We start from the raw sequence: 115,343 nt of genomic DNA, 5'->3' as shown, positions 1-115,343 counted from the left end.
GGTCGGGAAAACACAGACGGCTAAAACGTTGGCGAAATTTCTTTTCGACAGCAGCGAATCAATGATCCGTATCGATATGTCGGAGTACATGGAAAAACATGCCGTCTCGCGTCTCGTAGGTGCCCCTCCTGGGTATGTGGGGTATGATGAGGGGGGACAGCTTACCGAGGCGGTGCGTCGTAAGCCATACAGCGTTATCTTGTTTGATGAGGTTGAGAAAGCCCATCCCGATGTCTTTAACGTCTTGTTGCAGGTGCTTGATGATGGACGTCTGACTGATAACAAAGGGGTAGTCGTCGATTTCACCAATACGATCATCATCTTGACCTCCAACATCGCCAGTGACAAGATTATGGCGCATCACGGCGACCCTAAACTAGAAGAGATGGTACTCGGGGAACTCAAACAACACTTTAAACCGGAGTTTTTGAACCGTTTGGATGATGTGGTGGTCTTTAATCCGTTGGGAGAAGCGCAAATACTCAGTATCGTCGATCTCTTCTTTAGAGACATTGCGGCAAAAGTGGTAGAGCGTGACATTACCCTCACCCTAAGCGATGCGGCAAAACGGTATATTGCGAGTGCGGGATTTGATCCTGTTTATGGGGCGCGTCCACTTAAACGGGCACTCTATGAGATCGTAGAAGATCGTTTGGCTGATTTGATCCTCGGCGGAGAAGTGGAAGAGGGCGCATCCGTTGCCTTTGATGCTGTTGGAGATGAGATTACCGTTTCTGTGGCATAATTCACGCCATGAAAATAATTGCCTTACTCTTTGTACTATTATTACAGCTTTTGGGGTGTACGGGGGATTGTATGACCTGTCATCCCGCACTCCTTAAAAATATCGATAATGATCACCGTCATAAACCGATGATGACGTGCATACAATGTCACAGTGCTAATCCTTCTAAAATGGCCGATTGCGGCAGTGATTGTTTTGCGTGTCATCCGATTGCAAAGATTGAGAGTGCGCGGGTGGCAGAGCATACGGTTATTCGTGAATGCCGTGATTGTCACATGAAACTCAAAACTACATTAGAACTGAGTAATACCCCGAAAGGGCAGTCTGTTATGCCGACGTTGCGAGATTTTTTAAAGCCTTAAGCGTATAGGGGTTCAAAAAGTTTATCAAACCCGTCGATGATTTTTTGCATCAACTTTTGAGCTTCTTCGATCATTTTATCCATAGGTTTTGTCTCTTTAACGGCATTGTCAAATAGATCAACTACCCCTTGTTTGGCATGATTTTTGACGTTTTCATCACTATTCTTGAGGTTTCCGATTAGTTTAGTGACATCCGAAGCGATCTTATTGATCGGGGAGGTTTGATTCTCTTCTTCGAGTTCTTTCATAAATTTATCGATGTACGGCTGCGCTTTTTCCATAAAGGCATTGATCTCTTTTTGATCTTGTTCGCTGATACCGTTGCTGTCGAGATTGAAGGAAAATGCCTGCATGGAAGAGAAAGAAAACGATTGTTCTTTGCTATTGGACGTCGTTTTTTCATTCAGCGAAAGGGACTGCTCATTTTCAAAGTTTAGAGAGAGTGTATCCCCTGAACTGGTTTTCATTTGAATATTGAGCTCATGAGAGCGGTACGCATCGAAAGAGGTTGAGGTTGTCATACTATAACCTTTATAGGGTTGATTCTTAGTGAGTATATCGGCACTATTCGAGATTATTTTAACAAGCTTTTATGAAACTTAACCCTTCTTTAAGTAAGAATTGTCTATTATTGCGTGCTAAAAATTTCTAAAGGGAATGGCTTATGAAAAGAACATACCAACCGCATAATACGCCACGTAAACGTACCCACGGTTTCCGTGCACGTATGGCGACAAAAAACGGCCGTCGAGTATTGAACGCTCGTCGTGCTAAGGGTAGAAAACGATTGGCTGTCTAAATAGCTTCTCGATGCTAAAGCTCCATAGTGAGTTTCAGCGTGTTTATCAACGCGGGAAAAATGCGCACAGCACTTCCATCGCGTTGTTTTATCTCCCCTTAAAGGGAGAAAAAAAAGTTGGATATACGGCCAGTAAAAAAGTTGGAAATGCAGTAGTGAGAAATCGATGTAAAAGACGTCTTCGGGCTCTTTTTAATGAGTTCTCACCCAATGCACAAGACGGATGGTACGTTTTTGTCGCCAAGAAAGGGTTATTTGACAACCCTTTCGATACAGTGCGACGCGACTGCAAATATGTTTTAAAACGGACGGGTGCCATGGCTGGAGTAGGTGATGATAAGAATCTTCTTTCTTAAGCTCCTGTGGCTTTATCGGCACTCTTTCTCTTTGGTGACACGCGGTGCGTGTCGTCACTATCCCTCATGCTCCGAATATGCTCTGTGGCAATTTGAGCGCAACACCCTCACTCGTGCATTTTATTCCACATTTTTACGAATTTTACGGTGCAATCAACTTTTTTCCGGCGGTATTGATTATCCGATTATCAACAAACCGATGTTAAAACCCTCCGAACTCTCCATAAATACGATAAAATACTGGTTTGTTCCATATCAACAGAATTATTTTCTGATTAAAAATTTTAAGTTTAAAGGGTCCCAGTGCTAGAAAAGTTTACTCCCAATCAACGGCTCCTCGTTGCTGTTGCTTTATCTTTTGTCTTTTTCATAGGTTATACGACACTATTTCCTCCGCAAGCTCCGAACGCTGAAGAGAACACCACTACGGTATCAACTACGAATGAAGTTGCTATTCAACCGACTGTTGCAGCGGCTCAAACAGAGAGTAACGCTTCGGCTGTTTCCGATATTAAAACCGTTACGACCGATACGCTCACCACCGTATCAGCTAAAGAATTTACGTTAAAAATTGATACCCTCGGGCGGGTCTCTTCGGTCATTTTAAGTAATGCAAAACATAACGGTAAAGACGGGAAACTCTCAGAACTGATCGCATCTACCGGAGCGAAACCGCTTCAAATCCGTTTTGCGGATGAAGCGCTCAATCAAGCGGCGGCAAAAACTCCGTATACAACAAATGCTACAAACATCGCTTTAGGCGAAAACGGCAAATCGACCATTGTATTGAGTCAGAATCTCCCGGAATTGACGGTGACGAAAACGTTGACATTTTATGCTGACGGTCATTATGATGCGAAAGTGGCTCTCTCTACTGAAAAACGCTACTCTCTCTACTTAGGGCAACATCCTGAAATCATTGAACAAATGATGACGGTTGTGGGGGGAATGGTCTATTCCGGCGATAACCTCACCACTATTTTTGAAGACGGCGATGTTGAGGGGCGCTCATTGTTTAGTGACGTTCATCTCGTCTCTGCATTTGACCAATATTACGCCACTATTTTTTATGGGTTTGACAAAGCAACTCAAGTCACAGTCGAACGTGATGTGAACAACAACCCTGTCACCTATTTGGAAGGGGCGAATAACTTTACGTTCAACGGATACATTGGACCAAAAGAGTACAAAACCCTTGAATCGATCAATCCTGTTCTTGTCAATGCGATTGAATTCGGATGGTTTACATTCGTAGCAGCTCCTATTTTCAAAATCTTGATGTGGTTGCATGGCCTTTTAGGTAACTGGGGCTGGTCAATTATCGGTTTGACGGTTCTTATCCGTGTTTTCCTCTACCCTTTGACCCACAAAGGGATGGTCTCTATGCAAAAGATCAAAGACATTGCCCCTCGTATCAAAGAGGTACAGGAGAAATACAAAGGCGATCCTGCACGGATGAATGCCGCTGTTATGGAAATGTATAAAAAACACGGTGCCAATCCGTTGGGCGGATGTTTACCGTTGATCCTTCAAATACCTGTGTTCTTTGCCATTTACCGTGTACTTTTGAATGCGGTTGAACTCCAAGGGGCTCCATGGTTATTATGGATTACCGACCTTTCACGTATGGACCCGTATTACATCCTCCCTATTTTGATGGGTGCGACAATGTACTATCAGCAAAAGATCACTCCGAGCAACTTTACCGATCCGTTGCAGGAAAAAATCTTTAAATTTTTACCGGTTATCTTTACGTTCTTCTTCTTCACATTCCCGGCTGGGTTGGTGTTGTACTGGTTCGTCAATAACCTTTTCTCAATTGCGCAGCAATATCTCGTAAACAAACAATTCGAAGCGGCTCGTGCTGTACGTCACGAAGCTCATCTTGCGGAAAAGCATCATGAAAAAGATTGAAGCACCAACACTAGAACAAGCGTACGCACAAGCGGCCGCAGAGTTCGGATGTTCTGTTACCGCGCTTCAAGTCGAGATCGTTCAATTCCCTTCCAAAGGGGTCTTGGGTCTTTTTAAAAAATCGGCGATTATTGTTGCAAATCTCCCCCACTCTGCGGGAGTATCAACGGCAGTCGAAGTCGTCAAAGAGTCGGTTGTTGTAGAAGAACCTGCGGTTGAAGAAGAGATTGAAACAGCTTCCGTATATGTTGAGCCTGAAGAGTTGGTATTGGGCGATGAATTTTACGAACAAGCCGATGATTTTGAAGAAGAGGGGGAGATGGAAGGGGACTTCTATCAGCTCTCAGCCCAAGAGTGTGCCGATGAAGTGAAAGAGCAGATTAACATCCTCTTTAAAGATATCTGTTTTGATATCAATGCTGTCGATGTCAGTGTCTATGATGAAAACACGCTCCTTGTCGAGTTCACCGGTGCCGATGCGGCATTGATGATCGGAAAAGAGGGATATCGTTACAAAGCACTCTCGTATATGCTCTTCAACTGGATCAATGCAGTGTATGGAATGCAGCTCCGTTTGGAAATTGCGGAATTCTTAAAAAATCAAGAAGAGTCTATTTCTCGCTACTTGATCAATGTTTGTGATGTTATCGATCAAGATGGACGTGCGCAAACCAAAGTGTTGGATGGTGTATTGGTCCAAATTGCCCTCAAACAACTAAGAGATCGATATCCGGATCGTTATGTGGCTATCCGCTCTACCCGTGATGGCGGTAAGTTTATCATCATCAACAGTTACCACGAATATTGATGAACGACACCATTGCCGCTATTGCCACCGCAAACGGTGTCGGTTCTATTTCGATTCTCCGTCTTAGCGGAGATCGTTCTCTCTCTATCGCTTTAAAACTTACCAAAAAAAGCCAACTTCAACCCCGCTATGCAACTTTAACCTCTTTGCATCATAACGACGGTACATTAATCGATGAAGCGATCGTGATCTATTTCCAAGCACCGCGCAGTTTTACCGGCGAAGAGGTCGTGGAGTTTCAATGTCACGGCGGGTATGTTGTGGCTGAATCACTATTATGTGCTGTTTTATCCGAGGGGGCGCGTTTAGCCGAACCGGGAGAGTTTAGCAAACGTGCCTTTTTAAACGGTCGCTTAGATTTGACTCAAGCCGAAGCAACCGCCGCACTCATCGAAGCTAAAAGTGACGATGCCGCACGGATACTAGCGCGTCAGATGAAGGGTGAATTGCGCGGATATATCGAGGGTATCCGAGATGCGCTTCTTGAAATATTGGCGTACTCTGAAGTGGTGATCGATTATGCCGAAGAGGATTTGCCTCAAGACGTTGTAGATCAGATCGAAGTCAAACTCGCAAACATCAAACATACCCTCTCTCGTACACTCGAATCGAGCCGCAGACGTTCAGGTTTAATGCAGGGATTTCGTGTCGCCATTATCGGCAAACCCAATGTCGGGAAAAGCTCTCTTTTAAATGCGCTTCTCGATTATGAGCGTGCCATCGTCAGCGACATTGCAGGGACGACTCGTGACACGATCGAAGAGCAGGTACGTATCGGTACCCATCTGATCCGTCTGGTCGATACGGCGGGGATACGGAACGCTCACGATGAGATTGAGCGGATCGGGATCGAACGCTCTATTTCGGCGATAGAAAATGCCGATGTGGTCATCGTATTGTTTGACTCTTCACGTGAGATTGATGGAGAAGACCGTGCCATTATCGATCTAATCGAGCGGTACCGCGAAGAGAAACCTTTTATCTGTGTATTGAACAAATCGGATTTACAAGAATCGTTTGATATTGCGGCGATAGAGGGTTATACCCCTATTCGCTTGAGCTGTAAACAAGAGATGCAATCTCTCATCGATGTTCTGAGTTCTCTAATGGATTATGAAAATGACGGCGAGGAGATGATGCTCATCTCGCAACGTCAGATCAGTGCGACCGAAAAAGCCGTTAGATCGATTGATGATGCTAACGAGCCGCTTCGAGATGGTGAACTGGAGTTTTTTTCGTTTCATATCAATGCAGCCATCCGCTCCGTTGCCTCAATTAGCCGCCCGTATGAACTTGATGAGATGTTTGACAAGATGTTCGGCCAGTTTTGTCTGGGGAAATGATGGGAACTATTATCGCGATTGATTTAGGACTAAAACGGATAGGACTGGCACTCAGTGCAGGTGCGGGAATCGTGACTCCGCTTCCGGCGGTAGAACGTAAAAATAGAAATCAAGCCGCCAACGATGTCAAAAAAGTGTTGAACGAATACGAAGCAACTACGGTTGTGGTCGGTATCCCGATGGGAAGCACGACAGAGGATGAGATGCGCCGACGTGCTGCGCACTTTATGAATCTCGTCGAATTCGCAGGGGAGATCGCCTACCAAGACGAATCCCACAGCTCCCAAGAAGCCGAAGCACTGATGAAGGGGGAAATCCGCTACAAACGCGACGGTCGGATCGACTCCCTCTCGGCTAAGATTATTTTAGAGCGGTATCTTAAAATATAACGCCGCTTCCTCTTCATCATCGGTGAGGGTGGCAAAATCGTCATCGTTTTCAAGTTTATCTTTTATGCTTGCGACACAATAGTCAAATCCAATTTCTCTCGCACTTTCTATGTCAAACACAAATCCTAATCCGCTGAACTGATACGGCTCCTCTTGCTCGATGCAGAGCAAAATCCCCTCACATTTTTCTTCGAATTGCTCTACGATTTCCCGATAACCGACATTAAATTCGGTAGCGTGCCATCCCATATCTTCTAATACTTTATCGGAAAATTCGGCGATTCCATCTCCTGTCGTATCATCGTACAAAGCCCGTTTCTGATTGTAGCCGATGATACTCTGCCACGCACCGGAAGCTTTGATAAGGAGTCGATCCTCATCTTCTACAATACGGTAATCTTTTCCGAGCATTTCTGAAATAGGTCGGGATAAATTTGTAGCAAGGGGAGACAAGGGGGGAATTGAACCCTCATAAATTGCGATAAGATCAGGTTCAAACGGCTCAAAGACGATTTTGCCGTCATAACGAACGGCGAACCGTTTTGCCGAGTTGGCGGCACGTAAAAAATCATCTTTGGCAACGATAATGATCTCTTTAAAAAGGTTGAATTTTTTCATGCAAAGTGCCTCTTTTTTTGGGTGAATTGTAGCATGGGATCGTTGTAACATCCTTAGCAGAGTATTTAGCATAAGGATATAAGGGTGCGCTAATTTATTTTTATGCAAAAGTGGGGTATAATTCGCCAAATTTTAAGCCTATGAGCTTACTCTAAGGATACCTGTATGGCATTGAGCGTCTACTACGATAAAGATTGTAATATCGAATTAATCAAAAGCAAAAAAGTGGCAATGATCGGTTTTGGATCACAAGGTCATGCACACGCGGAAAACCTTCGCGACAGCGGTGTCGAAGTAGTTATCGGTCTTCGCAAAGAGGGTAGCTCATGGGGTAAAGCGGAAGCTAAAGGCTTCAAAGTGTTGACGGTTGCAGAAGCTTCCGCTTATGCTGATGTGGTAATGATCCTTCTTCCGGATGAGAACCAAGCGGAAATCTATAAAAATGAAATCGCTCCTAACCTTAAATCAGGAGCTACTATCGCATTCGGTCACGGGTTCAGTATTCATTACGGACGTATCAAGCCAGCCGCTGATATCAACGTAACCATGATCGCTCCTAAAGCTCCGGGTCACACCGTACGTTCTGAGTTCGTTCGCGGCGGCGGGATTCCTGACTTGATCGCTGTTGGACAAAATCCTAGCGGTACAACCAAAGAATTGGCGCTTTCATACGCATCGGCTATCGGTGGCGGACGTACAGCGATCATTGAAACTACGTTTAAAGATGAAACAGAAACCGACCTTTTCGGAGAACAAGCGGTTCTTTGCGGCGGTGCGGCTTCACTCGTACAAGCAGGATTCGAAACATTGACAGAAGCGGGTTACGCTCCTGAATTGGCATACTTCGAGTGTCTTCACGAGCTTAAACTTATCGTTGACTTGATGTTCGAGGGCGGAATCGCTGATATGCGTTATTCTATCTCTAACACAGCGGAATACGGCGACTACGTCAGCGGTAAACGTGTTATCAATGCAGAATCAAAAGCGGCAATGAAAGAGATTCTCAAAGAGATCCAAGACGGCCGTTTTGCAAAAGATTTCATCCTTGAAGGTCAAGCGGGTTATCCTCGTATGAATGCTGAGCGTACAAACGCTCGTGCCTCTTTGATCGAGCAAACGGGTGTTAAATTACGCTCTATGATGCCGTGGATTTCTAAAAACAAAATCGTTAACCAAGCTACAAACTAATTCCCCTTTTCAGAGCGCGAAGCTCTGAAAACTTCTACAGAAAGAGGTTCCTTCTTTTATGAAAAAACAGCCTCTTTATCAAAAATATCTCTCTTTAAAATATATCGGATGGGGACTCTTCGGCCTCGTAATTTTTCTCAGTGCACTCTTAATCGGTTATTTTATCGGATTTAATCAGGTGGAAGATGAACTTGTACGTGAGCGGGTACAAACTCAGCATCTGGTAAAACAAATCGAACAAATTGCAGCTATTGATGAGTATTCAGCGATCCCTTCAAAAACCAAAGAAGCGGCCTATGACAGTGAAATAAAACGTCTTCAAAAAGAGCTTCAAGCACTATTGGAGCAAGAACACAGACGTGAGCCGCTGAAGCCTCAGCATGAATATGCACCGAAAGAGCCAAAAGCATCGCCCCCTCCGGCGGCAGTGCGTCCAAAACGACTCGATGGGACTCAGCCGAAACTGGTGATCATAATCGATGATGTCTCATATAGTCGGGATGTGAGAGCCATTCAATCAACCGGATTACCGTTGGTGATGTCTTTTTTGCCTCCTAGTCCAAGGCATTCTGAATCGGCACAATTGGCACAGCGGCAAAACCGATATATGGTCCATCTCCCCCTTGAAGCGATTGATTTTAATGATGAAGAACCCTTTACCCTCCATGTCGGTGATTCGGAAGAGACGATCGGAAAACGGATTATTGCCCTTAAACAGCTTTTCCCCAATGTCCGTTATGTGAACAATCATACCGGATCAAAATTTACGGGGGATAGCGATTCGATGGAAAAATTAATCCGTGTCCTCAAAAAAGAGGGGATACAATTCGTAGACAGTCGTACTATAGGCAAAACTAAAGTACCGGAAGTCTCCACTTCGTTAGGAATGCGCTACATCGGGCGGGATGTATTTCTCGATCATCAAGACGGTGTCCGTAATGTCAAGCGGCAAATTAAAGAGGCGATAGAAAAAGCAAAACATCATGGAACGGCTATCGCAATCGGTCATCCGCGCCCTGACACGATACAAGCACTTATAGAGTCAAAAGAACTCCTCAGCGAAGTTCAACTGGTAGGAATTGAGCAAATCTGACAATTTGACATAGTTTTTAGCTTTTTTGAAACTATCTGATATTGTTGTGCATATTAAGATTAAAAGAGTATCTATGCACAACACTCTTCCCTTTATTGTTCCCGAACTCTCATCTATGAAGCGATACCCTGAGGAACTTTATTATCGGGGTAATGTAGAATTATTGCACCGTCCGAAAATTTCAATAGTGGGAACCCGTCGCCCAAATCCTTATACACGTGCGATGACACTGGAACTTTCACGAAAATTATCTCACTCAGGAATAGTGATAATCAGCGGTGCGGCGGCAGGTGTTGATGCCATAGCCCATCACGGAGCCGGTGCCGAAAATACGGTTGCAATTCTACCTAGCGGTATTGATGTACGCTATCCTGCTGCTAATGCAAAGCTCATAGAGGCGATTGAAAACCAAGGACTGACACTAACGCCATTTGAGGCTGGATTCGGTGCACGGGAGTGGAGTTTTGTCGTCCGCAATGAGATCGTTGTGGCACTGGGAGATGCATTGATCGTAACCGAAGCTGATATCGGAAGCGGGAGTATGCGCAGTGTGGAGTACGCATTGGCAATGGAAAAACCGATATACGTTCTCCCCCATCGTCTTCATGAAAGTACGGCAACTCGGCTGCTTTTGAGAGAGGGGAAAGCGAGTGCGATTGACGATATCGATTCGTTTGTTGCCCATATAAGTCAAAAAGGTAAAAATAGGTGTGAAGATACCCCTTTTATAGCTTTTTGCCGCAACAATCCGACGTATGAAGAGGCAATGGGACACTTTCCAAGTGAGATATTTGAAGCGGAGTTAAGCGGAATCATTGAAGTGAGAAACGGAAGAGTAGCGGTAGTGTGAAATAAATAAAAACCAATGAAAGAGTCTTATAATGAGTATCATCACGGAGGATAGTCGTCTACACGCAACACTGAAAGAGGTGTTCGGGTTTAGTGCATTTAGAGAACATCAAGAGTTAGCGGTTCGAAGTATAATCGAAAACAAAGATACCCTTATGCTCCTTCCAACGGGAGGGGGAAAATCGCTTTGTTATCAACTTCCTGCCATTATAAAAGAGGGGGTAACCGTCGTTGTCTCCCCACTATTGGCATTAATGTACGATCAAGTCTCCGCACTCAAAGTAATGGGTATTAAAGCCGAATCACTCTCCTCAATGCAAAGTGAAGCAGAGGTGCAACGTATTCACAAAGAGCTGATAGAACAAAAGATAAAGCTTTTGTATGTTTCACCGGAGAGAATGGCGACAAAAGGGTTCATCGAATTTTTACAGCACTTGAAAATCAATACTTTTGTTATTGATGAAGCGCACTGTATCAGTGAATGGGGACATGAGTTTAGAGATGATTATCGTAAACTCAGTTCCATACGCAGCACCTTTCCTCATGTTTGTATAGCTGCGTTTACTGCTACCGCAACACAAAAAGTTAAATCGGATATTATTAACCAACTCCATTTAAACGATCCGGTATTGATCAAAGCGGCTGCCTTTAGAAGCAATATTACGATTAGAGCTAAAAACCGAGAAGGAAACGGGCAAAAGCAGTTATTAGCACTTATTCGGCAAAAACAGGGAGAGAGCGGAATCGTCTATGCTTTTTCACGCAAAGAGACGGAAGAGGTATCCCGATTTTTAAATGCGAATGGGATTGTTTCGCGTGCGTATCATGCAGGGATGAGTACAGATGAGAGGACATCTGTTCACAAAGCGTTTATGGACGATACCCTTCAGGTTGTGGTTGCAACGGTGGCCTTCGGTATGGGGATTGATAAAAGCAATATTCGATTTGTCATTCACACCTCAATGCCAAAATCAATTGAAAACTACTATCAAGAGATCGGTCGTGCGGGGAGAGACGGGTTGGAAGCACAGACGCTATTGCTCTACTCTATGTCAGATGTGGTCAATCGAAAATCACTGATTGAAAAAAATGACGGAGGGAGTGAGTATAAACGTGTCGCATTGCAACAATTAAACGATTCCATCCGATTTGCGAGCGGAGAGGTGTGTCGTCATAAAGGGATAGCCGCGTATTTCGGCGATAAAATTGATGATTGTGTCGGGGTGTGTGATAACTGTCTTGAAGCGGGCAGTTTCCAGATCGTTGATATTTCCGTTGAGTCGCAAAAGTTTTTATCAGCTCTCCATAAAACGGGGCAAAGTTTCGGTACTCATTATGTTATTGACGTTCTAAGAGGATCAGAATCTCAAAAAGTTTTGAGTGCACAACACGATAAACTCAGCGTCTACGGCATCGGTCGTGATCGTACGAAACAAGAGTGGCTTAGTATCGCGAATCGACTTATAGAGATTGAGGCACTTTTTCAAGCTGATTACGGGGTGCTAAAAATTACTGAAAAAGGGGTTGCTATTTTAAAGGGGGAACAGAGGGTTACACTAAAAGAAACAACGCTTTACCCGCCAAAAGTAGTGATGAAATCGGAAACATCGCATAACAAAGAGATGCAAACTCCTGAGTTTGAAGCACTTAGAGGGGTGAGATCACACTTAGCATACGAGGAAAAGGTTCCGGCATATGTTATCTTTAGCGACAAAACCTTACTTGAAATGTCGCAAAAACTGCCAGAAACGAAAGAGGGGATGTTAGCGATTTCCGGTATCGGGGTAGTGAAATACGATAAATACGGTGAGCAGTTTTTGGATGTTTGCAGAGCATTATCGAAGGACAAGGCAGGGGTTTAATGCCCTGATGTTACCTCGTATCCATAGTGTTTTACGAGATAGTTGATAATGGTTTGTTGATCTTCTTTAGCGATAGGAGCTTTGAACTCATTTACCATTTTTTGGACGGTTCCTGTCCAGTACGGTCGGCTTTTTTTACCTTGGTTTAAGACATAACCCCATGAATGGCAGATGAGGCAGTATTGCTGTGCAATTTCGTCATGATCGCCTTTCACCATAGGGTAATCGACATACGGCATTTCGATAGGTTTAGCGACTTGAGCGAATGCGGATGATGCCAAAATGAGAGTAATTAGGAATAATTTTTTCATAGTAGAGCCTTAGACAATTTTAACGTTGACGCTGTCAACCGCGTTGTATTGGTATCCGCCCGCGTTCCAGCCGATTTCATTGACTTGCGGCTGAATGTTTCCGATACGATTAATAGCGCGAACCATGATGGTATATTCACCTTTGACTTTAGGTTCCCATTGGTAGATCCATGGACGATAGGCATATTTACCGTAATCTTTTTGAAGTTCGGTAGCACTCCAGCTTTTTCCTCCATCGGTGGAGATCATCACCTCTTTGATCCCTTTTCCCTGATCAAAAGCGACTCCGGTAACTTTGACGCGTGAGCCTTTTTTGATAACGGTATTGGGAGTCGGATAGCCGATGACCGATTTGACTTTCATTACGGCAATCGGTTTGCGTTTGTATTCGAAATCGCTTCCGGATACGACACATTCACAGTCGTTATCGGGGACGGTATAGGCAACGTCCATAAAGAAACTTTTGCGGTATTCATCCATCACCGTGATCTCTGAGAGCATTTTTACCCAGCTGTCCGAGAAGTGACCCGGAATGACGAGACGAAGCGGGAAACCGTTGAGATAAGGGAGGTCTTCACCGTTCATAGCATACGCGACCATCAATTCTCCGCTGAGGGCTTCATCAATCTCCATTTCTCGAAAGAATTTCGGTGTTTCCTCCATGGCAGGTTTTTCCAAGCCGTTAACGCCTACCCATCGAGCTGACCCTTTTACTCCGGCCATATGCAAAATGTCTTTGAGGCGAACACCTCTCCATACGGCACATCCCATAGCGCCATGTCCCCATTGAACCCCGTGCGTTGCGGGACCTGTCCCTGCAAAATATCTGCGGCTATTACCACCGCATTGGAGAACGGAGGTGATTTCAACGGGTTCAAATTTGCTTTTCAGATCATCGATACTGAGTAAAAGAGGTTTTTCAACAGACCCTTTGACCTCAAGACGAAATTCGTTGAGATCGATATACGTCGGGATATCAGGCATGTGCCATCGGACGAAAAACTGATCATTCGGGGTGATCGCCTGAGTGAAAATATCACGCGGTGATTCGAGAAGCGGTGGGCGATCTGAGATCACTTTAAGCGGTTTTTTCTCCGGAAATGCAATAACGGGAGGGGTAAAATCACTTGTGCTGGTGATGATTTTTTGAGGGGTCTCTTTCCCAATAAGGGTTGAAGCGCCCAAAATGAGGCCGGCGCCTAAAAAATTTCTGCGGTTAATGTTACTCATAGCGAATGCCTTAGAAAGGAATATCACTATTTTATCATAATTGGACGTAATTTAAAGTATAAGCATCGCATCACCGTAGGAGAAAAAGCGGTATTTTTCATCGATCGCCGATTGATAGATACGGTGTGTCTCGTCTAATCCGACGAAGGAAGCGACCAGCATCAAGAGGGTTGATTGGGGGAGATGGAAGTTGGTGAGGAGATGGTTGACCCGCATCGGGGGATTGTTCGGGTGTAAAAAAAGATTTGCCTCTCCGCGTACTTCTTGAGTACGGACATGGTATTCGACCGTACGGGTCGAGGTGGTTCCGATAGAGAGAAGCGGCATATCGCTATGGATAAGTTCTTGTGCTGATGAGCTGATGTCAAAATACTCTGAGTGCATCGGATGGTCTGTGATAATCTCAGCTTCGACGGGCTTAAAGGTTCCAGATCCGACATGGAGGGTGACAAAGGCGTGAGGATGGGAGGAACAAACGGCTTCAAAGAGTTCATCACTAAAATGAAGTGATGCAGTGGGTGCCGCAACTGCCCCCTCATAGTGGGCAAAGACGCTTTGGTATTCACGCTCATCCTCGGAGTTGTCCTCACGCCCCAGATACGGGGGAAGAGGAATATGGCCGACTTTCTCTAAAATGGGGAGAAGCTCTTCAAACCGAATCCGACACTCTCGAAGATAAAAGTTGACTTCCCTCGAACCGTCTTCATGCAAAGCGGTTACACAAGCTGTGAGATCGGCATCAAAAAGCAAAAGAGTGTTGATTTTGACGCGCCCTTTGATATAGACATTAATCGCATAGGCATCAAGGGGACGGTTGATGAGAAGTTCTATCGCACCGCCGCTCTCTTTTTTCCCGTATAGGCGAGCTTTAATTACCTTGGTATCATTGAAAATGATCCCGCAGTTTTGAGGGAGAAACGATTCGAGCGCGTCGAAACGGGCATGCGTGATGGTACTATCGGCTCGGTTGTAGACGAGGAGGCGGGCATGATCTCTGGGATGGATGGGGTGAGTCGCTATAAGCTCATCAGGGAGCTCATAGTGGTAACTGGCAGTGAGTAGAGGGTTAATCAATCGTCTCTTCTTCGTCTTCAGCCATATAGGCTTCTTCTTTCGGTGCCGGATTGACAGCACGGACGATCAAAATAGAGATACCGTATAAAAGAATCAACGGCAGTGCCATCAAGATTTGGGTAATAACGTCAGGAGGAGTTAAAACGGCCGCGATGATAAAGATTAAAACGATGGCATAGCGGAAAAATCCGATCATAGCCTTATCATCAATAAGTCCCAAAAGGGCAAGAAAATAGCAGATTACCGGAAGCTCGAAAGAGAGTCCGAATCCGAACATTATCTTTGTAAAAAATTCGACATAATCCTCGATATTGATCATCGGAACGAAAGAGGCACTTCCAAAGGCAATGAGATAGCTAAAACCAAAAGGGGTAACGACATAATAAGCAAATGCCGCCCCCATAGCGAACATGAGTGTTCCCCCTACAACAAAAGGGATAAGCATTTTTTTCTCATTGGCATACAGTCCTGGAGCGATGAAAAGCCAGAATTGGGTAAGTATGACAGGGAGGGCAACGAGAAGTCCTGCAAAAAAAGAGACTTTCATAGCAACAAAAAAAGTTCCTCCGAGCTGAGTAGTCGTGATCATACCCTCAGCGGCTTTGGTGGAGACTTTGGCAACGGAAGCGATTGCTTCAGCCAGAGGTGCGGTCACCCACGCCAAGAGGGCTTCGTGAAAGTTAAACATGACAAAAAACATGATGATAACGGCAGCGACACTGATACCGAGCCGTTTACGGAGTTCGGCTAAATGGGGTTTTAAATCTTCAAACATCAGGCATTCTCTTCTACGGGTTTAGTCTCTTTTGGTTTTGGAGCAAAAGTGATCACTTCAGGCTCTTTCGGTGCGGAGGGAGCAGGAGGAGGGATATCGAGATTGATCTCATTTTTAAGGACATTGAGCTCACTGCCGATTTCCGTAACATTGGTCATTCTCTCTAGCTCCGCGCTTGCATCGGTAAGTTCTTTTTTATAATTGAGTGCCTCTTCTTTCATTTCAGAGAATTTCATCTCCTCTTCAAGCGTTGCACGAGCACTGTTGACCGTCCCTTTGACACTACGGAAAAATTTAGCGATCTCTACCATCGTGGATGGGAGTTTATCGGGTCCTAAAAATAAAATAGCGATAATAATGATGAGAAATATTTCGCCTATACCCATTCCAAACATGCAAGCTGCCTATATATGTAATTTTTGATTAAGTGAGGATTTTAGCAAAATAAAGTTTAAAACCCTTCTACTCTAAGAGCGATTTCATCCGCAAGCAAAAAATCAGTGTTAAAATAGCGTCCTTCACGGTGCTGAAGCATCCCCTCACGCATGAGAAGTTCTGCCTGAAGTTTTTGATTCTTATTCAATTCCTCTTCATCGACTCCGACACAACTGCGAAATCCTAAAAAAAGCTTTTCACTTTTTGCTGCGGCTGTCTCTATTCGTTCTTCGTGAATTTGTAGGGGATGGGAAATATAATATTCCACATCTTTTGAGGGATAAAGGCGATTCTCCTTTAAAAAACCGACCGCACCTGCACCCAATCCTATATACTCCTTATATTCCCAATACCCAAGGTTATGACGCGAACGGTATTTTCCGAAATTTGATATTTCGTATTGCTCGTACCCTTTTGTAGTGATTTCACGAAAGATCCACCGTGTGAGTTCTAGCTCTTCTTCGGCAATTTCAGGAGTTTTTTCAAAAGCTGTCTCCTCTTCGATCGTTAATGCGTAAAGGCTGATATGATCGATCGGTAGGGTAAACGCTTGATCAAGATCAGCTTTTAAAAGAGCTCGGGTGTCCCCTTGTACCCCATAAATCAAATCGATGCTGAGGTGTCGGTAACCTATGGCTGCGGCAGTTCGGATTGCTTCGAGGGCGTGCTGCGTATGATGGGCGCGTCCGAGTAATTTCAGTTTTTCATTATTAAAGCTCTGGACCCCGAAGCTGAGGCGGTTAACCCCAAGTTCAAACATCCCCTCCAACCACGTTCGGGTGGCACTGTTGGGGTTGGCTTCAGAGGTAATCTCAGCCCCTTTAGTTAAATAAGGGTCTATCATCTCAAAAATAGGCCTATAGAGTGATGCTTCAACGGTAGAGGGGGTACCTCCGCCGATAAATACAGTTTCGATAGGATTGTCACGACTAACATTGAAACGGAGAAGCTCGGCTTCAAGCTGTATCAAGAGGGCATTCATATACGCTTCGCGCAGTGAGAATTTATCAACATAAGAATTAAACGCACAGTAGGAGCATTTGCTATCGCAAAAAGGGATGTGAATGTATAAAAGCATATGGGATTATAGTATTTTTAATAGCGAATAGTTTACAATACCCCTCCAAAATAGACTAAAAGATGGTGAATGACCGAAAAAAAGTTCTACCGACCGAATGTGGCGGCGATTATTGTCTCTCACGAGTATCCTGAGATTAAAGATGTTTTTATCGCCGAGCGGAGTGATTTGGATGGGGTGTGGCAGTTTCCTCAAGGGGGGATTGATGAGGGTGAATCGAGCGAAGAAGCCCTATTTCGCGAACTCGGTGAAGAGATCGGTACCAAAAAGGTAGAGATTATTGCCGAGTATCCCGATTGGATCGCGTACGATTTCCCCTCCCATGTCGCAGCCAAAATGGCTCCCTATGCCGGGCAAAAACAGCGCTATTATCTCGTACGTCTAAAAAAGGGAGCGGTTATCAATTTAGAGACCAAACACCCTGAGTTTAAAGCGTATCGATTTGTTAATAGTGATGAATTGCTCACCCATGTCGCCCATTTTAAAAAACCGGTTTACGAACGTGTCATCTCCCATTTTAGAACCAAGGGGTACCTGTAATGCTAATTGTTCAAAAATTCGGCGGAACCAGCGTCGGTGATTTGGAGCGAATCCAAAATGTCGCCAATCGAGTCTCGCAAACACTTAAAGAGGGACATCAAGTCGTCGTCGTCGTATCGGCTATGAGCGGTGAAACCAATAAGCTAATCGCCTATGCGGAGCATTACACCTCTTCTCCCGAACGTAGTGAAGTCGATATGCTTCTAAGTTCAGGTGAGCGTGTAACGGCCGCACTTCTCTCTATCGCCCTTAATGCGATGGGTCACAGTGCGACCTCTATGAGCGGTCGTCGTGCGGGAATCGTAACGGACAGTATCCACACGAAAGCGCGGATTGAGAGCATTGATCCTAGTGCAATGCATGCAGAACTTGCTAATGGCAAAGTTATTGTTGTTGCAGGATTCCAAGGGGTGAGCGAGAGCGGTCAAGTAACCACGCTAGGTCGCGGAGGCTCAGACCTCTCTGCCGTTGCACTTGCGGGAGCCTTGAGCGCCGATTTATGTGAAATTTATACCGATGTTGACGGTATCTATACGACCGATCCCCGTATTGAACCTAAAGCGAAGAAAATGGATCGTATCAGCTATGATGAGATGTTGGAACTCGCATCCCTTGGAGCCAAAGTACTCCAGAATCGCTCTGTTGAGCTTGCTAAAAAACTAAACGTTAACCTCGTAACCCGTTCCAGCTTTACCAATGCTGAGGGGACACTTATTACAAAGGAAGAGAATATTATGGAAAAACCACTTGTTAGCGGAATCGCACTCGATAAAAACCAAGCACGCGTATCACTCAGCGGAGTGATCGATCGCCCCGGAATTGCTTCGGATATCTTTACCCGTTTGGCCGATAACAGTGTAAATATTGATATGATTATTCAAACTTCTGGGCATGACGGTAAAACGAACCTCGATTTCACGGTCCCTAAAACCGAATTGCTTGATGCAAAAAAAGTCGTTGAGACCTTTATCGCAGCCGATGAGATCAGTGAATCATCGTACGATGAAAATATTTGTAAAGTCTCCATCGTCGGTGTCGGGATGAAATCCCATACGGGTGTTGCCGCTAAAGCGTTTCAAACGATGGCGCACGAGAATATCAACATTATGATGATCTCTACCTCTGAGATTAAAGTATCGATGGTGATCGATGAAAAATACGCGGAGCTTTCCGTCCGCTCACTCCACAGCGCGTACGCATTGGATCAATAAGTGCGCCAATTTGATCAATGGACATTAGAATCGATTCGCTCCGAAGGGGCATCGATGAGCTGGTTCGAAGAGCAGCGTTTCGAATGGACCCCCGCAATCGCTAATGCCATGGATCAGATGATGGGGGGAAAAACGGTTGTCCTGATTACTGATCATGACCGCAAATGGTTAGCCCACTATATTACGTTATCGCTCAATAAACGTTCTCAAGATCGTCCGATGATCCCTATCGTCTGTATCGACTCTCTTTATCCCCATTATGAGTATATCAGCGGCGGAGAGTCGATTGATATGCTCAGTGATATGCTTGATATTGCTTTTAAGGGAGATTATTTGTTTTGGTATGTGGGGCGGGGAGATGATCGCCGTGCCGATATCGCAAAACGTAATGCCAATTCTCTGTTATGGATTATGGATGAGCGGTTTCAAAATGCTTTAGTGCTTCGCTCCCACGACCCTCTCATCGATATTAAACTGCTGCAACTCTACCGTCTGTTTGACAAAACACTTAGTGCAGTGTTGTTCGGGGAGATTAATGTTCGCGAATGAGAGGGGTGGAATTCTCATCACCGCTCAGGTGGAAGAGCGCGCACGAGAGATTGAAGAGTCCCGACGGCCGCTACGCTGTGTTACCTTTATTCGGGATGATTTTAAAATCGAAGATGCCAAAGAGGTCATAGGTGAAGCGTATAAAAGTGAAGAGAATACGAAAACACTGATTCTCGGAGCCAAAAGCTTTACGGTTCCGGCACAAAATGCCCTCCTTAAAATTCTCGAAGAACCTCCTAGAAACATTGTTTTTATCCTTCTAGCTCCCAACAAAAGCACCTTTCTCCCTACCGTTCGCTCACGTCTCAGTCTTACGCAAGAACATCATCAGCTCATTCATGAAGCACTTCCTGTAAGTTTGAAAAATCTTGATCTCTCGGGGCTTTTTGCCTTTGTAAAAGAGCATGAGCGTTTCAAAAAGCATGAAGCGAAGGGATTGATTGAGCAATTGATGTATCAGGCTATCCATGTGGAAAAACTTTCCCTCACGACACTACAACTTGAAGGATTTGAGAAAGCCCTACGTCTGATCGAACTTAATAGCCGATTTCAGAGTGTTTTGGTTATGGTGTTGATGAATTTTCTCAAAGAGGTTAAGCGTGGTCGTTGAAAAACTTTCCAATACCATTGATTTGCACCGTGAACTGAAATCTCTCGGTGTCGATGGGGGCGGTATCTCTATTTTGGAAGATAAAGCTCAGTTGCATCTGATCCGTATTCGTGATCTCCACGTGGGTGCCGCTAATATCCTCAAACAAGATGCCCTCAGTATCGGTGCCGATTTAGCGGTTCCCCGAGGAACGGTTACCGCATCGATTCCCCGTGTTGATGTAGTGCTGATCGCAACGGAGCGACAACTGCAAGCGTTGGTGAAAAAAGAGAAAGCCCAGCCGTTTGGACTGAAACAACTCTCGATCGAGTTGGAGAGTTTTTGCCATCTTAAACGTTATGACACTGTCTCAGTGATGGGCATTCTCAATGCCAATGATGACAGTTTTTACCATGCCAGCCGATTTCAAGGCTCTCACGCGATAAAGAGAATTGAGACGATGATCCGTGAGGGTGCCGGCATTATCGATATAGGGGGCGTATCGAGCCGTCCGGGAAGTGTGAGAGTCAGTGCCGAAGAGGAACTTTTACGCGTGGCACCTATCATCGATGCGTTGTATGAACAGCGCCTCTATGAGAAGACAAAACTAAGTCTAGACAGTTATGAACCCAGTGTCATCCATTATGCCCTAGAGAGAGGATTTCATATTATCAATGATATTACGGGATTGGCAAACGATGAGGTCGCACGCCTCTGCGGCAGTTACGGCGCAACGGCCGTGATTATGCATATGCAAGGGACTCCCGATACTATGCAGGAAAACCCGAGTTATTCTTCGGTTATCAGCGATGTAGAGAATTTTTTTCGTGAGCGTATCGAAAAAGGGGAGACTTTCGGTATCAAAGATATGATTCTCGATTGCGGGATCGGTTTCGGGAAGCGTACGGAAGAAAATTGTGCCTTAATCGCCCACCAAACCCATTTTTTACGATTAGGTAAAAAACTCCTTGTCGGAGCAAGCCGTAAATCGATGATCAATGCCATTTCTCCCTCAGAGAGTGATGAGCGTTTGGCGGGAACGTTGGCTATTCATCTCAAAGCGATAGAGCAGGGTGCTACGATTATTCGTGCCCACGATGTGAAAGAACATGTACAGGCGATAAACGTCTGGAAAGCGTTGAGAGGATAAGTATGAGCAATACCGTTGTCATTATTACCCTCTCTCTGTTGGTCTTGCTCTCTCCATTTTTATCCCGTGTGACTAAAATACCGGTGGTAGTTGTCGAAATTCTTCTTGGGAGTCTTGCAGGCTATTTCGGATTTTTGGTTGAAAACGAACTCTTTAAAATCATAGCTAAGGTCGGATTTTTATACCTGATGTTTTTGGCGGGGATGGAGGTCAATCTTAAAGCCTTCGGTTTTGAAAAGTCCTCTCTTTTAAGGCGTACGATACTCTATTTTGTCATGTTGTACGGATGTTCACTCGCCCTTTTTATCTATTTCAATCTCAGCTCGGTCTATTTGGTCGCGTTCCCTATTTTTTCGTTGGGTATGCTTATGGCATTGGTCAAAGAGTATGGGAAAAATGAGCCGTGGCTTGCCCTTGCCCTCAACATCGGTATCATCGGTGAACTGGTCAGTATTATGGCGTTGACGATTCTAAGCGGCGGTTTGGAATATGGGTATAATCGGGAATTTGCGTTTACCCTCGGAGGGCTCTTTTTATTCCTTATAGGGTTTGTCCTCTTTTTCCGAGGAATTCGGATCCTTTTTTGGTGGTATCCGGGACTTAAAACACTTATTATGCCTCATGATGACGGTAAAGATCAGGATATCCGTTTCTCTATGGCATTGATGTTTATTATGGTCGCCGTGATGCTGTATCTTAAAATTGATGTTGTCTTGGGAGCATTTTTGGCAGGGATGTTTATCGCGACCTATTTTAAACATAAAACTGAGCTTCCCGAAAAACTCTCCTCTTTCGGATTTGGATTTTTAGTCCCTATTTTCTTTATTCATGTCGGTTCAACCCTCGCATTGGAAGCGTTTACCGATATGAAAATCCTCCAACTCGCCTTTTTTATCGCCAGTGCTATTATCGGTATCCGTCTTATCAGCTCGTTTGTTGCTTACGGGGGATATTTGGGCCTGAAAAACACCATTTTGTTTTCCCTCAGTGATTCGATGCCGCTTACCTTTACTGTTGCCATTGCAACCTTGGGGTACGGGGCAAATGCCATTACCCATGATGAGTATTATGCATTTATCGTAGCAAGTATGGGAAGTGGAATTTTTCTGATGCTCTTGATTAAAGTTTTATATACTTTTTTTAACAAAAAATAGAGATAATTACCCTTAAATTTCAGTAAAAACAAGATACAATCAAGCAATAAGTGCCATGGTAATATCAAGGATACCCTAAGCGAGAAGGAGTCACGTGGATTTAACGGTTATTTTAGGGATAGTAGGGGCAATTGCAGCTATTTCAACAGGGGATCTTTTAGATGGGGGAAATCCCCTCCATATTATTCACTTAGCTTCTTTGATCGTTATTTTCCCTACGGCTATGTCTGCTGCTGCGGTCGCTACCGACGTTGAGTACGTTAAGGGTGCTTTTAAAAATCTCGGTCCAATCGTTTTTAAAAAAAGCTCTGTCGATTTACATGCGAGAATCAAACAAATTATTGAGTTATCCACAATGGCACGACGCGACGGTCTTTTGTCGTTGGAAGCAAAAGTGGCTCAATTGGATAATGAGTTTTTAAAACAGGGACTCAGTATGGCGGTTGACGGTAACGAAGTCGATACGATTGTCGAAACGATGGAATTGGTTATTGAAGAGACAGAACACTACTATCACGGTTGTGGGCATTACTGGCTTCTTGCGGGGGAAACATCACCCGTTATGGGTCTTATCGGAGCCGTTTTGGGTCTGATTCTAGCACTTCAAAAACTTGATAATCCGGCTGAAATGGCAAAAGGTATTGCAGGGGCGTTTACGGCAACGGTTACGGGTATTTTCTCTTCGTATGTTCTTTTAGGACCTTGGGGCAGAAAGATGATTGCTAAATCACACCATATCGTTAAAGAACAAAAGTTGATGCTTGAGGGGATTGTAGGGATTGTCCATGGAGACAACCCTCGTACCCTTGAAGCAAAATTGTTGAACTTTCTTTCCCCTGCGGAAGAGAAACATAGCCAATTTAATTGATGAGCAGATAGATGGCAAAAAAACACAAGTGTAAAAAGTGCCCGGAGTGTGAAGCGGGTGAGAAGTGGGCAGTTCCGACCGCCGACTTTTTCAGTCTCTTATTAGCACTTTTTATTGCCCTTTTTGCTATTGCATCGGTTAATACCGAAAAAATACGGGCTGTAAAAGAAGAGTTTGTTAAAATTTACGATTACGCTCCGGTTCCTGAATCGGTCACTCCTGTTGTCGATATGGTCAGCGAGAGTAAGCCGACACCTGACGCGACTGCCAACCCTTCAGGAAAAGCGCCTGTTGCTGATGGCGGATCGCTGTTGGTAGGTTCACCTCCTGTACCGGCTAGTCAGGCTATGTCTGAGGCGATTCAAAGAATTCAGCAAGATTTGAAAAGTGCATCGATGGGAGCGGGACCACTCGATCAGAGTATGGATGGCGTATTGTTAAAACTCCCTACCTCAATCCCGTTTAAAGGGGCCAATGCAACGATTGATAATGAAGAGATACATCTGTTTCTCAGACGTGTTACCGATATTATTAATACATTGCCTCCTACCGTTGATATTTCCGTACGCGGATACACCGATAATCAACCTCTCCCTAGAGGGACAGCGTATAGAGATAATATCGAACTCTCAAGCCAAAGAGCCGAAACGGTAATGCGGGAATTGATTCGTAACGGTGTTGCACCGGAGCGCTTATCAACGGCGGGATTCGGTTCGGCGAAACCGGTTGCCGAGAACACAAGTGAAGAGAATCGTGCTAAAAACAGACGGGTAGAGTTTTATATGTTCGTCTCCAATGACACACCGCTCGATCAAGCGAAACAAAATAATATTTTGGATGCCTTGAGTAAACTTAAAAAATAAACCGGCACATAAATATGAACCGAATCGATAACGAACACTTTTATCATTCGGGTATCATAAAATACGGCTACACACCGCAGGGACTTCGTTGGAACTCACACGAATCGCAAGAAATACGTTTTTATCAATTAGTCTCACTTTTACCGCGTGATGCAAGTTCGGTTGTTGACGCAGGATGCGGTTTCGGTGATCTTTGTACCTATATCCGCTCCACTGGACAGTACACTCTTAGTTACACAGGACTTGATTCACTTGAAGTGATGGTGGAGGAGGCTTCTCGCCGTAGCGGAGAGAGAATATACCAGTGTGATATCCTTAGCGATCCTCTTCCTGTCGCAGAGTTTTATCTCTGCAGCGGAGCTCTCAATATTCTAACCCATAATGCTGCTTATCGCTTTATCGAGCGGTGCTACAATGCCTCTACGCGCGGTGTGATTTTCAACTTTTTAGAAGGAAATCAGGAATCAAAAACCTTTAATTATCTTCATACTATCCATATTAATACATTGGCTGAGAAACTGGGTGCACAGACTTTATTTCGCCGTCATTATTACGAGAATGATTGTACCGTAGCTTTTTATAAGTGATTTCCCCCTTTATAGGGGGCATTGAAAGAGATTAGGGAAGTAGCGTAGCTTTAATGATTTTTTGGGTTTGTAAAGGTTTATCGCCACTGCGTTGGCCATTGGTTTGAATGTTATTGAGTTTGTTCAATGTATCCATTCCTGAGACAACACGACCGAAAATAGTGTGATAACCGTTAAGCCAAGGAGTAGGGGCTGTCGTAATGAAAAACTGGCTTCCATTGGTTTTAGGTCCCGCATTAGCCATTGCTAATATACCCGCTTTATCAAAAACGATTCCCGATTTAAATTCATCTTTAAACGGTTTTTTCCAGATTGATTCGCCGCCCATTCCGGTGCCGGTCGGGTCTCCTCCCTGGATCATAAAATTTTTGATGATACGGTGAAACGTTAATCCGGTGTAATAGCCATTTTTGACATGGGTCGTAAAATTTTCTACGGCCATAGGGGCGACATTCTCATAAAGTTCGAGGGTAATAGCCCCTTGAGTCGTTTCTAATAAGACGCGCGGATGTTCCGCGGCAAAACTGAGGATTGATGTTAAGAATAAGGCAAGAATAAGGCGCATTAAGACTCCTGTTGACGTGGTGTAAAGGTAAGAGAAACGGAATTGATACAATAGCGTAATCCGGTGGTTTTAGGACCATCAGGGAAAACATGTCCTAAATGAGCATCACACGAAGCGCAAAGGACTTCTACACGGACCATGCCATGGCTGATATCCCGATTTTCTTCAAGTGCATCAGGGGTGATGGGACGGTCATAACTGGGCCATCCTGTACCGGAATCGAATTTAGCGGAGGAATCAAACAGCGGCGCGGCACAGCATACACAACGGTAGATACCATCACCTTTGAACGCGGCGTATTCTCCGCTAAATGCTCTTTCTGTTCCATGCCCTCGTGCAACTTGATACGCTTCGTTTGAGAGTAGCTCTCGCCACTCCTCATCGCTCTTTAGAATTTTGGTCATAATTTTCTCCTTTCGGATTTGTAAAAGAGATTATAGTGGCACTTTCTGATGCACGGCTTAGCGGATAGGTGTAATTCTTTTCTTTATCGGAGGTGATGCAATAGACATAAGGTACATGAAGCCCATAGGTATTGTTAGAGGTCGTGAGAATGAGACCATCAAGGTTTTGGTACTGTAAACTAAATTCTCTATTCAATATGCGTGTATTGATATCGAAATATTCATCGATGGCTTCTTTGTAATCTGCCAGGTGCACATCATCAGGAAGAATAACCATAATCTTTTCCGCTGATATAGACTGCAAGCATATCCTCAGCTCTAATAGCAAGGTAAGTAGTGGTTTTCCGCTAGAGGCCGGAACTTTTGTGTAGATAATATTTTTTTGATAATTATTATGCAGGATACAAGCGGAATCACTGAACGGAGTATATTCATTGTGCATTGAGAGGAGAAGCCACCGTTTTTCTCTATGCTCTATCAGCGTCTCTATAAACTTTTTATTCATCGTGTAGGAATCATCGCACATTATAATCGAGGCAGTTTGAAAACAATCAAGTTCCACTAGTCGTTCAGCACTGTAAGGAGAATAGAAGCTTAGAGATGAGAGATCAACGTTAAGTGCACCGTATTCTAAAAGAGAGATGAATTCATTACGGAGAATCTCTCCTCCTATAAGGGTAGGGGTAATAATGAGAATCTTCTCTTTCGGGTTAAGGAGTAGTGACAAGAGCGCTTTACGTATTATGAGAGTACTCTTGCCGCTGTTGTACTCACCAAAAAGAGTTGTAACGGTATCCGAATAATCGGTTTCTAGAAAGTTTTGCTGTTCTTCAGAGAGAAAAGCACCGTAAGGTTTCTCGTCAGAGGGGAGGAGGAGCGTATGGGATTGAAGGGAGCCAATGACTTTCAGGGTAGAGTAAGGCTCCTCTTTCTTGGGGGTCAAAAGATCAAATTTTCGGTGAATCGATTCTTGTGCGGAATCGCTGAATATGAGGCGCTCTTTAGGGAGAAGTTCATGAAAAGAGGAGTCTAACGAATCAAAATCCTCTTCGCGTAAGCAGCTCATCCAAAAAAAGCGTTCACACACGGTTGAGTCAAATGAGAGTATATCTTCAAGTTTACGGCGAATCGCTGTTTCGGTCGTTTCTAAATGGGTAGAAGAGAGTTTTTTATTTTTTTTGGATGCACGTTCAACACTAGCGCCTTCGAGACTTTCGAGACTCCATTGCAGCTTTTCTCCAAATAAGAGTCCTCTATCGGGAAGAAAGAGTAATATATCGATTACGCTCCGATTCTCTTGGTAAAAAAGATTAAAATTTTCAAAAAAGAGACCTTTTTCCTCTTTGGCGATTAGAGCGAAGAACTCTTTTTGTATCGTATCATCGTGAGTGTCTTGTACTTGAGGATCAGGAAGAGACTTTTTGGAGAAAAAACGGTTATAGAAAGAAAAAAACATCTATACCTTCTGCATTATAGAGATTGCGTATTTGAGATAACAAGACCGATTCTGAAAGTAACAATTATAACTGATTTTAGTGTGAAATGAAAATAGATAGAGGTAATGAAGAAAAAAAATAAGCCGAGGGTAAACCCTCAGCATATTAAGGGGTGATTATTTTCCGGCTTCTACGCTGTCTTTAAGTATACTAATAAAATATTATATTTATAGTACATTAAATAATGTTTTAATCCTCTACTTAGTGGTATATAATTGTACTATAATATTTTATATATTGTTGACAAGAAGTCTCTACAGAGACATGGGTCAATATGTCAAAATTTATTTAACGCGTAGAGAAATATAGATAAAAAGCTATAATTAACCAAACAAGACAATAAACCAGCATCGGGAATGATAATGATTTTAGATTATAAGACTAGAGCTAAAGACTTACCATATGCAATCAAAAAAGAGGCTATTCAAAAGTTCATAGGTAAAGAGATAAACTATGAGGTACGATACGAAAAATAGTTTGTAGGTTTAAACCCTAAACCCAATATGGTTTAATGGTTAACCTAAGATAAATTATATTGAAAATAACATCACTTGGAATCTTAGGTATGTTATATAACTGCATTTTAAAGAATGTTTCTCTCATGATTTTCTCACGTCAAATCCATAAAATGGCATCATAAATATTTCTATTATGAGGCTAAAAAATGAAACTTACCCCCTTTGTATCTCTAACATTTCTCTCCTTATCGCTTTATGGAGCGATGGGATCATCGATCAGTGTCCCACCACAAGAACATCAGAAATATACTTTTGGAAATCATAAAAATCATCCAGTTCAAAAAATGGAAGAACGCCAATATTATAAATCGATAGCTCCAATGAAAGAGGGAGAAATACGTAATCATCTCTCTTCGCAAGGGTATAGCGTCCGTGATATTAAACTTCGTGATATTGCTTCGGAATTGGTCTATCAGGTAAGTGTTAAAGATACAGCTTCAAAAGGTGTAAAACTTTATGTTGACCCTGCAAACGGATCGATTTTAAAAACGGAGCCGATTGAATGAAATCTGCATGGGTCTACAGCGCTATTTTAATACCGTTCTTGGGGAATGCGATAAGTTTTAATGAGCTTTCTGAACGTGCTTACACCGTTTCCGAGGAAATGATCCAGTTTAATGGTCGCATTAATGCCATCAATTTTGAAAAAGCTTCTGTTATTGCTTCTGAACCTATGAGTATTGAGACATCTGCGCGGAGAATCAAGGGTGATGATCCTATCAGCAGTGGTACAGAATATGGGGTGATGGTGGATTACTCGTTTAAAAATCCATCACTGCGTTCGGCGCAGGAACATGAATTTGAATTGTTGAAAAAAGGGACAAAGCAAGAGATAGCTGCCCAAAAAGGACATATTCAAATCGGTTTAAAGCGTGATTGGCTTTTGTACAGGTTGGAACAAGATCGCAGTTCGATTCTTGTTCAAAAACGTGATTTTTCCTATAAAGCTTACATTGTCGGAGAGAAAAAATTCAAAGCCGGACGGTTATCACAGATGGAATTGTTGCGTCTAGATAGTGAGTATCGCGCTACACTTCAAGAAGTAGCATCTGCTCTTATGGAAGCCGAACATGCGCAATACCGTCTGAGAGAAGCGGTAATGATGAAGGATGAAGTCATTATCGACGATATGGAGTTCAGATTTATAGAATCTAGCGCTTTAGAGGATCGTCTCAAAGAGACTCCATTGTTGAAATCACTGGATAATCGCATTGAAGCATTGGATGGATCAATCGCAACCGTGAGACATTCAACGGTTGAATCAGTATCTATCGGGGTCGGAATAACGCAAGAACCGACGCAGAATAGTGTCGATTTTCGTCTCACGATTCCCTTGGCATTTAGCAGCAAAAATGAGAACAAAATCGCTGCGTTGATGAGTGAACGGAGTGCTCTGGTTCATTTACGGGAAGTAAGTAAGCAAAAGCTTCAACTCAGTGTCGCTGGATTGGTAGAGCACTTAGGCGAGCGTGAAGAGAGAATCAACGTATTATGTGAAAATGAAAAACATTATGAGACTCTTTTTGCAATGGCACAAAAAGGGTATGAAGGGGGTGTTATGGGGCAATTTGAATATCTTGCTTCCAAAAATGCGTACTATGATGCACGATTGCGCACGCTCGAACTGAAACAAAGCTACATTCAAGAGATGGCTGAAATAGAAGAGAAAATAGGGAGAGTTTGGTAATGAAACGAAGTTTATTACTGCTTATGGCAGCAACAGCGGCGATGGCACAGATCACGATCAGTGATGCTCAGATGAAAAAAATGGGAATAACTGTAGGGAAAGTGACTCTTGCCACCAGTTCAACAGTAGGTCCTCTCATTGCAAAAATTGACTATGATGAAGAGAAATCCAAAAGCTATTTTTTGAATCATGAAGCGTCAGTAGTAGCATTAAACGTGCGTGCCGGTGATCGGGTACAAAAGGGGCAAGTGCTTTGCCGTATTGCTTCACCTGAACTGTTAGCGAACGGATTTGAGCTCAAAGAGGTTCGAAATCGGTATCAAAGCATCCAAAATAATGTAAAAAAAGATGAAGCCCTCTACAAAGATGGAGTTATATCTTATCGAGACTATCAAATCAGTGCCCTCGAAGCCGCGTCATTACGCTCACGTATCTTGACGCTTGAGGCTCGGTTTAGCCTTGCCGGAGTTCGTCTAAATACGGACGGTTCTTTAGCGGTTATCGCGCAAAAAAATGGGGTGATTACCACTGCACCATCAACAGTAGCTGAAAAAATTACTCCGTATCAACCTTATTTTAGGATTTCGGATACCGATGCGATGGTGGGAATACTTAATCTTTCTCCCAAACAAATTGCTTCAATCTCTAAAGGAGACAAAGTTTTAAACAAAACAGGAACTTCGCTAGGTACGATTATCTCTGTTTCTCCCTCTGTAAACGGTTCGACGAACTCTGCTACCGCGATTGCCCGTTTAAATGATAGCTCCGGTGAATTACGTGCAGGAACGACCACCGGATTATTTGTATCGGTATCTAAACCGGTAACCTCTATTCTCATCCCCTCCAATGCTGTTGTAAAAAATCAAGGAAAAAGTATTTGTTTTATCCATACGGCAAAGGGGTTTCAAGCGCAAGAGCTTGCTATAGTCGGTCTAAGTAAAGATGGGGTGCTTGTACGTCAAAAAGGAATTGATCAAAACACAAAAGTTGCGATGAGCGGGTTAATTATCCTCAAAGGTGCTATGAGCGGATTAGGGTTTGAATGATGTTGAATTCCATCATTGAATTCTCGCTCAAACAGCGTATTATTGTACTTTTAGCCGCTTTGGCAATCATCGTTTACGGGATTTATTCCTTTATAAAAATCCCTATCGATGCTTTTCCTGATATTTCACCTACGCAAGTAAAAGTTATCCTCAAAGCTCCGGGTATGACACCCGAAGAGGTAGAGTCCAGAGTGGTTCGTCCGTTGGAAGCGGAGCTTATGGGGATAGAGAATCAAGTACTTCTCAAAAGTACGTCCAAATATGCTATTGCGGACATAACCATTGATTTTAGCGATGGTACTGATATCTATCGTGCCCGTTCTCAGGTTAGTGAAAAACTTACTTCGGCAATGGAATCACTGCCCAAAGGGGTAAGCGGTGGGATGGCTCCGATTACAACACCGCTGGGTGAAGTATTTATGTTTACGGTTGAAGGAAATTTGAGTCAACAAGCCAAAAGAGAACTGCTTGATTTCGTTATCCGTCCTGCACTGCGTGGGGCTAAAGGGGTTGCGGATATCAATGCATTGGGTGGAGAAGTACGGACGATTGCTGTCATTCCGGATGTGAGTGCTATGGGACGTATGGGAATTACAATAGCTAATTTAGAATCAGCATTGGCTGAAAACCTTAAAAATGACGGAGCCGGAAGACTGGACAAAGGCGATGAAGGGTATTTGGTCAAAGTTCAAAGCGGTGTTCAAAACAGCAGTGAAATTGCTAATATCACGATCCATTCGCACAACGGACCGATACGCCTCGGTGACTTTTGTACTCTAAATGATGAATCACGTACACGGCTTGGTTTTGTTACCAAAGACGGTTTGGGTGAAGCAACTGAGGGTCTCGTGATGGCACTGCGCGGAGCCAATGCCAAAGAGACGATCATTGACATAAAACAACGACTTGCTGCATTGGAACCGACACTTCCAAAAGGGGTGAGCATTGTCCCTTTTTATGATCGGAGCGAATTAACTCAAAAAGCGGTGGATACGGTTTCTACTGCACTGCTTGAAGCAGTTATTTTAGTCATTGTATTGCTATTATTATTTTTAGGTGATGTTCGAGCGGCGATAGCGGTAGCCGTTATTTTGCCGTTGTCACTCTCCATAGCATTTATTATGATGCGTTATTTCGGTATTACCGCAAATTTAATGAGCTTAGGCGGTTTGGCAATTGCCGTTGGGATGCTCGTAGACTCTGCGGTTGTAGTGGTTGAAAATACCTTTGCCAAACTGGGAGAAGCCGATCAAAAGCTCCCAAAACTTCATCTCGTCTATCGCGCTTCCAAAGAGGTGAGTATTTCGGTATTCAGCGGCCTTTTGATTATTGCTGTAGTCTTTTTACCGCTCTTGACACTGGAGGGGCTTGAGGGAAAACTTTTTGCACCCGTGGCGATGACAATTGTGTTTGCCCTTTTGGGTTCATTGATCCTTTCTCTCACCGTAATTCCGGTTGTCGCATCGTTGCTTCTCAAAACGGTTCCGCACTCTGAAACACGGCTGGATCGTTTTTTTGCACAGTTGTATGCTCCGACACTCAATTTTGCCTTGACTCGAACGAAGACGCTCTTTATCGGAGCGATAGTCTTTTTGGTTATAAGCTTTTCCCTTTTTGGATTGGTAGGTAAAACGTTTATGCCGACATTGGATGAGGGGGATTTGATTTTAATTGTCGAGCCAATGCCTTCCATCTCATTAGAATCATCAAAAGATCTCAATTTGGCAATCCAAAAAGAGCTTCTCAAAACTATTCCGGAGATCAAGACTATTGTTGCGCGAACGGGTACGGATGAACTGGGACTAGACCCTATGACCCTCAATCAGACCGATACCTTTTTGATCCTAAAACCCAAAGAAGAGTGGAAAGCAAAAAGCAAAGAGGAAATCATGGAAAATATTATGATTACGCTTAAGCCTTTTACGGGGGTTGGTTTTAGCTTTACTCAGCCGATTGATATGCGTATTTCGGAAATGTTGACAGGGACACGGGGTGATTTAGCGGTCAAGATTTTCGGTACCGATATTGATACACTCAATACCCTCAGCGCAGAGGTGGGGACGATTTTAGAGGGCATTAAAGGTTCCAGCGAAGTAGTTGTTACCCTAAACGAGGGGATAAACTATCTCAGTATTACCCCTGATAGGCTGGCGACAGCAAATACGGGAGTCAGTAGTGGCGAGTTGCAACAATTTTTAAAAGCGTCATTGGAAGGGATTATTGTCGATACCGTTCCTCAGGGCAATGCACGCACCCCTGTTATGATCCGTTTGGACAGTGATATCGCGCAAAATTACGAGAAGTTTAGTGCCTTAGAGATCCCTTTGAGTGAAGGGGGCAGTGTTCCCTTGGCTAGTGTGGCTACAATAGAGGAAACTGAAGGTCCAGTACAAGTACTCCGAGAAAATAATGAGCGTCTGAGTGTGGTTCGCTCTAATGTTGAAAACCGCGATTTGGTCGGATTTGTCGAAGAGGCAAAACAAAAAATCAATGAGGGCATTAAACTCCCTAAGGGATACCATATCGTTTATGGCGGAGAGTTTGAAAATCAGCAACGTTCATCTGCACGTCTGATGGCCGTGGTTCCGGTGAGTATCGGAGTGATATTTCTGATTCTCTTCTTCACCTTCCGATCGGTGAGTACTACCTTGCTAATTTTATTGAATATCCCTTTTGCAGTGACGGGGGGGATTATCTCCCTTTTCTTGAGCGGTGAGTATCTCTCTGTCCCTGCATCGGTCGGGTTTATCGCTCTCTTTGGGATTGCAGTACTTAACGGTGTTGTGATGGTGAGTTATTTTAATACTCTTCTGGGGAACGGATTAACGATAGACGACGCTGTTGCTGAGGGCGCGCGCCGACGACTCCGTCCGGTATTGATGACTGCATTTATCGCGGCACTTGGATTGCTACCGCTGTTATTTGCGTCAGGTGTGGGGAGTGAGATTCAAAAACCGTTGGCGATTGTTGTATTAGGAGGATTAGTGACATCTACTATCTTAACGCTTCTTATTTTGCCTCCTGCCTTTAAAATGATTTATAAAAGGGGTAAATAATGAGTTTAATAGGAATGGATATTTACTTTGAAATCGGAAATAAAGACACATTGGTTGATTTGTTATTGGAAGAAGGGTATGATGATTTTTACTTTTTCCCTTGTAAACGCTACAGTGCCGGAGCCTTTTTAATAAGTGCCGAAGAGCAAGTCAGTGCAAGACGAGATTTTGGGCTGTTTCGTCTTTTTATGCATGAAACCGAAGCTATAGTTTTATCGGCCGCAATTAAAAAAGAGTTAAGAGATAAAACGGTCAAAATATTTATGAATGAAATAAAAGAGCTATAAATGCGAATATTGATTGCAGACGATGAAAAAGAGCTCTTGGAGTTGTTGACGTTTTCTTTACGAAATGAAGGGTGGCTTGTTGATGCTGTGAGTGAACTAGATGAGGCAAAGAGTCACCTTGACGCATTTACTTATAGTGTGATTATTTTCGATCGAACGTTTTATGGAAAAGATAGTGTGAAAGAATTGATTCACTATGCCAAACAACAAAATCCATCACAGCCTATTTTGATTCTAAGTGCACTGGGAAGCGTCGATGACAAGGTGCAAGGGTTGGAATTTGGGGCAGACGATTATCTCGAAAAACCGTTCGATGTCAAAGAACTAAGAGCACGCATTATTGCTCTTTCCCGACGCTTTTCACCAAAAATCTTACACCTTCAAACTTTTGACATTGATCTTGTTCGTCAAAGTATCCAAAAAGAGGGAATCGATATTGTTCTTTCCAAAAATGAACATGCCTTACTTTTTTATCTGCTAAACCGTACTTCCGTCGCTTCACGTGATGAAATTATGGATGCTCTGTATGAGAACCCTCAAAATATTACTCCTAATGCTATCGATGAACTGGTGGGTCGTCTGCGCCGTAAGCTGGATCCATCCATAATAAAAACGATAAAAACGCGAGGTTATCTCATTGAAATTTAAGTGGGCAGAATCACTGAAGATCAAAATATCATTTATCTTTTCAATGCTTATCGCCATAGCTTTTAGTCTCAACTGGATGGTAGCATCGGAGACGATTAGGGGGGAGAAGGTTGCTGATTTAGAAAAAGTGCTTAAACACGTACTGATTGAGAGTGCTGGAGAATATATTCATACTCCATTGACACCCAAAACTGATTTAGCCTTTTTGTATTCTATTCCTCATACAGAGATGGTTTTAAAAGAATCAGAAGCAAGTCATCTTCAGTTTGTGATCACGAAAACCCCTTATTTCACTCAGCAAAAACAAATTGCGGTAGCACATCTTCTTTCTAATGGGTATTATCTTAATGCCATTAGTGATAGTGAAAAAGTAAATGCGTCCGTTCATAAATATGCCCAAAAACTTCTCATCCGCTATCTTTTTTCATTGTTGATTATTTTGTTGATCAGTATTTTTTTACTTGATTATTATATGAAACCTTTATCGGTTTTAGCTCAAAAAACACGAGAGTGGAGCAGTAAAGAACCGTTTGATTTTTCCCTTGATAATCCGGGTACGGAAATCGCAGAACTATCTAAAGCATTCAGCACGCTGATTCATCGTTTGGAGGTATTTCGTAGCAAAGAGGCTGAGTTATTTAAAGAAGCAGCGCATGAGTTAAAAACCCCTTTGGCTTTGATGCGTTCACGGCTCGATGTTTATCAGAACAATGCAAAGTATGAAAAACATAAATTTACGGAAGATTTAGGCAATGATCTCCAGAGGTTAACGGCTGAACTTAAAAATGTGCTATTTTTAGAAGGTTCTGATTTTGTAGAAGAAAGCGTCGTCGATGTTGTTCAAACGGTTAAAAAACTGGAAACCAAAATGGGTATTTTGATTCAGCGTAAACAGTTAGTGTTGAAATTACCTAGGGAGAGTTTTTCGATTGTAGCTTCTGAAAAACTACTTTCAAAAGTCCTTAGTGCATTGCTTGAAAATGCGATTACCTATGCCAAAGAGAATACCACCGTAGAGATTGGATCGGATTCAATAATGAAAAAAATATGGATAGATAATACTGTCGGTGCTGAAAAGTACTTATTCAGTTCCAAAATAGGGGAAAAAATATTAAAACGGCTGAGTCGTGAAATAGGGTTTGAGTACACTATTACACAGGATGCAACGTCTTTTCAAATCGAATTGATATTTAATTCCTAATCACTGTGGTTCAGCGACACATCAAATTGGGTTTGCCACAACAGTGTATTTTTTATTTTACAATAAATTCTCCAAAGCTGTATTTTTAGGAAACAGCGGAGAATATTTCTATGCCACCAAAAAGGAGCAAGATATCGCCAGTAATGCCCTTCAATTGATTCAAAACTCAATCATTTGCTGGAACTATCTCTATTTCGCATACCTGATCGCCAAAGAGAAAGATTCGGACCAACAAAACAAAATTATTAACACCCTCAAAAACGGCTCTATCGTCCACAGTCAGCATATCAATTTCTATGGGGAATATGATTTTACTGAGAAGGCTCTCGAAGAAGAGTTCGATATGGATGCGATAAAAGTATTATCGAAATCAATGAATGGGACTGTAATGGAAAAAATGCTTGTAGGAGCTCAGAGAAGTTATTTAAGCCAATTATATAGCGTGTGAGGTATGTACCCTAAATAATGCGTCTGATATCAGCATTGTGCCGTTGAGAGGGATATGTGGTAAATGTCTATATGTTTGGTGATATTTCGATAGGTACGTTTATGGCATTTATGTCGATTGCTATCGGTTTGATGAGCTATTAAAAATTATAGGTTATTTGTTTATCAAATTCTATTAGAATGCTACAAAAGTTTATGCAGGAGTTACTATGAAATGTCCGGTATGCGTCACCGAATCGTTAGTTATGTCGGAGCGAAGCGGAATCGAAATCGATTATTGTCCGAAATGTCGGGGTGTTTGGCTCGATCGCGGAGAACTCGATAAAATCATCGAACGTTCTGAGAAACAAGTATCTTCAAATTCGCTTTATAATCAAGAGCGTTCATCCTCTCGCAATGACACTTACGAGCGCAAAGAGTATCCACATCATCAAAAACATCACAAAAAAGAGTCGTTTTGGGGTGAGCTTTTTGATTAAAAGTTAAGGAAATTTTACATCAGTGTCTTTGAGTTTTGATTCGTATAATATTGGTTTAGGTATAATTTCATATGCTTAAATGGTTGCTTTTGATCTTTATTATTCCAAGCCTGTTATTCGGGAAACTCTACTCAGTAGAAACCCAAGCCAATAGTTCTCACGATCATATGCAAACCTACTGTGGCTCAGAAAACAGTGAATCAAACAACCATTATCTTCACCTTCATGAACACGATCACGAGAGTGGTATCTCCTCACACGCCCATAGCCATGTTCATTTTACAAAAACCTTCAATCCTACAGACTCATTTCTTTTTTTTATGGAAGATGAGAATTTTACTCCTGCTTTGAATGGTTATATCGCTACAAGCATTGATTTGTTTATCCCTACCGACATCACTCAAGATTTGTTTAGACCTCCTATCGCTTAACTCTCTTTTTTCCTTTTTACACCATTATTACTTTAACAGGATAGTTATGACAAAAATATTTTTCATACTCTCCGCACTTATAGCAGCTACCAGCGTTTATGCGCACGGTATTTCAAGTGCGGATATGCAGGCAATGATTGAGGGCGGAAATCTTCAATATATATGGCTTGGAGCTACTCATATGCTTAGCGGCTATGATCATCTCCTATTTTTATTTGGTGTCATTTTCTTTTTGACATCCTTCAACGATATCGTAAAGTTTGTGACAATATTTACAGTCGGGCACTCTATTACGTTGATTTTTGCAACGTTTATGGGGATTACCGCGAACTATTGGTTAGTTGATGCGGTGATCGCTATCAGTGTCATATATAAAGCGTTTGATAACAACAAAGGTTTTCAAAATTATCTAGGAATAAAAGCCCCTCCGCTTTTTTGGATGGTTCTAATATTCGGGTTGATTCACGGATTCGGTCTCTCTACACGCTTACAAAAGCTTCCATTGGGTGAACAAAACGGTGATATGCTGATGAGAATTCTTTCCTTTAATCTTGGGGTGGAGATAGGTCAAATCTTGGCATTGGTGGTGATGCTGATCGTATTGAATATTTGGAGAAAAACCAAAACATTTGCACGATTTAGTACCGTAGCCAATCACGCTTTGATGTTTGCAGGGTTTATGTTGCTACTGATGCAGTTGCATGGCTATTTACACAATGCGAATCAAGAAGAGTTTGGGTTTAATGCGGATGAGCATTATCATATCCATCAACAGATGGAAGCACCGGCTCAACCGGAATACACACACGAAAATTTATAAAAAAAGGATTAGCATGAAAAAAGCTATCGCAATGACATTAATAACAACAACTTTGGGTGCGGGATGGTTCGGGCTTGCACTTCATGCAGGAAGCGGACACGATCACGGTCCTAGTGGTCACACTCATGGAACAGTAAAAGAACAAGCGTCTAGAAATATGGTTATTACTTCTGCTAATCAACATATCAAACAGTTGGTCAAAGCCAATAAAATAGATGCAAGTTGGGAAGGATGTGCACCTGTAAAGACGGAGCAAAAGCGGTTTAATGCTACCCTTGAATGGGTTGTTCAATATAGAAATCCTCAAATTAAAGATCCTTCAAAGATGACATTATTTGTCTTTGTTGATGTATACGGCAAAGTTAACGCGGCTAATCACACAGGTAAATAAAATGCTATCGGCTATCATTAGGTAGCCGATACTTTATTGAATATTTAAGGAGCAATAATGACGTGGTTAATCGTAAAATATTTGTTAACCGCAGGGGTTGTGATTCTTGTCTCTGAAATGGCAAAGCGGAGCGATAAGCTAGGTGGACTAATTGCGGCTTTACCGCTGGTTACATTTCTAGCGCTGATTTGGCTTTATGTTGAACAGCAGCCTATGGAAAAAATCGCTAACCATGCGTGGTATACGTTTTGGTATGTCGTTCCGACCTTGCCGATGTTTTTAGCGTTTCCACTTTTGTTGGAGAGAATTGGGTTTTGGTGGGCTATGAGTGCTTCGGTAGCTATTACAATAGTGTGTTTTATCCTTTTCTCACTTATTGTCCGGCAGTTTGGAATAGAGCTGTGGTAATAACAATAAAATATTAATTTTAACTTAACAAATAGTAAGTCATATACAGTGCAACTGTAGTTTTCTTTACTTCAAATACGAACGCGACACCCCCTACAAGTTTTTCCAAATCTTCCTCACGCTGCTCTGTCGGGGCATCGAAACGCAAGATGTTTGTATACCATTAAAGTATCACCTTCTCGTAAAGCCTTAAGACACCCTCAAGCCCAAGTCTCTCATCTTTGACTCCAGAAATTTTAATTATTGACTATTTATAAATATTATAATTTAGTTTGTAACTCAGGTTACAGACACCCCTACCCTCAAAGAGCTACAATACTCCTACAAATTTAGAGAATCACATTCTCATCCAAGGAGTTTACAATGAAATGTAACGCAGGGAAAATCGATAGAGTTCTACGTGTTATTGCAGGAGTTGCCCTCATCGCATGGGCCATCATGAGCGGAAATATGTTTGGCTATGCCGGTGTTATTTTAGTGGTCACCGGTGTGGTAGGATTTTGCCCATTTTACCCTCTTTTAGGTATCAACACAGGATGCAAACTGAGCAACGACTGATGCCTCGTGCTATAATGCCTCATATCCCTTGAGGCATTACTATGGAACTTTCCCAATTTACCTTTTATTCTCATCTCTCTCCAGAGCTTCAAGCCTTTGTCCATAACCACGCCCGTCCGATCACCGTACCTAAAAATACTATTTTATTTTACCAAGGTGACGTCTGTAAGGATATTCTTTTTTTGACGGATGGCAGTGTCCGCCTCTATATCCAAGGCGAAGGGATCGAAGAGATCACCCTTTACACTCTCAAACCGCTGGAGCAATGCGTTGTCAACACCGCGAGCCTCGTCTCCCAAAACGTCGCTATCGGCACCGCTATCACCGAGAGCGATATCAGCGGCTACCTCCTCGATCATGAGTCTATCCGTTCTCTCATGACACAAAGCCCAGAGTATTTGAGTTTTATGTTTTCCCTCTTTACCGTCCGTCTCGCCTCTCTCGCCACACTCGTCGAAGACATCAAATTCAAGCGGCTCGATACACGTTTACTGGAGTGGTTAGCACAACAGGAGAGCAGTCGTATCGAAATGACCCATGAGCAAATCGCGACACAGCTGGGGACTTCTCGCGTTGTTATCAGCCGCCTCCTGAAAGATTTGGAACACAAAGGAAAAGTACGGCTAGAGCGTGGAGCTATAGAGAGGTTGATATAAAAAGCTAATTCTTTTTTATGGAGGCAAAGAAAGTGATAATCCAGACCCATCCCAATACAACTTCAAATCCTACAAAAAAAAGTATTTTTAGATAAGTAAAACTTTCTATTCCTAGTATTATGCCGATAGGAGTTAGTTGATCAAGTAAAAATAAACTAAACAAAAGGTGAAGAAAATATGTTTTTGTTTTTTGTTCGATAGTATCGATAAAAGATAAAAAATGGAGAAATGCCATGAGCGATATGGTAATAAAAAGAGTATGAGGCACTAACACTTCCAGCACTCCATGCAGTGATTTATCTGCATAATAAGTTTTTATCTCATCGGGAGTTATCCCTATATTATGGATAAAAAGCCATCCGCCAAGCAGAGCTTGCAGGATGATAAGTGCACCAAATCCTAATGCTAAAAACGTGAGAAGTTTCTGATTCATCTATAAACGTTTACGACTAAGCGACAAAAGAAGATCAAAGCACAATATAATGATGAGAGTATGAAAAACAATAAAAGCACTTAGTGCCGTGATGATCCCCATGGCGCCGATGAGTGATGAGCCTAAGAGCCCCAAAGGATACAAAAGTAATGCAATCAACAGAGCTGAAAACACGATAATTTTGCTCTTCATTGAACGTAATGTCCGTACATAGAGCGATGCAATCAGAATGAAGGTGATGATCAGTCCAAATAAATCGGTATGAATGCTCAAAAGCAAATCACTAAAGAGCATAGGATCAATAAACTCATCAGGATTTCCCATCACCGTTGATACCCATGTTTGGGGTGTGAGTCCGTATTCGATCTCTTTTGCTCCAAGACTAAGAACCATTGCAAGCATCAAGAGTAAGAGCATCCAAACAATGACTGCGCGTAAAGTAGGATTATCAGAGAGTTTTTTAGAGGCGATAAACTTCATAGTTTGATAATCTCTAGCAATTCAAGTGCCGCACGTGCTCCATCGGTGATTGCACGAGCCGAAAGGGTAGCACCAGTGGTGGTGGGAATGTCTTGATTGAGTTTGAGGGTATGGGAACTGTTTTTATTGTCAAATACGTCAAGCCATGTTTTACTCGGAAGGTATTCGAGTGGTTCGTTGAATGCGACAATTTCAATCGATTTGATTTTTTTGTCGCTTCCGATAAGATAAAGAGTAATGGCTGTTTTAGTGCGCACTTTTTTGTTCATCAAAACTCCATACCCGAGCGTCTGAGAACCATTTTTGGCAACATAGATGCGATAGAGTTTGGAGTCGATTTTTTGCTGTGAAGCTTTCGAAAGCTGAGCTAGCTGAGAATCGTTGAGAATGATATTCTCCGTTTCAACACTTTTGGAACCAAAGGTACGTTGAGTCAGTTCCAGCGGATCGCCCAAAACCTGGGCGAAACTGGTGGTGATCGAGAGGAGAAAAAGTAAAATGAGTTTCATCAAAAAATAAATCCTAACCCAAGCGAATAGATACCTTCATTGATGTACTTGGTTGTATCGGCAGAATTTTCATTATGTCGTAACATGTATTCTGCTTTTAGAACTACTTGATCATGCGGGAAGTAGTTTAAACCATAGGTATAACTTGTTGTTCTTCCAAATGAAGCTCCATTGGCCATTTTCGTTGCCAAATTGTAGTTTTCATATTGGAAAAATAGCGGTAATCGAGCACCTGATACTGTAAATAAGGGTAAAATATTATACTCTAAATTGAGATAACCGCCACGCGCACTTTCTGGCATATCCGTTTTATACGAATCAGCATTACTAAGATGGCTTTGGGTATACAGAGCACGTGCTTTAAACCCTTCGTTTTGGTAAGTAGCATGGATATCAACCATGGTCATTTGCCCCTCCTCGGATTGGCCTGCAACTTTCGCATTTCCTGCTTTTCCTGTATAGGCACTTGCACCCACTTGAAGACCGTTGATTCCATTATAATCGAGTCGTGCGACAATGGCCATGTTGTCCATCCCTTTATCACTCTCGTTTCCAACACGTGCTTTACGGATCCAATCTTTATCCGATACCGGAGTACCGGTTGTCGGATGATTCATATCGAGTGCGGTGAATGCTCCCACTTGATACTCAAGACTATCCGTTTTACCGTAAACACTCAGACCTAGTTCATGCCATGTCGATGGAATCAACTGTTTTTCAACATCAGGGCGCTGTACAGTATTGAATAGCGTCGGTTCATGGTAGAGATTGACGTATCCCATAGGGACAAGCTGATGACCTACGCGGATGGTTGCCAGTGGGTCGAGGATAAAATCGACATAGAGCTGCTCGATCGCCACCTCATTGCCATGCTCAAATTCGATTTCTGAGTTCAAGATGATAGTGTCACTAAATTTGTACCCAATGTAGGGGATAAAACGGTAGGTATCGCCATACGCATCTTTAGTATTACCACTCCCAACACTGTCGTTGTATTTTGAATAATAGAGTTCACCATACCCGCCGATAGAGAGAGGGTTTTTAGAATAATAGACTTTGGATGCCGCCGGACTTAATCCCTGTACATCTTTAGAGCTATCAATTACTGTAAATGTGGTTTGATTTTGAACGTTGATCAGCTCATCGGTCAATACTTTGGTTTGTTCAGCTTGTTTTTTATTGCTGTTCTCGAGGGTTTCGAGGCGCTCCATCAACATTTTCATCTGAGCTTTGAACTCACTGACTTCGTCTGCAGCAAGAGAGGTGGTGATCGCCATGGCAGCAACAGCACTCAAGAGGAGGTTTTTCATTGGTTATCCTTTATGATATTGATTATTAATAACGAAAGTATAATATATGAAGCTGAATTTAATATTAATAATGAAAATGCTTATCGTTTAGTATAAATATGGTACACTGTTGGTTATGAAATGGATATTATTTTTCTTATTGCTACCATTGTTACTGTGGAGTCAAACGCGTACACAAGCCCATATGGGAACACTGATCAGTGTAACTGTTGAAGATCAGCAATCTGGTGATGAGGTATTTGATCTATTTAGAGAGTTGGATCAACGATTATCGACGTATAAATCTGATTCGGAAATCTCACGCTTGAATCAAACGTATGAGCTGAATGTGAGTGAAACAACACGCAATATTCTGGTCCGTTCTCTTGAGATGAACAAAATCAGTGGTGGTGCTTTTGATGTGACTGTCGGTTCATTCACCCATAGTCTCTATCGTTTTGGATACGATGATGAGAAGATTCCGACGAATGATATGCTTCAAAAGGTCAAACAAGGTGTTGGTTATCATCGAATAAAAATAGATGAAAATCATGTCAAAATGGTTCCTGGTACACTCATCGATTTGGGGGGAATTGGTAAGGGATATGGTGTTGATTTAGCGATTGCAATACTCCAGCAAAAAAAAGTTTCAAAAGCGGTAATTGCGGCATCGGGTGATATTGGCTGTTTGGGTGAGTGCAGTGTGGAGATTCAAGACCCCTTTCATCCAGAAGGTGTCGTCGGAGTGATTAGATCGACCAAGAAACGTTTAGCAGTGAGCACAAGCGGTAATTATGAACGTTATATCAAAAATAAATCCTACAATCATTTGATCAATCCTAAAACGGGAAAACCGCAACAGAGGTATGCATCCATTACCCTCATTGATGATGAGGACAATACCCGCCTCGATGCTCTAGCGACTGCAGTTTCCATTATGGATGAGAATAAAGCTCTCGCAATGCTGGAGTCTTTGTCTATTAGCTATTTACTTATCCGTAATGACAAGTCAATCTTAATCAGTCAAATGCCCTCGGGTGTCACATTAGAATACAAATAAAGTATGTTTTATTTTAAATACGAACGCAAAACACCCACCAGCTTTTCCAAATCTTCCTCACGCTGTTCTACGGGGGCATCGGCACTCAGATGTTCGCGTATATACCCTTCCAATACCTCATTCATCAAACCGTTGACCGCTCCTCGGATCGCAGCGATTTGTTGCAAAACGGCGGAACATTCATTTTCATTATCCAGGGCTTTCTCCAACGCTTCAGCCTGCCCTTTGATTCGACGTACGCGTGTCAATAAAGCTTTCTTACCGTGTATCGTATGTGCCATAATTTTCCTTTTTTAAACATTATTAAGTATACTGGGGTATAGTATCATAATTTTTTAGCAGAGGCAAGCAATGAACAAAGGTTCCAATCCCCTTATCCACTCCCATCAGTTTGATGAAGGGAACCCTGTAGCTGAACGCAAAACTAGATTCGCCGTTATACTAACCCTAGTCATGATGGTTGCCGAAATCATCGGCGGGTATTATTACGGCTCGATGGCTCTCCTTGCCGATGGATGGCACATGAGTACCCACGCCCTCGCCCTCGGACTCTCAGTAGGGGCGTATGTTCTAGCACGCCGATACGCGCAGGATGGTCGGTTTGCGTTTGGTACGTGGAAGATTGAGGTATTGGCAGGCTATACCAGTGCTCTCTTCCTGCTTGCAGTTGCTCTGCTTATGTTTTACCAATCCATAGAACGGTTGATTGCACCGGTAATGATCCATTACCATGAAGCGATTTTTGTTGCAGTCCTCGGATTAGTGATCAATCTAATCACGGCATGGCTACTGGGAGACAATCATCATCACGACCATGATCATCATGGAAATCACCATCATCATGACCACGATCATGATCTCAATCTACGTTCTGCCTATTTGCATGTATTAGCGGATGCTGCGACCTCGGTATTGGCAATCATCGCCTTGATAGCAGGGATGCTATGGGGTGCATCGTGGCTTGACCCTGTAATGGGGATCGTAGGGGGTGTGTTGGTGAGTGTGTGGGCGGTGGGGTTACTGCGCGATACGGGGAGAGTCCTCCTCGATGCACATATGGACGATCCGGTAGTTGAAGAGGTACGTGAGGTAATTGCACTCGTTGATCCCGAAGCTCATATTACCGATCTACACGTATGGCGAGTGGGAAAAGGGAAATACTCCGTTATCCTCTCATTGCACAGTAATAACGGAATGAGTCCGAATGATTTTCGAGATGCCCTATCGATTCACGAAGAGCTGGTACACGTCACGGTAGAGATTAATCAACCCGATATTTCGCTATAATTCGCCACTTATTTCTCAGGATACCGTATGAATGAAACCCTTCTCATCCTCGCCATAGCATTGGCGATGGACTCCGTCGCCGTCTCGATCGCCATCGGCTCAAAATACAAAGATTTACTCATCTCTAAAGCCCTATTTGCCGCTGCTGTTTTCGGATTTTTCCAAGGGGCGATGCCGATTGCCGGATATTTCATCGGGATCAGTTTCGCCGAATACGTCCAATCATTCGACCACTGGATCGCCTTTGTCCTCCTTGTAGGACTGGGCGGTAAAATGCTCTATGAAGCGTATCAAAACGAGTTTGACAATGAAGTGAACGATCTCTCTACCAAAGCTCTTATCACATTAGGTATTGCTACTAGTATCGACGCAATGGCTATCGGAGTGACATTTGCTTTTTTACAAACCGATATTTATACAGCGGCAAGTGTGATCGCACTGGTAACTTTTGTGTTATGTATCGCTGCGGTCTATATCGGGAAAAAACTAGGGTCACTTTTGGAGAGTAAAGCGGAGATGGTTGGTGGAGTAATTCTGATAGGACTTGGCTTTAAAATTCTCTTAGAACATCTTGGAGTGTTATAGCATCTTATTTAATCTTCATTTTAAAAAGTGAATCTTATCAAGATATAAAAATATCTATAAACTATTAAAATGTTAGAAGAGTAAGAATAGTGTACGGGAAACAAGTGTTTTCCGTATACTCTTATTATCAAGTCCAAAGCCATCTGATAAGCAACAAATTATTATACGAAAAACACTGTCGAATTTATAGAATATACGGATACTACATTTTGAAGTTTTCCGACATGAAGAATTTATCCTAAATACTGGCAAGTGGATAATAAAGAGAAGGAATGTTTTGGATATCTAATATTTGATACCAATACGCTGTATCTTTTCTATTGAAACACTAAGTATTTATTAATTTGCACATTGCAATATCAAGTATCTTGGCGATTTTATACAGGTGCTCAAGATTAAAATGCTTTCCATCACTACATAATTCTGCTGCCGATACCAAACTGACCGAATTGTAACCCATTGCATTCGAGAGCTGAAGCTGGCTCATCTCTTTCAGTTCTCGATATTTTTTAACATTCTCTCCGATTCTTTTATACATCAAACTGATTTCATCATCAGAAAAAACTATTGATTCTTGCATTTATCTTCTTCATTAAAATATATGCACGAGTGTAGTTTCTGTTATACTTTTAAACAACCCACTATAGTGGGTTTAATAATTATATTCCAGCGGGAGAGAGCAGAGTGTACAAATACGCAAAATATCTAATCAGGCTTGATCATTTATCGCAACAAGAAAAAAAAGAACTTCAAGAGCAATATTATTTAAATGTCAGACCTTCATCGCTGATTGAAAAATATCGAATTGACGTTTCAACAACTAATCTTTATAAATGTTTTCCACCTGTATCATCAAAAGAAAAATGTCCTTACTGCAAATTTCCCCTTGGGTATCTACCTACTTCTAGGCATAGCATGGGCACAGACAGGCAAGTGTGTTTACTGTGTGACCATTTACTTAATAATAAAAAGTGTAATTGTAATGGCTGTAAGGAATTGAAGCGCCAAATAAATCGGGTAAAAGAGCTCAGTGAACGGTTTAAAGACGAAGCTATCTCGGGGTATATCAATAAAACAAAAAAACAGCCGGTTGAAATTAGTGAGTTAACTCTTCGCGACCGTCTTTATCTTGCGGCACTCGTCAAAAATTGTTTAACAAACGATCTAAAGGTCTTGAAGCCTTTTTCAAAATGCCCTCATATTCGTTTGGCACCTACAACGAAATATGCACAGAAAATTTATACTCATTTAATCACAAGAGGAATTATCTGCCTTAGTGATCGAAGTCATAATGCATTTGTGCTTGAAAATGATACGCTAGAGTATGATCTATTTGAAATTTATTATGAGCTCAACATATCACATGATGACACCACATGGTCAACACTCATCAAAACTCTACTTGCCCCTTCAATATTACAAGCTCAAGAAATAGAAGATGGATATGAATTGTGGACAGAAATCGTATTACATGAGAGTATCGAATATTTAAGGGTACAGCTTGAAAAATGCGGCTTGATATATCAGTCACTAGTGATAATCAACGATAAAACTCTTTTGGAACTATCTACGGTAACAGAAAAATTTTCAACTACACAGATGTTTAAAATTATCTGGGCTGTCGCAAATAGCGCTGCCGCATATAAACAAAAATACAAAAAGAATCTATCAGTCGAGTCCATCACGGACAACCTAGTCAAATATGCCAATAAAGCCATCGATAGGCAGTGGGAGATGGAAGGTTATGCTCGGGCATATAATAGCCCCCAGACTACTATTTCAAGTATTTTATTCAATCAAGTTCTTACTATCAAAGAAAAAGGATTTTTGTCAAAAGCATCAATTGATTACCTAGTCCATATGCACACAAAGGAAAAATTACAATGAAGAACAAACTCAAGGTCATCGGACATTTTATGGGCGACAAGCTGATGGAAGGGAATGTTTTAAATCTAAAGCTTGGTGAAGTGCGCTATTACCCTCAAGACAATCCAAATATATTAAGAGACACAGTTCGGGAGATATCACCCCAAACGCTTATTCGTATCTTGTCTACTCTTTTTTATGGTTGTATTGTTGATGTAGATGAAGAGAATAATCTTGTCAATCATATTCGATATGGTGATAAAACAATGAACTACATCATTAATAAGGCATATATTTGCATCAAAGAAGCAACACAGGAATACGATGGAACAATTGCGTATCTTCATAATGGATACATCTTGATTTATAAAGAGCAGTTTCATAAAAAAGAATCATCTAATCATTTGTAATTCACATGGAGTGGAATATGGCACATGAAAAAATAATTCTTTTTTACTATATTCTTTACGATGTGATGCGTATGTGCGAGACGGAAGGTAAATAATTAAAATCAGTCCAGTTTGAAACTATACGGGACCGTAAAACGAATTTATTTTTTTTGATGCGGATGATTTACGGCTACTATCTAACGTTAGTAAGGAGGAAATTACGATACATTTAAAAATGGGATATATATGTTTTAGAGATATGTTCCTGAGAACGTTAACGTGAAGAATTGAATAGAAAGTATTAATTATAGTGTATTTTAGACTACAATATATGTCTGAATCTGTAAATCATGAATATAGAATATCCGTAACAGTTATTTTTTTAGCAAGAGCATAATAATGATATATCGTATCAAAAATGGAAGAAAAAGGCATAAAAATGGCAATATTAGCCATTTTTACTTTATTTGTACCCCAAATATACCGGATTTTTATTCAAGCTTATATGTCAGTAACCGTTCTAAAAACTCTTTAGAATATGGCAAGCGAGTAGGATATGGTCTTGTGAAATATTTTAACTTTTTATCTGAAAGAGGTATACAGTATTGGAATGCTACTGATGAAGATGTCAAGGCATACATGCTCTATATTATTAATTTTGATGTCAAAACTGGTGAGATTGTAAGCGAACCTAGTGCTGGATATAAGACAATCATGAAGCACAAGGATTTGATCGTCAGGTTCTATAAATTTCTATGGCAATTCGCAGATCATAGCGTTCTTCAGATTCATCGATGGAAAGATGGAGGATTATTGGAATACAAGACGGCACTAACTTTACGTTGGGACAGTGTTGAATCGGTTGCTGATGCGATAATTGATTTGTTCCTCACTAAATTCAAGACAAATATTAAAGAGTACATTATGGAATACTCCGATGAGGAAATCCATGCAATCTACTCCAACTTCAGTAATTATCGCAATCGTGCAATTTTTCTGTTGACATTACATGGTATGAGGATTGATGAAGTTCTTTCTATCAAGCTGAAAGATTATGATCCTAAGAACAGCACTGTGAAGCCGAGTAGATCTAAGGGTACTGGACGCGGTAGAAAACGTACTGTGGCTATCGGTGATCAGACGGCCTCCGTGATTGAGAACTATATTCGTCATGAGCGAAATAAGGCAGAGATGAAAGCAAAAAAGTTAAATGATGCTTTATTTGTGAATACTCGAATAAAAAATGAAGAGGTAGCTTTTACAGAATATTCGGCAAATTCATATAGAAGTGCTTTAAAAACAGCTGCTAAAAAAGCTGGTATTAAAGGAGCGGTGCGAACACACTCAGGACGATCTGATAAGGCGACGAAACTAGTTAAAGACATGGTGAATGGCGAGCTGAAATTAACAGATGAGACGATTCGTCACATTATGGGTTGGAAAACGATTGACTCTATTAGGCCGTATGTAGACCATGCAAATGCGGAGATTGCACAAGAATTTGCTAAAAAGCATGCTGAAGACTTAAATAAGCGTTTATTGGAACTAAAAGGAAAGCTTGATGGTTGAGTACCTGTATCATAAAAAACAGGGCAACTTTATTGTCATCAACGGAGAACGATTTCGTAGTATTAAAATCAAAATGGAATATCTTAAAGACATTTCTATGCATTCTTATGACTGGTATTTGTTTTTGGAAAACTTGCTTGACAAACAATTGACCTTACTGGAGATTGCTGAGCGAGTGTTTGGGGAAAAGCGTAGTAGTGCCTTGGAAAAGGCAATTTGGACAATGCTGGAGATGGCATTAGTAAAACATTCAAAGCTTGTACAGGAATATCTTGAATCACATACCCACAAGTGTTTCGGTCAATATTGGATTCATCGGTATGCGTACTTTGAATATCATGGGTTCAACATGAAAAAACTCGGATTTCTGAGAAACAAGTTTGATTGCGGAATGGATAGATTTGAAGCTGAAATGCAACATCTGATCGAACAAATGTTGTACTTGGGAAAAAATGATATCACACTTACTTTGAGAATACTTCCATTGGATCGATATGTTGCTGATGTGAACTATATGAGCCAAGGCTGGAAAAAAATCACTCTTGATTACAAGCAGTCATTCGCATTGCACAAAGACATCAGAACTTCATTGGCATTGATATGTGATATCCAAGAAGCGCTGTCAAGTAAGAGGTCTTTAAAAGGTGTAGCAAACCATTTTAATGTTGCGAATTCAACAGTAATCATGTATGCGCTGATTGCATGTCAAGAATTGTTCGTAAAAGCCCTCAAAAAAGAGCTGAGATGGCAGATGCTTAACAATGAAGAGATTTCACTCGGCAAAGCATTACAAGTACACATTGATCAAGAAGCGAACCTTTTATACAAACTAAAAGAGATACTGCCGGATTTTTATGATCAGTTGATTGGATTGAGCTCAAAATACCAGTATTTGCAGGCAAAGCTATATCGCGTGCTAAATAGGATCCACGTCTCAAAAAACGTTAAAACATACTGCTTCGGATATGTTCAAAATAACAAGTGGAAAAGTTTTTCGATCGAGCTTGGTGAGCTTGTAAACGACTCTATAGGTAAGGATCTGAAGATCTATGCAATGCACCGCGCAGCACAAAACAAAGATGGATCGGTGGTGCAGAAAACAATCCAATTTTTCAAGTATGTAAAGTCTTCTTTAAATCGCTTTAACGTAACTGCAACGGGGATATTGGAGAGTGATGTTTCTGTATATTTGAGTACGTACAAAAAGCCTAATGCAGTGCGCTCAGCAAAGAACCATATTGCTTCATTCTACACATATTTATCCAACCAAAGAACGATTGAAGGTCAGAGTGAGGCGGAATCCCTCAAAAAGATTCAGAAAATGATTGCTAGGGACTTTTCCGTAAAAGTCAGTGAGCCAGAGAATCCTACTATGCCGCTACCAGAAGAGGTATATCTTGTTATTCGTTTGTATCTTGATGAGCTTGAAGCAGAAATAAAAAACGCATTTCTTGTGATATCGGCGACGGGGTGCCGCCCTTCGGAGATTGGGTATATCGAAGTTGACTCTTTGGTATATGACAAAAAAATAGGATGCTATATTTTGGAAATTTATGCAAATAAGCAAGTAAAGGCTTATGCAAAGAGAGGGAAAAAACCGATTAGAAAAGTGCCCATATACGATGAAGAGGTAATTCAAGCTTTTCATGAGCAGGTGTTGCTGAGTAAAGCGGTCAGAATGGAGTCTGGAAGTCATGCGATATTCATCAGGCGTAATCAAAACCGTGCTCATCAGGTTAAGTATCATATACCGTCCACAAGAGAGCTCACAAAACCGATCAATTTACTAATAGAAAAATATAAGATTAAAGCAGACCTTGAAGCGGATATTTGGAAATACACACCATATCAGATGCGTTCGATGATCGCAACTGCAATGGTAGAAAAAGGTCATGCACCTGAAGAGATTAAGGCATTTTTTGGATGGATGAGCATCCACACACCTGAGAAAGCCTATGCGTATATTCGCGAGCGCAAGGTTGAAGAACTTAATACGGATCTATTCAGAAAACACTTCAAAGTATCATTGGATGAAGAACGCCTTCAAGCCTACACCAGGGAGGAGAAAGAGCAACTGTTTATTGAGTTGTATGTTCACAAGCGAAAGATGGAATATGGGGAATGCGTCCGGCATCCGATTATGGGGGAATGCGGAAAACTTCAGGCTGTTGAGAGTTGCGCAAGCTGTGCTCGTATGATCACGGATGTTCCATATCTGAAAACATGGATCGAATTTAGAGATAACCAAAAAAATATCTTGGATTCGATAGTGATCGAAATGGAAGCAGAAGGGATTTCCAGTCGTGAGTATGCTACATGGGCTGAATATATTATCCAGCAGCATCGACTCGAATCGTACCAGAGTGTGGTTGATGAACTTGAAGTAGAGAAGGAAAGAAGATGCCAGCATTAAAAAAACCAGCGTTTGTCTGGAAGGTCACATTTCAAAAGCTTCTCAATGAGCAATTCAATGATGAAAAGAAGGCTGAGCAAGAGCTTATCGTTACATTAGGGAGGTATTCGACTTCATTATTTGAGAATGAGTCATGGGTGCTGGATAAGCGCTCCAATAAGTCTCATCCAGACACGATTTCTTTCAGAGATCTTGGAAAGCTTGGCAACAGAGGAAAATATCTAGCTAAACTGTTTGTTGTAGCTGGGTTGAATCGGGGAAGCGGTAGAGATCTCCAAACGCACTTGATTAACTATTATCAGTTTCTCTCCGAAAAGAAACTCAATCTACATCAGGTTCAAAAAGATACGTTAGCACATTACACAGTATGGCTTGACGCCAAGGTCGATGAACGAAGTGCAAAGTTGATATCCGAGGTGTATAAACATAAACTGTTCTATATTGCCATGAAGTTTCATTCAGTGATGAATGGACACTCTTTTATGGCATATATTGAGGGTATCGAGGCTATTGAAAACCCATATGACCGAAAATCTAAAGATAGCAAGTATAAAGTGATTGATCAAGATGTTCTAGAAAAATTGGATGCACATTTCAATACAGATGTAGCACCTCTTCATATCAGAGTAGCCTATTGGATTATGAGATTGTATGCCACAAGACCAGAGGATACACTTAACTACCCATTGGATTGTGTGAAAAGGCTCACAGATGAGATGGCGACGATTAAACATGCTGTTGTAAAAAACTCCGCTAATAAAGGGGAAATTGAGTACAAGATGGGTTTTTTAAACCTTCAGGAACCGATGCAGAAAATTCTGTTTGAGCTTATTGGAACACAGCAAGGCATTGCATACGAACTTCAGGTTGCTTCAGATAAAAAAGACTTTCTGTTGACGTATCGACATGTCGTCGATAAATCAATTTGCACATTATCCTCACTAAGCTATTCTAGATATATACGTTCAGTACAGATGGACCTAAAAATTTCAGAAGCTAGACGTGCAGTGCCAAGAGACTTCAAAAAAACTGGTATTACACTGCGGATGGAGTCCGGCTGGACAAGTCCTCAATTAAAACAATTTGCCAATCATCGCTCCTATGGTTCATTGGATGCTTATTCAGCTCCATCAGACAGCTTTATGATATTTGAGCAAAAGAGGCTTTTGGAAGCAAAAGGCGATATAAAATCCCGCTATTACTGGAAAGGATCTATAGTTAATGGTATAGGTGACAAGTATGAAGAGAACTTATTAGCAAATCCAAGAGCCCATAAGATAGCCGATCTTGGTTATTGCCCCGATGTTGCTAGTTGTGGAAACCATTTGGAATGTTTGGACTGTGATGACCTGATTCCTGATGCGGATCTTGAAGGCTACTATCTTGAACAAGTAGATAGGTACTTGACGATAGCGGAAAAACAGGTTGAGATTGGAGAAGAGACGAATGCGAGGGATTCGCATCATAGGGCGGCTCTCTTCGCATCCTTATACAACAAAGTTCAAATTAGAAAGGAGAAATAATGGGGAAGCGAGGCAATCCTAATTTAAACAAAGATGCAGAACAGAAAAAAGAAAGAGCCACAAGCCTGATTCGACAGGCTGTGAAGTCATTGGAACAAAACCATGAGATAAAGAGTATTCCCGCAGTCAGTGCTAAGACCAAAGAACTTGATCCTGCTGGCAAGGGCCTCAGTGAAGCTTCATTCAGGAACAAAGAACTTGAACATATTCAGTCGCTCATGCTCGAATTACGAATAGGTAAATATGAAGGCTTATCGGTTGCTACTGCTGAAAAAGATACTGATATTGCTGATCAATTATTACAGGCTAAGAAAGAGCTTGAAAAAAAGGATAAAGAGATCAAGAAGCTTAAGCAGAACAAGAAGCAACTGAACGAAAAGATTAATGTATTATTTATAGAGAATGAAGAATTGAGAACTGCGATGTACGAAGTCGAAATGAAGTTTAGAATTAGTAACCCATTTAAGGTTGCAAATAACAAAATTTAGAGAGAAAAATTACAGAAATAAATTGTACTATTTGATAGTACAATTCACTTCCTGCATATAGGGTCTTTAATGAGGTATTATTTACCTAATTCCACTGAATCTTTAAGACTTTTGCCCGGTTTGAATTTAGGAACCATTTTATCTTTTGTGCTGTAAGTTTTGCTAGTTCCTGGAACTTTACCGCTTTTCCCTTTTTGAAGAGTAGATGTAAAGCTTCCGAATCCTACCAAGGAAACCTCTTCTTTTGCAACGAGTGCTGCAGTTACCGCTTCAGTGAATGCTTTGATAGCTGTTTCAGCTTCAACTTTAGTTTTGTAACTACCGCTTTTTTGAACCAATTCTACGAATTGCGCTTTATTCATTTATTGCCCTTAATTTAGATATGCGAATAACACTTAAAACACCCCCTACCCACGAGCACGTAAGGGGGAAAAATGTTTTAGCCGCGAATACTTTAATATCTCTTACCTTAAAATTTTCTTCTTTTTTGTATTTTATTGAATAGTTTTGTTATTTTGTGGTTTTTAAGGCCATTTTTTAGCCAATTTTTTGAATGTTGGGCAAACATGAGGGGTGACACAAGCTTTTTAGTATCGAAATCGACGGAGAAATTTTTACTCCATATAGACCATTTTTGTAGGAAATTTTGTGACGATGAGATCGATAAAAAAACCTCTTCCAATCCGATACGCTCTTGTTCACTTAAACTGCTCATGATGTATGTCCTAACTTATTAATTTTTCGTACAACCCGAATGATCTCATCATCCTCAAGCATCCCCAACATTTCAAGAACTGCTTTGGCGGCTTGAGGTTTGGCGTTTCCCAATCGCCAATCTTGATACGTTCGCATAGAAATGCCAAGCTCTGATGCCATCTCTTTTTGGGATATCTTCTTCCCGTTACGCCCAGCCTCAACGGCATTATGAAGAAGATTAAAGAGATCACTCATTTCCATTGCTCCATTGTAATATCCTTTTCTTAAAATAAACATTAAACTGTATGAAATATAATTAAAACTACACTTTTATACTTTAAAATAGTACATAAGTAACAATAAAACATACATAGCACAAACTATTCCAAGTATTAAAAGATATAAAACGTAGTAAACATACGGGAAACCGTATTATAGTGACGCTAAAAAATAGGAAGGTAAAGAGGCGATAAAAAAACGAGTGGAAACTATAGGGATTTAAGAGAGGGGAGAACGTGTTTGGTTTAAGAAAGGGGGATTACCCCTTATGAGAGAAAATCGGTGTAATCGTATTTGGAGAGGTCGACGTAGAATTCCCCCTCTTTTTGGATAATACGTATATCACTTCCGTAGGCGAGTTCAAAACGGCGTTTGACAGCCTTACGCTCATCTGAGCCCATTCCGATAAACTTGAGATAACGTTTAAGTTCGATAATTCCGCTGGAGAGTGAGGGGGCAACAGGTGCTGATTCGGTGATGTCCACATCGTGAACACTGTTGTCACGGGAGAGAAGCAGTTTTGTGTTGATTACTTCAAGGAGATTTTTGAGCTGTTCATCTTTCGCGGTATAGATCTCTTCAATCCGTTCACGTTCCGCAATAAGCATTTGCTCCTTGTCGTTGACTAAGCGATCGATTTTGGTTTCGAGCTCTTTAATCTTGAGTTTGAGATGTTGATTCTCTTTTTGATAGAGGGCAATAATCATTCCGACAGTTGTTTTCTGAGGAGCAGGTGCCGCTGCTGAGGGTTTGGCGTGTTGGGCAAGCTCTTGACGTTTTTCTTCATCCAAGGAGCTTCTGGGAACGATAATATAGGTAACGCCCCCCTCGATAATATAGTTGAGTCGTTTTGTCCTGAGCTTATTTTGGATCATCTCTTTGGACATTTTAAAGGTTTTGGCATATTCATCGACGGTAAAACGCATACATCCTCCTTAAGGATATTATGAGTGTTATATTACCCAAAAAAGAGTCTCTCCGATTATGGTTTCTTAGGTGAAGCTAGCCAAGAGGGTTTTGGTGGAGGGATAATCCCCCCTTTTCTCATCCAAATGAGATAGCCTTTATGGGTGATGTTGTGTTTATCCTGAAAAGTGTGCAGTGAACTGTGGCGGAACTCACATTGTTCCAAAAGGTGATGAAAATCTTTGTGAATCTCTAAAAACGCTTGCAGCGATTCATACGCTGAATCGGAGATGATGACGGTGCTGACGACGAGATTTTTGATTTCGACGTATCGTGCGCATTCATTTAAACCGTCTCCGATGAAATTTTCATTTCCTAAAATATCTTCAAAATGGTGTACTTTTCCCGTATGCACCGCGACGCGAATCCCTTTGAAATAAGGGTACTCTTTGGCGATATAATCGGAAAAATGGATAAATGAAAGGCCTAAGATCGGTCCGAATCCCCGTAGTGAGGGGTGAAGGATACAATAAAAACCATCTCCCGTCGGGATCATCCCTTGAAGCATTTTATCCATCGGGATACCGGATGCCTTTAGCATTTTTAGGATCATTTTTTTATAGGTCAGAGAGAGGTATGAGATTATTTCAAGCTGCTCATCCATCCGCAGACGAGAGAAATCGATAATATCGATGAGGACAATATCGGTAGTGATTGCTCTTTTGCTCATACTCAAACCTGTAAAACTAGAATTATTTCAATTGTATTCAAAAATTGCTGAGATTGGCTAAAACATGATCGAATCGGTTTTATGAATGGTACCAAAGTGTGTTACTATATCCGAAAATATCTATTTAGGTTGGCCTTATGCAAAAACGAACCAAGATTTTAGCAACGGTTGGTCCCGCTTCGGATAACGTAGAGACCCTTGCCTCCCTCATCAAAGCCGGCGTCAATGTTTTTCGTCTCAATTTTTCTCACGGTACTCATGAGTACCATGCACAGGTTCTCGCCAATATTCGCTTGGCAATGTGTGAAACGGGATTGATTGTCGGGGTGATGCAGGATATCAGCGGGCCTAAAATCCGTGTCGGAAAACTGAGCGAAGAATTCTGTTTGGAGAGCGGTGATCGGCTTGACTTCCATTATGAAGCGTGTTTGGGAGAAAAGATAGAAGAGGGGCATTACCGCCTCTCAATCAGTGAAAGCAGTGTCCTTCGTATGCTGAAAATCGGTGATTTCGTCTATTTGTACGACGGTCTTATCCGCGCCCGCATTGTAGAAATCGGTCATGAATATGTCCAAGCTATGATTGAGAATAAAGGGAAACTTACATCGAATAAAGGGATTAACTTTCCCAATACGAGACTCGGTATCGACATTTTGACCGAGAAAGACAGAATTGATATCGGATGGGGGGTAGCAAACGGTGTTGATTTTATGGCGATATCCTTTGTCCAGAATGCTCAGGATATGATCAATGCACGTGAAGTCGTCCGCTCATACGGCGGAGAGGTACAGCTTATCGCGAAAATAGAGAAGTTTGATGCGGTGGAAAACATAGATGAAATTTTGCGCCATTCGGACGGGCTGATGGTAGCGCGCGGTGATTTGGGGATTGAAGTTCCCTATTATCGTGTTCCGACCATTCAAAAAATGTTGATCGATAAAGCCAATGCTCACTCCAAACCGGTTATTACGGCAACACAGATGCTGTTGTCGATGACCGAAAAAGAGTCCGCTACACGGGCGGAGATCAGTGATGTCGCTAATGCAGTGTTGGATGGAACGGATGCCGTGATGCTCTCAGAAGAGAGTGCCGTCGGGCATAATCCGGTGTTGGTAGTAGAGACGATGGTCAATACGATTCAGGCTATTGAAGAGATTTATCCCTACGAAAAATTCAATTTCGGATATGACGATGCGATGGATATGGTGAATGAATCGGCGGTACGTTTGGGAGATTCACTGAACGCGGAGGGGATAATTGCGATGAGTGCATCGGGGCAATCGGCAAAAAAACTCTCCCGTTATCGACCGAAAATGACTATTTATGCGGCGACGCATGAAGAGAGGATCGCACGTTTGCTAACCATAGTGTGGGGCGTCGTTCCCGCCTATCTGATTAAAAAAGGGCGTATTGAAGATATGTTGGGTGATATCATCCAAAGCGGTTTGAAACGGGGTATTATCGATAAAAACAACACCTATATTTTTACGGCCGGATATCCGATCGGTACTCCCGGAACGACGAACATTATCCGAATTTTGCGGGAAAATGAGATCACTTTTTTCGGAGAGACGAAGTCAAACCCAGGCAAAAGTAAAAAAGCAGACGATAATGCGGTTCCCACATTATTTTAAGTGGACTAAAAATTGCTTTTTGAAGTGCGAGGGGCATAAACAATTGTTTCGTCACTAAGTATGCCCCTCAAAACCTCTCTCCTTTACGCTACAATTACTTTTATGAAAACCGATACTTTATTTACCAAACCCATTTCAAAACAGTTTGAATTCGATGCCGATGTGGCGGCAGTATTTGATGATATGCTTTTACGCTCCGTACCGTTTTACAAAGAATCACAATCACTTACCCGACGATTCGCACTCAATGCCCTCTCAAATGGGGGAATCGTATACGATTTGGGATGCTCAACCGCATCGTTGTTGCTTGAAATTGAACGTTCGATCGATAAAGAGGGAAATGTCCGCTTGGTCGGCATCGATAACTCTCCGGCAATGATTGAGCATGCACGAAAAAAACGTGAAGCATACGGTTCGGCAATTGAACTTTACGAGGGAGATATCCTCACTTTCCCGTATGAGAAAGCACAAGTGATTATCAGTAATTATACGCTGCAATTTATCCGTCCGATGGTACGAGATGCTCTGGTTCGGACGATTAGTGATACGCTGAATGAGGGTGGCGTTTTTATCTTCAGCGAAAAAGTAGTGAGTGAAGATCCAAAGTTGAATAAAGAGTTGATTGATTGCTATTACGATTTCAAAAAAGTACAGGGATACAGTGAATACGAGATTGTCCAAAAACGTGAAGCACTCGAAAATGTTCTTATCCCCTACACAATGAACGAAAATATTCAAATGGCAAAGAATAACGGATTTAAAACGTGCGAAGTTCTTTTCCGATGGGCAAATTTTGCCACTTTTATCGCTATCAAATAAAAGTTATCGGACGCTTCCGCGATTAGGATTTTGGTTGGATTCTAACGCATCTTTGATATCAGAATAATCGACTATGTTTTTGTCGCATTGTTTATGATAATACCCTTGAAGATCATAATACTCTTCACAGTCGCTATAGTAGCGTAGAGTTACACCCCGCTCATTAAAACATCCCACGAAAAAAATTGGCAGTAAAAATAATAAATAGTGTTTCTTCATGCGGATATTGTATCTTATCTGGGTTTAAACCCATCCTTACTTTTACAGAACTCATTTAAAAAACATTCCGTGTCACATTTTGGGTTTTTAGCGGTGCAGATATAGCGACCAAAGAGTACGAGCCCCTGATGGAGTTGATGGAGATTGGTTTTAAATTTTTTTACCAGTGTCTCTTCGGTAGCCGTGGCACTCACATCATCACTGAGCCCCAATCGGTGACTTACCCGAAAAACATGGGTATCTACCGCCATCAGATTGGCCTGTGTGTATTCAATGAGAACGACGTGCGCCGTTTTTTGTCCCACTCCGGCGAGTGTCACCAACTCTTTCTCATCCAGCGGTATTTCCCCGCCGTAAACCTCAACAACCCTTTTTGCCATAGCGATGAGGTTAAGTGCTTTGTTATTAAAAAAAGAACAGCTTTGTATGAGGCGCTTAACCTCTTCGATATCAGCACCTGCCAAAGCTTCAGCGGTAGGGTAGGCTTTAAATAAAGCGGGTGTAATGAGGTTGACCCGTTTGTCGGTACATTGGGCGGAGAGGGCTACGGCGATGACCAGCTCAAAGGCATTGAGATAGCTAAGCTCCGTTACGGCATCGCTATAGCGCTCCAAAAGAGCCGTTTTCAGCCCCTCTATCTCTTTTTTTGTTGCTTTTTTCATCCCAAAATATCCGTTTTTTACCCGTATTGTAGCATTTAAAAAGAGATCAGATATTTTTTGTGTTACAATAAGCGATTTCTGTACAAAATCGTTATTTGAAGGGGAAAATTTTGGGATTATTACGTTTTATTCAAGAAATTTTCGGAAATAATAAACACCATTTTTCAGCTGGTAATGATGAAACGATAAACAAAGAATTTTTCTATAAAGTTTTAGATACGGACACCGATCCTTTACTTTTTTTTACAAAAGAAAACGGGTGGATCGGGGCGAATAAAGCCTTTTTTGATCTGGTTCCCCTTCAAAACATAGAACAACTGCGTAACAAATATGAAAGTATTCGTGATCTTTTCGACCATGAAGACGAAGAAGTTTTTACTGAGTATGACAAAAGCTGGCTGGACTATATCCGAACCCATTGTCCGAACGGTTACGGGCTGGGAATGGTGGATCCCTCCGGAAAAATGCACACGATGCTGGCTACTTCGACTCTGATACAAGAAGGGGGAGAAGATTTGTATCTTCTTCGTCTCGAAGATCAAAGCAAACTGGTCGATCTTCAAGCCGAAGTGGTAAAAGTCGAACAGCTTAAAAGCAAGTTTTTGGCCAATATCGGCCATGAATTTCGTACTCCGATGAACGGGATTTTAGGATTTGTCGAGCTCCTCTCAAAAACCTCACCCAATGAGACTCAGCTCGAATACATCCACTCCGTACAAGGCTCTGCCCGAAATCTGATGTCAAATATTGAAAATCTTCTTGATTTGGCACAAATGCAAAACGGTCGTTTAAATGTCAGTAAAAGCGAATTTAATATTGTTGCCGAAATGGAGGAATTGGCTCGAGGTTGTATTTCGACTGCTACCGATAAAGGGGTCGGCATTTTGTTTTTCATTGATCCGAAACTTCCTACCTATATCACCGGTGATGTCCGTAAAATCAAACAGGTGATTAACAACCTCTACAACAATGCCCTCAAATTCACCCAGAGCGGCGGTCGTATAACGGTTGAGGTCAAGTTGCTTAAACGTAATACGTCGGGAACGTGCAATATAGGGTTTACGGTTAAAGATACCGGAAAAGGGATCAGTAAATCGGAGCTTAGCAATATTACACGCCCATTTGTATCGGGAGATCATGCCGATAATCGTCTTGGGGTCGGGCTCAGTCTTTCGCACGGGTTGATATCGTTAATGGGGGGAGAACTCAAAATTACGAGCGATGAGGGGAAAGGTTCCTCTTTCAGTTTTGCCTTAACCTTGGAAGGCTCATCGGATCACGCTATGAGTATGATTAACGGACGCAGTGTGAAAGTTGTCCTCATTGATGAAAAAAGGGTTGAAGATGCGAATCATCTGACCAACTATCTGCGCAGTTTTGGAGTGAGTGTAACGAAAACCCAACTGATTGACGAGACTATTTTTAATGATGTTGAAGTCGTCTATTTAATCGGCTCACAAGAAAAAAGTGATTGGGCCATGAATCTTTCAGAGATAAAACGCTCCTGTAAAACGGTTTTATTGCTCGAACAGAATGAACGCCTTCAGGCTAAAATGCTCCATCTAGTCGATATCTCCCTTTACAAGCCGCTGTTGCCGACTTCGTTGCTGGAACATCTTTCAAATGTATTAAATATCCCACAATCTGCTCCGGTAGCTGCTCCCCAAATTCAGCGTGGTGTCAGTGCTTTGGTGGTTGAAGACAATCTTATTAATCAGCGTTTGATCAAATTGCTCCTCAGAGAGTACGGTATCTCTGTCGTCGCTGTTTCCAATGGAGATGAAGCGGTTGAAATATGTCGAGAGACGACCTTTGATATTGTCTTTATGGACATTGATATGCCGATAAAAGACGGTATTTTGGCAACACAGGAGATTAAAGCGGAAGAGCGATATGCGAAAGTAGGCCGTATGCCGATTATCGCGTTGACCGCATTGGCCATGGAGGGTGATCGGGAATATATTTTAGGACGAGGGTTGGATGATTACCTCTCCAAGCCGCTGACCCGTGAGAAACTTGAATATGTACTTCAGAAATACTTGCACGTAAAAGTATAGGGAGAAAAAATGTTTTATACCAAAAGTTTTGAAGAAAATTATTCCCATTTGTTAGAGGTGATGACTTCGTGTGCCCATTTGCATTCAGACCCTTTGGTTTATACTGATTTAGCCGGGAATATCTCCGGTTGCAATAGAGCGTTAATCGAACTTTTAAATGGTGAAAATTTAGAAGACATTGCAACTCTCAATGTTTGGTTTGATCCGCAAGGGGTGGATTTGCCGTATCTTCTCTCAAAATCGGGAGAGTATCGGGGAAAAATTCACTCCGAGGCCGCTGATTACGACGTGGCGGTTAAATCAGAAGTATTTATTGTAGACAATCAGCCTATAGTCGGAGTCGTATTTAGAGATGTCTCGATCATTGAGCGTGCACGTGCGGCTGAACGCTATTTTGAACATTTTAAAAAGAAATTTTTAACCAACATTTCTCATGAATTCCGTACACCCATGAACGCTATTATCGGATTTACCGATTTGCTGAAAAGCTCTCCTCTGAGTTCATGGCAGCAAGAATATGTTCAGATGAGCAGCCGCAGTGCTCAGTCGATGATGCGAAATATCGAAAATCTTTTGGAACTCATGCAAGTCGAAAGCGGCAGTATCCATACTAATTTGGCACTCTTTAATCCTCTGGAAGTGTATGAAAATTTTTCCATGCAGTTTGGTGATCTCGCCCTCTCCAAAGAGATTGGACTCATGTTTTTGATGGATCCCCATTTGCCTAAAACGATGATCGGTGATCAGGACAAAATTCTAGCCATTATGCGTAATCTCATTCAAAACGGTATTAAATTCACCGATGAGGGGGGGAGTGTCCTTGTTGAAATCCTTATAGTCAAAGAAGAAGGCCATTTTGTCGAAGTTGAATATGCGGTGAGTGATACCGGTATCGGAATCGACAATGAACGTATTAAAACTCTTCTTCGCCCTTTCGCTTCAGCATGGGACAATCAACGCAAAGGGAAAGATGGTCTTGGGATCGGACTCAGTTTGAGTCATAAATATGTCGACATGATGGATTCGCATCTAATGCTTGCATCCCAAAGCGGTAAAGGGTCACGGTTTTCTTTTCGAATCACCCATCAAGTAAATGAAGAGGGCTCTTTTGATTTTATTGAGGGGACTCGGGCAACTATCTATACGCAAGAACACCAACTGAGCGAGCAAGGAGCCTTGCTCTATAAATATCTAGAACTTTTTCATGTACAGACGAAGGTTGTTCATGATTTGGTTAATGCAACATTGCATGAAAGTGATGTCCTCTTTTTAGATGTAGAACATATATCAAAAGTACAAATCGATGCATTGCAATCGACGTATCCAATGCTTCAGATGGTTCCGATAATGAAGCTTGATTACGGGGAGAAAGCCGATGCCCTTATCGATTCGGTTGCCTCTATCGTGACGTTACCTATCTTACCGAGTTCATTACATAAAACATTGGCCGTCATTTGGAATACGATGCCCAAAGAGTATATTTCACGCTCTCCTGAAGTACAGATTATCCCTAAAGCCGAGAATGTCAAGATATTAGTTGCTGAAGACAACCTTATCAACCTTAAACTTCTTGAAACTATATTACTTCAAGAACATTTCCGTGTAGTAACGGTAGAGAATGGACAAAAAGCGGTGGATGCGTATCTCAAAGAACATTTTCATTTGGTTCTTATGGATATTGACATGCCGGTTATGGACGGATTGACGGCAAACAGATTGATTAAAGAGATTGATAAACGTGACTCACGCGGCTTTGTTCCGGTGATTGCCTTAACGGCACACGCCTTAATCGGAGACCGCGAGAGGATTGTGGCGGGAGGATTGGATGCGCATTTGGCAAAACCGATTGATAAACATTTCCTTTTACAAACGATCGATCGCTATTTAAAAATAGCCCAACAAAAACGTGAAGGCAATGTCGTTTAATATTGATTGTTTTTTGCGTACTATACTGACAAATGTATTATAATGCCGAAATCAAATCCCCCTTGAATAGAGGGGACAATTACAAGGATAGCAATGAAGCGATATTATGCCGCTTGGATTTTGGGTTTATTGTTGAGCGCTACAAGTGGTTCTGCTGCTGTTTTAGCGACTGTTAACGGAGATGAAATTACCTCTGAAGAAGTAAATAAAGTATTGATGGAAGGAACTCAGGGTCGTTTTGATTCTCTTCCTGCCGATAAACAAAATGAATTGCGTCAGCGTATTATCGAGGGGATGATTGCCCAAGAGTTAGTGTATGACGATGCAAAGCGTACGGGTGTCCTTGAATCCAAAGAGTATAAGCAAGAGTTGGAAGCATTGGTGAGCCGATTAAAAATTCAACTTGCCGCAAAAGTGTGGGAACAAGAGCAGTTCGAAGCGATTAAAGTAGATAGCAAAGAGGTCAAAGCCTATTTTGATGCCAATCCTGACGAGTTCGTTGATAAAGAGAAAATCCGTGCCCGTCATATTTTGGTTAAAACTGCAGCGGAAGCGCAAGCGGTTATTAAAAGTATGAAAGCTCTTAGCGGCGAGAAACTCAAAAATGAGTTTATTGCACAGGCTAAATCCAAATCAACAGGACCAAGCGCAGCGAAGGGTGGTGATCTAGGTTACTTTCCACGCGGGCAAATGGTCCCTTCGTTTAATGATGCCGTATTCGCTATGAAAGAGGGGACAATGTCGTCTGCTCCGGTACAAAGTCAATTCGGTTATCACGTTATCTATGTCGAAGATAAAAAAGCGGCAAAAAAATTGGGCTTTGATGAGGTTAAAAATTTCATTGAGCAACGTTTGAAAATGGATAAGTTTAAAGCGACCATGGAGAAAAAAATGTCTTCACTTCGCGAAAAAGCAAAAATCACCTATACCAAATAATCTTCATTCTTATATGTTCCCGCACCTACGCGGGAACACTTTTATCCCTTTTACCATTCTATTTCATAAACACTTCTTTTTAGTTTTTAGCATTTTTTCCTAGGGTTGTTCGTCGTTGTATTTATTTTATTATTAATATAATAGTTATTATAATAACTATTTAAGCTCTATTGCTTTACAATCCCGAAAATTTTACAAAAGGGATTAGTATGAGTTTTGAATCCGATAAGTCGATAGGATTTCTCATCGCAAAAGCACGCAATGTACTCAAGAACGAGTTTGAAAAAGAACTTAAACCCTATGGACTCTCCTATGCCCATCGTGTTATCTTGGTCCGTTTGTGTGAAAAAGACGGGCTAACTCAAAAAGAGCTGGCGCAGGATACGTACTTTGAACAATCCAATCTCACCCTTATGCTGGATAAACTGGAGCTCAAGGGTTTGGTAAAGCGGACGGCAAAAGAGAACGATCGAAGAGCTTACCTTGTAACCATCACTCCTGAGGGGGAAAAACTACAAAAATTGCTCGTACAGATGGGTGAAGATGTTATGGATAAAGCTTTACACGGGCTGTCAAATGCTCAAAAAGAGGAGCTTTCACATATGCTTCAATTGATTTATAAGAACCTAAAAAGCACAAAATAATGGACTACCGAAGGTTTCTGATTGCTTTAGTATCGGCATTTTTTATGGTGGGGTGTGTCCCTGCAATTCAAAAAGCAACGCCGATTGAAGAAACAACTCTTAGTCGTGATACGGAAAAAAATCTTCCTTTTTTTGAACATAACGATACCCCTCTGATACGGGAATGGTGGAGAGGCTATGGTGATGAGCAACTCAATCTAATTTTAGATCAAACCCTCTCCCATGCGCCCTCACTTAAAAGTCTCGAAGCACGCTATGCGCAAGCAAACGCGATTATCGAATCGGTTCAATCGCGTAATTTACCTCATATCTCGGCCAATGCAAGTGTGATTCGGGAACGTTTTAGTGAACATCATATTTTTCCGCCGCCGCTGGGAGGAAGTACGAACAATCAATATCAGCCGGCATTAACATTGGAGTATGATTTTGACTTTTGGAACGCTCGAAGTTCACGCATAATGGCCGCTAAAAATGGGGCTTTAGCGCAAAGAGCATTCTTGGAAGCAGCCAAAATTGCTTTATCGAGTGCCATGTGTGAAACCTACCTCTCATGGAATATCGATGAGAAAAAGCTAAGTGTATTAGCTGCGATGGAGCAAACGAATCGTGAGGAACTCAGAATTGTTGAAAAGCAATATCGGTTGGGATTAATCGATGCTGTTGCCATCAACGACAAAAAAAGTTCACGGTTGCAGATAGCACAACGGATGGAGGGATTGAAACGCTCTATCGAAGGGAAAAAAGAGGCGCTCTGTGTTCTGGGGGGATTTCTCCCCTCATACGCACAGTCCCTAAGGGCTCCACGGATTAATGAAGCGTTTGCCGCTCCGTTGCCAAAAGAGGTGATGCTGAACCTCGTAGCCCACCGTCCTGACGTTGCCGTCGCACTCTATACGGCTTTGAGTAAAAGCCATACCATAGAGGAGAGGAAAGCCGAGTTCTATCCCAACATCAGCCTCTCCGGACTTATCGGCTTTACCTCGTTTAGCTGGAGCAAACTTCTCGATCACTCTTCGCTCACCCCATCCGCCGGGATTGCGTTATCCCTTCCGCTTTTGGATTGGGGAGAGCGAAAGTCCCATTTGCAAAACAGCGTCAGCGATTACAACGCTTCCGTTTATGACTACAATCAGGCCCTCATCAAAGCGGCCAATGAGGTGGTTGTGTTACTCAAACAATCGAAACATCTCGAATCGCAGCGGCAACTTCATGAGGACGAAATGGAGGCTAAAAAAGCGAACAGGGAAATTGCCCGTAAACAGCTTTTACAGGGGTTGAGCACTAAACTCCCTTACCTCTCGGCAGAAAAAATCGTTTTTGAGGGGGAAATAGAGAGACTCTCTTTAGATGAAACAAAAGCGTTGATCCAAATTAATCTAATCAAAGCATTAGGGGGCGGATATGCCCTAAAAGAGGATACCAATGGGAGCCTATAGCCCATTTTTTGTATCCTTGAAATCGTTTCCATGGCAACGGACACTGCAGGAGTGGCTCACAATCGATGCCCCGGTTCTCATCTATATGGCCAAAACCCTCATTGCTGCGCTATTAGCCCTATGGATTGCGATGAAACTGAATATGCCCGATCCGCGAACGGCTATTTTTACCGTCTTTATCGTAATGCAGCCTCAAAGCGGACTCGTATTCGCCAAAAGCTATTATCGGGTGTTGGGAACGATTGCCGGAGTCGGAATATCGCTTGTAATTATCGGGATGTTTTCACAAGATCCCCTCTGGTTCATCGCTTTTTTTGCCCTCTGGATCGGTTTGACTACTGCGGCGGGGTTCAAATATCGCAATTTTCAATTTTACGGGTTTGTTTTGGCCGGATACACGTTGTGTATCGTTGCCCTTCCGGTCATCGAGACACCGCTTGATGTCTTTGACATCGCTGTTTCACGCTTTTCTGAAGTCATCATCGGTATCATGTGTGCAACTGTGGTGAGCGATATTATTTTCCCCCGTCGTCTCTTGGATTCATTGATTACGAGTGAGCAGGAGCGGTTTTATAATATCCTCTCTACCTTGTCCGATCCCCAATCGGTTTTTGCCGCATTTGATGATGCCAATCCTGCTGTCAGTCGATTTTCAAACGGGGTTGTCGGACTAAATGCGGTTCGGATTAACAGCAGTTTTGAGAGCGGAAGCGATCGGAAAGGGCGGCAGCATTATCAGCATCTTAACCATGAGTATATGAACCTATCAACGACGTTCCATTCGCTCAAAAGCATCATTGCCGCGATAAAAAATCATGAAAAAACGGAGGTGCTGAGTGCGTTGGAACGTCTGTACGATCCCATTGCATCCGCATTAAAAACACTCCCCGAAACACTCCTGAATCCGGAAGATTTAGAGAGTGTTATTCGAAAACTTTTAGAGGTGAAAAATACGATCCAAGAACGTTCGGAATCGGAGCATAAGAGTCTTAAAGAAGGGGACGATGATTTTATATCGGCGGCGTATTTGATTGGACGTCTCGTAAGCGAGTTACACCATCATTGTGCTACGTATCTCTCTTTGCTTAAACACCGTTTATCGGGTAATACTTCGTTCGAGCTCAGTCGCTCAATACGGTTTTCGACGCATACCGACAATGTACTCGTAGCGCTTGCTGCGTTACGCGGAAGCGGCGTATTACTTCTAACCATGCTGTTTTGGATTTGGACGGCATGGCCTTACGCTACGCTGAGTATTACTATGGCGGTTGTTATCGGATTGTTGCTCGGGACACTTCCGAGCCCTCTTGATGGGGTCAAAGATTTTTTCAAAGGAGCGCTTATTGCACTCATACTTGCCGCCGTCTACGATTTTTATCTGATACCGGCCTATACCTCCGATTTTTTAACCCTGGCTCTCCTCCTTGCACCGACGTTAGCATTCATAGGATGGATGACAACCAAGCCGAAACTCCCTGTTTTTACATTTGGATTCGTATTTATGTTTATGAGTCAATGCGCTCTCGATCCCTATTATAAAATCGAACCGACCAAATTTATGGAAAGTTCGCTGGCCGCATTGATCGGCATACTTTTCGGCGGTCTTGCCTATCTGCTGGTCAATTTTTGGTCATGCTCGCTGACGCAATACAGAGTTGCGAAGGTATTACGCCGCCAAATCGTAGAGGTGTGTGTCGGTCCGTTGAATATTGAACGAAGCGCCTTGGAGAGTACCGGACGCGATCTTGTTCAGCAGTTTTCGACGCAGGGGCGTCTTAACATGCGTTCCAGCCGTCTCGTTTACGAATGGCTCCTCTCTACGCTTGAGATCGGCCGAGCGATTTTAGCAATTCGACGAAGCCTTCAGCGCCTTTATAGACAGTATCATCACAGCAGTATCGACACCGCCTTAGAGTCGATCAAAGAGTATTTTGAGTCTCCGTCACCGTTAGGGCGCAATGAACTGCTCAGTATATTAGAAAAAAGTCTTCAAGAACTTCATTCATTTCAACTGCCTAGCCAAAAAGGACAAAGGAAGCGGATACAGAGACTCATTGTCGAATTGGGACTTATCCGTACGGTCTTGCTAAATTCAGCAACATTTCCAGTTGTTACGGAGGATTCATGCCATTAGATATAACACTGTTCGGGATTCAAATGCCGACTCTTCTCCCTATTTTCGTGGTGAGTGCCGTTGTTCAGATTTTACTGGATCGTGTGATGTCGGATGGGGGTATCTACAATCATGTTTGGCATCCTGGCCTTTTTCGGACAGCGGTGTTTGTTTGCTTGTTTACAGCACCTTGTTTACTTATTTATCGTTAAGGAACTGAAATGAATAAAAATAATAAATTATCAAAGTTTTTACGCTTTGCCATCACTTTTTCGGTCCTTTCTTTGGCCGTATTTTTAGGGCTGATGCTGTGGGACAACTATATGAACAGTGCATGGACACGAGACGGCCGTGTTCGCGCTGATGTCGTTATGATCGCACCCGATGTCGGGGGGCTGGTAAGTCGTGTCGCCGTTGTCGATAATCAGTTTGTTAAAAAAGGGGAACTGCTCTATCAAATCGATGAAGAGCGGTTTTTACATGCGTTGCATGAAGCCAAGGCAATCGCCCAAACCCGAAAAGCCGAGTATGAGATGAAAAAACACCAGTCTGCGCGACGCAATGGTGCGGATAATGAGGTCGTATCGGCCGAAAGCCGTGATAACGCCCATTTTGATACTCAAATGGCGCATGCGCGGTATGAAGAGGCATTGACACAGGTAGAAACGGCGAAACTCGATCTTGAGCGCTCTTCCGTCCGTGCCCCTACCGATGGGTGGGTATCCAATCTGCTGTTGCGTCGAGGGGACTATCTGGATGCCGGGGAAAAGCATATGGCTCTTATTACGGGCGGTTCGTTTTGGGTTTATGGCTATTTTGAGGAGCATAAACTCTCCCTGATCCATATCGGAGATAAAGCTGAGATGAAGATGTTGGGGACGAAATATATTCTGAAAGGGCATGTGGAGAGTATCGCACGAGGAATTTCGGATCGTGACAATGTGACGGACGGCCGCCTTTTGGCGAATGTCAATCCGATCTTTACCTGGGTTCGTCTGGCACAGCGGATTCCCGTACGGATTCGTATTGATGAAGTCCCCCAAGGGCTAACCCTCTCTGCCGGGATGACCTGTTCCGTAACGATTATTCCGAATAAATCCGATCAAAGGAGTGCCCATAAACAATAATACTTATAGGGTCAAAGTTAGTATTAAAACATCAAAAAACAAGGAAATGGAATTATGAAAAAGAGTATGGGACTTGTCATAGCAGCAGTTGCATCAGTGTGTTTTGCCGATGCGATCGATGAGGGGAAAATGGCGCTTGAACACAAACGGTATTTTGATGCCGCTGAGGTATTTAGGAAAGCATGCGAGGGCGGAAACGGTGAGGGGTGTTATATCCTCGGTGTCATGTATGAAAAAGGAGAAGTGATAGCACAAAACAAATACAAAGCATCAACCCTCTACGCCGAAGCATGTCGTGCCCATGTCGCACTTGGATGCAGCAATATGGCACTTTCATACGATACCCCTTAAAGGGAAAAGGAAAGAGGATGAAACGCTATTATGCCGCATTGACTCTGAGTTTATTTCTCATTGCTCACACTGCATCGGGGGCTGTATTGGTCAGCGTTAACGGCAATCACATTACCTCGTCTGAGGTGAACAAAGTTTTGATTGAGGGAACTCAGGGGCGTTTTGACTCTCTTTCCGGCGATAAACAAAACGAATTGCGTCATCGGATCATTGAGGGTATGATTGCCCAAGAGCTGGTGTATGATGATGCGCAACGGATCGGAATTCTTGATTCTAAAGAGTATAAACAAGAACTTGAAGCATTGGTAGCTCGTTTAAAAGTACAACTTGCTACAAAAATATGGGAACAAGAGCAGTTCGAGGCGATTAAAGTGGATGCCAAAGAGGTCAAAACCTATTTTGATGCAAATCCGAATGAGTTTATCGATAAAGAGAAAATTCATGCCCGTCATATTTTACTAAGAAGCAGAGCAGAAGCGCAGGCAATCATCGCAACGCTGAGACCATTACGCGGTGAAAAACTTAAACAGGAATTTATAGTACAAGCCAAAATAAAATCGATAGGAGCGAGTGCGGCAAAAGGGGGAGATTTGGGTTATTTCCCTCGCGGACAGATGGTTCCCTCTTTTAATGATGCGGCATTTGCAATGAAAAAAGGGTCCATCTCCTCTGTGCCGGTACAAAGTCAATTCGGTTATCACATCATTTATATCGAAGAGAAAAAACCGGCTAAAAAATTGGGATTTGAGAGTGTCAAAAGCTTTATAGAACAACGGATAAAAATGGATAAGTTTAAAGAAGCGATGGAGAATAAAATGGGTTCGCTTCGCGAAAAAGCGAAAATTACCTACACGAAATAGTTTTCTTTACTTTCCCGCTTGAGCGGGAGAGTTTCTTCTAATTAATTTCGACCGATCGCATTCAAATCATCAAATGCCGCTTTAACACGGTTGATCAACGTCACTTGTCCGTCACGTAGCCATTTACGAGGGTCGTAGTATTTTTTATTCGGTTTTTCTTCACCCTCCGGGTTTCCGATTTGCCCTTGGAGATAAGCTTTGTATTTCTCATAATAATCTTTGACCCCTTCCCATGTTGCCCATTGAGTATCGGTATCGATGTTCATTTTGATAACACCGTAGCCGATCGCTTCACGGATTTCTTCGTGGGTAGAACCTGAACCGCCGTGGAATACAAAGTTTACCGGTTTATCGGAAGCGGTAGCGAATTTCTCTTTGATGTATTTTTGGGAGTTGTTGAGGATGATCGGAGTGAGAACGACGTTACCCGGTTTGTAGACACCGTGGACGTTTCCGAATGATGCGGCGATGGTGAAACGCTCACTCACGGCACTGAGTCTCTCATACGCATAGGCGACATCTTCAGGCTGAGTATAGAGGAGGGCGTTGTCGATACTGCTGTTGTCCACTCCGTCTTCTTCTCCTCCGGTAACGCCGAGTTCGATCTCCAACGTCATCCCGATTTTGTCCATACGCTTCATATACTCTACGCATGTCGCGACATTCTCTTCTAAAGACTCTTCGGAGAGGTCGAGCATGTGGGAGCTAAAAAGTGGTTTGCCGTATTGGGCAAAATGTTTTTCACCCGCATCCAGTAGAGCATCGATCCACGGGAGAAGTTTGCGTGCCGCGTGGTCGGTGTGTAAGATGACGGGGATACCGTACAGTTCCGCCATGGCATGAACGTGCATGGCTCCGGCAATGGCTCCTGCGATGGCCGCTTTTTCATTCTCGTTACTGATCCCTTTTCCGGCGTAATAGCTCGCTCCGCCATTGGAGAATTGGATGATAACGGGAGAATTAACTACTTTAGCCGCTTCAAGGACACCGTTGATCGAGTCGGTATTGACTACATTGACCGCAGGGAGTGCAAATCCCTCTTGTTTTGCAATTTCAAAGAGTTTTTGAACATCGTCACCGAAAATCACTCCCGGTTTCATCACATCTAAAATTTTTACGGACATTGCGTTTACCCCACACTTAAAATTGACGATATTATAGCCTTAGAGGAATAATGTTAGAATTAAAAAAAGTGGAGTCGGTTTTGGTACGTATCAGTATTGTACTTTTTAGCTGTTTTTTTGCCCTTTTTGCCGCACCCGCTCCCCTTGTATTTGATACTCTTGCCGAACCGCTTCAAAAAAGTACCGCTTCCATTGAAAAACTGAGTCAGAAACCGGTGATGGAACCCAATAAAAATCTATTACGGAATTTTTTGAACGGGGTTGATGCAACTTTGAGTGTGGGGCGGGAACTTTCCTCTACAAAAGAGATCGATAAAGAGATACTGGGCGCCTATCTAAAAGAGCTTCGTGAGTTAGCACGAACCAAAGAATCTATTGATGTACTGTACCGAAAATCATTAAATGCGGCTATGACGCAGTCTGATAAAAAAAGCTTTGAAGATTTGGTAACGGTGGCCTTAGATCCTCTGCATCATCCCAGAATCCGATCTGAAGTGATTGAATTTTATCGAAAAAACTACCCGCACCATTCGATCAAATCGATTGAAGCGTTATGTGATGAGCAAGCTCTGGAGCAAAAAAGTATCCAAATTGCCATCGAGCAAGAACAAGCATACGAAGAACATCTACGCATTCTAAAGCGCTCTGAAGTCTCAGGCGTTAAAAAAACGGCTCAAATCGGTTCCCGTAACAGTGTTATATTGAGTGCGGAGTCCAATGGGGTAGGGGGATATGAATTTGAGGCTGAAAATCTAAATCCCTACACGGTAACGATGAGTATCGATTTTGAATCTCTCAACAATCTTCAAACCCTTAGCAAACTTCCCCTTTTTATTGAGATTCCGGGGCGAAGTAAAAAAAGAGTATTGGAACTTTCCCGTATTTCTCACGCTTTGGGCGCAGATTACCGCTCATCCTATGGCTGGGTGAGAGGGTCTGCATTTGCGGTTCATCAAAATGACTATATCTATAAACTTCCATTCCTCAAAGGCTCAAATGTCCATGTATCCCAAGGATATCACGGAGAGACGTCTCATAAAGGGCTCTCGGCGTATGCGGTTGATTTTCCGGTTCCGGTCGGAACACCGATTTATGCTGCGCGTGAGGGGATCGTTGTGGGAGCGGAAGGGGGGAGTAATCAAGGCGGTGCGACTCCTGAGTATCGACAATATGCCAATTACGTTATTGTAGAACACCGTGACGGAACGATGGGGAATTACTATCATTTGAAACAAGGGGGCGCGATTGCGGTGATCGGTCAGAAAGTTTTTAAAGGGGATTTGATAGGCTATTCCGGTAATACGGGATACAGCAGCGGCCCCCATCTTCATTTCAGTGTGAGTAAAGTGGATCCTATATCTATGCGCCGACCGATGAATTTACCGATTAAAATGGAAACTGCACAAGGAATTGTAAATTTACCGCGCAAAGGCGATCGATATACGGTACAATAATCGCACAATTAATAACAATGAGGTCTTGTATGTTTGATACAGTCAAATCCAAAATAATTTTTACAACATTGCTCTTCAGCTTTTTAGGACTGGGAACAATTTATTGGTATTTAACGACAACGTTTCATGACTTTTCAAATGACACGGCGAAACGTTCTCTTAATATGTTGAGTGAGTCTATTTTTCAAACGCTCACGGGGAGTATGTTAGCCGGTGATCCGGCCATTGTTGCCGAAGCGATAGCCAATGCCCAAAAAATTGACGGTATTGAAGCATTGAAAGTGGAAAAATCAAAAGCCGTTATTGAACTACTGGCACCGGATTCGAAATTTACCGATGAGCCGTTAATCCAAGAAGTTTTTAAATCGAAAAAACCGTATATTGCTGAAAAGACGAACGGTACCCATACGATTCGTCTATTGCAACCGCTTATCGCGGAAGAGAGATGTCTGGCATGTCATACGAATATTCAGACGGGTGATGTCCTCGGGGTTATGGACTTGGTGATCTCACTGGAGAAAAATGATGCTGAGATCAGTAAAACGGAAACGATACTTCTCATCGCATTAAGTATTGTAGTTATCGTTTTCGTTTCGGTATTGAACCTTTTCTTCGGAAAAGAGGTATTGACTCCGCTTGAGGGGTTACGTAACCGTATCGGTGAATTGGTAAGCGGTGATAAAGATTTGACCAAACGTCTTGACGCGAATAAAAAAGATGAATTCTCGGCGGCGGCATTAGCAGTCAATAATTTTGTATCGATGGTACAAGAGACGGTGAATGAAGTTAAAGACTTAGGACGTCAAAATTCGATGATTGCGACGACTATTACCGAAGCAACACGGACGATTTCAGATGGCGTAGAACAAGAGAGACAAATAGTTGAAGCGACAACACAAAAAAGTCATTCTATTAAAGAGATACTCTCCGGAGCGATTTCGGTCTCGGAACAAACACAACGGAATGTCGCCAATGCAAACGGTGAACTGGTAACAGCAAAAGATGCGTTGTCTAAATTGGTAGAAGAGGTTGAAGGTTATATTGAAACAGAGCATGAGATGTCTTCACGGCTTGTTTCATTACAGCATGATGCGGATCAAGTTAAAAGCGTTCTGGGTGTCATTAAAGATATCGCCGATCAAACAAATCTTCTAGCGTTGAATGCAGCCATTGAAGCGGCACGCGCAGGAGAACATGGACGAGGATTTGCCGTTGTTGCCGATGAAGTCCGAAAATTGGCAGAGCGAACCCAAAAGAGCTTGACCGAAATTGAGATCAGTGTCGGCACGATTGTTCAAGCGATCAATGATGTCAGTGATAAAATGGGTGAGAACGCTAAAAGTATGAATGAACTGACGGCTATTTCGAATGAAGTCGAGGATAAAATTTCCGCAACATCAGCGGAGATGGAACGCTCGGTAGCTGTTGCGGAACGCTCTTACAATGATTCGGTTGAGGTGGTAGGACATATCGAATGGATCATTGAGAAAATTTCGGAAATCAATACGGTTTCTGAAGCCAACCAAAAAAGTGTTGATCAGATTCAAAATGATTCCAAACAATTGGTTCAGGTAGCACAGTCTCTCTCTGCTCGTATTAATGAGTTTAAGAGCTGAAAATCCCAATCCATAAGGCACCTTTAGAGGTAGAGAGTACCCGATGGAGCGTGTTACGAGAAATAAAACAATAGTCTCCGGCTTTCAGATTGAAAGAGTTATTTTCAATTTCGAGCCGGGCTTCTCCGCTTAAAAGTAGTACCCATTCATCGTGATCTTGGTTATAGAATTCTCCCGGTGTTTTTAGCCATGACTTTATCGATTCGATTTTGATCGAGTCGTTCTGAAAAAGTGTTGAAAAAATTTCTGAATTTTCAGTGGGTTGTTCTTTAGTGTAAATAGTGTGAATTTGAGTCAAGAAGCACTCCTAAGTAAATGCGTGATATGATTACACCATTATAAACTAACAGTAGAGAATTTATGAAAAATGTCGTTTTAATCGGTTTTATGGGAGTCGGTAAAGGCTCTGTAGCACGTGAAATAGTAAAGCAGTCTGATTTAGTGGCACTGGATACTGACGATATTATCGAGAGTATGGAAAATCGCAGTATCAAAAAGATTTTTGCTAAAGAGGGTGAGGAGTATTTTCGCACCTTAGAGCGGAAGGTGGCACTGTGGCTCCAAAAAGAGGTACGGGGAACACTGATCTCTACGGGAGGCGGTTTTTTTAAAGTACCGAATCTAAAAAAGATCGGGACGGTAGTCTATTTGTCGGCACCGTTTGAGACGATTCATAGCCGTATCCTTGAGCATCCGGATGCAGAAAAAAAATTACGTAAACGTCCTCTGTTCCAAGATGTCGATAAAGCTATAAAACTTTATGATGAGCGTTCAGCTCTTTACAAAAAAGTGGCCGATATTGTTATCGATGTCAGCAATAAAGAGCTTTCGGATATTGCGAAAGAGATTTTGAAAAAGGTGAAATAATGATGATGAAATTATTCTTAATAATGCTATTGTCAGCAGTCACATTATCTGCAGCGGATATTAAGTGGGAGAAAGATATTGGCTCAGCGGTTGAACGGGGGATAAAAGAGCAAAAACCTTTGATGGTTCTTGTGACTAAAAACGGGTGCCGATGGTGTGATGTTCTAAAACAAAATACGTTGAAAAACCCGAAAATCGTTGCAATACTAAATCGTGATTTTGTCGCGTATGAGGGTGTTGTTGATGAGGGGACGGTACCGCCGTCTCTGATGACACAAGGGACACCCGCAACATGGTTTATCAAAGGAAAATCGCCGATGTTCGAACCGATTATGGGGGCTGTTGAGAGTGCAGATTTTCTAAAAGCGCTTGATATTGTCAAACAAGAGTACAAAAAAAGTACGACGAAGTAAGTAAAAAAGGATAATTTATGACCCTTATTCATACCAATGATGCACAATTTGATACCGTATTCGGCGAACTTTTAGGACGTGGAAAGATGGATATGGAACATGTATCCTCGATCGTTAAAGGACTTATTGACGAGATTCGCTCGGAAGATGATGCGGCATTGCTTCGTCATATTTCAAAATTCGATCGCTGGAATCCCTCGTGCGGAGCTGAGCTGCGCATTGATACGGCCGATATGAAAAGAGCCTATGAAGCGTTGAACCCGACGCTTAAGGCGTCCTTGCATTTAGCGTATGACCGCATACGCAGCTACCATGAAAAACAGCTCCCTAAAAGCTGGTTTGATACGGAAGCCAACGGGACAATTTTGGGGCAAAAAGTGACTCCGGTCGATCGAGCGGGGCTTTATATTCCGGGGGGAAAAGCAGCCTATCCGAGTTCATTGCTTATGAACGTTATACCGGCACAAGTAGCGGGAGTTGAGCGTATCATCGTAACGACACCGACACCGGATAATGAACCCAATGAGCTTCTTTTGGCGGCATGCCATTTGTGCGGCGTTAGTGAAGTGTTTAAAGTAGGCGGTGCCAGCGCAATTGCGGCTATGGCATACGGTACAGCGACGATCCCTAAAGTCGATGTCATCACCGGACCGGGAAATATTTTTGTCGCAACGGCGAAAAAAATGGTGTTCGGTGAGGTGAATATCGATATGATCGCAGGGCCGAGTGAGATCGGCGTATTGGCAGATGATTCGGCTAATCCGGTACATATTGCGATCGATTTGCTCTCTCAGGCGGAACACGATGAGATGGCAAGTTCCATTTTGATCACCCCGTCGCAGAAATTTGCGGATGCGTGTGCGGTTGAAATCGAAAATTGGCTCAAAAAACTTCCGCGTGAAGTCATTGCCCGTAAATCGATTGAGGAACGTGCCGCTATTATCGTGACAGAGTCGATGGAAGAGGCAGTACGTCTGATGAACGAGATTGCCCCTGAACACCTTGAAGTCGCTACCGACAACCCTTTTGCTCTCTTGCCGTCTATTAAACACGCAGGGGCGATCTTTTTAGGTCATTATACTCCCGAAGCGATTGGTGATTATGTTGCAGGGCCGAATCATACACTCCCGACCGGAGGAACAGCGAAGTTCTATTCGCCTCTCGGAGTTGAAAATTTTATGAAAAAATCGTCTATTATCTCTTTTTCGCGCCAAGCGATCAATGAAATCGGTGAAGCGTGTGCCCTTATTGCCCAGACCGAAGGGCTTGGAGCGCACGAAGCATCGGTGCGTTGCAGACTGGACTCTTAACTTACTCCTCTTTTCTTATACTTTTCCCTTTTTTAGAGGGAAAAAACTTTCAAACGGTTACATATCAAAAAGTTATAGCAAAACGGTATTCCTTTTTAGTTTTGGTTAAACCTAATTTGGCTAATATCAACCCAGCAGTAATGCCGTCAAATGCCTGTAATCACGGCATCAAATAAAGATTATTCATGTAGCTTATGGACATGAATGGCGTTCACGTGAATCAGGAATAAGGAGAATATATGCAATTAGGTTTCTTGGTAGACCTTCGCCTATGTATGGGGTGTAAGGGCTGTGAGATCGCCTGTAAAGTGGAGAATGAAGTTCCGCTTAGTACTTGGCGTCTACGTGTCAAATATGTTGATGTGGGAACATTCCCGGAGACGAAGCGGACATTTACCCCGCTTCGCTGTAACCATTGTGCCAATGCACCGTGTGAACGTATTTGTCCGGTTAGTGCGTTGCACTATCTTGAAAACGGCATCGTAAATATCGATAAAGAGCGTTGTATCGGATGTGCAGGGTGTGTTATGGCATGTCCTTACGGAGCGATTTATATCGACCCTCAAACACAAACGGCCGATAAATGTACCTACTGTGCACACCGTATCGCGAGTGCTATGATGCCATCGTGTGTTGTCGCATGTCCGGTTGAGGCAAATATTTTTGGTGATTTGGATGATCCGATGTCAAGCATCAGTAAATACATCCAATCTCATCAAGGTAACGTACAAGTGCGTAAGCCGGAAAAAGGGACATTCCCTCACCACTATTATGTGGGTGGCGGTAACGTAACATTGAATCCATTGGCATCGTTCCGAGGCGAGGGGCATAACCTCTTCAATAATCTTAAACATCTCCCGATAGGAGGGCACTAATGGTACATGAAACAATAGCGGCAACAAACGCGGTTGTAGTTCTTGACGTTGCTCTTCCGGGTATCGTTTGGGGTTGGATTATTACGATGAACATGTGGGCAAAAAGTATTGGTACGGGGATTATCTTCCTCGGTTTTTATTTGCTTAAAAAACATCCTGAACAAACTGGATTTATCCGTTTTCCGGTAGTGGCGATTTCGATCGTATTTATCCATATTTTCTTGTTCTTTACGGTCATAGATTTGCACCAAATGTTCCGCTTTTGGCACATTTTCTTCTATCCACATTTGACATCGGCGATTACGATCGGTGCATGGATGGCAACTGGTTTCGTAGGATTGCTCCTTGCAATGGCGTACTTCATCTATATGAAAAAAGATGAAGCGATGTACGACAAACTCCTCGGATGGACTGTCCTTCTTGCAGTTCCGGTGACCTTGTATACGGCTGGTCTTATGGCGCAATCAACGGCGCGTGAGTTATGGCAAATGCCGACTGAATCGGCTCAAATGATTTTGGCAGCATTGCTAGCAGGGTCTGCTACGATGATTCTCCTCGGTGGAAACAAATTCTCCGATGCGGTCAAAAAAGATTTGGCAGTTGTTTTGGGACTTGCGGCAGCGGCAGCATTTATCCTCTATATGGCAGAGATTATTTTTGGTCCGATGAAAGCTGAAGAGGTTGCAGCGGTTCTCCATTACATTAAAGGCGGCGAATACACCGTTATGTTCTGGATCGGTCAAGTTATGGCATTCATAGTTCCAATGGTTTTGGTGTGTCTAAGCCTCAAAAATCAATCGTATTATTTGCTGAAAATTGCTGCGGTATCAGCATTGATCGGCTTGTGGGTGAGCAAACACGTTTGGCTCGTTATTCCACAATTGTTACCAATGAGCTAAAGAGGATTAACTATGATGTATTTAGAAAGCAGAAGAACATTTTTAAAAGGGACCGCGCTCACCGTAGCGGGTGCCGCAATCGCTAAAGGAGTTTTTACCGTAGATGCAGCAGCAGAATCGGTAAAAGAGAGTAAATTCACTAATACTCCTGATAGCTTATCTTTCTATCCTCCTCAAGATCAATGGAACCATTTCCAAGAGCTTGACGGTGTTGACTGGAAACGTGGCGGTATCGATCGTCACGGTGTTCAAAGTGAAAACAACCCTGACGGTATCTACGTTAACGATTACATGATCGTTCCGACGGCGTGTTCTAACTGTGAAGCCTCATGCGGATTGACGGCATGGATCGATAAAAAAACCTTTACCGTTAAAAAGTACATGGGTAATCCATTTCATACCGGTTCACGCGGACGCAATTGTGCCAAAGGGTATGCGGTTCAATCGCAAATGTACGATCCGGATCGTATCCCGTTTCCATTGAAACGTGCTCCGGGTTCAAAACGGGGTGAAGGTAAATGGATTCGTACTACCTGGGATGAAGCAATGACTACCATCGGTAAAAAAATGGCTGATACGATTCGTAAAGGGGATCTCCTTTCTCGTAAATCGGTCATGTACCATGTCGGTCGTCCGAATGAAAACGGTTTCGTTCCGCAAGTATGGGAAACATTAGGTCTTGACTCGTACAACTCCCATACCAATATCTGTTCATCCAACGGTCGTACTCCGACGATTTGGACAGCGAACGATGACCGTACCAGTCCGGACTGGGCAAATGCAAAACTCATTTTCTTGAATTCATCTCATGCCGCCGATGCGGGGCACTATTTTGCCCAATCGGCGGCGTTCATTGCCGATGCTCGTAAAAAAGGTGCGAAGATGGTCGTAATGGACCCTCGTATGTCTAACTCTGCAGGGATGTCTGATCTTTGGATTGCGGCATGGCCGGGGACAGAAGCGGCGATCTATCTTTATCTCGCTAATCGTATTTTGAATGAAAATATGACTGATAAAAAATTTGTCAAAAAATGGTTCAACTGGGAAACGTTGATGAACGATTCTGAGCATTTGAATTTTATGCTTGAAAAAGGTCAAATTACCAAACTTCCAGCAGATCGTAGTTTTGAGAGTTATATCGAACTTCTCAAAGATATGTATGCTCCGTATACATTGGATTATGCAGTTAAAGAGACCCATGTTCCGGCGTATAAACTCGAAAAACTTTATGAGATGTTTATTTGGGCAGGAGATGCGATTTCTACCTATATCTGGCGTGCAGCGGCTGCGGGTAACCGTGGTGCATGGATGGGTGGACGTGCGGCGTATTTCTGTATCGGTCTTCGTGGAGCTATCGGTACCGAGGGGGGGACATTCTTCCACCACTGGCACGTTATTTCCGTATCCGGTAAAGGGGGAAGTGCAACGGTAGGTCAAGGGATCTCTGGTGCCGATGTACCGAAAGTACAAGCATGGAATGAATTGACATGGCCTCCTGAGTGGCCGTTATCAACCTATGAGATGTCGTATCTTCTTCCGCATCTTTTGAGCGATACAGCGTGGCAGAAAAAATGGAATGATCGCGGATTGACGGTACCGAGCAAACTTGCGGTATGGATTCCTCGTATGTACAATCCGGTCTGGATCAATCCGGACGGATTCCGTTGGATTGAAGTGCTCAAAGATGAGTCAAAAATGGAACTTACCATGAACCTCTCTCCGGTTTGGTCAGAGACGAACTGGTATATGGACTATGTTCTCCCTGTCGGTCTTGCAGGTGAGCGCCATGACCAACACTCCGAGGCAACTTTTCCAGCACGTTGGTCAACGTTCCGTCAACCGGTTTTACGTGTAGCGTTGGAAAAATCGGGTTGGAAACCTAAAAATCCAGCTCGTGCAACTCTCGAAGCGCACATCAAAGCGGGTCTTGGAGAAGTATGGGAAGAGAATGAATTTTGGTTCCAACTCTGTACTGATTTCATCGATCCAGACGGGTCTCTCGGAATCAAAAAAATGTGGGAATCCAAGCGTCATCCGGGTAAAACCGTTACCATTGCTGAATGGTATGATGCAGCATTTGGGGATAATTTACCAAAACTCAAAGAGACAGCCACGAATGATCCACGCTTTATGAATGAAGAGTTTCCGGTTTATTCGTATCTTCGTGAATACGGTTTCTGGATGGAAGAAGATAAAATCTACCATGCGATGGAACGTGAACTCAAAATGGAAGATGGTGAAGTGATCTCTCACGGCCATAAATTCGACGCGGGGTCTATGAGTGTCGGTGCGGGTGGAATTATCAAAGCTCTCGATCATAATGGTAAAGAAAAGAGTATTGGTGTCGAGATCGACGGTAAGAAAATGGAAGGATTTGCAACGCTTTCTAAAAAGCTAGAATTCTATACACAGTGGGCTACCGATTGGAAGTGGAGAGAGTACGCAATGCCGTTCTATCCACGTAATGAGGATGAGAAAAACCAATATGTTCACTTGGTTTCTCATGTTAACCATAAATATATGACGGAAGAGAACTCCTTTGCTCTCAATACGGTATTCCGTTTGCCGTATAATATTCATACCCGTTCGGCAAACTCGAAACACCTTATGGAGATCTCTCAAAACCATGATCCGATTTGGATCAGTACCGGCGATGCTAAACGTCTCGGCTTTAAACGCGGTGATGCGATTCGTGTTCGCATCGTCGATACCGTTTCAGGACTTGAGAGCGGTCATTTCGTAGCGATGGCGGTTCCGACAGAGGGTGTTCTTCCGGGAACATTGGCGTGTTCTCACCATGGCGGACGTTGGAAACTTACCAATGCGGTTACAATCCCTAACGGGGTAACGGACGGTAAAGTAGCTCCGGGTGTAGCCCCTCGTGATTTAGGAAACAAAGAGTTCCTTGCAGAATCTCCGGCGAATGTCGGTAAAGTGGGTGGTCAAAGTATTATTGACGATTATGAAGGTACTACGGGACTTAACAGTTTTGGAGTTCCGGTTGCTGAGATTCAAATGGACGGAAAAGTCGGTAAGCTCAAATATGTCGAGGGGATCAAACCTTTCCACACAGAGCGTTTCGCTGACTACAACCGTGATTCCGGTAATATTTGGTGGGACGGGTTGAGCGGTTCATGGCAAAATGCCGTTGCGGCTCCTCATCCGGATCCGGTTTCAGGTATGCACTGCTGGCACCATAAGGTTCTTTTAGAGCCGGCGCAAGCAGGTGATAAAATCGGGGATATTTTCGTGAACTACGACAATAACCTTAAAGTGTATCAAGCTTGGAGAGATACATTAACTCGCGGTTTGGATTCAAATTCAACCCTTCGACGTCCTCGCCATATCAAACGCCCTTGGGTCAACCTCGATCCATCGGTTTACGAGGTCAATATCAAGTCATAAGACTTGATATGCCCGTATAACCTACACCTCTTATGCGCGTTTCAGTCACATAAGCTACAATCACGCTACTTTATTAAAGGTTTTTACGAATGGATGAAATTATCGCACGCAGTAATTTATATGCGTTGTTGTCACGAATATTGCTCCAAGAGTTGGATGTTGAACGTTTAGAAATTCTCCGCAGTGATGCGATTGTTTTGGAATTTATGCCTCATTGGCGTGATTGGGAACTACGAGAGGATACAGATGCACAAAAACTTTTGGAAGAGTATTTGAATCCTGATTTTACGAATCTCTCACTGCTTCATTTGGTACCGTATGAGACATTTTACACACGAAGCGACCAAATGATCGAAACGGGGGGAGCTAATCCGGTTACCGATATTTACAGTGCGTATGATTTTCTCGTCGATTACGAAGTGGCACGCGTTGTCTCTTCGGATCATATCGGTATCGAGATGGAGTTTATGCACCATTTGTGCGAGGCACAACTGAAGGCAACGGAAGAGGGCGATCAGGAAGCGGTACAAGAGCTGATCCGTGTGCAGTATGAGTTTTTGAATACCCATCTGCTCCGTTGGGCGCCGATGTATCTCATTAACATGAAATACGAATCACGTACCCCTTTGTATTACGATACGGCGGAGATGGCACTGGAATTCATCCTCTCTGATAATGAAACCTTGAGCGGACTGGTTCAGGCGTGAGTCTTTTAGAGCTATCACCCGCACGATGCGTTCGTGCACTCAGTGTCAACTCCAGTTGTTCACTATGTAGTGATAGCTGTCCGACGAGTGCAATAACACTACTTGGACGCCTCCCTTCGATCAATCAATCGCTTTGTGTCGGATGTGCGGGTTGTGTGAGCGTATGCCCGAGTGAAGCACTTGCTTTGGATGATTTCACTCCAACCGAGTTTTTCTTTTCATTTATTTCAGATGACGAAGCGGTTGTTTCGTGCCAAAAAAATATCCCTTGTATCGCCGCTCTCTCCGTCGAGCACTTAATCTCGTTGTGCAGTCTTAAAAATGGATTGGTTCTCGATATCGGACATTGTAGTAGTTGCGACATCGGTGATAAAGTGCTTGCAGTGATGGAAGAGAGAATTCAAAGTGCAAATTATCTCCTCGAAGCGATAGAGGCTGAGAAGAGTGTTGTGTGTGAAAAAATAGGCTACAGCAACACTGAGGCGGAGGAACCTAAAGATAGGAGAGATTTTTTTAAAACTTTTCATCTGCGCGGGATCGCAAAAGCTAAGCATGATTTTGAAAAAGAGGTTCAAAGCACAACGGATGAGTTTGTCGAAGTAAAGCTAGACAGTTCCCATAATCAAGAGCTGAGAGCTAAAAAAATTACCGATCGGCGTAAACTCTTTTTTACGGCATTGAAACGGGTAGAGAAACCATTGCAGTTTCATATCGTCGATGCGTCTATGATAGGATTTACCTCACAGAAGATTATGGATGAGGCAAAATGTACCGCGTGTCAGATGTGTTACCGTGTCTGTCCGACAGCGGCACTCACGTCGGATATGCGTAATTCTAAAATCGATTTCGATCCGTTTTTATGTGTAAAATGCCACCTGTGTCACGATGTTTGCGAGAGTGATGCAATTCGTGTTTCAACGTCGTATAATCTGAAAGAGTGGTTTGAACCGAAAGTACAAAATTTGATCACTTTTTCAGTACGCCGATGTGATGAATGCGATGGGCTGTTCAGCTCGGTAGGGGGCGAAAAAATATGCCGCCGCTGTCAGATGGAAGAAGAGGAAGCTCTGGAATTGTGGGGATTAAATAAATGATGAATAACGATAACACCATAACTGCGCTAACCAAGCTTTATGGCTATATTGCCGAAAATGCGCACAGCAGCCGTTTTTCGGTTACTTTGAATAAGCTCTACAAGGAGAACGGGTGTGACGCGATGATAATACCGATGAATATTCGGTGTGATGATGTCGCCTTTACGATTTCACAAATGCGCAGTTCAAAGCTCAGCGGAGCCGTGATAGGGAGTGAATACCAAGAGGAAGCACTCACGTTAGTCGATCACCTCACTGCACAGGCACAAGAGAGCGGCTATTGCGATTGTATATGGATCGAAGAGGGACAACTCAGAGGCGACTTGATCATGGATCGTGCATTGGCGTTGTATGCGAATCGAGACGATTTTGAGGATGAGATAGCCTTGCGTTCAATGTGTCACTATTTTTATGATTTAACTACAGGAGAAAAAAGATGAAATCGAACGATTTTAGCGATCTTAAGGCTGAGTTTGACCAGTTTGTTCGGGAAAAATGTGACAGTGAAAGTTGTGAAACCGAAAGTAATGACAATGATCCGGATAACGAACCGGTTCCGAGTTTTGTGGATGAATTAGCCGATAAACTGTTAGCCCCTTATCATAGCGGTGTCTATTTTTCGCGTCTTGATATCAAACGTGTCGCTGAAGCGATAGGGGAATCTATCCCGATTAAAGAGCGGAAGAAAATGGTAAAAGCACTTTTCCGTCATACGACCTCTAAAGAGTACTTGCGATCGGCATTTGATGAATTCAATCGCCATTTCGGAGGACGTGTCCTCATTTATCAAGAATTGTCGGAAGCGTTTCCGGCGTCAAAAGCACTATTTGACGAAAATATAGATAAAATAAAAAGAACACAGAAAATGTTAGATCAGATTGTTATCGATTTTGAAGAGATTGAACCGACTGATGAGCCGATGATGGTGTAACCAATCTCGAGAAGAAGGGCAAAGATGAGTTTTAAACTCCGTGCACAATTAGTCATTGTCCTGATTATTCTTGCCGTTTCCCTTATATTTACATTTTTTCACATTTCGAATGAAAGTCGATACGCCAAAGAACGCTCGCTTCGCTCCTCTGAAAATGTCAAAATGGCATTTAACTCTATGACAGATGATATTGAACATTTTTATATTTATCGTGCCTACACTACTTTGCATTTAGAGGGTGTGATAGATGCGATCAAAAAGAGAGATACGGAAAAACTGTATGCTCTGACCCTTCCCCGCTATAGAGTATTTACGGAAGAAAATCCTCATCTAATGATCATGCAATATCACGCGGCTGATGGACACTCCATTTTGCGGATGCATTTAAAAGAGAAGTTTGGGGATGATATCGCGTCGCGTCGTCCGATGCTTCGCTCTGCCCATGCAGGCCATAAAATGGTAACAGGATTTGAGGGCGGTGTAGGAGGGATGGCGTATCGTATTGTTATCCCGATTTTTGATAACGATCTGTATATCGGTGCGTTGGAATTCGGAATCGATACAAACTATTTCATCAATAAAATTAAACAGTTGACGGGATCAACAAGTATTTTGATGATTCATGAAAATTATTTGGGTGCAGCCGATAAATCGTTGTACAAAGCGGGGATGGGAGCATACCGTTACACTACCGCTATCTCTAAAGAGCAAGAAGCGTATATGGATGCATTTAGTGATCAGAATCCCGCAATGAGACCTAAAAATATCCGCATTGAAGAGAAAGATTATGAAATAAATCCTCTCTACTTGGAAGATTCCGAGGAAAAAAGTGCCGGAGTGATCCTGTGCATTAATGATGTGACGGGGGGGTATCAAAATAAGGTTGAAACCGCTATCGGAAGCATTCTCTTAACAGCTGCTTTACTCCTTTTATTTCTGGGTCTGTTTGAATATGCGTTCGGAACACTGATTCAAAAATTAAATCTTCAAGAGCGTTACATTAAAACGATACTTGACTCACAAAAAAATATTGTTGTTGTAACCGATGGGAAAGAAATTATTTTTGCCAATCAAGCCTTTTATGATTATTTTGGCTGTGAATCATTGGAAAAATTTCAACTTGACTATTCTTGCATCTCTGATTTTTTTGAGTCTGTGGAATCGGATGAATACCTGCAACCGAAAACAGAGGGATTGCTATGGATCGATTATTTGACGCAATACAATACAAAAGAGCATAAAGTAAAAATGACGGTTGGGGGTAATACCTCTATTTTTACCGTACATACTCAGAAAATAGAGTATGAAAATAAAATGCGTCATGTGGTTGTTTTTACCGACATTACGAGACTAAATCAGCTGGCGACGCAGGATGGTCTGACACAACTAGCGAATCGTTTTAAGTTTGATCAAGTATTAGAGTACTCGATTGCTATGTCTCAGCGCTACGATCGTGCTCTTTCGATTATGATCATTGACGTGGATCATTTTAAAGCGGTTAATGACACATACGGCCATTTAGTCGGTGATGAAGTATTGAAAAAATTAGCCAAAATTTTGAGCGACGGAATACGGAAGAGTGATCTCATCGCACGTTGGGGTGGAGAGGAATTTATAATTTTACTTCCCGATAGCGAACTCTCTTCTGCTGTAAAGTTAGCTGAAACTTTGCGTATAAAAGTGGCTGAAAGCAATTTTTCTCCCGTCAATACAATGACATGCTCGATTGGTGTGGTTCGATGGAATGAGGGGGAGACTCCGGATCAACTTCTTAATCGTGTTGATGAGAAACTCTATGTCGCAAAAGAGAATGGTAGAAACAGGGTCGTTAGTTAAGAAAAAGTTATTATAGGATAAAATGTAATATAACGTTATATTACATTTAAAAGCAAGCCATTTTGAGAATAGAAGCGTATTGTAAATAAGGGGATTTATGAGTTTTAAGCGGCGCGTACAGTTATCCATTACCTTGCTTATTTTTGTTGTTTCAACGATTCTAACAACCTATTTTTTGTATCATGAAAAACAAATCGCATCAGAAAAAGCATTTACATCGTCTCAAAATATTAAAAGAGTATATGATTTTATCCAGAAAGATTTGGAATCTTTTTATATTTATCGTGCCTATGCAAATCTCCGCTCACCCGGAATCAAAGAAGCAATGGTTGCGCGTGACTCAAATAAATTGTATGAACTTACCCTGACGCGCTACAACACCCTTCGGGAAGAAAATCCGCATCTTATCGTGATGCAGTTTCATGCACCGGATGGAAAATCGATTCTTCGTATGCATCGGAAAGAGGTGTTTGGAGACGATATCGCGGCACGTCGCCCCATGATAAAGAAAACCCACCGAACCCAGAGCGTACACACCGGATTCGAGGGGGGAATTGAGGGGATCGCGTATCGGATTGTCGTCCCGTTTACCGATAAAAATATCTATATCGGCGCATTGGAATTTGGAATTGATCCGGATGCTATTATCAGCAAACTCATTAAATCAACAAAAATGGAAACGCTGTTTATGTTGCATGAGAGCCGTATGGCAGCGGCGGACGATCAAAAATATCAACTGCAATACAGCGGATACCGTTTTCCTCATTTGAGCCCTTTTCAAAAACCGTTGATAGAAGCGTTCGCAAAAGATAATCCGGCGCTAAATCAGCGTATTATCCATATACAAGGTAAAGATTATGATGTCATTCCCATCCATCTAGCAGGCAATGACGGGAATCCGATCGGGATGTTCTTGTGCTTCAATGACGTTACACAAGGATATCAAGAAGCTTTGGAGATTATTTTAGAGAGCTTGATGGTGACCCTCGTCATTATAATCATACTTTTAGGGATTGTTGAATACGTATTTAGCCGTATGACGAAGAAAATAATCTATCAAGAGGCCTATACGTCTACGATACTTAATTCTCAAAAAAATATTATTGTCGTTATGGATAACGGAGAAATCATTTACGCCAATACCGCTTTTTACAAGTATTTTAAGTATCGCTCATTGGATGAATTTCATCAGAATCACCGCTGTATTTGTGAACTGTTTGAATCGGCAGAAACAGAAAATTATTTGCAACCCCAGACGGATGGTGTCGTTTGGACAGAGTATATTTTGGCGCATAAAGAGCGTGAGCACAGAGTTAAAATAACTATTAACGGAAAAATATCTACCTTTACCGTGGATGTGCAGATGCTTGAGTATGAAGATGCGCTCCGTTATGTGGTCATTTTCAATGATATTACGAATCTAAATAATTTGGCGACGTTAGACAGATTGACACAAATTGCAAATCGTTTTGAATTTGACAAAATATTAGGACATTCGATAGAGGTTGCCCGTCGCTATAATAGATCTTTTTCTATCCTTTTGCTGGATATCGACCACTTTAAATCGGTTAATGACCAATTCGGACATTTGGTAGGGGATGAAGTTCTTAAAACGTTCAGTGAGCTGTTGCGTAAACAGATTCGCCAAAGTGATGTAGTGGCTCGCTGGGGAGGGGAGGAGTTTATTATTCTCCTTCCGGATACCTCATTGGCATCCGCTATTAAAATGGCGGATGCACTGCGTCAACGGATTGAAGTAAATCCTTTTGATACCGTCGGAACCATCACCTGTTCCATCGGTGTGGCAGAATTCAATACGATTGAGCGAGCGGATGATTTGTTACATCGAGCCGACGAGAAGCTCTACAAGGCAAAACACAGCGGACGAAATCGGGTTATTGCTTAAGAATCTGACAATGCACTATCCGACAAAGCGATAGCCGATCCCCGACTCTGTGACAATCCATTTCGGTCGGGCAGGATCGGTTTCGATCTTTTGACGTAGTTGATTGATAAAAACGCGTAGATAGTGGGTCTCATGTTGATACCCGATTCCCCATATCGCTTTGAGTAGCCATGCGTGAGTTAAGGCTTTACCCTGATTCTCCATAAAAACGCGCAGTAGCTTAAACTCTTTGGGCGTCAATTTAATTAATTCATCCTCTATACTCACAATCCGATTGGTAATGTCCATACGCATATTTTCGACTATTAAAATCGGAGATGTCGCTTGTGCTGGAGGGACTCGGCGTAGGTTGGCATTAATGCGGGCGATCAGTTCATCGGTGTTGAACGGTTTGGTGACATAGTCATCCGCTCCTGCATTGAGGGCGGCTATTTTATCCGATTCATCATGGATGGCCGATACGACAATGACGGGAGTCTGTTCATCCGCTCTATAGCGCTCTAAAAATTTTACTCCGCTCATGTCCGGCAATCCCAAATCGAGCAAAATCAAATGAAAATGCTCATCGGAACCTTTTTTCAATCCCTCTTTTGCCGTTGAAGCACTCTCTGTTAAAAAGCCTGCAAATGCTAAGGTCATTGCCAACAATCGACGTATAGAGGGGTCATCATCCACAATTAAAATGCGCGGGGTCATGACTCACTCCGAAGTGTTACCCGAACGCAAAAACGGTCATTTTCCAATGTGATAGCTAATGTTCCGCCATGCACTTCGATGATGTTTTGTGAGAGGCGTAAACCGATTCCTGAGCCCGGTTTTCCCATCGCATTATCGAGCCGACCGGGAGTATTTCCAAGTGTTGCTATCGTATCGGCAGAGGGGAGATCGCCGTTATTGCAGATAAGCAAAGTAATTTCATTAAATGCGGAGGTGATTTCGACACTCACCTTGTCACCGTATTTAAAGGCGTTATCGAGCAGATTGCCAATAGCGAGATGAATCAGTGCAATATCGGCATTGAGGGGGGGGATATCGGGGGAAAATGAGAGTTTAGCCTGTCGTTTCCAGTCACTCTCAGCTATGGAGAGTGCAGAAGATACGACATCATCCACTCTAAGCATCGTTTTATTCAGAGGGGTTTTTCCTTCGCGAAACCGCGCATTGACCAGCAAATTATCGATCACTTTTTCCATGCGGCGTGATCCCTCGACGATGGTTTGAACCATCTCCTCTTTATCCTTGTCGGCAAGGGTGAAGTGTGGATTGGATAAATTACCGGCGGCTCCCCGTATCAGGGTGAGCGGAGTCCGCAGTTCGTGAGAGAGGAGATCGATCAAACTCTTTTGCATCGTTTCGACGACTTTGTTCTCTTTGAATCCACGGGTAATGAGATTCAGAAACGGTCCAGTCATAATGGTTGTTGCCAGTGCCATGACGACAAACATCGTGAAAAGTTCTGTGGAGAGTATCCCCATCTCATACCCGATATTAAGAACCACCAATTCCATCAATCCGCGCGTGTTCATGAGTATCCCCAGAGCAAACGAATCACGCCAGCTAAATCCCATGTATTTGGAGGCAAGGGCGCTTCCAAAGAGTTTTCCGAACACCGCAATCACGATGATTCCTCCGCAGATCAGCCACGCATCTACACTGTTGAGCAAACCGATTTCACTGCGTAATCCCGTTAGGGCGAAAAAGAGGGGCAATAGTACTAAAAGGCTGACGTATTCCAAACGCGGCGCAATGAGTTCTTTGAGTCTCGACACTGCCGATGAGGGCATCATCGCCCCTGCCATAAAGGCTCCGAACAGTGCATGTACCCCAATCGCTTCAGTAGCAAGTGAAGAGAGAAGGAGCAAGACGATAATAAACGACATCCCGTTCATACTGAGCCGTTCACTTTGAGCCTGTCCGATTCGGGCGAAAAGGGGGCGTATGACGTAAAACATAGTGACGACATATAAGGCAATAAAGAGCAATAAAACGATGGAGGAACTGAGCGATCCTGAAATGGAGAAGGCTATAATCAACGCCAAAATATACCATGCCGTAATATCATCGGCGGCGGCACAGGTGATTGCCATGGAGCCATAACGGGTATCACTGATATTTTTCTCTTTGATAATCCGAGCCAGTACGGGAAACGCGGTGATACTCATCGCGATACCGATGAAAAGGGCAAAAGGGATAAAGGTGATGTTTTTAGAGGCGAAGATCGGATAGAGCCAATAGGCTAACGCCACCCCCAAGAAAAAGGGAAAGATGATACTGACATGACTGATAAACACCGAAGCGCTCGATTGTTTTTTTATTTTGTCAAAATCCAGCTCCATCCCCACGACAAACATAAAAAAGATCAACCCGAGCTGACTGATGAGATGGAGATTGCCGAGGGACTCTTTCGGAAAGAGGGTGATAAACATATCGGGAAACAATGCGCCCATGAGTGAGGGGCCGAGGATAATTCCCGCAACAATCTCACCCACGACGGTGGGTTGAGCGACAAAGGAGACCAGATAGCCAAATAGTCGCGTGACGATCATGATGACGATAAACTGGATCAGCAACAAGGGGAGCGGATGATGGAGCTGTTTGAGAAACGTGTCGCCAATCGTTGTCGGGAGTGAAGCCGCAGGGGCAATGACTTCAGAGAATAGAGGATTCTCTAAAAGTGTTCCGTAGTGGAGGATTCCCGCAATGGCGATCCCGAAGAAAAGGATCAGTGCCACATAGATTAAAAGAGTCTTTTTCATGTGGAAAGTGTAGCGCAGATCGTCTCAGGAAAGTATCAAGATGTGAATTTATGAGGTAATTAACTAATTAGTCCGCTTTTTACGATAATTTGCCAAAGGATTGCAGCAGAGATTCCGGCGGCAAATCCCGCAATGATATCATCCCCCATAACCCCAAGACCACCCTTGGCTTCACGGTCAATTCGACCGATGATAGAGGGTTTTTTGATGTCGTAAATACGAAAAAAGATAAAGCTAAGGGCTATTTGGAGCGCGATTCCGTTATTCCATTGCATCAGTGCCGCCATATCAAATCCGATTCCCGGTGCTATAGAGAGGGCAAACCATAATCCGACGAGTTCATCGATAACGATTCTTTGGTCATCATGATTTCCAGATGTGGCTTCATATACATTGATTCTTTTAATAGCAATCAGCGTGATAAGCAAAGCGCTCAAGAAAAGGGTTTGAGGCCCGAAATAGAGGAGTATCGCGACGCCAAGAGGCAATGAAGCGAGTGTTCCCATCGTTCCGGGTGCTTTAGGTGAGAGGCCGCTGTAACCGACGGTCAGAAAAAACCAATTCAATTTTTATTCCTTATGTTAATGACGTCGTCTGATAAAGGCGCATGAGGGCAACATAGAAATCTTTTTCCGTGTGCTCTTCGAGCAGACCGTTAACCGGCATAATGTCGTAATAGAGTTTGGCAAGATTTTTGAACCGATTAGGATACAACGATGCGACGATCATGGCGGATATCTCTTTACGCACCAAAACGGCAGGTGGGAGAAGCCCTTGTCGCATCAGCTCTAGAATCGATTCGGAATGATACGAGATGTGGTGGTGATGACCGTGCGGACACGTTTGGACACTGACAAGCGTTTTGCATTGATTGCAGTAGACGTATTCACTCGCAATGCCCACTTCGATATCGATACCGACAAGACGATCGATAATCGATTTATTGGCATTATGATCGTAATACATACCGATTCCGGCATGATTTTGACCGATCATGAGGCGGTCACATCCATAATTTTTCGCTACGATCGCGTCCAGTATGACCTCATTGCTTCCGGCAAAAATATAACTGCTCTCCAGTGGAACAATTATGACACGGTTGCGAGGGAGATAGTTATCGACAAAAAATTTCAAGGTTTCAAAGCGAAGATCATATTTTAAATCAGCATTGTTGTAAGGCTTGAGAAGAAAAATAATAATTAAGTCGGTATGCTCCAAACTCTGACGTATAAGGCGTTCATGGGCACGATGAAGCGGATTGGCAGCCATAAATAACGCGGTAGTCCGTTGTGCACCGATTTGTTCTTTGGCTTGCGTAATCATTTCCTGAATAGCTTGGACACTGGAGAGATCAATAGAGTAATCACCGCAGATAGCATATTTTCCCAATCGCTTATGAGTGGCACTTACTCCGGGATGGGATAGATCTTCCGTTCCGTAGATTTGATGAAGCCGTTCGCGCGGATCAATAGGATAAACTTCATCGACACAAAGCTCCCCTACAATAACGTTATCACAGATCAGGTCAAGGATTTCACCTTGATGCGCGCTTGTGAGTATCGTCTCATTGACTTTTCCGCTGGGGGAGAGGATGAGAGGAAAAGGGAAGGTTTTTCCGAGAAACATCCCGCTGCTGAGAACCTCTTTGCTTTGTTTTTCATTCATCAATGCGGTGACGGGGCTGAGCATGCCCGATTTCAGTAAGGTAAGGGCTGAGACGGCCTCTTGGTCAATATAGAGGGCTCTATTTTTTCTTGACGATGCCATATTTCTTTCTCTTTTCCCATAAACTTTTGCGTGAAATACCGAGTTTTTTAGAGAGTTCCGTATCCGGAAATCGGTTTTGGAAATGGATCATTATGTATTTAACATAATCTTCGATCGGTAAAATCTCGCCTTGATCAAAAAGGTGATTTTCACTTTCGATTTCGATTAATTTGAAAGGGGGACTATCGATGGGTTCTGTACTGGCCACAATACATTTTTTTCCGGTGATCAACTCATAAAACGGTTTGTGTTCACTTTTTTTGAGGTTTTGAAAATCGGTGATAAACAAGATTGAATCTTCACTTTGTGCCGCGATATCGCTAAAAGCTTTTGCGGAAGAGAGAGAGATAAATTGGAGTGTTTTATCATGATGTGCCGCATAGCGAAAGGCAAAGGCGTCGGCATATTTTTGGTACCCGCTGCAAATGAAGAGAGGAAGCTCTGTTTTATCTAAATCTTCATCCACATTGATTGAGTTAAACGTATGGGTAAGATAACGCTCATACGTTTGGTTTTGACGGCGCAGGCGTTCATGATTTTGGAAGTGTTGGATTTTACGGATCAGCTCTTCAATCATAAACGGTTTGAGGATATAATCTTTGGCTCCCGCTGCAAGAGGCTTCGAGACGGTATCGTTGCTCACGTAGCTGACCATCAAAATAACAACCGCATTTTTATACGCTTCGATGACGGGATAGATGTCTTGTCCGCTGATGTTGGTAGAGAGGAGGACTACATCATACGGTGTTCCGCGGAGTCCCTCTTTGGTAGAGCTTGAGATATCGCAGTTATGACTTAAATCACTAAGTTTAGATGCGATACTTTGTGCAAGATAGATTTCATTTTCGATAATGAGTATGTTCATCCGTTTTTCCAATCAAAATAGTGTACTGATGCGGTTGCAATCACCCCTAAGCCCTCTTTGCGGCCTATAAATCCGAGATGCTCGGTTGTTGTCGCTTTGACATTCACTCGAGCAGGAGGGATATGGAGCAATGAAGCAAGGATAGAGCGCATACGATCTTTATAAGGGGCGATTTTCGGTGTTTGGGCGATAATAGTAATATCGGCATGGAGTATGACAAATCCGAAATGGTGGAGTTTTTCGACACATCGTGCCAAGAGATATTTTGAGTCGATATTTTTATAGGATGCGTCGGTATCGGGAAACAGCATCCCGATATCTCCTAGACAGGCAGCTCCTAGAAGTGCATCGATGAGGGCATGGATGGCAACGTCCCCGTCGCTATGGGCTTTAAACCCATAGGGGCTGTCGATTTCTACCCCGCCGAGCATCATCACTTTGCCCTCCTCAAAGGGGTGAACGTCAAATCCGTTACCTGTAAAAATAACGTTTGAAGGGGGTGCGAGGCATTCGAGTGCCGCAGTATCACCGGCATGCGTTATTTTTGCGGCACGCTCGTCCCCCTCTACAAAATAGCGGGTTCCCCCCATGGCGACGACGGCGCTGCTCTCATCCGTGTATTCGATATCGCTCTCGAGGGCGCGACGTAAGACCTCGGTACGGGAAAGTTGAGGAGTTTGAATCCGCTTGACCCGTTCGCGTTCTATCGTTTCATCACCATAGACAACGGTGTCATGAACGTTCAGAGCAGGGACGATGGTATCGGCAAATTCCTTGTGTTCTAACAAACGAGTGATGAGAGCAGGATCGATACAGGCACGGGCGATGTCGGTGACCATAACGTAAGGGGTTTTGACCTCTTTGAGGGCATTTTTGAGCGATTGTTGACGGGTATTGCCTCCGGCTACAACGGTAAAATCGCACATTGAAGTCATAAAGGGGATTTCATCTGCATGAGCGGAGAGAATAACGGTAGCTTCGGGGAGAGATTCTTTGATACGGTTAGTAACATAAACCCACAACGGATCATGCCCTATACGGAGCCATTGTTTTTTAACAGGTACTTTAAAACGGGTTGAGTGACCTGCGGCAAGTAAAACAAGGGTTAAATCAGACAAAATGTATCCTATTTTGTAAACTGTTACGAAATTATACACTCAAAAAGCTTTTTTTTATCTTGTTTGCGATAAATTATAAGAGTATATCAAGAGGAAAGAGAGATTCTTTACCTAAATCCTCTTGAAGTTTTTAATCTACATTAAAAGAGATACGACCCTTTTAGGGGGTCTTATTTATAAGTCCAAATAGCTTTCGGAATTTAAGGAGCAAACACTATGAGAACTGAATGGGTCGCCCAAAGAGAAAACGACACTGTCCGAACTCAGATGTATTATGCCAAGCAAGGCATCATTACAGAAGAGATGGCTTACGTTGCCAAAGTAGAGGAGCTTGATCCTGAGTTGGTTCGTTCCGAAGTAGCGCGGGGACGTCTTATTATCCCTGCTAACATTAATCATAAAAATTTGGAACCGATGGCAATTGGGATTGCCGCACGTTGTAAAATTAATGCCAATATCGGATCATCCGCCATTGCGTCGGATGTGCAGGGGGAGATTGAAAAGATTCAGGTCTCTCAGCACTATAAAGCGGATACGGCGATGGATCTCTCCACAGGGGGAGACTTGGATGAGATTCGCCGTGCAGTGATTGAAAACTCTAAGATCCCGATCGGAACGGTACCTATTTATCAAATTTTGCACGATGTGAACAACAAAATCGAAGATTTGAGTATAGAAGTTATGCTCGAAGTACTGGAGCGTCAAGCGCAGCAGGGGGTGAGTTATTTCACGATCCATGCGGGCTTTTTGCTCGAAACTATGCCGAAAGTTGCCAAACGTAAGATGGGAATCGTCAGCCGTGGCGGATCTTTGATGGCGGCATGGATGATGCATTACCATCGCGAAAACCCGTTTTACACGGCGTATGATGAGATTTTGGATATTTGTGCCCGTTACGATGTCTCCCTTTCTTTGGGGGATTCCCTTCGTCCGGGGTGTTTGGCGGATGCCTCTGATGAAGCACAACTCGGAGAACTTAAAGTCCTCGGTGAATTGACACTTCGTGCGTGGGAGAAAAATGTTCAAGTGATGATCGAAGGACCGGGTCACGTTCCTCTCAATCAGATCGAGCGAAATATGAAGATTCAGCGTGAATATTGCCATGAAGCACCGTTTTATATTCTCGGCCCTCTCGTCACCGACATCGCGGCAGGGTATGATCATATCAGCTCTGCCATCGGTGCGGCAGTGGGGGGATGGCATGGCGCTTCAATGCTCTGTTACGTCACCCCGAAAGAGCATTTGGGATTGCCGAATGCCGAAGACGTCCGTGCAGGGATTATCGCCTATAAAATCGCGGCACATGCCGCCGATATCGCTCGTGGACGCAAAGGTGCTCGTGATATCGATGATGCGATGAGCGATGCACGCTATGCCTTTGATTGGAATCGTCAGTTTGAACTTGCTCTCGATCCTGAGCGGGCACGTGAGTATCACGATGAGACATTGCCTCAGGATGTCTTTAAAGATGCGGAGTTCTGTTCCATGTGCGGACCGAAATTTTGCAGCTATAAAATTACCCAGCAGATTATGGATAATCCAGAATCATTGGCTTGGATCGCTGAAGAAGCAAAAACACAAAGCGCAAGCTAAAACCACTAAGGAGAATATTTTTATGACAGAAGAAATTGTAAAATCGGCATTATCGAAAGTTACCTATCCGGGATTCACGAAAGATATCGTGACATTCGGATTCGTTAAAGAGATTAAGATTGATGGTTCTAACGTGAATGTGGTAGTCGATATTACTTCAAGTGCCCCTGAAGTGGCGCACCAAATTACGACGGAAGCGACCGATGAGTTAAAACGTGCCGGTGCGGCTGAGGTGGTTATTAACATTCAGGCTCCTAAAATGCCACGTGAAAGTTCATCTAAAGGTAAAAATATCGCCCCTCAGGTGAAAAACTTTATTATGGTAAGTTCGGGTAAAGGGGGCGTCGGTAAATCGACCACTTCGGTTAATCTTGCGGTGGCTCTTGCGATGCAGGGGAAAAAAGTGGGTCTTTTGGATGCCGATATTTATGGGCCGAATATCCCTCGTATGATGGGACTTGATGGTCAAAAACCTGAAGTGGTCGGAAATAAAGTCCTCCCATTAAAAGCGTACGGTGTTGAAGTGATGTCGATGGGTTCACTTATGGAAGAGGGGCAGTCGCTCATTTGGCGCGGTGCGATGATCATGAAAGCGATCGAGCAGTTCTTGCGCGATATAGTGTGGTCGGATCTTGATTGTCTCGTTATTGATATGCCTCCGGGTACCGGTGATGCACAACTCACGTTGGCACAAAGTGTTCCGGTCACGGTCGGTGTTACCGTTACGACTCCTCAAATGGTGTCACTCGATGATTCACGCCGTAGTTTAGATATGTTTAAAAAACTTCATATTCCGATCGCGGGTGTTGTTGAAAACATGAGCGGATTTATCGCTCCCGATACCGGTGTCGAATACGATATTTTCGGTAAAGGGACATCCAAAGCGATGGCAGATCAATTTGATACGTGCATCCTTGCCGAGATTCCTATCGAGCCTTCTATCCGAACCGGCGGGGATGAGGGAAAACCGGTGACCTATTATGCACCGACTTCGGAGACAGCAAAGCGTTATATGAAGGCAGCGGAAGATTTGTGGGCAACCATCGAGAAAATCAATGCAGATGGCGGTGTCGATAACCAAGCTATCCAGCCGAATACTCCTCCGGGTGTTTCTGCATGCTCCACTGCCGCAGCACCAAAACAAGAAACACCTGCTTCAAGCGGAAGTTGCGGCACCGGCTGCGGCTGTCACTAAAACAACCTCCTTTTCCCCCGTTTCTTGGGGGAAATGATCCCTTTTTAATAACTCTAATCTTTTTTTCAGTATAATCGATCTATTTACGTTAATTAAGTCAGGAATAATGAAAAAAGAGAAAACATTTTTTACCCTCATTCTCAGTATAGCAGGGATAACGGCTCTGTTTGTTGTCGTATTAGCAGTGACTTTTCGATATATGGGGCTTCAATCGGCGGAGAGTAAGGCAAATCTTGCGGCACATATCGTCCAAGAGTCCTTAACGTCGCATATGATTACCGGCAGTAGCGATTATCAAAACGAATTGCTAAAACAAATCGATACGTTAGAGGGGATGAAGCGTACGTGGGTTATCCGCTCTGAAGCGCTAAACAGACAATATGGAAGAGGGATATATCCACAAGATCCTGTTGATGATATAGACCGCGCCGTATTGCGTGAGGGGAAGGCCATTGAAAATGTTTCAGGCTCGTTGTTCTCTGATACCCTTTATCGCCTCACAATTCCCTACATTGCAACGGAAAAGGGAAAAATTGATTGCCTCAGTTGCCATGATAGTAAAGCAGGGGTTGTTTTAGGGGCTGTATCCATTGAGATGGAGATAAATGATCTCAAAGTAACAGGACTGATAGCGGTTGCGGTAGCGATTATTGTTTTGATGACGTTAACCTATTATCTACTTAAAACTATTCGTCGTTTTATTGCTTCGTATAAAGAGACCCTTGATGCGGTTGCATTAACAATGGAAAAAGCAGAAGGGGGTGATTATACGCATCGTATCGAACCCTCTGAGACACTGGATGGCTATAACGCCGCGATGTGGACCAATGCAGTCATGGAAAAACTCGATTCTACCCTTACTGAAAGCGGTAAAAAGATGGGTTCCCTTATCCGACTCGATCAACAAAACAGCGATCCACTCTATACCCTTCAGATGGGGGTTCATCAACTGTATGAAGTGGAGCGCTTTAGAACGGAAATAGAAAAAGATCAAAATCTCGAAGAGGTATACGCACGGATTATAGCACTGCTTCGTACGCGTTGGAATTTGAGTAATTTCAATATTTTAGAGCTCAATCCTCTTGATAAAACCACCCATATTGTCCATACCGAAAAAACACTTTTATGTGATGCGATAAGCGGCTGTCGCGCTGATAGAACGAGCGGAATGGTCGATTCGACCCAATGTGAAGTGGCGTGTCCGAAAATGATTGACCCTGATGCTCATTATGTATGCCAAAGCTATCCGATCGTTGATGATCTGGATATTGTTGTCTCATTAGTAACCTATGAAATCCGAGAAGTGGGTGCAATACGATTAGCACTTGAGCAATTGGGCAATTACATCAATGCCTCAAAACTTCAGATTATCAATAAAAAATTGCAACAGACGGTTCGGATTGATCCTCTGACACAGCTCTATAATCGTGCCTATCTCGAAGAGCTGACGAAGCTCATTGTGGCGCAATCAACACGAACAATGATCCCTTACGGTATTTTAATGATCGACATGGATCAGTTTCATCTTATCAATCAGTCCTATGGGTCTGTGGTGGGAGATGAAGTGATAAAAGCAATGGCGCACACGATTCACGAGAATCTTCGACAAGGGGATATCCTTATCCGCTACGGCGGTGATACACTCGCCGTTATTCTATACGATTACGAAGCGGATGAGGTTAATGAGGTTGCGGATACTATTCGCAACGCATTTAAGAAAAAGATTAGAATCAATACCTATGCTATATTGAAAACAGTGAGCATCGGTATATCTCTTTTCCCTGCGCAAACACCTGATATGCTTGAGGGGATCGAATACGCTAAGCGGGCATTATTAGAAGCAAAACATCAGGGAGGGAATGCCTCTTTAGTGTACGATAGTAAGTTGATGCCGGTTTAAAACTTCTGTGTATAAGTATCTCATTTAGAGAAGAGAATCTTCTATATACAATGGGGATAGTGCTGATTTAGGTGAATATCGTTAGATCGTTTAGAGAGATGAGCAAAGAGTAGGTCTAGTGATAAAGAGAACCTTCCCCTGACACAGAGGAAGGTTCTACCTCGTAGGATAGCTTAGAACTGGTCTCCGCCGCTAAACATGCGCGCTTCGAATTCGATGACACGGTTACGTCCCGTATGTTTCCCCTCGTAGAGGGCAATGTCTGCAAATTTGATCACTTTCCAGATAGAGTCAGCCTGAGATGGGAAGTGGGCAATCCCGATACTCAAGGTTTTTTGAACCGTATCATTTCCAAATTGAAATTTCTTCTCATTGAAAGCAGTTCGTATTTTCTCAGCTACGGACAATGCCCCCTCAGGTGTTGTGTTATGAAGCAGTACCAGGAATTCTTCTCCGCCGTAACGGACAGGAAGGTCTGCTTTTCGGATTGCGTGGACTAAAATTTCGGATAATGATTTAATGACGATATCTCCGGCATCGTGCCCATAGGTATCATTTATCATTTTAAAGTAATCGATGTCAATCATAAGTACGGCGTAAGACATATTTGAACGAGCCGCCTGCTCTGAACTTTTATCGATAAACTCTTCTAAAAAGCGGCGGTTATAAAGGCCGGTGGCTCCGTCTCGCAGAGAAGAGTCGCGAAGTTTATCCATCAACGTACGACTTTCGATGACTGCTTTAGCTGCTTCAAAATAGTTTTTGATGCTCGGTAACGCAAGATTCATCATTTCAATCGTTTCCGTGTCTTTTGCAGAATAGGAGAGGATGAGCGCTAAATCATCATTGATGTTAAACGGAATACACGAGTACTCTTTGTCTTCGGCACAATTGGCGCAGATATTTGGGAAATCAGTCGAATAGACATCACTGGCTGTTCGGAAAGCTCGACACTCTAAGGTATCTTTATCGGCGCTTGGAAGGCAAAAACTTTTGTGATCGGTAATGTGGATCAGTTTGCGTTCTTTGGTTGTTTTGTCCACTTCATAAAGTGCAAAATGGTGAAAATGAAATTTCTCTTTTAAGATATAAATAAATCGGTCATATACGGCATCTTTATTCGCATCATGCTCAATGGTCTTTTTAAATTTATAAACATCGGAAAGCTCTTGGATAATGACTCCGGCTGTACTGAGGGGGTCACTGCTACAGATATTGGAGCGTGACGCAAAAGTGTTAAGATTATGTTTGATCCCGCCGAAGGTGTCTTCCATTTTTTGGAATAGGGTATTCATTTGTTCGGCAACTTCACTTCCCGCATCTTTAAGGGAGGTGGTGAATCGGAAACTGAAATCTCCGGTACGAGCTCGCTTGATACCGTTTTGAAGATTATCAAAAAGTTTCATATAAGGTTTAAAATAGTGGTTGGTGACCCACAGCGCGATAATAATAAAGATGACATTGATAGCAAAAATCTTAGCAATAGTCATAGCACCCGTCTGACGAATTTCGTTGATATTGAACTCCATACTGATGGCACCTAGAACATCACCCTCTTGAACATTATGACAGGTGAGACAGTTCGGATTTCCATACGCTGTCGCGGTGTAGGGAATCGTTACCCGTAAAACTGCATTTTTCGGGTCTTCACGGATCTCTCTAACCGTGATCCCCTCTTTGAGAACTTTCCGATCCATGGCATCTCGGGGTTTCTCATTTTGCATCCCCTCGCCGTATTGTTTGATAACGCTATCGGCTCGAACAATCCAAAGCGCTTGGACGTCTTTGATATTGGCGATATTACCGAGAAAAAACTCCCGTTTGTCCATGATGCCGTTTACCATGTGCGCCGTTAATCCGTCACGCACGATTTCAGCAGTCATTTTTGATTTTTCAATCGCATTGTTGTACCCGTAATCACGAAAGTTGAGGGCAACGTTGGTGATAGTAGCTACAGCAAGCCCGATGAGCATCAAAGCAACGATGAATAATATTTTCCGGTTTGCATTCATATTGTATTACCTTATATTTTGAGAGTTAAAAATAGAGAATTATTTAAGTACTGACAATATCTAAATTATTTTTAAAGTTAGATGAAAGTGGAAGAAAGTGGAACGGCTATTCGACCGTAACACTTTTTGCGAGATTGCGCGGCATATCGACATCATTTCCTAATCGGATAGCGATTTCCATGGAGAGAAGTTGTAAAACAACCATCATCTCAAAAAATTCGAGCATATAATCTTCCCTATGTGCAGTGCGAATATGATCGTCAGCTTTATCAAAATCAAGGGGACTGATAGAACAGATAGTGGAGTCGCGTGCGCTGAGTTCTTCGATATTGCTTTTGGTTTTGTCGTACAGTTTGTGCTGTGGAAGGAGGGCAATGGTAAAGAGCTCAGGATCGGCGAGTGCGATAGGCCCGTGTTTCATCTCTCCACTCGGGTAACCCTCAGCGTGCAGGTAGGTGATCTCTTTGAGTTTCAATGCTCCCTCGAGCGCAAGAGGGAAAAAGACATCCCTTCCGATGAAAAAGAAGCCGTGACCGTGCAGGTAGCGTTTACTTAAGCGGCGAAGCTGCTCATGCAAAGCACTCTCAACAGTAACGGTCACAGGCAGAGTACGTAAAAGTTTAATCTGGCGTTTGATCTCATCAATCGGGAGTGTTTTGCGCACGTCTCCCAGATAGAGGCTAAGCATCCATAATACACATACTTGGGTTGCAAACGCTTTGGTGGAAGCGACCCCTTTTTCGATCCCTGCACGGGTGAGGATAGATGCATCGGCTAACCGTACCATTGAAGAGTTGTCAACGTTACAAATAACCATAGTCTTGAGATTATTGCGTTTCGCCATTTTTAGGCTCTCTAACGTATCGGCCGTTTCACCGCTTTGGCTTATAACGACGAAAAGGGTACCCTGGGTGAGAAACGGTTCACGGTAACGAAATTCACTGGCGATTTCAACCGAGGTTTTAATTTTGGCGTGGCGTTCGAATAGATAACTGGCTACGAGCGCGGCATGGTAGCTGGTACCGCAGGCACAGAATTTGATTTCGTTAATCCCTTCAAAAAGGTCACTTTCAAGTTCTTCAAAATAGACGCTCTCATCGCGTAAGCGCCCGAGAAGGGTATCGGCCAAAACACGGCTTTGCTCATAAATCTCTTTTTCCATGAAAAATCGGAACCCCTCTTTTTGGGCGGAGAGTTTGTTTTCAGAGAGAGGAGTGAAACGGAGTGTTACCGGATTGTTATGCTCATCAAACATCTCGATTGTTTTTGCGGATGCGTAGCCGTAATGACCGTCTTCGAGATAGATCACTTCATGGCATTTTCCGATCAATGCGGCATCGGAAGAGCCAAAGAGTGTTTCATTTTCACGGTTACGCCCGATAATCATCGGAGAGCCGTGTTTGGCAAAGAATATTGTCCCCTCAGCATCGGCGTTGACGAGCAATATCGCATACGCTCCTTGAAGCTGTGCGAGGGTTTGCTGAAATGCTTCAAACGGGGTGGAAGCACTTTTGAGCTGGTATTCGAAAAGATGGACGATTACTTCGGTATCGGTTTGGCTTAAAAACTGTACCCCGTGCGCCGTGAGCATGGTCTTGAGTTCTTGATAGTTTTCGATGATACCGTTGTGGACAACATACGAGTTTTGTCCCAGATGGGGATGGGCATTGAGCTCGGTCGGTTTACCGTGTGTTGCCCAGCGGGTATGACCGATACCGACGGAAAACCCGGTACTCTCGTAATTTTGGGCTTTTTCTTCGAGGTTGATAAGTTTCCCCACTGCTTTGAACAAGGAGAAGTTGCCGTCTTGCAAAACGGCGATGCCGGCGGAATCATATCCGCGATATTCAAGTTCACGAAGCCCGTCGATCAAGATTTTTTTAACCGGTTTGACTCCGATGTACCCTACAATACCGCACATAAGCTATTCTCCTATTAATTTATCAATTATTTCGCGCGCATTATCGCACATCCTGTTTTGTTTTTCGATTAAGAAATGATCTCTGGCCATATTTTTATTGGTATGGATTTTTGCGGTAGCGATATTAATCTCTGCTTCATCGAAACATTGGACAAAATAAGCCAATAATCCCCGCTGATTTGTCGTATTGAGATTGAGCTGGGCGTAATGGATAGAGTGGTCACAATCGAGGGTGATTTCGCTTGCTTTGATAATCGGTTTGGGAAGGGCGAGCTTTTTAGACATATCGAATGCCTCTTCGACGATAATCTGAATCTGCTCCATAGTCCCCTCTAACGGACGTTGTAAAAATTCGATTTTAAAATATTTGATACCGTCAAATAGGGTAAAAATATCCATAGAAGCGACATCTAGATAACTGAGTTTTCCGAGCAGATAGCCGAGATTGAGCGGTATGCGGCGAAAAATATGGATAACCAGTCCTCTTTCGATTTCAAGCTGATAGGTGAAACTTTGGCATTTAAACGCCTCTTTGGAAAGGGTGACGATATCAGCGGGGGTGTGTTTGAAAAAGAAAAGATTCGATTCGATTGCGAGAATCTTTTTTTGCTCAATTTTAGAGAGTTGCAGGAACTCAGGATCGTGATTGAGCCGTTTTTCTTTGTTGACACGCTTAATCGCATCGGTGATCCGATCGTTTTGGGAAGCGATTTCGAGAGATGCTTCGTAGAGTTCATGGAGTAAGTTGGCTCCGAAGCTCGTGTAGGTTCCATTTCCTACGCCGTTGATGTCCGCATATGTCAGGATATACAGCAGAGTTAAATTTTCCGGTGTCTTGATTTTGGACATAAATTGGTAGAGCGTTTTTTCATTATAAAGATTTTCACGATAGGCGACATTACTCATCAATACATGGTGGCGTATGAGAAGTGCTCCACGCTCTAACTGCTGAGTAGGGAGCTTGAAATTTTTCAAGAACGGGACGATGAGTTTGGCACCTACTTCCGAGTGATCTTGTTTACGACCTTTACCGGTATCGTGAAGGAGAATGACCGCTTTGAGGAGGAGTTTATCTGATGCGGACAGCGGTTGATAAAGGGCTTCTACATAAGGATCTTTTATCGATTCAAGAGCTTCAATACATTTGATAGAATGCAAATCGACAGGGTAATGGTGATAGCCGTCAAACTGCGGCAGATGCAGTACTTTTTTGAACGCTCCTATGAGATGATGCAAGATACCCGCATCGTAAAAAAGTTTTACAATGACATAGAAATGTTGGCGTTCAAATAGCTTGCGTAATAAGGTATACGTTTTAGCTCTTAGCGGATGTTTGATGTGGGCATAGGTAAAATGAAAGAGAACACTTGAATCAAATACCCATTCACGATCTTCCAACCCTGCCAATAGTTCCAACAGCGTGTCGATCGGAGGTGTCGGTGTGTTATACGAAGCGTAGAGTGTCCCTTCGACACAATAAAACCCTTTATGAATTCTTCCTGAGCGGAGTGCTGAGAGTTGCGCTGGATCAACAAGATAATGACGTGCCATTTTCTTCACATAAATCTGGGTGAAGTTGTTGATGCGCCATTGGGCTTCCAAGAGACGGCTGACAAGACGTTTTTCATCACTGAATCCTAACATTTGCGCAATACGAGGCATATAGTCAAGGACAAGTTGATCTTGCTGTTTTCCGCTGAGGAGATGGAGCGCACTACGGACGCGGAAGAGCAGTTCAAGAGCAATCCGATATTCACGATAGTGATCATCGCTGAAGAGTTCGCCGCTGAGTTCTTTGAGGCTATTGACGCCGTAAATCGTTTTGGCGATCCAATAGAGCAACTGCGAATCACGCAAACCGCCCACCCCCTCTTTGATATGGGGTTGCATCGAAAAAGGGAATTTAGTGCGACGAATATCGGCTTCTTCAATTTTGGCCATAATAAATGATTTCGGGTCATCGTTGCGGATAGCCGTCAAACAGTTTTGTGTGACACTCCACGTAAAAGGGGAGCCGATGATGAGACGTGACTCCATCATGGCCGTTTTAATGGTGATATCTTCGCGTGATGCATTGAGTAGATCATTGATTTCATGGACGCGATGCCCGAGTTTTAGCCCTGCATCCCATGCTAAATAGAGAAATTTCTCGATAATGGCGGCAGTATTGTATCCATCGTTCTTCTCATACACGATCATAAGATCAATATCGCTGTGGACACACAGCTGTTCACGTCCGTAGCTCCCGAGGGCAATAAAAGCGATGGGGATAGAACTGCGCATCGGAAGATAGTTTCCAAACATCCGTCGTAGAACTGTTTTATACATAAGCGAGATAATCGAATCGAGAGTTTTGGTGTGGATGACGAGGAAATCTTTCCCCTGATTACGCTCGAAAAGTTCAGACAGAGAGTTTTTATAATCGGATATATGAGTTTTAAAAAGTTTGGATATCTCAAAATCACTGGCATTATGGTCGATTAGGTCTTCGATTCGTTCGGTAATACTCATTGGGATCACTTTTTATTTTATTGTAGCGCATAATATTTTTTTTGGAGAAAAGAGAACGGCTAAAAAAGAGGCAAAATTAAAATAGTGTTGACACAAAAATGATACAATCTTCACAAAGCGAGGAGAAACGGAAAATGGATAGCAGTATCATTAATCAAAAAATATTAGATATTCATGATCACGTGATGGGTCTTTTACGTTCAATGAAGCTTCCCCCGTATCCTTCGCAGTATAAAAAGTTTTTTGACCAGCTTTTTGCAGAAACGGCCGATGAAGAGCTTCGTAAAGATCAAGAAAACGTAGATCATAAAGCCCTCAGCGATTCCAAAGAGGATGTAACCAAATATCTCGATATGGTAGAACACTCTGTCGTCTCTTTTATTGAGTCACATTCGGGTATCGCATCGGTTGCAGAGCTTCAGCGTCAATACATCGATAACGCCCCCTCCGGTTCGTTGGAAAAATTTGTCACTTTTATTGAAGGGTTAAGCGCCCTTAATCAAACGATGTATGAAGAGCTTGAAAAATCGCAATCGAAAATTAATGCCCTCAACCAAGAACTTCAGGTAGCCCGCTCGGAACTCACCACCGATCCGTTGACCAAAGTTGGAAACCGCCAAGGATTTAGTGAAGATATCGAGCCCTTAATCGAAGCGGGTATTAACAAAAAACTCTCTTTGGTCTTAATGATGATCGATATAGACAACTTTAAATTTCTCAATGATGAATTCGGGTATGTAGCAGGGGATAAAGTACTTTATTTCATTGCGCAAACGATCAAAGGGATGATCCGAACGGCAGATAAAGTGTACCGTTATGGAGGAGAAGAGTTTGCCGTCGTCCTTAACCGCTGTGATGTGACACAGGCACAAATGATTGCCGATAAAATTCGCGAAAAAATAGAGAAAAGCAATCTCCTCTATGCGGGGAAGAGTGTTCACGTCACCATCAGTGCCGGTGTTACGATCCATCAACAGGGAGATACTTTGGAAGATCTTATCAGTCGTGCCGATAAAGCACTCTATTGTGCGAAAAAATCGAATAAAAACTGCACGGTATTATTTGATTGGTAAGTTTAAAAAATGTGGTGCAGTTAAAGAAGAGCGTTTTTTCTTTTGCTATAATGCGCGTCAAATATAGTAATAAAGATTGAATATGGATTTGATATCAAAAGTAAAAAACAATGAGCGTTTGAACGCAGACGAAGCGGTCGCATTGTACGATTTAGACCTCTTTAGCCTCGGCGAACTTGCCGATGAGCGTCGTAAAGCATTGCACGGTAAACGAACTTATTTTAATATCAACCGTCATATCAATCCGACCAATGTATGTAAAGATATCTGTAAATTTTGTGCGTACAGTGCAAGCCGTAAAAATCCCAATCCTTATACCATGAGTCATGAAGAGATTTTGGCGATCACCGACGATATCGTTGCACGCGGTATTTCGGAAGTGCATATCGTCTCTGCGCACAACCCTGATACGGGGTTAGAGTGGTATCTCGAAGTCTTCAGTAAAATAAAAGCACGTCATCCCAACCTCCATATCAAAGCCCTCACGGCGGCAGAAGTTCATTTTCTCGCCGAAGAGTACGGCAAAAGTTACGATGAGATTATTGAGCTGATGATAGCCAACGGGGTTGATTCGATGCCGGGAGGCGGTGCGGAGATTTTTGACGAGAAAGTGCGCGATTACATCTGTAAAGGGAAAGTTAATTCTGCTCAATGGTTGGAAATCCACCGTAAATGGCATGAACGTGGGATGAAGTCCAATGTAACTATGCTTTTTGGTCACGTCGAAGAGCGCGCTCATCGGATCGATCATATGATGCGAATACGTGATTTGCAAGATGCAACAGGGGGGTTTAACTGCTTTATCCCTCTGGTGTATCAGAGCGAAAACAACTTTTTGAACGTCAAAGAGTCGATAACAGCACATGAAATTCTCAAAACTATGGCAATTAGCCGTATCGTTCTCGATAATGTCCCGAACCTCAAGGCTTATTGGGTTACCTCTACGGTCAATCTCGCCCTTGTTGCTCAAGAATTCGGAGCAAACGATCTTGACGGTACGATTGAAAAAGAGTCGATCAACTCTGCTGCAGGGGCGGCAAGTGCGCACGGTGTCAATCTTGAAGAGTTCGTTGCCCTAATAAAGAACAGCGGCTTTGAGCCGATCGAACGTGATAGCTTGTATAATACAATTAAAGCTTGGTAAGGAAAAGCAATGATTTTAATGATTGATAACTATGACAGTTTTACCTACAACATTGTTCAGTATTGCTTGGAACTTGGGGCTGATTTGAAAATTATCCGTAACGATGAACTCACGGTCGAAGAGATCGAAGCGCTTCATCCGGAAAAGATCATCATCTCTCCGGGACCTGCAACTCCCGATGATGCAGGGGTAACCCTTGATGTCATTCGTCATTTTGCCGATAAAGTGCCTATTTTAGGAATTTGTTTGGGTCATCAAAGTATTGCTCAAGTATTCGGTGGCAATGTCGTGCGGGCAAATCGGATGATGCACGGGAAAACCTCTACAATGGTACGAACGGGAGAAACGCCTATTTTTAATAAATTGCCGGAGATGTTTACCGCTACTCGTTATCACTCATTGATTGTTGAGCAGGAGAATCTCCCCGATGTGATTATTCCGACAGCGTACAGCGAAGACGATCATGAAATTATGGCGTTGGAGATCAAAAACAAACCGATTTACGGCGTACAGTTTCACCCCGAATCGATTATGAGTGAATTCGGGCATGAGATACTCAACAATTTTCTAAAACTATGAGAGAAAAAGCCCTTTTTTCTATAATAATAGGGATTAATTTTTTAATCCTGCTGTTACAGATTCAAGGGCTCTCTATCGGCTATCACGAAGCACAGATTTTATACGGTGACTTTTCCCCTCTACAATTTTTAATCTCTTCTTCTCTCCATTTTTTCGGACAGAATGACTACGCACTTAGAGTACCGATGATTGTGTTGCATCTGTTTTCGGTAGTTCTCCTGTATGCTATTTCAAAACACTATGTTTCGCGTGAGGGCGATCGTTTATGGATTGTATTGATTTATACCCTTCTTCCAGGGGTTACGAGTGCCGCATTGGTCGTTGATAATGCCGGATTGGTGATCGTCTCCCTTTTTCTATTTGGGTACCTTCATCTGAATTATGGGCGATACGCATTAGGATTACTCCCTTTTTTGATCGCTGTTGACCCCGCATTTGCCTATCTTTTTTTCGCAATCGCCTTATATGGAGCTTACCGAAAAGAGTATCTATATATTGTTACGGGCACTGTCGCTCTCGTAGTATCTCTGAGTTTCTACGGAATTCATATCGGCGGTTCTCCTGAAAGCCGTTTTCTGGATGCATTAGGTGTTTATACCGCTATTTTTTCTCCGATTGTTTTTCTCTATCTCTTTTATGTCCTTTATCGCCGTATGATCGCCAAAGAGTGGGATTTAATTTGGATGATCGCTATGAGTGCGTTTATGATCTCTTTACTCCTTTCATTTCGGCAAAAAGTGGAAGTACAAACCTTCGCCCCTTTTTTACTTTTGGCGTTACCACTCGCGGCACAAACCTTTTTCCATACCTATCGTATTAGACTGCGTGAATTTCGCGGACGTTACCGAATCCTTTTTTACAGTGCATTTGCACTCCTAGTCATCAATGTTTTAGCTGTTTTCTTTAACCACTATTTTTACCGTTTTTTGAGCAATCCGACTCGCCATTTTTCCTATCCGATGCATGTTGCCAAAGAACTGTCGGGTGTATTGCATCATGAAAATATTCAGTGTGTTGATGCGGGGGATGTGAAACTGCAATTACGGCTTCGTTTTTACGAAATCACCCAGTGCAATGAGAACCGCTTGGAGAGCAAGTTGAATCCATATGGCAAAAAGGTTACAATAAGTTACATAAATACACCAATTTATGAGACGTATGTTACCAAAGTAAACAAATAGTGATCTTATTCTCCTGAAAAACATCTCAGATGTCCCTCAAATTCCCTATAGATGATATAATTTTCGTTAAATAGATTATTCGAAGGAGTTGCAATGGCTCAAAGAGCGATTCGTGAATACGACGGTAAAGCAATTTTCTCTAAACATTGGGAAAAATACTTCAGTGGGTTTCATTACGGTTTTAAATCAGTATTGGTAACCAATGGTGATGAATTGCGTGCATGTGCACAAAAACACGGTTTTGAGTGGTTAAAACAAGAGGCATTGGTTGCTAAACCCGATATGCTATTCGGCAAACGCGGGAAAAACGATCTTGTATTGTTTAAAACTGCCAAACCGGGTGATGTCACACTTGAAGATGCCGCTAAATGGATTGACGAAAAAATTGCGCATGAAGTAACACTTCTTTCAGGACAAAAAGGGACATTGACCCATTTTATTGTTGAGCCGTTCACTCCGCACTCTCAAGATCAAGAGTACTATATTTCAGCGACTACAGTCGGTGAAGATGATGTTCTTTACCTATCGGCTGAGGGGGGTATGGAAGTTGAAGAGGGATGGGAAGAAAAAGTTAACGAAGTGACCATTCCTATTACTATGGATGACGCTTCAATCGAGCATCTTATCCGTGCCAATGTTCCATCCGGCATTCCGGCTGAAAACAAAGAGCGCTTTATTGCGTTTGCCGAGCAGTTTTACAAATTCTACCGTGATCAAAATTTTGCTTATCTTGAAATCAATCCGATCGTCATGATCGGTAACGATATGCACATTCTTGATCTTGTTGCACGTCTTGATGACACGGCAGGATTTATGATGGGTGATGCATGGTGCGGTGCTGAGTTCCCGACGGCTTTCGGTATGGAAGATCAATCTCCTGAAGAAAAAGCGATCGCGGAAGCAGACTCGAAATCGGGTGCTTCATTGAAACTTACTATTCTTAATCCTATGGGACGTATCTGGACTATGGTCGCGGGCGGTGGAGCATCGGTTGTGTATGCCGATACTATTGCCGACCTCTCAGGAAACGTTGCCGATCTTGCCAACTACGGTGAGTACTCCGGCGGACCGACTACGGGAGAAACCAAGTTTTACGCGGATACAGTCCTTGATCTTATGACACGTCACAAAGATCCTAAAGGGCGCGATAAAATCCTTATCATCGGGGGTGCGATTGCAAACTTTACCGATGTAGCGAAAACCTTTACGGGGATTATCCAATCATTCGAAACGTATGCGGATCGTATGAAAGAGCATAACACACGTATTTATGTACGTCGCGGCGGACCGAACTATGAAAAAGGTCTCAAAGATATTAAAGAAGCGGCAGACCGTTTAGGTCTCTATATCGAAGTTTATGGGCCAGAAACACACGTAACGGATATCGTACGTATGGCTTTAGAGAAATAAGGAGAGAATGATGGGTGCTTTATTTACCAAAGATACACAAGCAATTTTTTGGAACAACAACGCAAGCGCTATCCAACGTATGTTGGATTACGACTATGTAATCAATCGCGTTAAACCTTCGGTTGCGGCAATCGTTGCTCCGACTTCAGGTAATAAATTCGAGAAGTTTTTCTATGGTCCGGATGAGATTATGGTTCCGGTATTTCGTAACACTACCGAAGCGGCAGCGGCATTCCCGAATGCCGATGTTCTTTTGAACTTCGGATCTTTCCGTACGGCGTATGACGTTACGATGGAAGCGATCGCGATCAAAGGACAATTCAAAACGGTCATGGTAACCGCAGAAGGTATCCCTGAGCGTTTGGCGCGTAAAATGAACCAAGCGGCTCGCGATGCGGGTGTGGTAGTTATCGGACCGGCAACGGTCGGCGGTATCGCACCGGGCGGATTCAAAATCGCAAACGTCGGCGGAACTATCGAAAATATCATTAACTCTAAATTGCACCGTGCGGGTTCATGCGGATTGGTAACCCGTTCAGGCGGTTTGTTCAATGAGCTTTCCAACATCATCAGTATCAATGCTGACGGTATTGCTGAGGGTGTTGCGATCGGCGGAGACCGTTTTGTCGGATCAGTATTTATTGATAACCTTCTTCGTATGGAGAGAAACCCTGAAGTTAAATACATGGTTCTTCTCGGTGAAGTAGGGGGGACTGAAGAGTACAAAGTGATCGAAGCGGTAAAATCCGGCAAGATCAAAAAACCGATCATTGCATGGTGTATCGGTACCATTGCTAAGCATTTCAGCTCAGGTGTCCAATTCGGTCACGCGGGTGCTTCGGCAAATGCGGATGCAGAGACGGCAGCGTCTAAAAATGAAGCGATGGCAGCAGCAGGTATCTATGTACCGGCAAGCTTCAATGATCTTCCGCAGACAATCGCGGAAGTGTACGGAAAACTTCGCTCTGAGGGTATAATCGGCGAGATTGTTGAACCGGAATTACGTGAAGTACCAAAAGTACGCCGTAAAAAAGAGTTCATCTGTACGATCTCTGATGACCGTGGTGATGAAGCGACCTACGCAGGGTACCCGATCAGCTCGGTTGCAACTCCTGAAACCGGTTTCGGTATCGGCGATGTTATTTCACTCCTTTGGTTCAAAAAACGTTATCCGAAATGGGCGACAGATTATCTTGAGACGGTTATCAAAACCGTTGCCGATCACGGTCCAGCCGTTTCGGGTGCACATAATGCAAAAGTAACCGCTCGTGCAGGGAAAGATGTTATCAGCTCATTGGTAACTGGTTTGTTGACTATCGGACCACGTTTCGGTGGAGCGATTGATGATGCGGCTCGTTATTTCAAATACGCAAACGACCGTGGCATGTCTCCTGCTGAATTTATCGATTATATGAAAAAAGAGGGTAAAACCATTTCCGGTATCGGTCACCGTATCAAATCGGTTCGTAACCCGGATCTTCGTGTATCAGGATTGAAAAAATACGCGGCTGAGCATTTCCCAAGCACACCGTTGCTTGATTTTGCACTTGAAGTTGAGAAATTAACGACGTCTAAAAAAGATAACCTGATTTTAAACGTTGACGGTACTATCGGTATCTTGATGGTCGATATGTGGCGTGCACTTGGTTACTCAGAAGATGAGATTGACGGATTCATCGAAGCGGGTGCATTGAACGCATTCTTCGTTGTCGGTCGCTCTATCGGATTTATCGGTCATATCCTTGATGAAAAACGTCTCGGTATGCCGATGTATCGCCACCCGACAGACGATATCCTCTACAACGTCGAACTCGCAGACGAAATCTAAACCTTTCCTTTTCTTCCCGCGAAAGCGGGAAGAACCCTTCTTTCGCTTCAAACTTTCTCCTTTTTTGTTATAATCGTTTTTTAATGAATTTTGTTTTCTAAAGGTTTCATAATGAAACGTTTTGCTTTCACCTTGCTAGAACTTGTCTTTGTTATTATAGTAATAGGTATTTTAGCTGTTCTTGCTATGCCCAACTTCAACCGTAATTCCTTAATAGAAGCATCTGAACAAGTAGCTGGTCACATTCGATATACACAACACCTTGCTATGACGGATGATAAGTTTGATCCGACTGATCAATTATGGTTCCGTGAAAATTGGCAGATTGAATTTACATCAACCGCAACTAATGTGTGGTATAAAATTTACTGTGACACTGATCATAATGGAAATTCAGATAGCGTTACTCATAAAGAGGTTGCAACAGATCCATTAACAGCTGATTCGTTAGATGGAAATAGTGATATTACTGATCTTAAAAAGAAATATGCAATTAAAAGTGTTATATTTTCCGCAAACTGCAAAGGTAACGGTACCGGCAAAGAATTAGCATTTGATGCATTAGGACGACCATATTTTTATATTACAAGTGCAAATCCACCTGTCACAAATATGAATCAATATTTACTTACCTCTGATTGCAATATCACGTTAGTTCATGAAAATGAAGGAAATGCTACGATTATGGTACGCCCTCAAACCGGATATGTATCGGTTAGCTACAACTAAAAAGTGGTTTTTTCCACTTTCTTTAAATTTCTTCCCGAAACCTCTTGACTTCTTTGTCGATTTCCCCTATAATTCCCGTCCACAAACGCTGATAGGCCTTGAGTTAAGACCTAGAGTTTGAGTTTGCGATCATTGAAAACTAAGTAGGTTAAACGGTTCGAGACTTTCTCGAAGACGTTGACCTTTAATGTCAACACAAT

General features: G+C 42.8%; 118 protein-coding genes (1 of these 118 running past the window's edge). 82 read left to right on the top strand and 36 right to left on the bottom strand.

The annotated features are described in order from the left end of the window. Positions 1–745, top strand: the 3' end of a protein-coding gene (locus Q8O20_RS00590) for an ATP-dependent Clp protease ATP-binding subunit (RefSeq protein ID WP_305529572.1). The gene continues 1,832 nt to the left of window position 1, outside the view; the window shows 745 of its 2,577 coding nt (coding positions 1,833–2,577); its start codon lies beyond the left edge, outside the window; its stop codon occupies positions 743–745. An 8-nt stretch (positions 746–753) separates the two neighbouring features. Then, on the top strand, positions 754–1,107 hold the full coding sequence (locus Q8O20_RS00585; protein ID WP_305529571.1) for a hypothetical protein: 354 nt from the start codon (positions 754–756) through the stop codon (positions 1,105–1,107). Here Q8O20_RS00585 and Q8O20_RS00580 read toward each other — a convergent pair. Then, positions 1,104–1,628: a hypothetical protein gene (locus Q8O20_RS00580; protein WP_305529570.1), complete on the bottom strand. Its 525-nt coding sequence runs from the start codon at positions 1,626–1,628 to the stop codon at positions 1,104–1,106. The two genes, Q8O20_RS00585 and Q8O20_RS00580, sit on opposite strands and share 4 nt — an antisense overlap. Positions 1,629–1,771: 143 nt before the next feature. Here Q8O20_RS00580 and rpmH point away from each other — a divergent pair, with 143 nt between their 5' ends. Genes rpmH through ruvX form a run of 7 tightly spaced genes read left to right on the top strand, consistent with a single transcriptional unit; the run spans position 1,772 to position 6,716 of the window. After that, complete coding sequence (gene rpmH / locus Q8O20_RS00575) at positions 1,772–1,906, top strand: 50S ribosomal protein L34 (protein WP_013459438.1); 135 nt, start codon at positions 1,772–1,774, stop codon at positions 1,904–1,906. Between the two features lie 11 nt (positions 1,907–1,917). Continuing rightward, entirely contained in the window at positions 1,918–2,262 is a 345-nt protein-coding gene (gene rnpA, locus Q8O20_RS00570; protein ID WP_305529569.1) for a ribonuclease P protein component, read from the top strand. Continuing rightward, positions 2,240–2,572 (top strand): membrane protein insertion efficiency factor YidD, encoded by a 333-nt coding sequence (gene yidD, locus Q8O20_RS00565; protein ID WP_304740916.1) that lies wholly within the window; start codon positions 2,240–2,242, stop codon positions 2,570–2,572. The genes rnpA and yidD overlap by 23 nt, the downstream gene beginning before the upstream one ends. Further along, positions 2,566–4,176 (top strand): membrane protein insertase YidC, encoded by a 1,611-nt coding sequence (yidC, locus tag Q8O20_RS00560; RefSeq protein ID WP_304740918.1) that lies wholly within the window; start codon positions 2,566–2,568, stop codon positions 4,174–4,176. The genes yidD and yidC overlap by 7 nt, the downstream gene beginning before the upstream one ends. Further along, positions 4,163–4,984, top strand: coding sequence for a Jag N-terminal domain-containing protein (locus Q8O20_RS00555; protein WP_304740920.1), 822 nt, complete (start codon positions 4,163–4,165; stop codon positions 4,982–4,984). Before yidC ends, Q8O20_RS00555 begins: the two co-directional genes overlap by 14 nt. Beyond that, positions 4,978–6,327, top strand: a complete 1,350-nt coding sequence (gene mnmE, locus Q8O20_RS00550) for a tRNA uridine-5-carboxymethylaminomethyl(34) synthesis GTPase MnmE (protein ID WP_305530026.1) — start codon at positions 4,978–4,980, stop codon at positions 6,325–6,327. The genes Q8O20_RS00555 and mnmE overlap by 7 nt, the downstream gene beginning before the upstream one ends. Then, positions 6,327–6,716: a Holliday junction resolvase RuvX gene (gene ruvX / locus Q8O20_RS00545; RefSeq protein WP_305530025.1), complete on the top strand. Its 390-nt coding sequence runs from the start codon at positions 6,327–6,329 to the stop codon at positions 6,714–6,716. Before mnmE ends, ruvX begins: the two co-directional genes overlap by 1 nt. Here ruvX and Q8O20_RS00540 read toward each other — a convergent pair. Beyond that, positions 6,693–7,334, bottom strand: a complete 642-nt coding sequence (locus Q8O20_RS00540) for a hypothetical protein (protein WP_305529568.1) — start codon at positions 7,332–7,334, stop codon at positions 6,693–6,695. The two genes, ruvX and Q8O20_RS00540, sit on opposite strands and share 24 nt — an antisense overlap. A 165-nt stretch (positions 7,335–7,499) precedes the next feature. Between Q8O20_RS00540 and ilvC the strand changes: the two genes are divergently transcribed. The 4 genes from ilvC (at position 7,500) to recQ (ending at position 12,326) form a co-directional block, all read left to right on the top strand. Next, positions 7,500–8,522 carry a ketol-acid reductoisomerase gene (gene ilvC, locus Q8O20_RS00535; protein WP_304740927.1) on the top strand — a complete coding sequence of 341 codons (1,023 nt, stop codon included), beginning with the start codon at positions 7,500–7,502 and terminating at the stop codon, positions 8,520–8,522. Positions 8,523–8,580: 58 nt separating this feature from the next. Beyond that, a complete protein-coding gene (locus tag Q8O20_RS00530) occupies positions 8,581–9,615 on the top strand; it encodes a divergent polysaccharide deacetylase family protein (RefSeq protein WP_305529567.1) in 1,035 nt (344 codons plus the stop codon). A gap of 73 nt (positions 9,616–9,688) precedes the next feature. Beyond that, complete coding sequence (locus tag Q8O20_RS00525; RefSeq protein ID WP_305529566.1) at positions 9,689–10,465, top strand: DNA-processing protein DprA; 777 nt, start codon at positions 9,689–9,691, stop codon at positions 10,463–10,465. Positions 10,466–10,496: 31 nt separating this feature from the next. After that, positions 10,497–12,326 (top strand): DNA helicase RecQ, encoded by a 1,830-nt coding sequence (gene recQ, locus Q8O20_RS00520; protein WP_305529565.1) that lies wholly within the window; start codon positions 10,497–10,499, stop codon positions 12,324–12,326. Here recQ and Q8O20_RS00515 read toward each other — a convergent pair. The 6 genes from Q8O20_RS00515 to hemW are packed head-to-tail and all read right to left on the bottom strand — an operon-like array spanning position 12,323 to position 17,229. Next, positions 12,323–12,637, bottom strand: coding sequence for a sulfite:cytochrome C oxidoreductase subunit B (locus tag Q8O20_RS00515; protein ID WP_305529564.1), 315 nt, complete (start codon positions 12,635–12,637; stop codon positions 12,323–12,325). The genes recQ and Q8O20_RS00515 overlap by 4 nt on opposite strands. Positions 12,638–12,646: 9 nt before the next feature. Beyond that, positions 12,647–13,867 (bottom strand): molybdopterin-dependent oxidoreductase, encoded by a 1,221-nt coding sequence (locus Q8O20_RS00510; RefSeq protein ID WP_305529563.1) that lies wholly within the window; start codon positions 13,865–13,867, stop codon positions 12,647–12,649. Between the two features lie 51 nt (positions 13,868–13,918). Next, a complete protein-coding gene (gene queA / locus Q8O20_RS00505; protein WP_305529562.1) occupies positions 13,919–14,941 on the bottom strand; it encodes a tRNA preQ1(34) S-adenosylmethionine ribosyltransferase-isomerase QueA in 1,023 nt (340 codons plus the stop codon). Further along, a complete protein-coding gene (gene tatC, locus Q8O20_RS00500) occupies positions 14,934–15,716 on the bottom strand; it encodes a twin-arginine translocase subunit TatC (RefSeq protein ID WP_304739808.1) in 783 nt (260 codons plus the stop codon). Before tatC ends, queA begins: the two co-directional genes overlap by 8 nt. Continuing rightward, positions 15,716–16,111 carry a Sec-independent protein translocase protein TatB gene (gene tatB, locus Q8O20_RS00495; protein WP_304739806.1) on the bottom strand — a complete coding sequence of 132 codons (396 nt, stop codon included), beginning with the start codon at positions 16,109–16,111 and terminating at the stop codon, positions 15,716–15,718. The genes tatC and tatB overlap by 1 nt, the downstream gene beginning before the upstream one ends. 56 nt (positions 16,112–16,167) lie before the next feature. Beyond that, the gene (gene hemW, locus Q8O20_RS00490) at positions 16,168–17,229 is read right to left on the bottom strand and encodes a radical SAM family heme chaperone HemW (protein WP_305529561.1); all 1,062 of its coding nucleotides are present in this window, start codon (positions 17,227–17,229) and stop codon (positions 16,168–16,170) included. Positions 17,230–17,298: 69 nt separating this feature from the next. Here hemW and Q8O20_RS00485 point away from each other — a divergent pair, with 69 nt between their 5' ends. The 9 genes from Q8O20_RS00485 (at position 17,299) to Q8O20_RS00445 (ending at position 24,740) form a co-directional block, all read left to right on the top strand. Next, positions 17,299–17,769 (top strand): RNA pyrophosphohydrolase, encoded by a 471-nt coding sequence (locus tag Q8O20_RS00485; protein ID WP_304739802.1) that lies wholly within the window; start codon positions 17,299–17,301, stop codon positions 17,767–17,769. Next, a complete protein-coding gene (locus Q8O20_RS00480) occupies positions 17,769–18,980 on the top strand; it encodes an aspartate kinase (protein WP_305529560.1) in 1,212 nt (403 codons plus the stop codon). The genes Q8O20_RS00485 and Q8O20_RS00480 overlap by 1 nt, the downstream gene beginning before the upstream one ends. Then, complete coding sequence (locus tag Q8O20_RS00475) at positions 18,981–19,529, top strand: HobA family DNA replication regulator (RefSeq protein ID WP_304739798.1); 549 nt, start codon at positions 18,981–18,983, stop codon at positions 19,527–19,529. After that, positions 19,516–20,139 (top strand): DNA polymerase III subunit delta', encoded by a 624-nt coding sequence (locus Q8O20_RS00470; RefSeq protein ID WP_305529559.1) that lies wholly within the window; start codon positions 19,516–19,518, stop codon positions 20,137–20,139. The genes Q8O20_RS00475 and Q8O20_RS00470 overlap by 14 nt, the downstream gene beginning before the upstream one ends. Beyond that, positions 20,129–21,268 (top strand): dihydropteroate synthase, encoded by a 1,140-nt coding sequence (gene folP / locus Q8O20_RS00465; RefSeq protein ID WP_305529558.1) that lies wholly within the window; start codon positions 20,129–20,131, stop codon positions 21,266–21,268. The genes Q8O20_RS00470 and folP overlap by 11 nt, the downstream gene beginning before the upstream one ends. Before the next feature lie 2 nt (positions 21,269–21,270). Then, positions 21,271–22,422, top strand: a complete 1,152-nt coding sequence (locus Q8O20_RS00460) for a cation:proton antiporter (protein ID WP_304739792.1) — start codon at positions 21,271–21,273, stop codon at positions 22,420–22,422. 94 nt (positions 22,423–22,516) lie between these two features. Continuing rightward, complete coding sequence (gene motA / locus Q8O20_RS00455) at positions 22,517–23,290, top strand: flagellar motor stator protein MotA (protein WP_304739790.1); 774 nt, start codon at positions 22,517–22,519, stop codon at positions 23,288–23,290. Positions 23,291–23,301: 11 nt separating this feature from the next. After that, complete coding sequence (motB, locus tag Q8O20_RS00450; RefSeq protein WP_304739788.1) at positions 23,302–24,153, top strand: flagellar motor protein MotB; 852 nt, start codon at positions 23,302–23,304, stop codon at positions 24,151–24,153. A 14-nt stretch (positions 24,154–24,167) separates the two neighbouring features. Beyond that, the gene (locus tag Q8O20_RS00445) at positions 24,168–24,740 is read left to right on the top strand and encodes a class I SAM-dependent methyltransferase (protein WP_305529557.1); all 573 of its coding nucleotides are present in this window, start codon (positions 24,168–24,170) and stop codon (positions 24,738–24,740) included. Positions 24,741–24,771: 31 nt separating this feature from the next. Here the strand turns inward: Q8O20_RS00445 and Q8O20_RS00440 are convergent, their stop codons facing one another. Genes Q8O20_RS00440 through Q8O20_RS00430 form a run of 3 tightly spaced genes read right to left on the bottom strand, consistent with a single transcriptional unit; the run spans position 24,772 to position 27,165 of the window. After that, positions 24,772–25,305, bottom strand: coding sequence for a peptidylprolyl isomerase (locus Q8O20_RS00440; protein ID WP_305529556.1), 534 nt, complete (start codon positions 25,303–25,305; stop codon positions 24,772–24,774). Further along, on the bottom strand, positions 25,305–25,709 hold the full coding sequence (msrB, locus tag Q8O20_RS00435) for a peptide-methionine (R)-S-oxide reductase MsrB (protein WP_305529555.1): 405 nt from the start codon (positions 25,707–25,709) through the stop codon (positions 25,305–25,307). Before msrB ends, Q8O20_RS00440 begins: the two co-directional genes overlap by 1 nt. Further along, a complete protein-coding gene (locus tag Q8O20_RS00430; protein WP_305529554.1) occupies positions 25,684–27,165 on the bottom strand; it encodes a hypothetical protein in 1,482 nt (493 codons plus the stop codon). Before Q8O20_RS00430 ends, msrB begins: the two co-directional genes overlap by 26 nt. A gap of 704 nt (positions 27,166–27,869) precedes the next feature. Here Q8O20_RS00430 and Q8O20_RS00425 point away from each other — a divergent pair. The 13 genes from Q8O20_RS00425 to Q8O20_RS00365 all read left to right on the top strand — a co-directional run bounded on the left by Q8O20_RS00425 (position 27,870) and on the right by Q8O20_RS00365 (position 38,624). Beyond that, positions 27,870–28,229 (top strand): PepSY domain-containing protein, encoded by a 360-nt coding sequence (locus tag Q8O20_RS00425; RefSeq protein WP_305529553.1) that lies wholly within the window; start codon positions 27,870–27,872, stop codon positions 28,227–28,229. Further along, on the top strand, positions 28,226–29,410 hold the full coding sequence (locus Q8O20_RS00420) for a TolC family protein (RefSeq protein WP_305529552.1): 1,185 nt from the start codon (positions 28,226–28,228) through the stop codon (positions 29,408–29,410). The genes Q8O20_RS00425 and Q8O20_RS00420 overlap by 4 nt, the downstream gene beginning before the upstream one ends. Further along, a complete protein-coding gene (locus Q8O20_RS00415; protein ID WP_305529551.1) occupies positions 29,410–30,456 on the top strand; it encodes an efflux RND transporter periplasmic adaptor subunit in 1,047 nt (348 codons plus the stop codon). The genes Q8O20_RS00420 and Q8O20_RS00415 overlap by 1 nt, the downstream gene beginning before the upstream one ends. Beyond that, on the top strand, positions 30,456–33,512 hold the full coding sequence (locus Q8O20_RS00410; protein ID WP_305530024.1) for an efflux RND transporter permease subunit: 3,057 nt from the start codon (positions 30,456–30,458) through the stop codon (positions 33,510–33,512). Before Q8O20_RS00415 ends, Q8O20_RS00410 begins: the two co-directional genes overlap by 1 nt. Continuing rightward, on the top strand, positions 33,512–33,799 hold the full coding sequence (locus Q8O20_RS00405; RefSeq protein ID WP_305529550.1) for a DUF3240 family protein: 288 nt from the start codon (positions 33,512–33,514) through the stop codon (positions 33,797–33,799). The genes Q8O20_RS00410 and Q8O20_RS00405 overlap by 1 nt, the downstream gene beginning before the upstream one ends. After that, positions 33,800–34,447, top strand: a complete 648-nt coding sequence (locus tag Q8O20_RS00400; RefSeq protein WP_305529549.1) for a response regulator transcription factor — start codon at positions 33,800–33,802, stop codon at positions 34,445–34,447. After that, a complete protein-coding gene (locus Q8O20_RS00395) occupies positions 34,437–35,648 on the top strand; it encodes a HAMP domain-containing sensor histidine kinase (RefSeq protein ID WP_305529548.1) in 1,212 nt (403 codons plus the stop codon). Before Q8O20_RS00400 ends, Q8O20_RS00395 begins: the two co-directional genes overlap by 11 nt. 43 nt (positions 35,649–35,691) lie before the next feature. After that, positions 35,692–36,096: a Tn3 family transposase gene (locus tag Q8O20_RS00390; protein ID WP_305529547.1), complete on the top strand. Its 405-nt coding sequence runs from the start codon at positions 35,692–35,694 to the stop codon at positions 36,094–36,096. A 208-nt stretch (positions 36,097–36,304) separates the two neighbouring features. After that, the gene (locus Q8O20_RS00385) at positions 36,305–36,574 is read left to right on the top strand and encodes a zf-TFIIB domain-containing protein (RefSeq protein ID WP_305529546.1); all 270 of its coding nucleotides are present in this window, start codon (positions 36,305–36,307) and stop codon (positions 36,572–36,574) included. Between the two features lie 71 nt (positions 36,575–36,645). Further along, positions 36,646–37,005 carry a hypothetical protein gene (locus Q8O20_RS00380; protein WP_305529545.1) on the top strand — a complete coding sequence of 120 codons (360 nt, stop codon included), beginning with the start codon at positions 36,646–36,648 and terminating at the stop codon, positions 37,003–37,005. Positions 37,006–37,051: 46 nt separating this feature from the next. After that, positions 37,052–37,825 (top strand): HupE/UreJ family protein, encoded by a 774-nt coding sequence (locus tag Q8O20_RS00375; protein ID WP_305529544.1) that lies wholly within the window; start codon positions 37,052–37,054, stop codon positions 37,823–37,825. Positions 37,826–37,838: 13 nt separating this feature from the next. Further along, positions 37,839–38,216, top strand: a complete 378-nt coding sequence (locus Q8O20_RS00370) for a DUF6488 family protein (RefSeq protein WP_305529543.1) — start codon at positions 37,839–37,841, stop codon at positions 38,214–38,216. A gap of 57 nt (positions 38,217–38,273) precedes the next feature. Next, positions 38,274–38,624, top strand: coding sequence for a DUF3147 family protein (locus tag Q8O20_RS00365; protein ID WP_305529542.1), 351 nt, complete (start codon positions 38,274–38,276; stop codon positions 38,622–38,624). Positions 38,625–38,643: 19 nt separating this feature from the next. On the opposite strand, the gene Q8O20_RS00360 is transcribed toward Q8O20_RS00365, so the two are convergent. Beyond that, complete coding sequence (locus tag Q8O20_RS00360) at positions 38,644–38,772, bottom strand: hypothetical protein (protein ID WP_305529541.1); 129 nt, start codon at positions 38,770–38,772, stop codon at positions 38,644–38,646. A gap of 215 nt (positions 38,773–38,987) precedes the next feature. Between Q8O20_RS00360 and Q8O20_RS00355 the strand changes: the two genes are divergently transcribed. Next, positions 38,988–39,182: a DUF2892 domain-containing protein gene (locus Q8O20_RS00355; RefSeq protein ID WP_305529540.1), complete on the top strand. Its 195-nt coding sequence runs from the start codon at positions 38,988–38,990 to the stop codon at positions 39,180–39,182. Between the two features lie 41 nt (positions 39,183–39,223). Beyond that, positions 39,224–39,838 carry a Crp/Fnr family transcriptional regulator gene (locus tag Q8O20_RS00350; RefSeq protein WP_305529539.1) on the top strand — a complete coding sequence of 205 codons (615 nt, stop codon included), beginning with the start codon at positions 39,224–39,226 and terminating at the stop codon, positions 39,836–39,838. 4 nt (positions 39,839–39,842) lie between these two features. On the opposite strand, the gene Q8O20_RS00345 is transcribed toward Q8O20_RS00350, so the two are convergent. From Q8O20_RS00345 to Q8O20_RS00330, 4 genes are read right to left on the bottom strand one after another with little or no spacing between them, the layout of a single operon-like run. After that, positions 39,843–40,271, bottom strand: a complete 429-nt coding sequence (locus Q8O20_RS00345; RefSeq protein ID WP_305529538.1) for a hypothetical protein — start codon at positions 40,269–40,271, stop codon at positions 39,843–39,845. After that, positions 40,272–40,751, bottom strand: coding sequence for a hypothetical protein (locus Q8O20_RS00340; protein ID WP_305529537.1), 480 nt, complete (start codon positions 40,749–40,751; stop codon positions 40,272–40,274). Further along, a complete protein-coding gene (locus tag Q8O20_RS00335) occupies positions 40,748–41,260 on the bottom strand; it encodes an FMN-binding protein (protein WP_305529536.1) in 513 nt (170 codons plus the stop codon). Before Q8O20_RS00335 ends, Q8O20_RS00340 begins: the two co-directional genes overlap by 4 nt. Beyond that, positions 41,260–42,570, bottom strand: a complete 1,311-nt coding sequence (locus Q8O20_RS00330) for a porin (RefSeq protein WP_305529535.1) — start codon at positions 42,568–42,570, stop codon at positions 41,260–41,262. Before Q8O20_RS00330 ends, Q8O20_RS00335 begins: the two co-directional genes overlap by 1 nt. A gap of 115 nt (positions 42,571–42,685) precedes the next feature. Between Q8O20_RS00330 and Q8O20_RS00325 the strand changes: the two genes are divergently transcribed. After that, on the top strand, positions 42,686–43,609 hold the full coding sequence (locus Q8O20_RS00325; protein WP_305529534.1) for an FAD:protein FMN transferase: 924 nt from the start codon (positions 42,686–42,688) through the stop codon (positions 43,607–43,609). Between the two features lie 8 nt (positions 43,610–43,617). Here Q8O20_RS00325 and Q8O20_RS00320 read toward each other — a convergent pair whose 3' ends face one another. Next, a complete protein-coding gene (locus Q8O20_RS00320) occupies positions 43,618–43,890 on the bottom strand; it encodes a metal/formaldehyde-sensitive transcriptional repressor (RefSeq protein WP_305529533.1) in 273 nt (90 codons plus the stop codon). A gap of 70 nt (positions 43,891–43,960) precedes the next feature. On the opposite strand from Q8O20_RS00320, the gene dmeF reads away from it, so the two are divergent. Both dmeF and Q8O20_RS00310 read left to right on the top strand, forming a co-directional pair. After that, positions 43,961–44,896: a CDF family Co(II)/Ni(II) efflux transporter DmeF gene (gene dmeF / locus Q8O20_RS00315; RefSeq protein WP_305529532.1), complete on the top strand. Its 936-nt coding sequence runs from the start codon at positions 43,961–43,963 to the stop codon at positions 44,894–44,896. Positions 44,897–44,923: 27 nt separating this feature from the next. Then, complete coding sequence (locus Q8O20_RS00310) at positions 44,924–45,481, top strand: manganese efflux pump MntP family protein (protein WP_305529531.1); 558 nt, start codon at positions 44,924–44,926, stop codon at positions 45,479–45,481. A gap of 328 nt (positions 45,482–45,809) precedes the next feature. Here Q8O20_RS00310 and Q8O20_RS00305 read toward each other — a convergent pair whose 3' ends face one another. Further along, a complete protein-coding gene (locus Q8O20_RS00305; protein ID WP_305529530.1) occupies positions 45,810–46,061 on the bottom strand; it encodes a helix-turn-helix transcriptional regulator in 252 nt (83 codons plus the stop codon). Between the two features lie 104 nt (positions 46,062–46,165). Here Q8O20_RS00305 and Q8O20_RS00300 point away from each other — a divergent pair, with 104 nt between their 5' ends. The 6 genes from Q8O20_RS00300 (at position 46,166) to Q8O20_RS00275 (ending at position 53,729) form a co-directional block, all read left to right on the top strand. After that, positions 46,166–47,368, top strand: coding sequence for a hypothetical protein (locus Q8O20_RS00300; protein WP_305529529.1), 1,203 nt, complete (start codon positions 46,166–46,168; stop codon positions 47,366–47,368). Next, entirely contained in the window at positions 47,365–47,757 is a 393-nt protein-coding gene (locus tag Q8O20_RS00295) for a hypothetical protein (RefSeq protein WP_305529528.1), read from the top strand. The genes Q8O20_RS00300 and Q8O20_RS00295 overlap by 4 nt, the downstream gene beginning before the upstream one ends. 378 nt (positions 47,758–48,135) lie before the next feature. Further along, the gene (locus Q8O20_RS00290; protein ID WP_305529527.1) at positions 48,136–49,305 is read left to right on the top strand and encodes a site-specific integrase; all 1,170 of its coding nucleotides are present in this window, start codon (positions 48,136–48,138) and stop codon (positions 49,303–49,305) included. Then, entirely contained in the window at positions 49,298–51,718 is a 2,421-nt protein-coding gene (locus tag Q8O20_RS00285) for a tyrosine-type recombinase/integrase (protein ID WP_305529526.1), read from the top strand. Before Q8O20_RS00290 ends, Q8O20_RS00285 begins: the two co-directional genes overlap by 8 nt. Then, the gene (locus tag Q8O20_RS00280) at positions 51,706–53,241 is read left to right on the top strand and encodes a hypothetical protein (protein ID WP_305529525.1); all 1,536 of its coding nucleotides are present in this window, start codon (positions 51,706–51,708) and stop codon (positions 53,239–53,241) included. Before Q8O20_RS00285 ends, Q8O20_RS00280 begins: the two co-directional genes overlap by 13 nt. Continuing rightward, positions 53,241–53,729 (top strand): hypothetical protein, encoded by a 489-nt coding sequence (locus Q8O20_RS00275; protein WP_305529524.1) that lies wholly within the window; start codon positions 53,241–53,243, stop codon positions 53,727–53,729. Before Q8O20_RS00280 ends, Q8O20_RS00275 begins: the two co-directional genes overlap by 1 nt. Positions 53,730–53,806: 77 nt before the next feature. Here the strand turns inward: Q8O20_RS00275 and Q8O20_RS00270 are convergent, their stop codons facing one another. The 5 genes from Q8O20_RS00270 to Q8O20_RS00250 all read right to left on the bottom strand — a co-directional run bounded on the left by Q8O20_RS00270 (position 53,807) and on the right by Q8O20_RS00250 (position 56,340). Continuing rightward, positions 53,807–54,091, bottom strand: coding sequence for an HU family DNA-binding protein (locus Q8O20_RS00270; protein ID WP_305529523.1), 285 nt, complete (start codon positions 54,089–54,091; stop codon positions 53,807–53,809). A 107-nt stretch (positions 54,092–54,198) separates the two neighbouring features. Continuing rightward, on the bottom strand, positions 54,199–54,444 hold the full coding sequence (locus tag Q8O20_RS00265) for a hypothetical protein (RefSeq protein ID WP_305529522.1): 246 nt from the start codon (positions 54,442–54,444) through the stop codon (positions 54,199–54,201). Beyond that, on the bottom strand, positions 54,441–54,686 hold the full coding sequence (locus tag Q8O20_RS00260) for a helix-turn-helix transcriptional regulator (RefSeq protein ID WP_304739775.1): 246 nt from the start codon (positions 54,684–54,686) through the stop codon (positions 54,441–54,443). The genes Q8O20_RS00265 and Q8O20_RS00260 overlap by 4 nt, the downstream gene beginning before the upstream one ends. 284 nt (positions 54,687–54,970) lie before the next feature. After that, entirely contained in the window at positions 54,971–55,630 is a 660-nt protein-coding gene (locus Q8O20_RS00255; protein WP_304739773.1) for a hypothetical protein, read from the bottom strand. A 56-nt stretch (positions 55,631–55,686) separates the two neighbouring features. After that, positions 55,687–56,340 (bottom strand): hypothetical protein, encoded by a 654-nt coding sequence (locus tag Q8O20_RS00250; protein ID WP_304739771.1) that lies wholly within the window; start codon positions 56,338–56,340, stop codon positions 55,687–55,689. A 137-nt stretch (positions 56,341–56,477) separates the two neighbouring features. Here Q8O20_RS00250 and pyk point away from each other — a divergent pair, with 137 nt between their 5' ends. Both pyk and cmoA read left to right on the top strand, forming a co-directional pair. After that, positions 56,478–57,974, top strand: coding sequence for a pyruvate kinase (gene pyk / locus Q8O20_RS00245; RefSeq protein WP_305529521.1), 1,497 nt, complete (start codon positions 56,478–56,480; stop codon positions 57,972–57,974). A 102-nt stretch (positions 57,975–58,076) separates the two neighbouring features. After that, positions 58,077–58,793, top strand: a complete 717-nt coding sequence (cmoA, locus tag Q8O20_RS00240) for a carboxy-S-adenosyl-L-methionine synthase CmoA (protein WP_304739767.1) — start codon at positions 58,077–58,079, stop codon at positions 58,791–58,793. Between the two features lie 3 nt (positions 58,794–58,796). Here the strand turns inward: cmoA and Q8O20_RS00235 are convergent, their stop codons facing one another. Both Q8O20_RS00235 and nth read right to left on the bottom strand, forming a co-directional pair. Beyond that, positions 58,797–59,012 (bottom strand): hypothetical protein, encoded by a 216-nt coding sequence (locus Q8O20_RS00235; RefSeq protein ID WP_304739765.1) that lies wholly within the window; start codon positions 59,010–59,012, stop codon positions 58,797–58,799. Between the two features lie 14 nt (positions 59,013–59,026). Continuing rightward, positions 59,027–59,674 (bottom strand): endonuclease III, encoded by a 648-nt coding sequence (nth, locus tag Q8O20_RS00230; RefSeq protein WP_305529520.1) that lies wholly within the window; start codon positions 59,672–59,674, stop codon positions 59,027–59,029. A 110-nt stretch (positions 59,675–59,784) separates the two neighbouring features. On the opposite strand from nth, the gene Q8O20_RS00225 reads away from it, so the two are divergent. From Q8O20_RS00225 to Q8O20_RS00180, 10 genes are all read left to right on the top strand, one after another. Continuing rightward, positions 59,785–61,731 carry a response regulator gene (locus Q8O20_RS00225; RefSeq protein WP_305529519.1) on the top strand — a complete coding sequence of 649 codons (1,947 nt, stop codon included), beginning with the start codon at positions 59,785–59,787 and terminating at the stop codon, positions 61,729–61,731. Between the two features lie 9 nt (positions 61,732–61,740). Then, a complete protein-coding gene (locus tag Q8O20_RS00220; RefSeq protein ID WP_305529518.1) occupies positions 61,741–63,657 on the top strand; it encodes a response regulator in 1,917 nt (638 codons plus the stop codon). A gap of 93 nt (positions 63,658–63,750) precedes the next feature. Then, the gene (locus Q8O20_RS00215; RefSeq protein WP_305529517.1) at positions 63,751–64,593 is read left to right on the top strand and encodes a peptidylprolyl isomerase; all 843 of its coding nucleotides are present in this window, start codon (positions 63,751–63,753) and stop codon (positions 64,591–64,593) included. 209 nt (positions 64,594–64,802) lie between these two features. Then, positions 64,803–65,237 (top strand): MarR family winged helix-turn-helix transcriptional regulator, encoded by a 435-nt coding sequence (locus tag Q8O20_RS00210; protein ID WP_305529516.1) that lies wholly within the window; start codon positions 64,803–64,805, stop codon positions 65,235–65,237. Next, entirely contained in the window at positions 65,237–66,673 is a 1,437-nt protein-coding gene (locus Q8O20_RS00205) for an efflux transporter outer membrane subunit (protein ID WP_305529514.1), read from the top strand. Before Q8O20_RS00210 ends, Q8O20_RS00205 begins: the two co-directional genes overlap by 1 nt. Next, positions 66,660–68,807 carry an FUSC family protein gene (locus Q8O20_RS00200; protein ID WP_305529512.1) on the top strand — a complete coding sequence of 716 codons (2,148 nt, stop codon included), beginning with the start codon at positions 66,660–66,662 and terminating at the stop codon, positions 68,805–68,807. Before Q8O20_RS00205 ends, Q8O20_RS00200 begins: the two co-directional genes overlap by 14 nt. Further along, positions 68,798–68,998, top strand: a complete 201-nt coding sequence (locus Q8O20_RS00195; protein WP_305529511.1) for a DUF1656 domain-containing protein — start codon at positions 68,798–68,800, stop codon at positions 68,996–68,998. The genes Q8O20_RS00200 and Q8O20_RS00195 overlap by 10 nt, the downstream gene beginning before the upstream one ends. Positions 68,999–69,007: 9 nt before the next feature. After that, positions 69,008–69,913, top strand: a complete 906-nt coding sequence (locus Q8O20_RS00190) for an HlyD family secretion protein (RefSeq protein WP_305529510.1) — start codon at positions 69,008–69,010, stop codon at positions 69,911–69,913. 54 nt (positions 69,914–69,967) lie between these two features. Further along, positions 69,968–70,264 (top strand): hypothetical protein, encoded by a 297-nt coding sequence (locus Q8O20_RS00185; RefSeq protein ID WP_305529508.1) that lies wholly within the window; start codon positions 69,968–69,970, stop codon positions 70,262–70,264. A 17-nt stretch (positions 70,265–70,281) separates the two neighbouring features. After that, on the top strand, positions 70,282–71,124 hold the full coding sequence (locus Q8O20_RS00180; RefSeq protein WP_305529507.1) for a peptidylprolyl isomerase: 843 nt from the start codon (positions 70,282–70,284) through the stop codon (positions 71,122–71,124). A 41-nt stretch (positions 71,125–71,165) separates the two neighbouring features. On the opposite strand, the gene fbaA is transcribed toward Q8O20_RS00180, so the two are convergent. Next, the gene (gene fbaA, locus Q8O20_RS00175) at positions 71,166–72,248 is read right to left on the bottom strand and encodes a class II fructose-bisphosphate aldolase (RefSeq protein WP_305529506.1); all 1,083 of its coding nucleotides are present in this window, start codon (positions 72,246–72,248) and stop codon (positions 71,166–71,168) included. Between the two features lie 50 nt (positions 72,249–72,298). Here fbaA and Q8O20_RS00170 point away from each other — a divergent pair, with 50 nt between their 5' ends. Continuing rightward, entirely contained in the window at positions 72,299–73,702 is a 1,404-nt protein-coding gene (locus Q8O20_RS00170) for a M23 family metallopeptidase (RefSeq protein ID WP_305529505.1), read from the top strand. A 29-nt stretch (positions 73,703–73,731) separates the two neighbouring features. After that, positions 73,732–75,318, top strand: coding sequence for a methyl-accepting chemotaxis protein (locus Q8O20_RS00165; protein ID WP_305529504.1), 1,587 nt, complete (start codon positions 73,732–73,734; stop codon positions 75,316–75,318). Here Q8O20_RS00165 and Q8O20_RS00160 read toward each other — a convergent pair. Next, positions 75,308–75,616, bottom strand: a complete 309-nt coding sequence (locus Q8O20_RS00160) for a cupin domain-containing protein (RefSeq protein ID WP_305529503.1) — start codon at positions 75,614–75,616, stop codon at positions 75,308–75,310. The genes Q8O20_RS00165 and Q8O20_RS00160 overlap by 11 nt on opposite strands. Positions 75,617–75,678: 62 nt before the next feature. Here Q8O20_RS00160 and Q8O20_RS00155 point away from each other — a divergent pair, with 62 nt between their 5' ends. The 12 genes from Q8O20_RS00155 (at position 75,679) to Q8O20_RS00100 (ending at position 89,561) form a co-directional block, all read left to right on the top strand. After that, a complete protein-coding gene (locus Q8O20_RS00155) occupies positions 75,679–76,185 on the top strand; it encodes a shikimate kinase (protein WP_305529502.1) in 507 nt (168 codons plus the stop codon). After that, on the top strand, positions 76,185–76,598 hold the full coding sequence (locus Q8O20_RS00150) for a thioredoxin fold domain-containing protein (protein WP_305529501.1): 414 nt from the start codon (positions 76,185–76,187) through the stop codon (positions 76,596–76,598). Before Q8O20_RS00155 ends, Q8O20_RS00150 begins: the two co-directional genes overlap by 1 nt. A 17-nt stretch (positions 76,599–76,615) precedes the next feature. Then, positions 76,616–77,908 (top strand): histidinol dehydrogenase, encoded by a 1,293-nt coding sequence (hisD, locus tag Q8O20_RS00145; RefSeq protein ID WP_304739561.1) that lies wholly within the window; start codon positions 76,616–76,618, stop codon positions 77,906–77,908. Between the two features lie 239 nt (positions 77,909–78,147). After that, positions 78,148–78,783 (top strand): 4Fe-4S dicluster domain-containing protein, encoded by a 636-nt coding sequence (locus tag Q8O20_RS00140; protein ID WP_305529499.1) that lies wholly within the window; start codon positions 78,148–78,150, stop codon positions 78,781–78,783. Continuing rightward, the gene (gene nrfD / locus Q8O20_RS00135) at positions 78,783–79,682 is read left to right on the top strand and encodes an NrfD/PsrC family molybdoenzyme membrane anchor subunit (protein WP_305529498.1); all 900 of its coding nucleotides are present in this window, start codon (positions 78,783–78,785) and stop codon (positions 79,680–79,682) included. The genes Q8O20_RS00140 and nrfD overlap by 1 nt, the downstream gene beginning before the upstream one ends. A gap of 15 nt (positions 79,683–79,697) precedes the next feature. Then, on the top strand, positions 79,698–83,087 hold the full coding sequence (locus Q8O20_RS00130; protein ID WP_305530023.1) for a molybdopterin-dependent oxidoreductase: 3,390 nt from the start codon (positions 79,698–79,700) through the stop codon (positions 83,085–83,087). An 89-nt stretch (positions 83,088–83,176) separates the two neighbouring features. After that, positions 83,177–83,794, top strand: coding sequence for a molecular chaperone (locus Q8O20_RS00125; protein WP_305529497.1), 618 nt, complete (start codon positions 83,177–83,179; stop codon positions 83,792–83,794). Further along, on the top strand, positions 83,791–84,888 hold the full coding sequence (locus Q8O20_RS00120; RefSeq protein ID WP_305529496.1) for a 4Fe-4S binding protein: 1,098 nt from the start codon (positions 83,791–83,793) through the stop codon (positions 84,886–84,888). Before Q8O20_RS00125 ends, Q8O20_RS00120 begins: the two co-directional genes overlap by 4 nt. Beyond that, complete coding sequence (locus Q8O20_RS00115) at positions 84,885–85,328, top strand: hypothetical protein (RefSeq protein ID WP_305529495.1); 444 nt, start codon at positions 84,885–84,887, stop codon at positions 85,326–85,328. The genes Q8O20_RS00120 and Q8O20_RS00115 overlap by 4 nt, the downstream gene beginning before the upstream one ends. Further along, complete coding sequence (locus Q8O20_RS00110) at positions 85,325–85,819, top strand: hypothetical protein (RefSeq protein WP_305529494.1); 495 nt, start codon at positions 85,325–85,327, stop codon at positions 85,817–85,819. Before Q8O20_RS00115 ends, Q8O20_RS00110 begins: the two co-directional genes overlap by 4 nt. A 24-nt stretch (positions 85,820–85,843) precedes the next feature. Beyond that, complete coding sequence (locus Q8O20_RS00105) at positions 85,844–87,655, top strand: diguanylate cyclase (RefSeq protein ID WP_305529493.1); 1,812 nt, start codon at positions 85,844–85,846, stop codon at positions 87,653–87,655. 97 nt (positions 87,656–87,752) lie between these two features. Then, positions 87,753–89,561, top strand: a complete 1,809-nt coding sequence (locus Q8O20_RS00100) for a diguanylate cyclase (protein WP_305529492.1) — start codon at positions 87,753–87,755, stop codon at positions 89,559–89,561. Positions 89,562–89,576: 15 nt separating this feature from the next. On the opposite strand, the gene Q8O20_RS00095 is transcribed toward Q8O20_RS00100, so the two are convergent. Genes Q8O20_RS00095 through Q8O20_RS00070 form a run of 6 tightly spaced genes read right to left on the bottom strand, consistent with a single transcriptional unit; the run spans position 89,577 to position 96,067 of the window. Then, positions 89,577–90,257 (bottom strand): response regulator, encoded by a 681-nt coding sequence (locus Q8O20_RS00095; protein WP_305529490.1) that lies wholly within the window; start codon positions 90,255–90,257, stop codon positions 89,577–89,579. After that, on the bottom strand, positions 90,254–92,317 hold the full coding sequence (locus Q8O20_RS00090; protein WP_305529489.1) for a cation:proton antiporter: 2,064 nt from the start codon (positions 92,315–92,317) through the stop codon (positions 90,254–90,256). Before Q8O20_RS00090 ends, Q8O20_RS00095 begins: the two co-directional genes overlap by 4 nt. 59 nt (positions 92,318–92,376) lie before the next feature. Then, complete coding sequence (locus Q8O20_RS00085) at positions 92,377–92,883, bottom strand: phosphatidylglycerophosphatase A (protein ID WP_305529487.1); 507 nt, start codon at positions 92,881–92,883, stop codon at positions 92,377–92,379. Positions 92,884–92,893: 10 nt separating this feature from the next. Next, entirely contained in the window at positions 92,894–94,084 is a 1,191-nt protein-coding gene (locus tag Q8O20_RS00080) for a sulfate adenylyltransferase (RefSeq protein WP_304739541.1), read from the bottom strand. Further along, complete coding sequence (locus tag Q8O20_RS00075; RefSeq protein WP_304739539.1) at positions 94,062–94,949, bottom strand: response regulator; 888 nt, start codon at positions 94,947–94,949, stop codon at positions 94,062–94,064. The genes Q8O20_RS00080 and Q8O20_RS00075 overlap by 23 nt, the downstream gene beginning before the upstream one ends. Then, positions 94,946–96,067 (bottom strand): bifunctional 2-C-methyl-D-erythritol 4-phosphate cytidylyltransferase/2-C-methyl-D-erythritol 2,4-cyclodiphosphate synthase, encoded by a 1,122-nt coding sequence (locus Q8O20_RS00070; RefSeq protein WP_305529485.1) that lies wholly within the window; start codon positions 96,065–96,067, stop codon positions 94,946–94,948. The genes Q8O20_RS00075 and Q8O20_RS00070 overlap by 4 nt, the downstream gene beginning before the upstream one ends. A gap of 216 nt (positions 96,068–96,283) precedes the next feature. Between Q8O20_RS00070 and thiC the strand changes: the two genes are divergently transcribed. The 3 genes from thiC to Q8O20_RS00055 all read left to right on the top strand — a co-directional run bounded on the left by thiC (position 96,284) and on the right by Q8O20_RS00055 (position 100,755). Next, the gene (thiC, locus tag Q8O20_RS00065; protein WP_304739535.1) at positions 96,284–97,660 is read left to right on the top strand and encodes a phosphomethylpyrimidine synthase ThiC; all 1,377 of its coding nucleotides are present in this window, start codon (positions 96,284–96,286) and stop codon (positions 97,658–97,660) included. Between the two features lie 22 nt (positions 97,661–97,682). Next, positions 97,683–98,855, top strand: a complete 1,173-nt coding sequence (locus tag Q8O20_RS00060) for an Mrp/NBP35 family ATP-binding protein (protein ID WP_304739533.1) — start codon at positions 97,683–97,685, stop codon at positions 98,853–98,855. A gap of 106 nt (positions 98,856–98,961) precedes the next feature. Continuing rightward, complete coding sequence (locus Q8O20_RS00055; protein WP_305529484.1) at positions 98,962–100,755, top strand: diguanylate cyclase; 1,794 nt, start codon at positions 98,962–98,964, stop codon at positions 100,753–100,755. A 173-nt stretch (positions 100,756–100,928) separates the two neighbouring features. On the opposite strand, the gene Q8O20_RS00050 is transcribed toward Q8O20_RS00055, so the two are convergent. The 3 genes from Q8O20_RS00050 to Q8O20_RS00040 form a co-directional block, all read right to left on the bottom strand. Next, positions 100,929–102,767 carry a GGDEF domain-containing protein gene (locus tag Q8O20_RS00050; RefSeq protein ID WP_305529483.1) on the bottom strand — a complete coding sequence of 613 codons (1,839 nt, stop codon included), beginning with the start codon at positions 102,765–102,767 and terminating at the stop codon, positions 100,929–100,931. A gap of 106 nt (positions 102,768–102,873) precedes the next feature. Further along, positions 102,874–104,688: a glutamine--fructose-6-phosphate transaminase (isomerizing) gene (gene glmS, locus Q8O20_RS00045; RefSeq protein ID WP_305529482.1), complete on the bottom strand. Its 1,815-nt coding sequence runs from the start codon at positions 104,686–104,688 to the stop codon at positions 102,874–102,876. 3 nt (positions 104,689–104,691) lie between these two features. Further along, positions 104,692–107,199 carry an HD domain-containing protein gene (locus tag Q8O20_RS00040; protein WP_305529481.1) on the bottom strand — a complete coding sequence of 836 codons (2,508 nt, stop codon included), beginning with the start codon at positions 107,197–107,199 and terminating at the stop codon, positions 104,692–104,694. 134 nt (positions 107,200–107,333) lie between these two features. On the opposite strand from Q8O20_RS00040, the gene Q8O20_RS00035 reads away from it, so the two are divergent. The 7 genes from Q8O20_RS00035 (at position 107,334) to Q8O20_RS00005 (ending at position 115,143) form a co-directional block, all read left to right on the top strand. Beyond that, the gene (locus Q8O20_RS00035) at positions 107,334–108,272 is read left to right on the top strand and encodes a GGDEF domain-containing protein (protein WP_305529480.1); all 939 of its coding nucleotides are present in this window, start codon (positions 107,334–107,336) and stop codon (positions 108,270–108,272) included. 82 nt (positions 108,273–108,354) lie between these two features. Next, positions 108,355–109,416 (top strand): aminofutalosine synthase MqnE, encoded by a 1,062-nt coding sequence (mqnE, locus tag Q8O20_RS00030; protein WP_305529479.1) that lies wholly within the window; start codon positions 108,355–108,357, stop codon positions 109,414–109,416. A gap of 9 nt (positions 109,417–109,425) precedes the next feature. Then, a complete protein-coding gene (locus Q8O20_RS00025; protein WP_304741736.1) occupies positions 109,426–109,995 on the top strand; it encodes an aminodeoxychorismate/anthranilate synthase component II in 570 nt (189 codons plus the stop codon). Then, positions 109,992–111,176 carry a hypothetical protein gene (locus Q8O20_RS00020; protein WP_305529478.1) on the top strand — a complete coding sequence of 395 codons (1,185 nt, stop codon included), beginning with the start codon at positions 109,992–109,994 and terminating at the stop codon, positions 111,174–111,176. Before Q8O20_RS00025 ends, Q8O20_RS00020 begins: the two co-directional genes overlap by 4 nt. Before the next feature lie 93 nt (positions 111,177–111,269). Then, positions 111,270–112,586, top strand: a complete 1,317-nt coding sequence (locus Q8O20_RS00015; protein ID WP_295055847.1) for an ATP citrate lyase citrate-binding domain-containing protein — start codon at positions 111,270–111,272, stop codon at positions 112,584–112,586. A 10-nt stretch (positions 112,587–112,596) separates the two neighbouring features. Beyond that, positions 112,597–114,414 carry a citrate/2-methylcitrate synthase gene (locus tag Q8O20_RS00010; protein WP_305530022.1) on the top strand — a complete coding sequence of 606 codons (1,818 nt, stop codon included), beginning with the start codon at positions 112,597–112,599 and terminating at the stop codon, positions 114,412–114,414. 111 nt (positions 114,415–114,525) lie between these two features. Next, positions 114,526–115,143: a Tfp pilus assembly protein FimT/FimU gene (locus Q8O20_RS00005; protein ID WP_305529477.1), complete on the top strand. Its 618-nt coding sequence runs from the start codon at positions 114,526–114,528 to the stop codon at positions 115,141–115,143. Positions 115,144–115,343 lie beyond the last annotated feature (200 nt).

Source organism: Sulfuricurvum sp., from assembly GCF_030691015.1.
GTDB lineage: Bacteria > Campylobacterota > Campylobacteria > Campylobacterales > Sulfurimonadaceae > Sulfuricurvum.
This window is presented reverse-complemented; position numbering and strand designations above follow the sequence as displayed.

Excerpts from the sequence above, each read along its gene's own strand:
- Q8O20_RS00190 (WP_305529510.1), top strand. The coding sequence starts at position 69,008 with ATGAATAAAAATAATAAATTATCAAAGTTTTTACGCTTTGCCATCACT.
- Q8O20_RS00305 (WP_305529530.1), bottom strand. The coding sequence starts at position 46,061 with ATGCAAGAATCAATAGTTTTTTCTGATGATGAAATCAGTTTGATGTAT.
- Q8O20_RS00355 (WP_305529540.1), top strand. The coding sequence starts at position 38,988 with ATGAAATGTAACGCAGGGAAAATCGATAGAGTTCTACGTGTTATTGCA.
- Q8O20_RS00530 (WP_305529567.1), top strand. The coding sequence starts at position 8,581 with ATGAAAAAACAGCCTCTTTATCAAAAATATCTCTCTTTAAAATATATC.
- Q8O20_RS00285 (WP_305529526.1), top strand. The coding sequence starts at position 49,298 with ATGGTTGAGTACCTGTATCATAAAAAACAGGGCAACTTTATTGTCATC.
- Q8O20_RS00095 (WP_305529490.1), bottom strand. The coding sequence starts at position 90,257 with ATGACCCCGCGCATTTTAATTGTGGATGATGACCCCTCTATACGTCGA.
- Q8O20_RS00150 (WP_305529501.1), top strand. The coding sequence starts at position 76,185 with ATGATGATGAAATTATTCTTAATAATGCTATTGTCAGCAGTCACATTA.
- pyk (WP_305529521.1), top strand. The coding sequence starts at position 56,478 with ATGCAAAAACGAACCAAGATTTTAGCAACGGTTGGTCCCGCTTCGGAT.
- cmoA (WP_304739767.1), top strand. The coding sequence starts at position 58,077 with ATGAAAACCGATACTTTATTTACCAAACCCATTTCAAAACAGTTTGAA.
- Q8O20_RS00255 (WP_304739773.1), bottom strand. The coding sequence starts at position 55,630 with ATGCGTTTTACCGTCGATGAATATGCCAAAACCTTTAAAATGTCCAAA.
- Q8O20_RS00350 (WP_305529539.1), top strand. The coding sequence starts at position 39,224 with ATGGAACTTTCCCAATTTACCTTTTATTCTCATCTCTCTCCAGAGCTT.
- Q8O20_RS00125 (WP_305529497.1), top strand. The coding sequence starts at position 83,177 with ATGGATGAAATTATCGCACGCAGTAATTTATATGCGTTGTTGTCACGA.
- Q8O20_RS00275 (WP_305529524.1), top strand. The coding sequence starts at position 53,241 with ATGGGGAAGCGAGGCAATCCTAATTTAAACAAAGATGCAGAACAGAAA.
- Q8O20_RS00210 (WP_305529516.1), top strand. The coding sequence starts at position 64,803 with ATGAGTTTTGAATCCGATAAGTCGATAGGATTTCTCATCGCAAAAGCA.
- Q8O20_RS00345 (WP_305529538.1), bottom strand. The coding sequence starts at position 40,271 with ATGAATCAGAAACTTCTCACGTTTTTAGCATTAGGATTTGGTGCACTT.
- Q8O20_RS00155 (WP_305529502.1), top strand. The coding sequence starts at position 75,679 with ATGAAAAATGTCGTTTTAATCGGTTTTATGGGAGTCGGTAAAGGCTCT.
- Q8O20_RS00220 (WP_305529518.1), top strand. The coding sequence starts at position 61,741 with ATGTTTTATACCAAAAGTTTTGAAGAAAATTATTCCCATTTGTTAGAG.
- Q8O20_RS00380 (WP_305529545.1), top strand. The coding sequence starts at position 36,646 with ATGCTTAAATGGTTGCTTTTGATCTTTATTATTCCAAGCCTGTTATTC.
- Q8O20_RS00165 (WP_305529504.1), top strand. The coding sequence starts at position 73,732 with ATGTTTGATACAGTCAAATCCAAAATAATTTTTACAACATTGCTCTTC.
- Q8O20_RS00420 (WP_305529552.1), top strand. The coding sequence starts at position 28,226 with ATGAAATCTGCATGGGTCTACAGCGCTATTTTAATACCGTTCTTGGGG.
- Q8O20_RS00335 (WP_305529536.1), bottom strand. The coding sequence starts at position 41,260 with ATGAAACTCATTTTACTTTTTCTCCTCTCGATCACCACCAGTTTCGCC.
- Q8O20_RS00555 (WP_304740920.1), top strand. The coding sequence starts at position 4,163 with ATGAAAAAGATTGAAGCACCAACACTAGAACAAGCGTACGCACAAGCG.
- glmS (WP_305529482.1), bottom strand. The coding sequence starts at position 104,688 with ATGTGCGGTATTGTAGGGTACATCGGAGTCAAACCGGTTAAAAAAATC.
- Q8O20_RS00050 (WP_305529483.1), bottom strand. The coding sequence starts at position 102,767 with ATGAATGCAAACCGGAAAATATTATTCATCGTTGCTTTGATGCTCATC.
- Q8O20_RS00445 (WP_305529557.1), top strand. The coding sequence starts at position 24,168 with ATGAACCGAATCGATAACGAACACTTTTATCATTCGGGTATCATAAAA.
- Q8O20_RS00265 (WP_305529522.1), bottom strand. The coding sequence starts at position 54,444 with ATGAGCAGTTTAAGTGAACAAGAGCGTATCGGATTGGAAGAGGTTTTT.
- motB (WP_304739788.1), top strand. The coding sequence starts at position 23,302 with ATGGCAAAAAAACACAAGTGTAAAAAGTGCCCGGAGTGTGAAGCGGGT.
- rnpA (WP_305529569.1), top strand. The coding sequence starts at position 1,918 with ATGCTAAAGCTCCATAGTGAGTTTCAGCGTGTTTATCAACGCGGGAAA.
- Q8O20_RS00410 (WP_305530024.1), top strand. The coding sequence starts at position 30,456 with ATGTTGAATTCCATCATTGAATTCTCGCTCAAACAGCGTATTATTGTA.
- Q8O20_RS00400 (WP_305529549.1), top strand. The coding sequence starts at position 33,800 with ATGCGAATATTGATTGCAGACGATGAAAAAGAGCTCTTGGAGTTGTTG.
- Q8O20_RS00090 (WP_305529489.1), bottom strand. The coding sequence starts at position 92,317 with ATGAAAAAGACTCTTTTAATCTATGTGGCACTGATCCTTTTCTTCGGG.
- Q8O20_RS00330 (WP_305529535.1), bottom strand. The coding sequence starts at position 42,570 with ATGAAAAACCTCCTCTTGAGTGCTGTTGCTGCCATGGCGATCACCACC.
- recQ (WP_305529565.1), top strand. The coding sequence starts at position 10,497 with ATGAGTATCATCACGGAGGATAGTCGTCTACACGCAACACTGAAAGAG.
- Q8O20_RS00580 (WP_305529570.1), bottom strand. The coding sequence starts at position 1,628 with ATGACAACCTCAACCTCTTTCGATGCGTACCGCTCTCATGAGCTCAAT.
- Q8O20_RS00340 (WP_305529537.1), bottom strand. The coding sequence starts at position 40,751 with ATGAAGTTTATCGCCTCTAAAAAACTCTCTGATAATCCTACTTTACGC.
- Q8O20_RS00110 (WP_305529494.1), top strand. The coding sequence starts at position 85,325 with ATGAAATCGAACGATTTTAGCGATCTTAAGGCTGAGTTTGACCAGTTT.
- Q8O20_RS00295 (WP_305529528.1), top strand. The coding sequence starts at position 47,365 with ATGAAGAACAAACTCAAGGTCATCGGACATTTTATGGGCGACAAGCTG.
- Q8O20_RS00005 (WP_305529477.1), top strand. The coding sequence starts at position 114,526 with ATGAAACGTTTTGCTTTCACCTTGCTAGAACTTGTCTTTGTTATTATA.
- Q8O20_RS00480 (WP_305529560.1), top strand. The coding sequence starts at position 17,769 with ATGCTAATTGTTCAAAAATTCGGCGGAACCAGCGTCGGTGATTTGGAG.
- Q8O20_RS00585 (WP_305529571.1), top strand. The coding sequence starts at position 754 with ATGAAAATAATTGCCTTACTCTTTGTACTATTATTACAGCTTTTGGGG.
- Q8O20_RS00060 (WP_304739533.1), top strand. The coding sequence starts at position 97,683 with ATGACAGAAGAAATTGTAAAATCGGCATTATCGAAAGTTACCTATCCG.
- Q8O20_RS00215 (WP_305529517.1), top strand. The coding sequence starts at position 63,751 with ATGAAGCGATATTATGCCGCTTGGATTTTGGGTTTATTGTTGAGCGCT.
- Q8O20_RS00485 (WP_304739802.1), top strand. The coding sequence starts at position 17,299 with ATGACCGAAAAAAAGTTCTACCGACCGAATGTGGCGGCGATTATTGTC.
- Q8O20_RS00200 (WP_305529512.1), top strand. The coding sequence starts at position 66,660 with ATGGGAGCCTATAGCCCATTTTTTGTATCCTTGAAATCGTTTCCATGG.
- hisD (WP_304739561.1), top strand. The coding sequence starts at position 76,616 with ATGACCCTTATTCATACCAATGATGCACAATTTGATACCGTATTCGGC.
- Q8O20_RS00185 (WP_305529508.1), top strand. The coding sequence starts at position 69,968 with ATGAAAAAGAGTATGGGACTTGTCATAGCAGCAGTTGCATCAGTGTGT.
- Q8O20_RS00100 (WP_305529492.1), top strand. The coding sequence starts at position 87,753 with ATGAGTTTTAAGCGGCGCGTACAGTTATCCATTACCTTGCTTATTTTT.
- Q8O20_RS00010 (WP_305530022.1), top strand. The coding sequence starts at position 112,597 with ATGGGTGCTTTATTTACCAAAGATACACAAGCAATTTTTTGGAACAAC.
- Q8O20_RS00020 (WP_305529478.1), top strand. The coding sequence starts at position 109,992 with ATGAGAGAAAAAGCCCTTTTTTCTATAATAATAGGGATTAATTTTTTA.
- Q8O20_RS00075 (WP_304739539.1), bottom strand. The coding sequence starts at position 94,949 with ATGAACATACTCATTATCGAAAATGAAATCTATCTTGCACAAAGTATC.
- Q8O20_RS00270 (WP_305529523.1), bottom strand. The coding sequence starts at position 54,091 with ATGAATAAAGCGCAATTCGTAGAATTGGTTCAAAAAAGCGGTAGTTAC.
- Q8O20_RS00405 (WP_305529550.1), top strand. The coding sequence starts at position 33,512 with ATGAGTTTAATAGGAATGGATATTTACTTTGAAATCGGAAATAAAGAC.
- rpmH (WP_013459438.1), top strand. The coding sequence starts at position 1,772 with ATGAAAAGAACATACCAACCGCATAATACGCCACGTAAACGTACCCAC.
- Q8O20_RS00375 (WP_305529544.1), top strand. The coding sequence starts at position 37,052 with ATGACAAAAATATTTTTCATACTCTCCGCACTTATAGCAGCTACCAGC.
- Q8O20_RS00440 (WP_305529556.1), bottom strand. The coding sequence starts at position 25,305 with ATGCGCCTTATTCTTGCCTTATTCTTAACATCAATCCTCAGTTTTGCC.
- Q8O20_RS00040 (WP_305529481.1), bottom strand. The coding sequence starts at position 107,199 with ATGAGTATTACCGAACGAATCGAAGACCTAATCGACCATAATGCCAGT.
- msrB (WP_305529555.1), bottom strand. The coding sequence starts at position 25,709 with ATGACCAAAATTCTAAAGAGCGATGAGGAGTGGCGAGAGCTACTCTCA.
- Q8O20_RS00310 (WP_305529531.1), top strand. The coding sequence starts at position 44,924 with ATGAATGAAACCCTTCTCATCCTCGCCATAGCATTGGCGATGGACTCC.
- Q8O20_RS00105 (WP_305529493.1), top strand. The coding sequence starts at position 85,844 with ATGAGTTTTAAACTCCGTGCACAATTAGTCATTGTCCTGATTATTCTT.
- dmeF (WP_305529532.1), top strand. The coding sequence starts at position 43,961 with ATGAACAAAGGTTCCAATCCCCTTATCCACTCCCATCAGTTTGATGAA.
- nrfD (WP_305529498.1), top strand. The coding sequence starts at position 78,783 with ATGGTACATGAAACAATAGCGGCAACAAACGCGGTTGTAGTTCTTGAC.
- tatB (WP_304739806.1), bottom strand. The coding sequence starts at position 16,111 with ATGTTTGGAATGGGTATAGGCGAAATATTTCTCATCATTATTATCGCT.
- Q8O20_RS00470 (WP_305529559.1), top strand. The coding sequence starts at position 19,516 with ATGTTCGCGAATGAGAGGGGTGGAATTCTCATCACCGCTCAGGTGGAA.
- Q8O20_RS00460 (WP_304739792.1), top strand. The coding sequence starts at position 21,271 with ATGAGCAATACCGTTGTCATTATTACCCTCTCTCTGTTGGTCTTGCTC.
- Q8O20_RS00430 (WP_305529554.1), bottom strand. The coding sequence starts at position 27,165 with ATGTTTTTTTCTTTCTATAACCGTTTTTTCTCCAAAAAGTCTCTTCCT.
- Q8O20_RS00510 (WP_305529563.1), bottom strand. The coding sequence starts at position 13,867 with ATGAGTAACATTAACCGCAGAAATTTTTTAGGCGCCGGCCTCATTTTG.
- Q8O20_RS00540 (WP_305529568.1), bottom strand. The coding sequence starts at position 7,334 with ATGAAAAAATTCAACCTTTTTAAAGAGATCATTATCGTTGCCAAAGAT.
- Q8O20_RS00080 (WP_304739541.1), bottom strand. The coding sequence starts at position 94,084 with ATGGCATCGTCAAGAAAAAATAGAGCCCTCTATATTGACCAAGAGGCC.
- Q8O20_RS00025 (WP_304741736.1), top strand. The coding sequence starts at position 109,426 with ATGATTTTAATGATTGATAACTATGACAGTTTTACCTACAACATTGTT.
- fbaA (WP_305529506.1), bottom strand. The coding sequence starts at position 72,248 with ATGTCCGTAAAAATTTTAGATGTGATGAAACCGGGAGTGATTTTCGGT.
- nth (WP_305529520.1), bottom strand. The coding sequence starts at position 59,674 with ATGAAAAAAGCAACAAAAAAAGAGATAGAGGGGCTGAAAACGGCTCTT.
- Q8O20_RS00195 (WP_305529511.1), top strand. The coding sequence starts at position 68,798 with ATGCCATTAGATATAACACTGTTCGGGATTCAAATGCCGACTCTTCTC.
- Q8O20_RS00235 (WP_304739765.1), bottom strand. The coding sequence starts at position 59,012 with ATGAAGAAACACTATTTATTATTTTTACTGCCAATTTTTTTCGTGGGA.
- Q8O20_RS00370 (WP_305529543.1), top strand. The coding sequence starts at position 37,839 with ATGAAAAAAGCTATCGCAATGACATTAATAACAACAACTTTGGGTGCG.
- Q8O20_RS00055 (WP_305529484.1), top strand. The coding sequence starts at position 98,962 with ATGAAAAAAGAGAAAACATTTTTTACCCTCATTCTCAGTATAGCAGGG.
- tatC (WP_304739808.1), bottom strand. The coding sequence starts at position 15,716 with ATGTTTGAAGATTTAAAACCCCATTTAGCCGAACTCCGTAAACGGCTC.
- Q8O20_RS00365 (WP_305529542.1), top strand. The coding sequence starts at position 38,274 with ATGACGTGGTTAATCGTAAAATATTTGTTAACCGCAGGGGTTGTGATT.
- Q8O20_RS00130 (WP_305530023.1), top strand. The coding sequence starts at position 79,698 with ATGTATTTAGAAAGCAGAAGAACATTTTTAAAAGGGACCGCGCTCACC.
- Q8O20_RS00385 (WP_305529546.1), top strand. The coding sequence starts at position 36,305 with ATGAAATGTCCGGTATGCGTCACCGAATCGTTAGTTATGTCGGAGCGA.
- hemW (WP_305529561.1), bottom strand. The coding sequence starts at position 17,229 with ATGCTTTTATACATTCACATCCCTTTTTGCGATAGCAAATGCTCCTAC.
- mqnE (WP_305529479.1), top strand. The coding sequence starts at position 108,355 with ATGGATTTGATATCAAAAGTAAAAAACAATGAGCGTTTGAACGCAGAC.
- Q8O20_RS00180 (WP_305529507.1), top strand. The coding sequence starts at position 70,282 with ATGAAACGCTATTATGCCGCATTGACTCTGAGTTTATTTCTCATTGCT.
- Q8O20_RS00320 (WP_305529533.1), bottom strand. The coding sequence starts at position 43,890 with ATGGCACATACGATACACGGTAAGAAAGCTTTATTGACACGCGTACGT.
- Q8O20_RS00525 (WP_305529566.1), top strand. The coding sequence starts at position 9,689 with ATGCACAACACTCTTCCCTTTATTGTTCCCGAACTCTCATCTATGAAG.
- Q8O20_RS00015 (WP_295055847.1), top strand. The coding sequence starts at position 111,270 with ATGGCTCAAAGAGCGATTCGTGAATACGACGGTAAAGCAATTTTCTCT.
- ilvC (WP_304740927.1), top strand. The coding sequence starts at position 7,500 with ATGGCATTGAGCGTCTACTACGATAAAGATTGTAATATCGAATTAATC.
- Q8O20_RS00290 (WP_305529527.1), top strand. The coding sequence starts at position 48,136 with ATGATATATCGTATCAAAAATGGAAGAAAAAGGCATAAAAATGGCAAT.
- Q8O20_RS00115 (WP_305529495.1), top strand. The coding sequence starts at position 84,885 with ATGATGAATAACGATAACACCATAACTGCGCTAACCAAGCTTTATGGC.
- Q8O20_RS00035 (WP_305529480.1), top strand. The coding sequence starts at position 107,334 with ATGGATAGCAGTATCATTAATCAAAAAATATTAGATATTCATGATCAC.
- Q8O20_RS00425 (WP_305529553.1), top strand. The coding sequence starts at position 27,870 with ATGAAACTTACCCCCTTTGTATCTCTAACATTTCTCTCCTTATCGCTT.
- Q8O20_RS00415 (WP_305529551.1), top strand. The coding sequence starts at position 29,410 with ATGAAACGAAGTTTATTACTGCTTATGGCAGCAACAGCGGCGATGGCA.
- Q8O20_RS00140 (WP_305529499.1), top strand. The coding sequence starts at position 78,148 with ATGCAATTAGGTTTCTTGGTAGACCTTCGCCTATGTATGGGGTGTAAG.
- Q8O20_RS00280 (WP_305529525.1), top strand. The coding sequence starts at position 51,706 with ATGCCAGCATTAAAAAAACCAGCGTTTGTCTGGAAGGTCACATTTCAA.
- Q8O20_RS00260 (WP_304739775.1), bottom strand. The coding sequence starts at position 54,686 with ATGGAAATGAGTGATCTCTTTAATCTTCTTCATAATGCCGTTGAGGCT.
- Q8O20_RS00205 (WP_305529514.1), top strand. The coding sequence starts at position 65,237 with ATGGACTACCGAAGGTTTCTGATTGCTTTAGTATCGGCATTTTTTATG.
- yidD (WP_304740916.1), top strand. The coding sequence starts at position 2,240 with ATGATAAGAATCTTCTTTCTTAAGCTCCTGTGGCTTTATCGGCACTCT.
- ruvX (WP_305530025.1), top strand. The coding sequence starts at position 6,327 with ATGGGAACTATTATCGCGATTGATTTAGGACTAAAACGGATAGGACTG.
- thiC (WP_304739535.1), top strand. The coding sequence starts at position 96,284 with ATGAGAACTGAATGGGTCGCCCAAAGAGAAAACGACACTGTCCGAACT.
- Q8O20_RS00325 (WP_305529534.1), top strand. The coding sequence starts at position 42,686 with ATGAAATGGATATTATTTTTCTTATTGCTACCATTGTTACTGTGGAGT.
- Q8O20_RS00515 (WP_305529564.1), bottom strand. The coding sequence starts at position 12,637 with ATGAAAAAATTATTCCTAATTACTCTCATTTTGGCATCATCCGCATTC.
- Q8O20_RS00250 (WP_304739771.1), bottom strand. The coding sequence starts at position 56,340 with ATGAGCAAAAGAGCAATCACTACCGATATTGTCCTCATCGATATTATC.
- Q8O20_RS00170 (WP_305529505.1), top strand. The coding sequence starts at position 72,299 with ATGTTAGAATTAAAAAAAGTGGAGTCGGTTTTGGTACGTATCAGTATT.